We start from the raw sequence: 113,380 nt of genomic DNA, 5'->3' as shown, positions 1-113,380 counted from the left end.
GGCCGCGGGCAGTTTCGACTGCGGAACCTTGGAAGAAGCCGGAGCCAAGCGCCAGCTTGAAGAGCTTGTCCTCGCTGAAGCCGGACTGCGTGCCCTTAGCAATTTCGCGGTAAGCCACCGGACCGCCCCAGGCGTTGGCCAGCTTCGCGGGGTTTCCCGCGCGGAAGATATCATCTTGGCCCGCGCCAATAACGAGGCCGCGTGCCTTCACTGTGTGTGCGGCCTGAACCGCGGACGGGGAAGTATCGGCAGGGTAGAGGGCCGCGACGGCGCGGACCTTCGGGTTATCCACGGCAGCCAGGGTGGCCACGCCACCGCCCATGCCGTGGCCAAAGACACCCAGCTTGGAAGCGGAGACCGAAATCTTGCCAGCGCCCAGCCTGACGCCGGCGGCAATTTGCAAGGCCGATTCGAGGTCGGCAGCCAAGTCGCGGTGTTTGGCAAAGACGCCCGTCTCCGTATCCGGAGCAACCACCACGATGCCCCAGCTGGCCAAGTGGCGCAGGGTGGCGTGGTAGTCCTTGATGCTCTTCGTCCAGTCGTGGGCAAACGCCACGGCGGGCAGGCCCTTGCCCTCAACCGGGGTGTACACCTTGCCCTCAAGCCCTGCATAAGACAGGTCTCCGACGAGGACGCGGTGCGGGCCGCGCTTAGACAACGTACCGAGATGCTTCTTCAAATTCGCAGACACGCTTTACAGAATAGAGGAAAGAATAAGCAAAGCGGTGAACAGTGCGGGAGATTAAGTAGGATCCTTGCGATTCGGCATGTTAAATCATGCTGTAAAATTTCGACCTATGTGTGGAATCGTTGGATACATTGGCCATAACACCGATGGCCGTGAGTACTTTGCCTTAGACGTTGTGCTGGAGGGCCTGCGTCGACTGGAGTATCGCGGCTATGACTCAGCAGGCGTCGCAATGTACGCCGATGGCAAGATCGGCTGGCGCAAGAAGGCCGGAAAGGTCGCCGCGCTGGAAGCCGAAATCGCCGCGCGTCCGCTTCAGGATTCCGTCCTGGGCATCGGGCACACCCGCTGGGCCACTCACGGTGGCCCGACCGATCTGAACGCCCACCCGCACGTGGTGGATGGCGGCAAGCTCGCCGTCGTTCACAACGGCATCATCGAGAACTTCGCCGAGCTCAAGACCGAGCTGGAGGCCAAGGGCCACAACTTCGTGTCCGAGACCGACACCGAAGTCGCCGCCACCCTCCTGGCGGATGTGTTCCACAACGAGGCCGGCGGTGACCTCACCAAGGCCATGCAGCTGACCGGCAAGCGCCTGGAAGGCGCGTTTACCCTCTTGGCTATCCACGCCGAGCAGGCAGACCGCATCGTGGCCGCGCGCCGCGATTCGCCGCTGGTTATCGGCCTGGGTGACGGGGAGAACTTCCTGGGTTCGGACGTCTCCGGCTTCATCGACTACACCAAGTCCGCCGTGGAGATGGACAACGATCAGGTCGTCACCATCACCGCGGATGATGTCGAGATCACCGACTATGAGGGCAACCCCGCCCAGGGCAAGCCCTTCGAGATCAAGTGGGATGCCGCCGCGGCCGAAAAGGGCGGCTTCAACTCCTTCATGGAGAAGGAAATCCACGACCAGCCGGCAGCCGTGCGCGATACGCTGCTGGGCCGCCTCGATGAGACCGGCAACCTGGTCCTCGATGAGATTCGCATCGAGGAGTCGGTGCTCAAGTCCATCGACAAGATCATCGTCATCGCCTGCGGCACCGCCGCCTACGCAGGACACGTCGCGCGCTACGCCATCGAGCACTGGTGCCGCATCCCGTGCGAGGTGGAACTGGCCCACGAGTTCCGCTACCGCGATCCGATCGTCAACGAGAAGACCTTGGTTGTGGCCCTGTCCCAGTCGGGCGAGACCATGGATACCCTCATGGCCGTGCGCCACGCCCGCCAGCAGGGCGCCAAGGTGATCGCTATTTGCAACACCCAGGGTTCCTCCATCCCGCGCGAGTCCGACGCTGCCCTCTACACCCACGCCGGCCCGGAGATCGCCGTGGCCTCCACCAAGGCCTTCCTGGCGCAGATCACCGCGACCTACCTGCTGGGCCTCTACCTGGCTCGCCTGCGCGGCAACATGTTCTCCGATGAGGTCAACTCCGTCCTCGAGGATCTGCGTGATATGCCGGATAAGGTTCAGGCAATCATCGACAACGAGCAGCAGGTCTACGACCTGTCTAACGCCATGGAGAACGCCAAGTCGGTGCTCTTCCTAGGCCGCCACGTCGGCTTCCCCGTCGCGCTGGAGGGCGCGCTCAAGCTCAAGGAGATCGCCTACCTGCACGCTGAGGGCTTCGCCGCCGGCGAGCTCAAGCACGGCCCCATCGCGCTCATCGAAGAGGGCCAGCCGGTCTTCGTCATCGTGCCTTCCCCGCGCGGCCGGGATTCCCTGCATTCCAAGGTCGTCTCCAACATCCAGGAGATCCGCGCCCGTGGTGCCATCACCATCGTTATCGCGGAAGAGGGCGACGAGGCCGTCGAGGCCTACGCCAACCACATCATCCGCATCCCGCAGGCGCCGACGCTCATGCAGCCTCTGCTGGCTACCGTCCCGCTGCAGATTTTCGCCTGCGGTGTGGCAACCGCCAAGGGCTACGACGTGGACCAGCCGCGCAACCTGGCGAAGTCGGTGACCGTCGAATAGCGCCGCACCCTTAAGTGGCACAATGGTGGGCATGTTGAAAACCACCGTTGACCTCAACGCTATTGCCCACAATGTCGCTCGCGTGAAGGAGGCGGTGGCCCCGGCCCGCCTCATGTGCGTGGTCAAGGCGGATGCCTATGGCCACGGCATCGAGCGCTGTGCCCCGGTCATGGCGAAGGCGGGGGCGGACGCCTTCGGGGTGGCCACGCTGGCCGAGGCCGTGGCGCTGCGGAAGGTCATTGATACCCTTCCCATCGCTGCCTGGCTGTGGGAGCCGACGGAGGACCTCGCCCCGGCCCTAGCCGCCGGAATCCAGATCGGCATCCCTTCCTTGGCGCATGCCCAGGCGCTCATCGCCGCCACTGATGCGCCCACCGAGGTCTTCGTGATGGTGGAGACGGGGATGCACCGCTCGGGCGTCGACAAGCACGCGTGGGAGGAGACCTTCCGCCTGCTTGCCGACGCCCCCCACATCACCGTCCTCGGCCTCATGTCCCACTTTGCTTGTGCGGACGAGCCGGAGCACCCGCACAATGATCATCAGGAATCGGAGTTCCGCCAGGCCCTAGCGCTTGCCCGTGAGCTCGGGCTTGAGTGCCCGCTGAACCATCTGGCCAACTCGCCCGCGGCCTTGACCCGCCCCTCGGCGCGCTTCGAGCAGGTGCGCGTCGGGCTGGTCCTGTATGGGCTCGAACCGGTGGCCGGGCACGACCATGAGCTGAAGCCCGCCATGACGTGGGAAGCGTCCGTCGTCGCGGTGAAGCCGATTTCGGCGGGGGAGTCCACCTGCTACGGCCTGACCTGGACAGCAGACAGCGACCGTCAACTCGCCACCGTCAGCGTGGGCTATGCCGATGGCCTGCCGCGAGCCTTTCAAGGGGCGCTGCAGGTAGGGATCGGCGGCGAGCTCTACCCGCAGGTGGGCAGGGTCTGTATGGACCAGATTGTCGTCGACCTTGGGGCTAATCCCCACGGTGTGCGCGCCGGGGAGACAGCCGTTATCTTTGGCCGTGGCGGCATGAGCGCGTCCGAGCTGGCCGAGGCAGCCGGGACCATCAACTACGAAGTACTGTGCCGCCCCACCGGGCGCACCCAGCGCACATACCGCGAAGGAGCTAGCGATGCGCAGTGATTTTCCACACGAAGGACACCGCGAGGCGGCCACTCCGGAGGATGCTCAGGCCTTCGGCGAGGAGCTGGGCGCGGCTTTAGAGGCCGGGGACCTAGTTATTCTTGATGGTCCCTTGGGTGCCGGGAAAACCACCTTCACGCAGGGTATTGCCCGCGGAATGCAGGTGAAGGGGCGGGTGACGTCGCCGACCTTCGTCATCGCGCGCGAGCACCCCTCGCGCGTGGGCGGGCCGACGTTGGTGCACGTGGATGCCTACCGCCTCTTGGATCATTCAGAGGATCCGTTGGGGGAGCTGGACAGTCTAGACTTAGACACCGAAATAGAGGACGCCGTCGTCGTCGCCGAATGGGGCGGGGGCTTCATGGAGCGGCTATCTGACTCGTACCTCGCCGTTACAATCAACCGGGATTCGGACGATGACGTCCGCGTATTCACATGGAAATGGGTGAATTAACGTGCTGGCTTTCCTTGCTGAACAGCCCCTGCTCACGCTTTTTCTCATCATGGCGGTGGGATTAGCCGTCGGCAAGATCAATGTCTTCGGCATCTCGCTCGGCGCCGCCGCTGCGATGTTCGTGGCCTTAGGCTTGTCCGCGGCCAACCCAGACATCGTGGTCCCGGCGTTCGTGTATCAATTTGGTTTGGCCATCTTCGTGTATGTCATCGGCCTGAACTTCGGCCGTAGCTTCTTCCAGGATTTCCGCCGGCGTGGATGGAAGATGTCCATGGTGGTCATCGTCTTCTTCTTCGTGTTGGCGGGGCTGACCACCTTGGCGATGCGCATGTTTGATCTGGACCCGGCGATTAGCGTGGGCACGCTGGCGGGTTCGGTGAGCTCGACGCCGGGTATGGCCGCGGTCGTTGAGGCCCTGGGCGGCGATAGCACCCCGGTGGTGGGTTATTCCCTGGCTTACCCGGGCTGCATCATCGGAACCATTCTGGTTGCCGCGATTGGCGCCAAGGTGCTGCGCGTGAACCACATTGAGGACGCGCGCGCCGAGGGCATGATCGCAGAACCGCTCGAGTGGCGGGCAGTGCGCCTGACCCGTGACTTCGACGCCACGGTGGGGGACCTCCAAGAGGTGACCGGTGAGCGCGTCATCGCCACCCGCCATGTGAACAACCCGCACGAGCACGACCTGGCCTACCCGGAGCTCCCGCTGCGTGCCGGCATGGAATTCCTGCTCAACGGCACAGCGCCCGCGTTGGATAGCGCGATTTCCCAGTTGGGTGAGGAGATCCACATCAACCTTCATGAGGAGGATGGCCTGGTCTACCGGCGCCTGACCGTGTCCAGCCCACGTGTTGCGGGTTATCAGCTCAAGGACTTAGACACTGTCAAGCAAGGCTTCCTCATCGCGCGCGTGCGCCGCGGCGACTCCGACGTCGTGCCGAACGAGGAAACCGTCCTGCACTACTCGGACCGCGTGCGCGTCATCACCGCGCCGGGCAGGCTTGACGACGTCCGCCGTTTCCTCGGTGACTCCGAAGCCAAACTCGGCAACGTCGATTTGTTGCCCTTTGCCCTAGGCCTCTTCATCGGTCTGCTCTTCGGTGCTATTCCGATTCCGCTGCCGGGCGGCACCACGTTGTCCTTCGGTTTTGGTGGCGGCCCCATCGTCGTCGGCCTCATCTTGGGTGCGCTGGGCCGCTCGGGCCCAATTAACTGGCAGCTTCCATTCCACGCGAAGCAGACGATTTCTACGCTGGGTTTGACCTTGTTCTTGGCGGGCGTGGGGACATCGGCAGGCGGCCAGTTCCGCGATGCCTTGTCGGATCCGACCTCCCTGAAGTACATAGGCGTGGGCATTGTGCTGTCTCTGGTTTCTGCCATCGGCATCGTCGCGGTATCCATGCTGGTGCTGCGGCTGAAGTTTGATGAGTCGATCGGCATCGCCGCCGGAATGACCACGAACCCGGCGATCATGGCCTACCTCAACCCGCAAACCGGTACTCAGCTGGCAGAACGCGGCTATGCCACTGTGTATCCCACGACGATGATCGGCAAAATTCTCATGTGTCAGGTCTTGGCCTTGATTATTGTTTGATCGTTGTCGCGTAGGATGTCCCCGTACTGTTTATTCCCGCTACCCCGCGTGAGGAGCTAAAACACCTTTATGAACAAGCTTGGTCAATTCATCACCACAGTCGTTATCGGCGGCTTCGCCGTCTTTCTTGCCGCCCTCATCGTCCTGCCGATGGTCCGGACCGCAGACGCGGAGCCGAAGGAGCCGTCGACCGTTGCCCAGTCTCTGAGCGCGTACCCGAAGAACCTGGACTTCGCCATGTTTATCCCGCAGGATGTGTACGGCCAGGAGTGGGGTGCGGTCGCCGCCGTTTGCCCGGGTGCCACCGAAGATCAGCTCAAGAAGGGCGGTGTGGAGACGACAAACCTGAACATTGACTTCGCCGACGGGGCCGTGCCTGATGACGTGAACTACATCTTGCTGGCTTCGCAGACCGGTGAGTTCAAGGCGGAGAAGCTCCCGCGCACACAGGTGGACCTGTGTGATGGTCTGCTGCAGCAGCTGAAGTCGCCGGAAGCAGCCAAGCAGGACATCCCGCCGCTGCTGCCGTTCCAGCAGGGCCAGCCGCTGCAGTTTATTCGCGATACCCAGGACTACGTGGATCAGATGGGTAAGAACAACCCCGACTACGTCGATACCGACTGGCACCTCGCAGGCTAATGAAGGTTCTTGCACTCGATACCGCCACCACGGACCTGGTGACGGGCATCGTTGATACCGACACCGGGGAGAGCATCGACCGCGTCATTAGCGGCACGCGCGCTCACAACGAGCAGCTCATCCCGACTATCGAGGAGCTGCTTGCCGACGCCTCCCTGGCTTACTCCGACCTCTCCGCCATCGTCGTCGGCACGGGGCCCGGACCGTTTACCGGTCTGCGCGTTGGCATGGCTACCGCTTCCGCTCTGGGGGTGGCTCTTCACCTGCCGGTGCATGGCGTGTGCACATTGGATGCCATCGCGCACGGGCGCACGGGGGAGTGGCTGGTGGCTATCGACGCCCGCCGCAAAGAGGTCTACTGGGCCACCTACGCCGACGGTAAGCGTCTCAGCGGCCCGAACGTGTCGAAGCCGGAGGCCCTGGAACTGGGCGCCGCTGGGCTCTCGAGTCCGGAGACCACGCGCCTGGTTTTCCCCGAGTCTATTGCCCCGCGGCTTCCGGAAGATATCGCTGGCCTTCCCCGCGAGTGGGCTACCCCGCGCGCGGCGGGGCTGGTTGCGTGCGCTGATCTTTCTGCCGAGCCCGCGCCGCTCGTCCCGCTGTACCTGCGGCGTCCCGATGCCGTGGAGCCGAAGGCGAAGCCGCGCTCGGCCGCCTTGGTCGGCGGCATCGGGGAAACGCCGGCACCATGAGGCTGCGTCCGCTCGTGCTTGAGGACGCACCCCGCTGCGCCGAACTAGAAAAGGTACTCTTCCCCGGTGAAACTCCCTGGCCGGCGCGTGCCTTCGAGCAGGAAATCGCGGCGGGGCACACCACCTACTGGGCGGTTGACGCAGGCGTCAACCGCGATGACCACAACGACGACCGCGGAGAGGTTCTCGGTTACGCCGGCGTGGGGCGGATGGGGCCCGCGGCCTGGCCGGAATACGAAATCCGCACCATCGGCGTCGACCCGGCGGCTCAACGGCAGGGCATCGCGCGGCTGATGATGGATGCCATCGTCGAGCTTGCAGATTCCCACGACGCGCCCATCTTCCTTGAGGTTCGCGTGGGCAACGATCCGGCCATTCGCCTCTATGAGGCTTATGATTTTGTCATCAACGGCCTGCGCCGCAACTACTACCAGCCCTCCGGCGCGGACGCCCACACCATGTACCGACCACGAAAGAGTGAGAGATGTTAATCCTCGGCATCGAGTCCTCCTGCGACGAAACCGGCGTGGGAATCATCGAGCTGTCTGACAACGGCCACATGGAGATCCGCGCCGACGTCGTCGCCTCCTCCATGGAGCAGCACGCGCGCTTCGGCGGCGTGGTGCCGGAGATTGCCTCCCGCGCCCACCTCGAAGCGATGCCGCAGGTGATGAAGGCAGCGCTGGAGGAAGCGGGCGTCGAGAAGCCAGATGCGGTGGCCGCCACCGTGGGGCCGGGACTGGCCGGCGCGCTCCTCGTCGGGGCGTCGGCAGCCAAGGCCTTCGCCTCCGCGTGGGGCGTGCCCTTCTACGGCGTCAACCACCTCGGCGGGCACGTCGCGGTGGCCAACCTGGAGGGCGAGGAGCTTCCGCACTCGGTAGCGCTGCTCGTCTCCGGCGGCCACACCCAGCTGCTCGAGGTCGAAGCCGTGGGCAAGCCCATGAAGGAACTGGGCACCACGCTTGACGACGCCGCCGGCGAAGCCTACGACAAAGTCTCCCGCCTGTTGGGTTTGGGGTATCCGGGAGGGCCGGTCATCGATAAGCTGGCCGCCCAAGGCGAGCCCACCATCGATTTGCCGCGTGGTTTGTCCAAGGCCGAGGACCTGCGCGGGCCCAACCGCCACAACTTCTCCTTTTCCGGCCTCAAAACGGCAGTAGCGCGCCACGTGGAAAAGGCCGAGCGCGAGGGCGCGACGGTCCAGGTTGAGGACCTGTGTGCCTCCTTCCAGGAGGCGGTGGCAGATGTGCTGACCGCCAAGGCCGTGCGCGCCTGCCAGGACACTGGCGCCAAGGTACTGCTGCTCGGCGGTGGCGTGGCGGCGAATTCGCGGCTGCGCGCACTGGCGGCGAAGCGCTGCGAATCCGCGGGCATCGAGCTGCGTGTGCCGCGCTTCAAGCTGTGCACCGATAATGGCGTGATGATCGCGGCGGTGGCCGCCCAGCTCATCCACGAAGGCGCAGAACCCTCCGGCCTGGCTTGCGGGACCGATACGCAGCTTGAAGTGGAAGTGCCGCTCGTGGCTGCTGCGCGCTAGCGGATGCGCAACCCCCAGGGTGCAGGTAGTGTGATGACCGATAATTGCCTCGCTCGCACATAAGGAGCTCACACCGCTATGACCACTGGATTCCTCGTTAACCCCGATCTATCCCGCCGCACCATCGAGTTTGAGCTCGAGCACGCAAATCAATTCCTCGGCGGCACCACCGAGGATCGCGTCTCTGTGGCCTTTCAGGATGATGGCCAGACCTACGCGGCGCTGTTTAACCCGAACGCCAAGGCTGAAGGCGCCGACCCGAACCCGGTGGCGTCCCTGGCGCGCAATGCAGCTGCGACCGGCAATTCCGCCTTCTTGCAGGACCCAATCCGTTCCATCTGCGGTCCGGTGATCTTCGTTGCTGCAGACGGTGACGATAAGAACATCGACGAGGTCGTCGAGGCCGTGGAGCACGGCATCCGCGCGGTGAAGAACTACCGCGAGGACAACCCGGAGGAGTACCAGCTGTGGCGCGCGGCTGTGCTGAACTCCCACCGGCAGGTCTAATTCCAGCCTTTGTTTGTAGGGCCTGAGCGCTTTTCTAGCGCTCGGTGTGCCGCAGCCATGTCAATACGGCCTTCACCCGTCGGTTGGAGTCCTCGGGTCGAAACCCGAGCTTTATAAATACATTGGAGACGTGCTTGCTTACTGCTCCGGAGGTAAGGACGAGTGTGTCCTCAATGTCTTTATTACTCAATCCTTGGGCCATAAGCCCCAGTACCTCCCGCTCGCGAGCGGTGAGCCGGGCTAAACCAGTGTGCCTTGCGGAAAGCAGCGCCGTGACCACCTCTGGGTCCACTACGGTGCCGCCGCGGGCGACATCGTTAAGCGTGCGCACGAATTCTTCAACATCAGAAACGCGCTCCTTGAGTAGGTACCCGAATCCGCCGTGCTCCAGGAGGTGGTCGAGATAGCTTGCCGCTACGTATTGGCTGAGCACCACTACGGGTTGGGCGGGGTTGGCTGCCCGCAGATCATGCACGGCTTGAAGCCCGTCATCGGTCATCGTGGGTGGCATGCGCACATCGCTGATAATGAGGTCGAAGTCTTCCTGCCCTGCGATGGCGCGCAGTGCTTCGGCATCTGTGACTGCCGTGACGCTATGGCCTAACGCACTGAGTAGTTGCTCCAGCCCTGCGCGCAGGAGCGCGGAATCTTCTGCGAGTAATAGCTTCATTTCGCCTCCTTCAGCGGTAGTTTGACCAGCAGCTGGCCGCCGCCTTCACCCGTAGCATTGGCGCTAGCAGCATCAAAGGTCACCGTGCCGCCGAGTGCAGCAGCACGCTCGCGCAGCCCGGCGAGGCCCGTGCCCGAATCCACAGCTGCATTCTTACCGTCCGGCTCTTTGTCCGTGGGTCCCGTGCCATTATCTACGATTTCTAGGCGCAGCATATCCCTAAAAGCGACCATTACCGCGGCTTCGGTGGCTGCGCCGTGCTTAGAGGCGTTTGTGAGCGCCTCGGCGACTGCATGGTAGGCCAGCAGCGCTGTGGTCTCGTCAATCGAGCTCTCAGCGCCCTCTACGCGAAGTGTGGTCTCAAGCCCGGAATGGGCGAGTAACTCGTCGAGGGCGGGGATAAGTCCGTCATCGAAAAGCACCTGCGGCGCAATGCCACGCACTGTCGCCCGCAATGAAGCCAGGGCCAAAGAGGCATTATGTTCTGCGTCAGTCAAGGCCTGCTGTGCTTGGGACGGGGCTTGTAGTTTTGCCGCGGCCAAGTTGAGCTTGAGTGCGGTGAGGTACTGCTGCGGGCCATCGTGCAGTTCGCGTTCGATGCGGCGGCGCTCGCCGGAGAAGGCATCAATGAGTGTGGCACGCGAGGCTGCCAATTCCTCAGCCGAAGGACTCAATGCCAGCCGCGTTAGCGTGGTCGACGCCAAGACCAAGAGGCGGTTGAGGCCTACCAATAGAGCCACCAGCACTGCCGCGGCCAGCCAGCAGGTGAAGAAAATCAGCGGACGGTTGGAGGTGGACCACTCGCCAACGGAGAACTCAGCCTTAGGGACGAATGGCGCTATCACTAGCACACCCGCTGTGAAACCCAGGGCCGTCCACGCGGTAAAACACGCAGCTGAAATCAATAACTGCAACACGAGGTGATAGAACTGCTGCCAATCAAACCATCGATCTGCGCGCCGGGGTGGAATTTCCACGCCCATCCACTTTGCGCCCAACCGGCCGACAAACTCCGCGGCGCGACCCACCAACGGGATCCACGGCAGCATCAACACCGAAATCACCAAGGTTGGGATACACAGCACGCCGAGGAGGAGGCCCCACGCACAGGCTTTGAGGGTTCGCATAGTCTTCGACCCTATCCGCCATGCCGGTGGAAGGGCAGTGGAGCTAGCTCCACCATTTTCCGGGTAGCCCGCCCCATGTCATTGCTTTGCGTGGCCGAGTGGAATCAGAGGCATGTTAAAAGCAGAAAACCTTAGTAAGCGCTACGGCCGCCGCACCGTACTCAATCGCGTCAGTGTGTCCATCGCCCCAGGCGAATTCGTGGCCATCATGGGGCCGTCCGGAAGCGGCAAAACCACGCTCCTGAACCTGCTATCCGGGCTAGATAAGCCCACGTCCGGCCGAGTCAACGCGCCGGGGCGCAAGCAGCGTGCATTTGTATTCCAAGACTATAACCTCCTGGAATCCCTCAACGCCAAGCGCAATGCCACCTTGACCGCACGCTTTTCCGGACGGCGCCCTACACACGGCCGGGTGGCAGAGGTCTTCGACTCGCTCGGTCTCGCTGGATTGGAGAGTCGCCTGCCCGCGCAGCTGTCTGGTGGGCAGCAGCAACGCGTGGCCGTCGCCCGGGCACTGCTGGCCCAAGCGCCCTATATCTTCGCGGACGAGCCTACGGGCGCGCTTGACGACGCCACCGCTTCCACCGTCCTTTCCCACCTGCGCGCCGCCGCCCGCGATGGCGCCAGCGTGGTCATGGTGACTCACTCGCACCTCGCCGCTGAGGCGGCTGACCGGATCATTTCCTTAGAGGAGGTGGCCCATGCTGGTGTGGCTTAAGGACTTACAGTCCAATTGGCTATCGTGGCTGGCCGTGGCGCTGACCCTGGTGGTGTCCTCTGGCTCCTGCACCCTGGCGCTGGCCATGCTGGTCGCTTCCTCCGGAGCCGAAGAAAACCCCGCTGGGCCTCTGGGCGGCACGGTGCTGGCAATGTCACTGTGCGTGGTGGTGCTGGTGACGCTGTCTCAGATGCGCCTTATTATCGCCGAGCGTGAACCGGTCTATCGTTCTTGGCGCATGGTGGGCATGCCGGGATGGATGATCCTGTTTTTCATTCTGGGCCAAGTCGCGGTGGTCAGCGCTGCCGCCGGATTACTCGGTGTGCTGCCGGCCCGTCCACTGCTCGCACCGTGTGTGCGTGCCCTGCGCAGTGACGGCATCCCCATGCCAGATATTGCCATAACCGGCCAGGTTGTTGTCATTGCGGTAGCCGTCTGCATGTCCGCGGCCCTAGTTGGCGCGCTCCCTCCACTGCGCCGAGTCTTTCGCAGGCGCGCCACCGCACACCCGTCGTGGCTCATGGTGAAATTCCTGCTCGCATCCGCGGCCATCGGCGGCACGGTCTATGGATGCCTGCACATCGATGATCCCGGCGACCTCCTTTCGGCCGAGATGGGCTTGGTCATCCTCGTCGCGCTCTTCTTGCCCTGGCTTATGCCTGTTCTGGATCAATGGACCCGCGCGGCCGGCGTCGCTGGGGCTAATGTGCGCGTGCGCCGGTCCTTTTCCACCCCGCACATTGTGCCGTGGGTGCTCGTCGGTGGCTTTATCGTCGCCGTCGGCTCGGGCCTGCGCTTTGGGAACGACGCAGGCGCCGGCGGCACCTTGTCCTCCTGGCAAGTCTTCGTCGCCCTTTTAGGGCCTGTCTTTGCCCCTAGCATCGTGGGCGCCGTGCTTACCTCACTGCTGATGCACGGCCGCATCGCAGCCGATATTCGTGGCCTTACCTTGGCAGGTGCTGCCCCTTTGGCTTGGATGCGCGTGCAAGTAGGGGAGGCGGCTTGCCTCGCCTTGACTGCGGCTGGCGTTGTCTGTGCGCTGTGCTTGGCGACGCTCCTCCCACTCCACCGCCTCCTTACCCCACAAGAGGCACTCGGTCGGACAATCCTGGAGGAGCTATGGTGGCCGTCCTTCGCCGTAATATTCGGCGCAATGTTTATCGCCCTGGGCGTCGTCAAGCTGGCGCTGGCCGGCTTTGTACACGCACGAGCGGCGTCGTTCGCGGAGGGCGAACGGGTTAGCGGCCCACAACGTTGAGGGCTAGCAGTCGCGCGGGTAGAGTGCTAGGCAGGTTGTTTTGACCCACAGTTGTTCACCCGCGACGACGGCTGTGCTGGACACCCACAACCGGCACGCGCGCGTCCACGTGGACGCGCACTAGGAACACTTTGGAGGAAATCATCATGGCAAACATCAAGCCGCTGGAGGACAAGGTCCTCGTCCAGATCGTTGAAGCTGAGACCACCACTGCATCCGGCCTGGTTATCCCGGACTCCGCGAAGGAGAAGCCGCAGGAAGCCACCGTCGTCGCTGTCGGCCCGGGCCGCACCAACGACAAGGGCGAGGTCGTCCCGGTTGGCGTCAACGAGGGTGACACCGTCATCTTCTCCAAGTACGGCGGCACCGAGCTGAAGTACGACGGCCAGGAGTACCTCCTGCTGTCCGCTCGCGATCTGCTCGCTGTCATCGAGAAGTAGGCGATTAACCCTATGCCAAAACTGATTGCATTTGACCAGGAAGCCCGCGAGGGCATCCAGCGCGGCGTAGACACGCTTGCCGACGCCGTCAAGGTCACCCTCGGCCCGCGCGGCCGCAACGTCGTGTTGTCTAAGGCTTTTGGTGGTCCGACCGTCACCAACGACGGCGTCACCATCGCCCGCGACATTGACCTCGACGATCCTTTTGAGAACCTCGGCGCCCAGCTGGTGAAGTCCGTGGCCGTCAAGACCAACGACATCGCCGGTGACGGCACCACTACCGCTACCTTGCTGGCCCAGGCACTCGTCTTCGAAGGCCTGCGCAACGTTGCTGCCGGCGCTAACCCCATCGAGTTGAACAAGGGCATCGAAGCGGCGGCTGAGAAGGTCGTCGAGGAGCTTAAGAAGCGCGCCACCCCGGTAAACTCTTCCGCGGAGGTCTCCCAAGTTGCTACCGTTTCCTCCCGCGATGCGGAGGTCGGCGAGATGGTCGCTGGCGCCATGGACAAGGTGGGCAAGGACGGCGTCGTGACCGTCGAGGAGTCCCAGACCATCGAGTCCACCGTGGACGTCACCGAGGGCATTTCCTTCGACAAGGGCTACCTTTCCCCGTACTTTGCGACGGAGGAGGAGACCTACAACGCCGTGCTGGACGACGCCGCCATTCTCCTCGTCCGCAACAAGATCTCCTCCCTGCCGGACTTCCTGCCGCTGCTGGAGAAGATCGCGGAGTCCTCGCGCCCGACCCTCATCATTGCTGAGGACATCGAGGGTGAGCCGCTGCAGGCGCTCGTGGTGAACTCCATCCGCAAGGTCCTCAAGGTCGCCGCCGTGAAGTCCCCGTACTTCGGCGAGCGCCGCAAGGGCTTTATGGATGACCTGGCTGTTGTCACCGGTGCTACCGTCGTCGACCCGGAGGTTGGCATCAACCTCAAGGAGGTCGGCCTGGAGGTTCTCGGTTCCGCCCGCCGCGTCACCGTGTCTAAGGAGGACACCGTGATTGTGGATGGCGCCGGTACTGCTGAGGCCGTCGAGGAGCGCCGCGAGCAGCTGCGCCGCGAGATTGAGCGCACCGATTCCACCTGGGATAAGGAAAAGCTGGAAGAGCGTCTGGCCAAGCTGTCTGGTGGCGTTGCCGTCATCCGCGTTGGCGCCGCTACCGAGACCGAGGTCAACGAGCGTAAGCTGCGCGTCGAGGACGCCATCAACGCCGCTCGCGCGGCCGTTGAGGAAGGCGTTATCGCTGGCGGCGGCTCCGCGCTGGTCCAGATCTCCCAGGAGCTCAAGGCCTTTGCCGAGGGCTTCGAGGGCGAGGCCAAGATCGGTGTGCTGGCCGTGGCCCGCGCGCTGACCCGCCCGGCTTACTGGATCGCTGAGAACGCAGGCCTGGACGGATCCGTTGTGGTCGCCCACGTTGCCGAGAAGGCCAACGGCGAGGGCTTCAACGCCGCCACCCTGGAGTACGGCAACCTGCTCGAGCAGGGCATCATCGACCCGGTGAAGGTCACCCACTCCGCCGTGGTCAACGCCGCTTCCGTGGCCCGCATGGTGCTCACCACCGAGGCCTCCGTCGTGGAGAAGCCCGCCGAGGAAGAGCCAGCAGAGGCTGCACACGCGCACGCGCACTAAACCGTGCGCGGGAAACGTCCGTTTCCCGCGTGGCCGTAAGGAAGGCCCGCTAACCCGCATCCATCGCGGGGCGGCGGGCCTTTGCCGTGGGGCGGGAGCCCCCGCCCCGTGAGTAGACTGCTGAGCCGTGGAGCAAGAATTTATCACCGTCGCCGGCGCCCGCGAAAACAACCTCAAGGACGTGGGCGTGCGCATCCCCAAGCGCAAGCTCACCGTCTTCACCGGCGTGTCCGGCTCGGGTAAGACTTCCCTCGTCTTCGACACTATCGCCGCCGAATCGCAGCGGCTCATCAACGAAACCTACCCCGGTTTCGTGCAGGGCTTCATGCAAGCCCCACCTCGCCCCGACGTGGACCGCTTGGAAGGGCTGACCGCTGCCATCGTCGTGGGCCAGGAACCGATGGCGGCCTCTGCGCGCTCGACGTTCGGTACCGCCACCGACATCACCGGGCACCTCCGCGTGCTCTTCTCCCGCCTAGCCGAGCCCCGCGCCGGCGGCCCCGCGGCCTATTCCTTCAACGTGCCCTCCGCCTCCGGGCAGGGCGCCATCGAGGTCAATGGCGTCAAAGAGGTGCGTCGCTTCGAGCGCACCGGCGGCATGTGCCCGAGGTGTGAGGGAAGAGGGGAAGTGGGGGACGTCGACAAGCGCCAGCTCGTTGATGAGACTCTGACACTGAACGATGGCGCCATCATGTACCCCGGCATGAGGGTGGGCTCGTGGATGTGGCGCGCCTACGCCGAGTCCGGGCTGTACCCAGCCGACGTGCCGGTCAAGGAGTTCACCGAGGAACAGAAGCGGGACCTCTATGAGACCGAGACTAAGGTCAAGGTCGGCGGCATCAACATGAGCTACATGGGGCTGGTAACGCGTTTGAAGACGAACGTGTTGAGCAAGCTCGTGGAGTCCCTGCAAAAGCACATGCGTGCCTTTGTCGAACGCGCTGTGGTCTTCGTGGACTGCCCGGAGTGCCACAGCACGCGCTTGGCGCAGCACGCGCGCGAGTCCTACCTCAACGGCGTCTCCATCGCGGATGTCTGCGCCATGGAGCTTGCCGACGCCTCCGCATGGCTCCGCACCATCAACTCACCGCTTGCCGTGGCCCCGCTGCGTGGGTTGGAGGCCGCCCTGGATTTGGGGCTGGGCTACCTGACTCTGGCGCGCCCGACGGGAACGCTGAGCGGTGGCGAGGCGCAGCGCACGCGCATGGTGCGGCACATCGGGTCGGCGCTCACGGACGTCACCTATGTCTTTGATGAGCCCACCGCCGGGCTGCATCCGCATGACGTCACGCAGATGAATGAGCTTCTCCTGCAGCTGCGCGATAAGGGCAACACGGTGCTCGTGGTGGAGCACAACCCGGCGACGATGGCGATTGCGGATTGCGTCGTCGAGCTTGGCCCCGGCGCCGGAGTGGCGGGCGGCGAAATCCTTTCCGTCGGTGCCGCACCGTCCGTCAGCGGGAAGGTGGCGTTGAAGGATGAGGTGCGCGAGCCCACCGGCGCGCTGGAGATCCGCGGGGCGCGCCATAACAATCTCAAGGACGTCGACGTGGATATTCCACTGGGCGTGCTCACGGTCATTTCGGGCGTTGCGGGATCCGGAAAGTCATCGCTGATGGAATGCCTGCCGGACGACGACCGCATCCTCGTTGTCGACCAGTCTTCGTTGTCTGGCTCGCGGCGCTCAAACCCGGCCACCTACACCGGTGCGATGGACGCGCTGCGCAAGGCCTTCGCCAAGGCCAACGATGGGGCCACGCCGGGAATGTTCTCTTTCAACTCGGAGGGCGCGTGCCCGGCCTGTTCCGGCGCTGGCGTGGTGACCGTGGAGTTTGGTGCGATGGACAGCGCGGATGTGCCCTGCGAGGTGTGCGAGGGCCGCCGCTTTGCTGCCGACGTTTTGGGTTACGAGCTGGCGGGCAAGAACATCGCGGAGGTACTCGCGCTTCCCGCGGTTGAGGCCGTGGAGTTTTGCCGCGAGGCCAAAGTTACTGCTGCGAAGCGCGTGTACGAGCAGCTCGTTGCCGTGGGGCTGGGCTACCTGACGCTGGGGCAGCCGCTCTCGACGCTCTCTGGCGGCGAGCGCCAGCGGCTGAAGCTGGCGGTGCGGTTGTGCGACCGCAAGGCGACTGCGGACATCATCGTGCTCGATGAGCCGACGGTGGGCCTGCATCAGAAAGATATCGACACCTTGCTGCGCCTCTTTGACACGCTTGTCGACGACCACCTCACCCTCATCTGCGTCGAACACCACCGCGCCGTCCTGGCGCACGCCGATCACATCATTGATCTCGGTCCCGGCGCGGGCTCAGCCGGCGGCGAGGTTGTGGCGGCCTGCTCGCCGCGCGAGTTCCTCGACAAGGACACGGTGACCGCCCGCTACCTGGCGCAGGCGCTGTAAAAACTGACGTCTTTCACCCGCTGCCCCTTGCCCGTGCTGGCTGTTGGATATCAGTGCAGGTGGGGGAGGGGCGTGATGCTACTTAAAGAAACTTCGCAAAAGGCCCGCTGCGCGACGGCCCACGGCGGGCTCATCCAGTGGGGAGAGCAGCCTTGTCGCGTCCAGCCAATAGAGGTGGTGGTTTGCCGTCCGACCCCAAGGCTGGGAGCTGGCAGAAGCGGACTAGGCGCCGACGGCCGCGTGGGTGCGACGAGAACGCAGGGCGACGACGCGCTCCGACTCGCTCATGCCGCCCCACACGCCGTAGGGCTCGCCGGAGGCGAGAGCGTGTTCGCGGCACATCTCGATGACCGGGCAGGTGCTGCAAATAGCCTTGGCGCGGTTCTCGCGCTGGGCGCGGGCGCGTCCGCGCTCGCCGTCCGGGTGATAGAACACGTCAGAGTTTTCTCCACGGCATGCGCCATGAAGCTGCCAATCCCAAAAGTCCGTATTCGGCCCGGGGAGCAGGAAGGACTGAGACACGTTCGATTCTCCTTTGCCAAAGATAGAGTGCCCAGGCGCGGGGCGCGTTGCGGGCACGCCCCCGTGAACGCCGAGGCGAAGTGAGACGAGATTGAAGTGTGTCCCCCTTGGGTAAACAGCGCGTTACGCAATGCTGACATGCAGGTATAACTGGCTGAAACTCCTCAACTGGAGCCCCTGTGACCTGCGCTTAAGGCTAAGATGAACGGTGTATGAACTTTTTCTAGTGGGGTCAAAGCTGGGGATGAGACCCGTCGTTTTGGGGTTTCGTCAAAAGGTTATGCCATGATGTTCATACAGAATATGAAGTAATGCATTAAGCAGAAGAGCAAAAGCAGAACGGCAAGGATGGCAGTGGCTACTCAGGCTACAGACGCGAGCGGCTCCTCAACGGTGGCGAAGCGCGACAGCGATAAGGAATTAGCGGACCTCGTTCCGCTGGCCGTCGACGGTAGCCGCCGCGCCCTCCAGCGCATCATGCGGATCATTCACCCGCAGGTCCTGCGCTATTGCCGCGCGCGCATCGGCGGCCACCGCCAGCCCACGGCGGAGGACGTGGCGCAGGAGATCTGTTTGGCGGTGGCGACGTCTATTGGCACGTACAAAGATAAGGGCCGCCCGTTTATGGCCTACGTCTATGGCATTGCTGCTCACAAGGTGACCGATGCCCACCGCGCCCTGAGCCGCGACCACACTCACCCCACGGAAGACCTTCCGGAGGATGCTGCTCAGGACGCTACCCCCGAAGAATCCGCCCTTGCCGTGGACGGTAGTAACAGAGTGCGGGCCATGCTCGATACGTTAAGTGACAAGGCCCGGGACATTATCATCTTGCGTGTGTTCGTGGGGCTGTCGGCAGAGGAGACCGCGGAAATTGTGGAGTCCACCCCTGGCGCAGTCCGCGTGGCGCAGCATCGTGCACTCGCGCAATTGCGCAAATCCCTCGATTCGCACGAGACGCAGTGAACCAACAATGTGAACCAGCAGAGTGAACCAGTAATTGGGCTAGCCCAGAGCTAGCAGTGAGCCATCGGCACTTGGCACCGACAAACTAATAATTCTCTAGTAAGGAAGGGAGGTCATCATGGCAAAGAAGGACGAGCCTCAGCAGGGTGTCGCTGAGCAGCTGCAGCCCTTGGTTGATGATGATGCATTCCTCACCACTCTCTCCGAAGGAACAGATCCCTCCGATGGCGGTGATGAACTAGCGGGGCTTCTGCTGGAGCTGCGCGGGGACGTCGAAAAGCAGATGCCGCCGGCCCCTCTCATTGAGGGCGCAGAGGAAGAGCCGGAGATCATTTCCCTCGGCGCGGCACGTCGCCGTCGAAGCAAGCCTTTCATGCACGGACTCATCGGGGCGGCCGCAGCTACGCTGCTCATCGCAGGTACCGGCGCTGTGGTCGTCAACGCCGGCCCGGGATCTCCGCTTTACGGAGTGAACCAGTCGCTCTTCGGCGCGGACGAGCACGATGTGTCCGTAGTGGAGCTTGCCGGAACGCTCGATGAGATGGAGAAGCGTTCCGCCCAAGGCGACATGGATGGCACCCGCCAGTTGCTTGAAGAAGCCCGGAAGATGGTGGACCAGGCTAAGCGGGAACGTGAGGCGGAGGCCCCTCGTACCACGAAGCAGCAGCCCAGCGCCACGGTGACGCAGACGCAGACCGTGGAGAAGCCTGCCCCGGTGGAGGAGCAGCAGCCGCCGGAGCCGGAAACCGTAACGCAGACAGAGACTGCGGTTTCCACCGTCGTGGTGACCCGCACGGTGTCGGCGGGTAACCCGCTGAGCCCGCCGGAGCAGAACCAGCCGGAGCCAGGCCAGCAGGGCGGCGATCAGGCAACGCCTCCGCAAGGCGACAACTCCGACGGAGCTTCGGATGGCGCCACGGATAATGGCCAGCTCCCGCCGGCGCAATTCCAGCAATAAAACCACAAAGAACCTCTTCCCCCGCAACAGGAGGGAAGAGGTTCTTTCCGTTTAACGCGCGGTAGTTCTACCGCGCTGACCGCAGCTAGTAGCGCGAGTCCATGCCGTCGAGATAACCCACCGCATAATCCCAAGGGACGTAGCGCATCGGGTCCGGCTCCGCGCCCGGCTCGTGCACGGGGGCGAGCTGGCCTGCCAGCGTGGCCTGCATGTTGGAGGCCATGATGTCCCACTCGTAGAAGTGGTTCTCCTCGCAGTCCTCGCAGAAAAAGAAGATGCCATCGATGCCGCGCGGGCTGAGAACGCGCGCAAACTCTTGGACCATGGCCAGATCATGGATGACGGCGAGGCGGTCCTCCTCGGACAGCGGCTCGACGTGATCATCCTCCTCGAGGAAGGAGGCTGGGTCGTTGGGGTCGTCCGCGAAAGGATCGCGGGGCATGTTGGCGAAAAAGTTCACGCCTGCGAGCCTATTGACTCCGTGCGCGCATGGCAATTCCCTATAGATACCTATTCCTCTACCCACGGCTACCACTACGGGGCGTCCACGCACTACAGTGAGGGCTACCGCATAAAACTATCTGGTCAGTTTAGGAGAGCCCCACCCTCATGAGCCACGTCCACACCGGCGGAGACAACCCCGACAAGATTGCACTCTACGGCCTTACCTTTGATGATGTCCTGCTGCTTCCGGCAGAATCCAACGTCGTTCCCTCCGAGGTGGATACCTCGGCGCAGTTTACGCGCAACATTCGCCTCGGCGTGCCCCTGGCTTCCGCCGCGATGGACACGGTGACCGAGGCCCGCATGGCCATCGGCATGGCGCGCCAGGGCGGCATCGGTGTCCTGCACCGCAACCTGTCAGTTGAGGATCAGGCCCAGCAGGTAGAGATTGTCAAGCGCTCCGAGTCCGGCATGGTGACCGACCCGGTCACGGCTTCCCCGGAGATGACCATCGATGAAGTCGATACGCTGTGCGCGCGGTTCCGGATTTCGGGCCTGCCGGTCGTCGATAAGCAGGGCACCCTCGTGGGTATCTGCACCAACCGTGACATGCGCTTCGAGCCGGATTTCTCCCGCAAGGTCTCGGAGATTATGACGCCCATGCCGCTCGTCGTGGCCAAGGAGGGCGTCAGCAAGGAGGAGGCGCTGGAGCTGCTGTCCGCCAACAAGGTGGAGAAGCTGCCCATCGTCAACGATGAGAACAAGCTCGTCGGCCTCATCACCGTCAAGGACTTTGTCAAGACTGAGCAGTTCCCCAACGCCTCCAAGGATGCTTCCGGGCGCCTGCTCGTGGCGGCGGGCATCGGTACCGGTGAGGAGTCCTACCAGCGCGCAGGCCAGCTTGTCGACGCCGGCGTGGACGTCCTCGTCGTCGACTCCGCCCACGCCCACAACAACCGCGTGCTGGAGATGGTCTCCCGCGTGCAGAAGGACTTCGGCGACCGTGTTGACGTCGTCGGCGGCAACCTGGCCACTCGTGCTGCGGCGCGCGACATGATTGAGGCTGGTGCCGACGCCATCAAGGTTGGCATTGGCCCGGGCTCCATCTGTACCACGCGCGTGGTGGCGGGCGTGGGTGCCCCGCAGATCACCGCCATCATGGAGGCCGCTGCGGTGGCCGGCCCGGCGGGCGTTCCGGTTATTGGTGACGGCGGTATGCAGTACTCCGGTGACATTGCCAAGGCGCTGGCCGCCGGTGCGGATGCCGTCATGCTGGGCTCCATGCTGGCTGGCACCACGGAATCGCCGGGCGACATCGTGGTGGTCCAGGGCAAGCAGTACAAGCGCTACCGCGGCATGGGCTCCATGGGCGCCATGCAGGGCCGCGGTCTGACAGGGGAGAAGCGCTCCTACTCCAAGGACCGTTACTTCCAGGCTGACGTCAAGAGCGAGGACAAGCTGGTGCCAGAAGGCGTGGAGGGCCGCGTGCCGTTCCGCGGTGACATTGATGCCATTGTTCACCAGATTGTCGGCGGCCTGCGCGCCTCCATGGGCTACACCGGCTCCGCCACCCTGGCCGAGCTCAAGACCAAGCAGTTTGTCCAGATCACCGCTGCGGGCCTCAAGGAGTCTCACCCGCACCACCTTCAGCAGATCGTCGAAGCTCCGAACTACCGCTAAGGACTAATCATGCGCGATTACGTAGAAATCGGCGTGGGCCGTGAGGCTCGCCGCACCTATGACTTGAACCAGATCTCCCTGGTGCCGACTCGCCGCACCCGTTCCTCCAAGGACGTGGACACCTCGTGGCACATCGATGCCTATACCTTCGAGGTCCCGTTTGTCTCGGCGCCGACCGATGCGCTGGCCACCCCCGAGTTTGTTATCGAGATGGGCAAGCAGGGCGGCCTGGGCGTTATCAACGCGGAAGGCCTGTGGGGCCGCCACGAGGATTTGGAGGGCGCGATTGCCCGCGTGACGGAGAACTTCGGTGACCTGTCGACGCTGCAGGAGCTGCACGCAGCGCCCCTGAACGAGGAGTTGCTGGCCGAGCGCATCGCGCAGGTGCGCGATTCCGGCGTGACCGTGGCCGTGCGTGTCTCCCCGCAGCACGCCCGCGAGCTGGCGCCGGTCGTCATCAAAGCCGGCGCGGAGCTGCTGTTCATCCACGGCACCCTGATTTCCGCCGAGCACGTGCAGACCGGTGGCGAGCCGCTCAACTTGAAGGAGTTCATCGGTTCGCTGGATACCCCGGTGATTGCCGGCGGCGTGGCGGATTACACCACTGCGCTGCACCTCATGCGCGCGGGCGCGGCTGGCATCATCGTCGGCTCCGGTGTGAACACCAACCCGGAGACCGTCGGCATTGATATCCCCATGGCGACGACCATCGCGGATGTTGCGGCCGCACGCCGCGATTACCTGGATGAGACTGGGGGCCGCTACGTGCACGTGCTTGCCGACGGCGACATCTTCACCTCTGCAGACATCGCCAAGGCCATTGCTTGTGGTGCCGATGGTGTCGTTCTGGGTCCGGTCCTGGCCCGCGCGGCGGAGGCAGGCGGCAAGGGCTGGTACTGGCCGTCCACGGCCGGCCACCCGCGTTTCCCGCGCGGCATCATCGAGCCGGTTGGCGTGGCCGATGCCCTCTTGGGCACCGGCACTTCCGGCGTTGACGCTTCTGGCACCGCCGAGGACGCTTCAGCGACCTCCCTTGAAGTCGTGCTCCACGGCCCGTCCAACGAGCCGCTGGGTGAGCTCAACCTGGTCGGTGGGCTCAAGCGCGCTATGGCCAAGTGCGGCTACACGGACCTGAAGTCCTTCCAGAAGGTGGGCTTGGCCGTTCGCTAGCCCGCCCGTTGTAACGCTGCTCCGCTCAACAAAGCTCGGGGCGGAGTTTATGTCACCGCTCCAGTGGCCATGGCGCTGGCCTCAGTGGCCGTAGCGTTAGAGTCGCTGGCGCGCGGTTTCGGGCGGCCACGGCAGCCGGGGCTTCTTTAGGCGGCGTGGGCGCAGCGCTACCTTGCGGAATACCACGCGCCCGCGCGCCGGCACCATGGTTTGCAACACCGAGGCCACCACAACCAGGCCGATAGCCGCCAGCTTAAGCTGGGAGGCATTCTGGGAGAGCAGGAGCCAGCCAAAGAGTGCGGCGAAGACAGGTTCCAGGGCGATGAGGATGGAAAAGAGGTTGGGGGCGAGCCTGCGCAGCGCAATGAACTCCAACGAATAGGGGATGAGCGAGGCCAGCACGCCCGTGCCTAGGGCGAGCATTAGGAGGGTTGGGTCGCTGGCCAAAGCCACCGCGCCGCGCCCTCCGACAGGCAGGAGCACCAGGCCACCGATGAGGAAGGCCACGGCCAAACCATCCTGCCCGCTAAAGAGAGCGCCCGCCTTCTTGCTGGCCAAGATATAGGCGGCCCACATCGCACCCGCGCACAGCAAGAAGAAGACCCCTCGCAGGTCGAGGGGGTCTCCGTTGAAGGAGTCCAACCCCAGCAGGCCCATGCCGATGAGGGCGAGGGCGACGCAGGTGGCGTCGCGAAGCGAGCGGGAGAGGCACGCCGCCAGCAGCAGCGGGCCGAGAAACTCGATGGTGACCGCCGGGCCCAGCGCAACGAGCTCGATGCCGGCATAGAAAAAGCCATTCATCAGGCCCAGCGTGAGGCCGAAAATGGTGGCGGAGATCCACTTCTCGCGGCTCCACTCGCGCACGCGCGGGCGCGCGATGAGGAACAGAATCACAGCGGCGAAGAGCAAACGCAGCGAGGCGGTGCCCCAGGGCCCGCCGGTGGGGAAAATCTGGATGGCGAGGCTGGCTCCGAGCTGGAGGGAAACGCACGAGCCGATGACGCACAGAACGGCAAACGGATTGGTCATGCAGACCATTGTGGGGTGGGAAGAACTGTTAGTCTATCTACAGTTTTTAACACGTACCCGTTAGGGATTCTGTCATGTTGGACCTGCACCGCCTCCGCATTCTCTACGAGCTGCAACGCCTCGGCACCGTCACTGCTGGCGGAATCGCTGCGCTATACGCACTCGGCCATCTCTCAACAATTGGCGCAGTGTGAGAAGGACGTCGGCGTGGCGCTCTATGAAAAGGCCGGCCGGCGCGTGCGTTTGACGGAGCAGGGAGAAATCCTGGCCTCCTACGCGGAGCGAATGCTCGCGTTGGCGGATGAGGCGGAGTCGCAGGTCATCGCTTCAACCAACGCGGTGCGGGGCACGATTAAGGTCACGACCTTTCAAACGATTATGTCCTCGCTGGTCCCGCGGGCGCTCACGGAGCTGGCCAGGGAGTACCCAGACCTGCGCGTGCAGATCATCCAGCGCGAAGCCGATGGCGCGATGGAGCTGCTGGCGCGCCGGGAGGTGGACCTCATCTTGGGTGAGGAGTACGAGTCGGACATGCCCGCCACGGATGAGCACACCCACCGGGAGCTGCTTCTCGACGACCCCCTCCGCCTCATCACCCCACTCACCGGACCCTGGAGCGAGTTGCGCTTAGAGGATTTTGCAGCGCATGACGAGGAAATCCCCTTTGCCATGGACCCGGAGGAGTTTTTATTGGGGCGGTTCGTCCACCGGCTGTGCCGCAGGCATGGCTTTAACCCCAGCGTGCTCTATGAAACCCCGGACCCCTTTCTACATGCGCACCTGGTGCGCACCGGACACGCGGTGGCGGTGATCTCGGACCTTTTCCTCGACGAGATCGAGGGCGTGCGCGTGGTTTCCTTGCCTGGTAATCCCACCCGCACGCTCTACACTGCGGTGCGCGCCGGGCGCGAGGGACACCCAGCCTTGCGGGCGTTTCGGGCCGCGTTGAGCAAGGCGGCTGCCACCGCTAAAGGTTTTGGGCCACTCCCTGCGGTCTAGGGTGTGGGTTCTTGCGTTAAACTGATGACCGTGACTAACCCAAATACAACCCCGCGTCCTGTCCTCGTGGTGGATTTTGGCGCCCAGTACGCGCAGCTCATCGCCCGGCGCGTGCGTGAGGCCAACATCTACTCCGAGGTTGTCCCCAATTCCGCCTCCGTGGAGGACATCAAGGCCAAGAACCCGGCCGCGCTGATCCTCTCCGGTGGCCCGTCCTCCGTGTACGCGGACGGAGCCCCCGCATTGAAGCCGGAGCTGCTCGAGCTCGGCATCCCGGTCTTTGGTATCTGCTACGGCTTCCAGTCCATGACTCAAGCCCTGGGCGGCACCGTGGCCTCCACGGGTGCCCGCGAGTACGGCCGCACGGACATGACCGTGTCCGGCGGTGTGCTCCACAAGGGCCTCGAGGACACGCACAAGGTGTGGATGTCCCACGGCGATTCGGTTTCTGAAGCCCCGGAGGGCTTTGAGGTCACCGCCTCTTCCGAGGGCGCTCCCGTGGCCGCCTTCGAGTGCCTGTCCAAGAAGATGGCCGGCGTGCAGTACCACCCGGAAGTTCTCCACTCGCCGCACGGCCAAGAGGTGCTCACGCGCTTCCTGACGGAGGTAGCAGGCCTGGAACAGAACTGGACCGCTGAGAACATCGCGGAGCAGCTCATCAACGATGTGCGCGAGCAGATCGGCGAGGAAGGCCGCGCAATCTGCGGCCTGTCCGGCGGCGTGGATTCCGCCGTGGCAGCAGCCCTCGTGCAGCGCGCAATCGGTGACCGCTTGACCTGTGTCTTCGTCGACCACGGCCTGCTTCGCGCGGGTGAGCGTGAACAGGTGGAGAAGGACTTCGTGGCGTCGACTGGCGCCAAGCTCATCACCGCTGATGAGCGCGAGGCTTTCCTTTCCAAGCTGGCCGGTGTGACCGAGCCGGAGGCCAAGCGTAAGGCCATCGGTGCGGAGTTCATCCGCTCCTTCGAGCGTGCCGTCGACCAGGCGCTGGACGGCCAGGACGCCGCCTTCCTGGTGCAGGGCACGCTGTACCCGGACGTCGTGGAGTCCGGTGGCGGTGACGGTACCGCGAACATTAAGTCTCACCACAACGTGGGCGGCCTGCCTGACGACGTCGAGTTCGAGCTCGTCGAGCCACTGCGCTTGCTCTTCAAGGATGAGGTGCGCGCGGTTGGCCGTGAGTTGGGCCTGCCGGAGGAAATCGTGGCGCGCCAGCCTTTCCCGGGCCCGGGCCTGGGTATCCGCATCATTGGCGAGGTCACCGAGGAGCGCCTTGAGACGCTGCGCCAGGCGGACCTCATCGCGCGTACCGAGCTGACCAACGCCGGCCTGGATGGCGAGATTTGGCAGTGCCCGGTGGTGCTGCTTGCCGACGTCCGCTCCGTCGGCGTCCAGGGCGATGGCCGCACCTACGGCCACCCGATCGTCCTGCGCCCGGTCTCCTCCGAGGACGCCATGACCGCGGACTGGACGCGCCTGCCCTATGACGTGCTGGAGAAGATTTCTACCCGCATCACCAACGAGGTCAAGGAAGTTAACCGAGTAGTGCTCGACGTGACGTCGAAGCCGCCGGGAACCATCGAGTGGGAGTAAAGCGAAGCAAACTCCCAGACGCTGCGTAGCGCGGCCGTGCCTTGAATTAACAGGGCGCGGTCGCGCTCCCGTTTTCGGCCCCTGGTACCAAGCCCGCGTGGTTTGTAGTTGGCACCGTCTTTGTCGCCACGAGCTCCGACCGAGGCACGGAGTAGAGCGTTTGTGTTGCCTCGTTGCTGTACAGCTCCGCGAATCGGGCGAGAGCTCTGGCATACCTCTTTAACGCGCGCGCGAGTAGCCGCACGCCGAGCGACAATTCTCAGCGAGCGGCTGGTGAAAGCGGCTGTTTGTTGCTAAGGCGTCGCAGGCCGGTGAGCCGGCGTCCTACGACCCATCGATCCGGTTGATCCGGAGACCGGTTGGACTTCGACCTGGGGACTCGGGCGACGATTCACGGGCTGGTTGAACTCATGAACTCGGTGGCGGGTCCGGAGGTTCGCCGGAGTTATGCGGCGGCGCCCCAGGGCTGGAGCCGTCAGCCGGACCGGAACGCGGATCAGGCGGGCCGGATGTTGGCGGATATGAGGATGCGCGAGCAGTGCCTGGTGCTCGCCCCGGCGCGGAACGCGGCGGGTGGGCGGGGCTTTCGATGGGAATCGGCGGGCCGGCCCACGGCGGCAGGTAGTGCACGCGGCCATCAATGCGGTCGAGGTGCCCGCGGCCGGTGGGCTTTTCCGGGTCATCGTCATTGACCGCGTTGTGATACGCGCACAGCGGCACCATATTGGCCATGTTCGTCGGCCCGCCATCTTGGAAGCGGGTGAGGTGATGAATCTGCGAGTCGTCGGCAGGCGCGTTGCACCCGGGCCAGGCACATGTCGGGTGCTCTGCAGACAGCGCGAGGCGCTGCTTTAAGTTGGCAAAGCGGCTCGCCATGTAGAGGTTCACGGGGCCGTGGTGAGGATGGACGAGGGTGATGAGGCCGACGTCGGCAAGCTTTTCGCGCACGAACTCCGCACCCGTCATCGTGGCCCCATTGGTCAGCTGCAGCTCAATCTCCTCACCATCGCCATCCACGATGCGGTCCAGCTCATCCAAGCGCACGATGACGTTGGACTGCAGCTTCTGGCCGGAGCCACCCCCGCCGCGGAACACGGTATGCGCCGCAGTGAGCAAGTCCTTGTCGGTGGTCTTCAACACGGCCAGCAGCTTCGAGATGTTGAGCGAGGAATCCGTAATACTCAGCGTGTGGTTGCGGCCCGCGCGCCGCGTCACCCGCACGCCTGGGGCAGGGTCCTTCGGCGGGCGCCACTCTTTGAGCTTGGCCTTCGCCACCATGGGGATTTTCTCCCGCGGGGTGGCAGCCAGCAGTTGGCGCAACTCCCACGCCTTGCGGGCCTTGAGCTTGGAGCAGTAGCGCTCGATATCGAGGAGCGTGAACACGTCGTGGCCCGTGCGGCGCGCTTTGCGCTGCCGGGAGCGGAACATCGTGTCCCCGAAATACACCGCGTGCAGCCCCAGGAGCTTCTCCGCGAAATCCGGCCGCGCACCCATCTCAATTAGCTGCGCGCGCGTGACACCGGCGCATTGCTCGACCACGTCGAGCCCGCGCGCTAGTGCTTGAATGTAACCCCCCAGTTGCATAGCTCACAGCCTAAACCAGGTTGGGGAACCTCGCTACTTGAGCGCAGAAATCGCAGCGCAGAGCTTATCGACGTCCCCCTCTTCCGTCGACCACGCCGTACAAAAACGCACCACGCGCAGGCCTTCGTGTTCTTCGAAGAACTGGCACACGAAGTCCTGCGCGAGCTTCTCTTCCTGTTCGCGTGTCAACAGCGCGAATTGCTGGTTGGTGGGGGAGTCGAAGAGCATGTCGATGCCTGTGGTGCGGAATGCCTCGGCGATGCGCTGGGCTTGGGCATTGGCGCGGGCGCAGATCTGCTCGTAAAGGGTCGTTGCAGCCGTGCCGGGGAGCGCATCGGCGGATTCAGGAGTGGGGGTACTGAAGAGGGCGGCGAATTGCGCGCCGAGCAGCCAGCCCTTAGCCAGCAGGCCGCCGTTTTGCTTCATGGCGTTGCGAAAGCGCGGCGCGCCCGCGGGGAAGACGATGGCCTCGCCGAAGAGGGCGCCGCATTTGGTGCCGCCGACGGTGAAGACGTCGACAAGCGCGGCCAAGTCCGGCGGGGTGACATCCGCAGCGGACAGGCCGTAGCCGAGGCGGGCGCCGTCGACAAACAGGCCCAACTCGTACTCGTCGCAGACCTCGCGCAGGGCCACGAGTTCGGCGCGGGAGTAGGCGGTGCCGAACTCGGTAGGCTGTGTGATGTAGACCAGTGCGGGCTCCGGCATGTGCTCTTCCACCCCGGAGGCGCGGTATTCCTCCATGCACGCGCGAACCTGCGCGGCGGTGATCTTTCCCAGCTGGTTCGGCAGCGTGATGACCTTGTGCCCGGTGTGCTCGATGGCGCCCGTCTCATGGGTGGCGATGTGCCCGCTATCCGCCGCGATAACGCCTTCCCAGGGGCGCAGGCGGTGGGCGATGATGGTGGCGTTGGCCTGCGTTCCACCGACCATGAAGTGCACTTCGGCGTTCGGCGCCTGGCAGGCAGTGCGGATGCGCTCAGCGGCCGTGGCACACAGCTCGTCGGCGCCATAGCCGGTATAAGCCCCGCCCGCCCCTGCGATGGCATCAAGGACGCGGGGGTGGGCGGAGCGATGGTAGTCGTTGCCGAAGTGAATCATGGGTGGCCAGTTTAGCCGGTGACGGTGACTTCGCCGATGCCTGCGTCGATGTGAATGTTCAGCAGCGCGTCAGGGTCCTGGCGTTCGGTGCAGTTGCTCTCACCCAGGCCGTCATCACAGGTCAGCGCGACGGGGATGTCCTTCGGGAGGATGACCTCGACGGCGCCGATGCCGGCGTCGACGGTGACGTCGTGCTTGGTTGTGAGGTCGTGGAGCTGGCTGAAGTCCACCGTCGATTCGCCGATGCCCAGGTCGTAGTAGTCCTCGAGCTCATCTTCATGGGTGGGCGCGATGTCTTGCTCACCGACGTTGAAGCGGGCGCTGAAGCCGGACTCGTCGGCCTCGGAGACGAAGGTGACTCCAAGGAAGGCAATCGTCAGGGCAGCCCCCACAGCGCCGAGGGCAATCGCGGCCTCAGCCCACTGCGAACCGCGCTTCTTTTTCGGTTCTTCCCGCGGGCCCGGCTCCGGCAGGTTCCAGGCATCGGGCACTACGCCGAGTGGATCCCAGGACGGCGGGGTCCTGCGGCCTGATGGGAAAGGGTGGCCGTCCGCCGGGGTATAAGCATTGAGGTTGACAGGTTCCTCGCGCACCGGCTGCTCGGCGGCCAGCAGTCCGCTAGGCGGTAGCGGCTCGCGTTGGTGAAGGGCGTACCAGGCCAGCGCCAGCAGGCCGAAGGTCAGCGTAGCGGGCGGAAGGCCGGCGAGGAATTGCCCGCTGAGGAACAGTGGGCCGGAGCTAAACGTCAGAAGGACGCCGACAATTAGGATCCAACCGAGCTCTTGCTCCTCCTTGACGCCATCCTTGCCCAAGGCCGCATCGAGCGGGCAGTAGGGCGAGCCGTAGCGCGGCATGAGCGCCCACGCGGCGAGGTAGGCGGCGATGCCCCCGCCGAAAGCGAGTGCTGCGACCACGAAGGCCACGCGCACAATCGTCGGATCGAGCTGGTAGCGCACCGCGATGCCTTCGCAGACACCGGCGAGCTGGGCGTCGCCACCCTGCTTCTTGGGAAGGCGGACGGGGCGGGTTGTCCACATCTGGTTGAAAGTGCTGTTCTTCGTCATACTTTTATGGTGCCGCGCGGGGCTTCGCGGCGGTATCGGTAATCGCCCTGATTTTTAGACCTCAGGGTTGTCCCCGATGTGCCTGAGGGGCGGTGCGTGGGACTATGTCTAGTATGACTTCGCCCTATGTCCCCGCCGAGAACGCGGCGCCCTATCCCGTGATGTCGCGCCCCCAGTCCGGCCGCGTGGTGGCCGGCGTGGCGGCGGGACTGGCGCAGAATCTGGGGGTTTCGGCGCTGTCCGTGCGCATCGCCTTGACCGCGTTGACCCTGCTGGGCGGGGTGGGGGCGATGGCCTATGCCGGGCTGTGGATCTTCACGCCTGCGCTTGACGACGCCCCCTCCGCCCGCCGCAGCCCCCTCTCCCTCGTGCTGGTGTTCCTGGCGCTGGCGGGTAGTGCGGTGGGTGTGTTGGGGGTTTCGGGGGCGTCGCTAAGCGCGGCGGTGCCGTTGGCGGTGGTGGCCATCGGCGCGGTGTTGGCGTGGTTGGCCTATGACCGCGGCCTGAACACGCCGGTGGGGCTGGTTGCCGTGGCAGCCGGTGCCGTCCTGGTCATCGGTGGCGTCGTAGTGGCGGCGGTGACGTGGGAAAGCGGATCGGGTTCAGCGATCCTGGCCACCGCTCTGACACTGGTGGGCTTTGGCGCGCTGGTGGTGCCGCTGGTGCTCAAGCTGTGGCGTTCGCTATCGCAGGAGCAGGCGGCCAAGGCGGTCTCGGAGGAGCGCGCCGAGATTGCCGCCCGCCTGCACGATTCGGTACTGCAGACGCTGGCGCTGATTCAGAAGCGGGCGGGGGATTCGCGTGAGGTGACGCGTTTGGCGCGCGCCCAAGAACGCGAGCTGCGCGCCTGGCTTTTCGACGCCCCCTCCGCCGCCCCCACCACCTGCTTCGGAGCCCTCGAAGCGGCGTGCGGGGAGGTGGAAGACCTCTTCGACATGCGGGTATCCGCTGTGACGGTGGGTGAGGATGCGGAGCTGACGGAGGCCGCGAAGCTGCTTATTCAGGCGGCGCGCGAGGCTATGGTCAATGCCGGCAAGCACGCGGGCGTGGACGTGGTGGATGTCTACGCGGAGTTGTTAGCGGGCGAGCTGAGTATCTTCGTGCGTGACCGCGGGGTGGGTTTCGACGTGGATCGCATTCCCGCTGATAGGCACGGGATTCGTGACAGTATTCGCGCGCGCGTAGAGGGAACTGGTGGGCGCGTGCGGATTTCCTCGACCCCGGGGGAGGGCACCGAGGTGGAGCTGGCGGTAGCGTTATGAGCATGGTGAAGGTCTTTTTGGTTGATGATCACTCCGTCTTTCGCGCGGGCGTGCGTGCCGAGTTGGCGGCGGCCCCGGAGATTGAGATTGTGGGCGATGCTGGCACTGTTGCGGAGGCGTTGGAGGGCATTGCGCGTACCTCCCCGGACGTGGTGCTTCTTGATGTCCATATGCCCGACGGCGGCGGCCTCGCCGTTATTAACGGGACGGTAGACCAACCGACGCGGCCGGTGTTCTTGGCGCTGAGCGTGTCGGATGCGGCGGAGGATGTGATTGCGCTGATTCGGGCGGGCGCGCGCGGCTACGTGACGAAGAACATTTCCGGCCCGGATTTGGCGCGCGCGGTCCTGCAGGTCAACAGCGGGGATGCGTATTTCTCGCCGCGCCTAGCAGGCTTTGTCCTCGACGCTTTTGCCTCCGGTTCGCCCGCACCGGAGCCGGAGGAGGGGCAAGACCCAGCGGTGGATGCGCTCACGCGCCGCGAGCTGGAGGTCTTGCGGTTGCTCGCGCGCGGCTACACGTACCGTGAGATTGGCAAGCAGTTGTTCATCTCGGTGAAGACGGTGGAAACGCACGCTTCCAATATTTTGCGCAAGACCCAGCAATCCAACCGCCATCAGCTCACGCGCTGGGCCACCTCGCGCGACCTGGCCTAGACAGCCTGGCCTAGGCGGGCCGGCAAGGCGCCGGCGCGGTCGGCCCAGCACACATCAGGCGGAGATGGTTGGGTTTAGACAGGGGGCGCGTAGGCGAGCTTGCGGGAGCCGTCGACGTGGGGAAAGAGCAGGAAGGCCGCGCCCGCGACGAGCGCCCACACCAGCGCGCTGCCCCAGGCAGGTAGTGCGAGGAGCGGGGAGAGCATAACCATCAACCACAGCACCATGAGGGGAATAAGCTGCGCGGCGTTGGGCAGCATGGTGACGTTGTGGCGCTGGGCATAATCGCGCAGGTCCGCGCGGTAGGGGTGCAGGAATACGAGCGCGCAGGCGGCGATGAGGAGAAGCAGGCTGAGCCCCATGGCGAGCCCGAAGTGGATGCGGCTGGTGCCTGCCGCCACGGCGGCACCAGCCAGCAGCGAGGCGCCGAGGCGTACCCACGGCGGGGTGGGGATTGGGGTGGTGTGCGCGCGGAGGGGATTCATGGCGCCTAACGCTACCAGCGCAATTGCGCGTGTCCGGGGAGAGGTTCATAATAGGAGCCATGAATCAAACAGGTGTTCGCGTAGCGGGCGGCTCACGGGCCGACCAGATTGCGGTTCTACGCGCCCAGATTCAACGCCTGGAAACCCCGGATGATTCGGTGCAGGTGCAGCCGGACGCGGAACTTCTTGGCGTCCCTGAAAAGTTATCTGAGCTGCTCCCGGGTGGTGGTCTGCCGCGTAAACGGGCAACCGCCTGCGCGGAATGCGCCGCGCTCGTGGTGGAGCTGATAACTCATGTTAGCGCGGTGGGCGGACACGTCGGGGTAGTGGGCTGGCCGGATCTATCACTCGCACAAGTGGCCGAGGATGGTGATGTCTCCCGGGTCATCACGGTGCCCGACCCGGGCGCGGAGCCCTGGGCGGTAACTAGCGTGCTGTGTGAGGGGCTGGACCTCGTCGTGCACAAGGGGACAGGTGCGCTGAGCCCCACCCGGGCGCGCCCCGTGCTGGCGAAGGTGCGGGCAGGGCAGGCGGCCCTGCTCACCGTGGGGACCCGGCTGCCGGGCACGGCCGTGGAGATCGGCGCGGAGGTCGTCGCAGTGCGTGGCTTGGGCCGGGGCAGCGGGCGGATTCGGGGGGTTGATATAGGGGTGCGGGTGGCGTCGGCAAGCATGCGCCCGCGGCGTGGAGTGCTCACGTGCGGGCAGCGACCAGACACGCGCCCGCACTTGGAGGCGGTGTGAGGGTCGCGGCGCTGTGGTTCCCGGATTGGCCTATCCAGGCGCTGCAGGACGCAGACAGGACAGCATGTGCTATCGCCGCCCAGCACCGCGTGGCGGTGTGTAACGCGGCGGCGCGCCGGGCGGGGGTGCGCCGCGGAATGCGCGTGCGCCAAGCCCAAGCCGTCCTGCCGGAGCTGCGCGTGGAGGAGGCCAACCCGGACCGGGACGGGGTGGTGTTCGCGGAGATTGCCGCGGGCCTGGACGCGGTGGCTTCGTCGGTGGAGGTGCTGCGCCCTGGGCTGGTCATCGTGGATGCGGGCGCGGCCGGGCGTTTCCACGGCAGCGAGGAGAAAGCAGTGGAGATGCTTGTCGACGCCACCGCCAGATCCCACCTCGACGCCACCGTCGGCGTCGCCGATGAGATTGCTACCGCGCTGATTGCCGCGCGCCACCGCAACCTGGGCGCGGTAGTCCCGGCAGGCGGCTCGCGCGACTTTCTGGCTCAGCAGCCGGTGGGGGTATTGGCCGCGGAGGTGGCGCTGGGGTGCGCGGCGGACGTGGTGCATTCCTTAGAACAGTTGGGCGTGCGCACGTTAGGGGAGTTGGAGAGCTTGCCGCTGCGCCAAGTCACTACCCGTTTCGGCGAGGCTGGACGGCGATGCCACGCGGTGGCCGCGGCGGCACCGGATAGGCGCGTGGCGCCGGAGCTTGCGCGCCCCGACTTGGGTGTGGAGCAGGGCTTCGAAGAACCCTTGGAGCGCGTGGATGCTGCGGCTTTCGCTGCGCGTCAGCTCGCGGCGCGCCTGCACGTGCTACTCGAGGAAGCCGGCGTGGTGTGCCTGCGCTTGCGCGTTGCTGCGGAATTTGAGGGTGGCGAGCGCCTGGAGCGGATCTGGCGTACCCAGGAAGCGCTCAGCGAGGCCGCTACAGCGGACCGCGTGCGCTGGCAGCTCGATGGTTGGCTGAGTGCTGCGCGGGCGGGGAGTGCGCCGGGTGAGGGAGGGGGCATCGTCAAGCTGGCGTTGGAACCAGTGGAGGTTGCCCCGCCGGGGGACGGGCTCCTGTGGGGCGCGGGCGAATCCGCGGAGCAGGCCAAGCGCGTTATCGCGCGGGTGCAATCCCAGCTGGGGGTGGACCGCGTGCTGCAGCCCCGCCCGGCGGGCGGGCGTGGGGTGGCCGAGCGTATCGAGTACGTTCCCTACGGCGAGCAGCGCGATCCGCAGCCGGAGGGCACGTGGCCGGGGCGTATCCCGGCGCCGCTTCCGGCGAGCCTGGCCCACCCGGCTGCGCGGATTCGGCTTATCGACGTCTCTTCGAAGGACGTCATCGTCACCGCCGAGGCCCTCCTCTCCGGGGAGCCGGCGGGCCTGGGATGGGGGCGCCACCGCTACCGGGTGACCGGTTGGGCTGGCCCGTGGCCCGTGGACTCTGAGTGGTGGGAAGCAGGTGCGGCGCAGCGCTGCGCGCGTCTGCAAGTCGTCGGAGAAAACGAGAAAGGCCAGCGTGCCTGGCTTCTCGTGTGGGCAGGCGGGCGCTGGTCTGTGGAGGCAACCTATGCCTGAACTGTTTAGTTCAGGATGTCGATAACCAGGCGCGTCGGTGCCTTGAGCACCTGAACCGAGTACGGGTGGCGTTCATTAAGCCCGATAACGAACTGCGAGCGAGCCTCGAAGGTACCGCCGCTGACCACCTGGGTAACTAGGCCGCCGGCGCCATTTACGGTGCCGATATTCGGGTCTTCCATGTTGAGCTGGAAGGGGTAGGCGGTGCCGTCGATGCTGACGTCGAGCGCGGTGGAGCCTTCATAAGCAATCGGGTTGCCGGATCCTTGCTGGGCGGGGGAATCGGTGTAATCGATGAACCAGCCCGGCGAACCATCCCCGACAAACTCGAAGACCACGCGGTCAAATCCCTCGTGCTTACCCACGCGGACATCGGTCACCACCAGCTCCGAGGGGGCCGGTGGGCGGAGGGTTTTCATCTCCATGTTGGCGTCGCCCAGCGGGGTCAGCCCAGCCGGTGCGGCGGGGGAGGGCGCAGTGGGAGTGACGGTAGCGGTGGAAGTGGAGGCGCCGGACAGGGTGGCGTCGAGAGTCTTCGTGGGGTCGCCGGTACTACCATCCGGGGAGGAAGAAGGAGCGCATCCCTGAAGCACGAGCGCACCCGAGACAACGAGTGCGGCCACTGGGGCGACTGTGCGCAAGAGATTGTGTTTCGGCATAACTTCGAGCGTAGTGGCACTTCGGGGAATTATATGCATCGAGCTAAGCATCGTAACCACATTGTTGTGAAGCAAGTGATGCCAGTTAAGATGGCGCCATGACCTTCTGCTCCGACGTCCAGGTCGAGCCCCTGGCTGGTACCGCTAAACAAGAATCTGTGTACGTCCTTTTCGAGTGGCCCACGGCGTGGTCGCGCGACGTGCTTGACGGCCACACCTTTGGCCCAGGCCTCACCGAAAAGCTCAAGGCCAAGCTCAAGGGCGTGGCGGGCCTGCAGCTCATTCGCCGCCCGGGGCGCGCCGGGCATGAGCGGGGGACGGGGCACTTCCGTTGTTTCGTTGTGTGGGCGCGCGAGGGGCTGGTGCAGGATTACACCCTGAACGGCCCAGAGGACATTCTTGACCTGGATCTTGAGCACCCCACCGGCACGTGCCTGCCGCTGGTGCTCGTGTGCACCCACGCCAAGCGCGATGCCTGCTGCGCCATCAAGGGGCGCCCGCTGGCTGCCTCCCTGGCATGTGAATTTGAGGAGACCGTGTGGGAAACCTCCCACACCAAAGGCCACCGCTTCGCGCCGTCGGTGCTGCTGATGCCGTGGGGCTATTCCTTTGGCCGCCTCAACGTGGAGGCCGGCCGTGAGCTCGTGGGCAAGGCGCTGCACGGCGAGTATTTCTACCCCGCCAACCGTGGTTCCGGCCTCACCACGCCCCGGGGCCAGGTAGCGGAGCTCGCGGTGGCACGCCAGCTTCTCGACGCCTCCGAGACCCTCCACTACGGCGACCTCACCGTCGACGCGACAGATACCGCAGCGGCAGGTACTGCCGCTGTGCGACACCGCGACGGCCGCGCATGGGACGTGGAGCTGGAAGAAAAAGAGGCCTCCGGCGTTGTCTCCTCCTGCGGAGACAAACCGAAGACCTCTCGAATCTACGTCGCGCGTCGCGTCGAAAAGCGCAGCGTATAGATAGGGGTTGGCGTGGTTAGCGGCGCATAATCTTGGCCGAAAGCCAGTTGCCAAAGAACTGCGCTGCCTGCACCAGCACGATGATGATGAGGGTAGCCACCACGGTGACTTCCCACTCGAAGGCGCGGTAGCCGTAGACAATAGCGAAGTCACCCAGGCCACCGCCGCCGACGTAGCCCGCCATCGCGGACATATCGACGATGCCGATGAACAGGAAGGTGTAGCCCAACACCAGCGGGCCCAGTGCTTCCGGAATGATGACCGTTGTGATGATCTTCCATGGCGAAGCACCCATCGCGCGGGCCGCCTCAATCACGCCCGGATCCAGCGCCACGAGGTTCTGCTCCACGATGCGCGCCACCGCGAAGGTAGCCGCGATCACCATGACGAACGTGGCCGGCTCCCGGCCGATGGAGCTGCCCAGCACCGCCACCGTCAGCGGCTGCACAAAGGCCAGCAGGATGATGAACGGGATCGGGCGAATGAAGTTCACCAGAATGTTGATGACGAAGTGAATGGGCTTGTTCTGCAGGATGCCGCCCGGGCGCGTGGTGTAGAGCAGAATGCCCAGCACGAGGCCGATGATGCCCGCAAGCACCAGGGTCGTGGCGACCATGATGAGGGTGTCCTTGATGGCGTCGACAAGCGTACTGCCCAGTCGGTCCCAATTGGCCTGCGCGAGGTAGGTGACGTTCATCGTTGAATCTCCTCAATCTCGGTGGTGCGTTGCATGTGTGCGTAAAAGTCTTCGATGGCGGCGTCCGGGCCGTTGAGGCGGACGGTGATCTTGCCAAAGGAGTGCTTCTGCAAGGTGGTGATACCGCCGTGGACCACGGCGATGGACACGCCCTCGTCCGCGAGTTTGCCCGCGGCATCGAAGAAGCCGGACTTCTCCGTCAGGTTGATGGTGAACAGGCGGCCCTCGTGGGCCAAGAGGTCATCGGCCTCGACGACGTCCGGGGTGTTGCGCAGCGAGGTGGCCACGAATTTCTCCGCCACCTTGGTTCGGGGATTGGAGAAGACCTCATAGACACTGCCGGACTCAATAACGTGGCCGCCTTCCATGACGGCGACCTTGTCTGCGATGGAGCGCACGACGTCCATCTCGTGGGTAATGACCACGATGGTGATGCCGAAATCGCGGTTGACCTTGCGCAGAAGGTCGAGAACCTCATGGGTGGTGGTGGGGTCGAGCGCTGAGGTGGCTTCATCCGCCAGCAGCAGGGAAGGGTTATTAGCCAGGGCGCGGGCGATGCCGACGCGCTGTTTCTGGCCGCCAGAGAGCTGCTCCGGGTAGTTATCGCCCTTGTCCGCCAGGCCGACGAATTCCAGCAGTTCCTGGACGCGCTTTTTACGCTCCTGCTTCTCGACGCCCTGCAGCTTCAGCGGGTACTCAATGTTGCCCGCCGCGGTGCGGGAGGACATGAGGTTGAACTGCTGGAAGATCATGCCGATGTTGCGGCGGATGCCGCGCAGCTTGGACTCGGGCAGGGGAACGACATCGGTGCCGTCGAGAAGCAGCTGTCCTGAGGTCGGCTTATCGAGGCCGTTGATCATGCGCACCAGCGTGGACTTGCCCGCGCCGGAGAAGCCGATGATGCCGATGATCTCGCCGGGCTCGACGGTCAGGGAGACATTATCGAGTGCGGTGGTGGTGGTTTTCTTGTTCTTAAAGACTTTGGTGATGTTGCGGAATTCAATCCGGGTGCCCTGGTGGGCGCCAGTGTGTTCAGTCACGTGGTTTTCCTTTGTACGTGTCCGTGTAGTGAATAAGCAGGGAGTAACGGGCAAAATCCCCCGGGTCACGCAAACGAGCGTGAGCGCGGGGGTGAGGGAGATTCGCTTAGCTAGAGGAGGCTTCCTCTTCCAAGCGCTCCAGAATCTCCTGAAGCTCTGACTGTGGTTTGTCCACGAAGATGGTGGTGCCACCCGTGGTGTCTTGCACCGCGGCCTTCACCTCATCGGAGAGGTAAAGTTCAGCCAGCTTCTTGACCTTCTCATTGTCCTTGTCCTTTTCCTGCACAGCCCACACGTTGACGTAGGGGTCGAACAGGATCTTCGGGTCGGCGTTGGGGTTTTCCGGGTCGTCGTAAAGCACGGCGTCGGCCGGGTTGATACCCGCTCGCTTGAAGAAGGAGTTGGTGATGATGGCGGGCTTGCCCTCGCCGAAGGCGGACGGAGTCTGGGAGGCATCGACCGGGGTGATGGTCACCTTGGAAGCGGACTCGTCGATATCGGCGGGATCCGGGGTGAGCTTGTCCTCTTCCTTGAGCTTCAGCAAACCGTTGGCTGCCAGCAGGTTGATGGCGCGGCCCTGGTTCGTGGCGTCATTCGGAATGGCGATGTCCTGCCCCTCGATGCCGTCGATGCTGTCGTGGCCCTTCCAGAACAGAGGCATGGGGTAGACCTGCGTGGACGCAACCGGGACAAGGTTTGTGCCGTTGCCCACGTTGTACTCGGCGAGGAACTTTAAGTGCTGGAACTTGTTGGTGTCCGTGCTCCCCTCAGCCAATGACTGGTTGGGGGTGGCGTAGTCGGTAAAGCTCTTCATCTCGATCTCGATGCCTTCTTGAGCAGCGAGTTCTTTGAGCACGCCCCACTCCGGAAGCTCGGCGTCGGTGGTGCCGATGATGATGGGATCCTCGGCGGTACCAGCGGCGAAATCGGAGCTTGCAGACGAGCAGGCGACCAAGCTGGTAGCGGCAGCGAGACTAGCTACAGCGGCTGCTACGAGACGGCGGATGCGCATGATTCGTCCTTTGCTAGTTAGTCAGTGAAGGCTGCTTAAACCTGCTCCTCGAGGCGGTCCAGAATCTCCTGGAGCTCCTCCTGGGAGCGGTCCACGGCCACGGCGGTGTCGCCGGAGGACTTCAGGACCGCGTCGGTGACCTTCTGGTCCTTCCACAGCTTGGCCAGTTCGTGGAGGGTTTCGTTATCGGCGTCGTCGGCACGCACGGCCCAGACGTTGATGTAAGGCTCGGCCTCGGTGGAGTCCGGGTCATCCTGAGCAACGGCAGACTGCGGGTCAATGCCGGCGCGCTCGAGGAAGGAGTTGTTGATAACGGCAGGCTTGCCCTCGCCGTAGGCGGCCGGGGTCTGGGCGGCGTCCACCGGGGTGACCTTGACCTTGGACTTCTTCTCATCGATGTCCAGCGGGGTCGGGGTCAGCGGGCTGCCCTCCTTGAGGGTGACCAGGCCTTCCTGGACCAGCAGGCCGATGGCGCGGCCCTGGTTGGTGGAGTCGTTCGGGATGGCGACTTCCTGGCCCTCGACGTCACCGAGGTCCTTGTGGTCCTTCCAGTAGATGGCCAGCGGGTAGATCTCGGTAGCTGCCAGCGGGACGAGGTCGGTGCCGTTGCCCTTGTTGTATTCAGCCAGGAACTTCAGGTGCTGGAACTTGTTGGTCGTCAGCTTGCCCTGGTCCAGAGCCTGGTTCGGGGTGTTGTAGTCGGCGAAGTTTTCCAGTTTGACGTCGAAGCCGGCCTCCTTGGTCAGGTCCTGGAATACGGCCCACTCTTCCATGTTGGCGTCGGTGGTGCCGATGGTGATGGTGGAGTCCTTGGTAATGGCCTCACCGGAGTTCTCGGACTCGGCGGAGTCCGAGGAGCAAGCAACCAGGCCGGTTGCAGCGATGAAGGCTGCCGAGGTGGCAGCAAGTACGCGACGGATGCTCATAGTGGGTTCCTAGTGTCCCTTCTTGGTTTGTGCGGCAAGTCGTATCACCGCAGGAGTATGCACTGCACGAAAAACTAGCAACGATTGAACCGCTTTGTCTATCCGAGTATTTGTTCAACGAAAACCTTGACTGGAATACATGTTCGAATATAGTGTGTGGGGCTATGAGATTCAATGGGGGTGAGGCGCTGCCGTGGTCCCGGGTGGAGAGGATTCTCTCTGGCCGTCCGGGGCCCGTCCCGGTGCCGGTGGACCACCTTCCGGGGGCGGCGGAGGAGCCGAAGGCTGGGCATTCCGCCGTGCCCTTCGCGGAGTTGCATGCGGTGAGCTCGTATAGCTTCCTTCACGGCGCCTCTGAGCCGGAGGAGCTCGTGGCGCGCGCCGTCGGGCTGGGCCTGCGCGGGATTGCGCTGGTAGACAGGGATGGATTCTATGGCCTCATGAAATTTGCGGAGGCCGCTGCCAAGGTGGGGCTGCCCGCCGTCTTTGGCGCGGAGCTCAGTCTGGATCCGGCCCCGCTGACGGTCTTGGCGCGCACCCCGGAGGGCTATCGGCGTCTATCCCGGCTCATTTCCCGCGCCCACATGGAAGCGGGGGAGAAGGGGGCCGTGTCCTATCCTCCCCTGGTGGAGATTGCCGCGCAGCTACAGGATGAATGCCTGTTCTTGGTGGGCTGGGAGTGGGCGGAGCATTTCGATCTTCTGGTCGATGGAATAAAAATAGACAGCATGGTTCTGGAGTATGCCTGTACCCAGCTTCCGGAGGACGCGGACCACCACCTACTGCTGGATTCCTTGCCGGTTCCGCGTGCCATCGCTTCTACCCGCCCAGCTGCCGCCACACGGCAACACGCGCGGCTGGCCGGCGCGAAAGAAGCCTTGTCTAGACGCCTCGCGCTTGTCGACGCCTCCCCCAACTCCCACCCGATGGGCTCGTCCTGGCTGCGCTCCGGGGAACAGATGGCGCAGCTGTTTCCGGAGCGCCCCGAGCTCATCGCGGAAACCGTCCGCGTCCTTGAGGAATGCAGCTTCACCTGGGAGGCGCTGGCCCCAAACCTGCCTGATTTCGACGTGCCGGAAGGCCATACCGAGATGTCTTGGCTAGAGCATCTCACCTTCGAGCGCGCGGCAGCGCGCTATGCCACGCGGCCTAAGGAGATTCGGGAGCGGGCGTGGGAGCAGATGCGGTATGAGCTGGGCGTCGTTAAGCAGCTAGGCTTTCCCGGCTACTTCCTCATCGTGTGTGATCTCGTGGATTTTTGTAAACGGGAGAACATCCTGTGCCAGGGGCGGGGCTCGGCGGCGAATTCGGCGGTGTGCTTCGCGCTGGGGATTACGAATGCGGAGCCGATTTCCGCGGGCCTGCTCTTTGAGCGCTTCCTCTCCCCGGACCGCGATGGCCCGCCGGATATTGACATCGATATTGAATCGGGGCGGCGCGAGGAGGTCATTCAGTACGTCTACGCCAAGCATGGCCGCGAGCGCGCCGCGCAGGTGGCCAACGTGATTACGTACCGCCGCAAAGGCGCGCTGCGGGATGCCGCCCGCGCATTGGGCTACCCGCAGGGTTCGGCCGATGCCTGGTCGAAGGGGATCGCGCCCGCGCCTTCGGACGTTGAATCCTTGGCCGAGCAGTTTATAGGGCAGCCGCGCCACCTGGGCATTCACTCCGGCGGCATGGTGCTGTGCGACCGGCCAATTGCGGATGTCGTGCCCGTGGAATGGGCGCGCATGGAAAACCGCTCGGTGCTGCAGTGGGATAAGGATGATTGCGCCGCGGCCGGGCTGGTGAAGTTCGACCTGCTGGGCCTGGGCATGCTCGAAGCCCTGCACCACATGATGGATTTGGTGGAGGAAAGCACCGGCAGGGTGGTCAACCTGTGGGAGCTGGACCTGGCTGACCCGGAAGTCTATGACATGCTCTGCCGCGCGGATGCGGTGGGCGTGTTTCAGGTGGAATCGCGCGCGCAGCTGAGCACGCTGCCGAGGCTCAAGCCGCGGGTCTTCTTCGACCTCGTGGTGGAGGTCGCGCTCATCCGCCCAGGCCCCATCCAGGGCGGGTCGGTGCACCCCTACCTGCGTCGCCGCGATGGCAAGGAGCCGGTGACCTATGACCACCCGGTGCTGGAGAAGTCCCTGGGCAAGACGCTGGGGATTCCGCTCTTTCAGGAGCAGCTCATGCAGATTGCGGTCGATGCCGCTGGGTTCAGCGGCGCGGAGGCGGATGACCTGCGGCGCGCGATGGGCTCGAAGCGCTCGCCGGCCAAGATGGCGGCGCTCAAGCAGCGCTTTTATGAGGGCTTGGAGGAGACCAACGGGATTGTCGGGGAAGTGGCGGACAAGTTGTGGGCCAAGATTGTGGCCTTTGCGGCCTACGGCTTCCCGGAGTCGCACTCGCAGTCTTTTGCTTCCTTGGTGTACTTTTCGGCGTGGTTCAAGCGCTATTATCCGGCGCAGTTCTGCGTGGGCTTGCTGCGCGCGCAGCCGATGGGTTTCTACTCGCCGCAGTCGCTTGTTCAGGACGCCCGCCGTCACGGCGTGGAGGTGTTGCCGGTCAGCGTCAACGAGTCGGGCCGCGAGGCGCGCGTGGTGGTGGGCGCGGACGGTCAGGCGCGTATCCGCTTGGGGCTTAACCTCATCAAGGGGTTGGGTGATAAGGCCGCCGATCGCATTGAAGCGGCCGCGCCGTTTGGCGACGTCCCCGATCTCTCCCGTCGTGCCGATCTCACCGTCGATCACGTGGAGGCTCTTGCGGTGGCGGGGGCTTTGGATGTCTTTGGGGTGGATCGTCGCCAAGCGTTGTGGCAGGCCGGTGTTGCCGCGACAGAACGGGCAGGGATGCTGCCGGGGCTTTCGGCTATTGAGGCGCCGTCTTTGCCGGGGATGAGTGCTTTTGAGCTTATGGCGGCGGACGTGGCGAGCACTGGTGTGACCCACAACCAGCAGCCGATGGAGCAGGCGCGTGAGGCGCTGCGTGCTCGTGGTGTCTTGGCGGCGGCGGATCTGCCGGCCGTGGAGGATGGCACCCGCGTGCGTATCGCCGGGGTGGTCACGCACCGCCAGCGCCCGCATACTGCAGGTGGCGTGGTCTTCTTCGGCTTGGAGGATGAGACTGGGTTGATGAACGTGATGGTCTCGCCCGGCCTGTGGGCCAGGGATAAGGTCACCGCGCGGACAGCGCCCGCGCTCATCGTGCGCGGCATCGTGCAGAATGCCTCCGGCGCGGTCACCGTTGCTGCGGACCAGCTGGAGCCGCTGGCCTTCGGCGAGGCCCTTTCGCGCGGCTCGCGGGATTTCCGCTAAGAGGTTTATTCCTTTGAGATGAGCTCGTCGCGGTTCATTTTTCCCGCCAGGGAACGGGCCACCGAGAACGGCACCCACACCATGAGCAGCAGGATGATCTTGAGGTAGAGCTGGGACACGAACACACCGTCCATGATGGGCATGGTTCGGGCACCCCAGGCGATAAGGCCAGTCACTGGCAGCAAGATGACGAGTGCTGCGAGGGAGAACTTGAGGCCGTCGTCGCGGGCTTCGACGTGCTGCTGCATTTGGTACTCATCGAGCTCCGTCGTGGGCAGGTCTGCAGCACCTATCGCTCCGCGCAGGCGGGCGGTCAGCAGCGCGGTGAGCAGCGTTCCGAGGCAGGCCACCATGAGTGAGGTAAAGGAGTCCCAGAACTGCAGGGGGAGGGACAGGATGATGAGGCAGGAGGAGAGATCGGCCAGGGTGATGTAGCGCTTTCGGGTCTTAACGGAATCGGGAATGGTGACGGCGGACATGAGCGAGTTAGTCCTTTCGGTAGATTTCGGAGGACATGGGGGTGAATTCGGTCCGGGAGAACACGGCTTCCACGGGCAAGTCAAAGACCTCGCAGATATTGAAGGCGAGATCCAGGCTGGGGGAGTGGTCGCCGCGCTCGAGGGCGCCGATGGTTTGGGGGTTGACCCCGATGGCGTCGGCAAGCTGTGCGCGCGTCATGTCCCTTTCAACGCGGAGCACGCGGACCCGGTTAAATAGTGGGCGGGTTGGCTTTTTCTTTGGGGACATGCACCACAGTGTTGTATAAACCCAACAACTTGTCAAGGGTTCATGTTAGTGTGTTGGCATGAACCCCGTATCCCCGTCACTCACGAAAGCCCGCTACATCACGAATTTGAGCTGGGACATTATCCTCGCCGTCCTGGCGGCCGCGGCGGCATATTTCTGGTGGGATTGGCTCTATTGGGTAGCCGGCGCGCTCGTTGCGTGGGCACTCTACGAACTGTGGCTCATCCCCGCGCAGGTGAAAAACCTGGGCTGGCAGGAAACCGCCGATGAATTACTGGTCACCCGCGGAAAAATCTGGCACACCTTCACCGTCGTGCCCTACGGCCGCATCCAGTTCGTCGACGTCACCGCCGGCCCCGTCGAGCGGGCGATGGGGCTGAAAAAGGTGAAGCTGCACACGGCGTCGCCCAGCAGCGACGCCACCATCCCCGGCCTCCTTGCTGCCGACGCCGACGCCCTGCGCGAGCGCCTCGCCGTCAAGGCCCGCGAGAGGATGAGTGGGCTGTGAAGGACCGCGCGCTTATCGACGCCGACGGCTACACCCGCGTCCACCGCCTCACCCCGCTGCTGCGTTTTTGGTCGCTGATTCTGGCGCTGGTGGCCGTTCTCGCGGTGAACGTCAACGCCTCCATGGTGTCGGATGTCCTGTCCTACGTGCAGGGTGGGCACTTGGGTGAGGTCGGCCGCGGCACCCTGCTGGGCATCGGTGCCTTCGTGCTGGTGTGTGCGATGATTTGGCTGGTCTCCGGAATTTGGTGGCGCAAGCTGGGCTACAAGCTCACCGAGGATGAAATCGCGCTGCGCCACGGCGTCATCTCAACGTCCTTCCGCTCCGCGCGCTACGAGCGTATCCAGGCGGTGGATGTCGTGGAATCCATCATCGCGCGCCTATTGGGCTTGGCCGCAGTCCGTGTGGAGACCGCGGGCGGCACCTCCTCCGTCATCAAAATCGAGTACCTGACCAAGGCGACAGCGGAGGAGCTGCGCGCGGAGCTGCTGCGGCGCACAAATAAGGGGCCTGCCAGTGAGCCAGCGCCGGAAACCCCCGCCGCCTTGATCCCGGAGATTCCCATCCTGCGCACGATTGCCGCTGAGGCTTTGCGCCTGCCCACGTTGGTTACCGCACTCGTCATCGGCGGCCTGCTCTTCCTCCCCGGGATGTGGACCGCGCTGCTGCCCATCATCGTGGGCTTCGTGGGGCGGGTGTGGGGGCTGGTAGATTCCTCCTGGAAATTCACCGCGCTTCACGACGCCCCCGCCAACGCCCTCAACGTCTCCTACGGTCTTGCCGACCGCCGCCGCCAAACCATCCGCATCAGTCGCATCCACGGCGTGCGGGTGAGCCAGCCTTTCCTGTGGAGGCGCTTCGGCTGGTACGAGGTGCACGTCTCGGTGGCCGGGTATGGCGCGAAGGGCGGCGGCAAGCAATCTGGTTCTACGCGCATCCTGCCGGTGGGCACCCGGGAGCAGGCGCTGGAGTTGCTAGCCCTCATCTCCGATCTAGACCGCGCGCAGATTGAGGACTATGCGCGCCCCGAAGGCCACACCCAGCCCACCTATACCTCCCCGCGCCGGGCCACCTGGGTCAGTCCCGTCGACCGTAAGCAGCAGTCGGTGACGCTGGTGGAATCGCCTCAGCCGGTGACCATCGTGCATCGCGGCCGCATCAACCGCCGCGTCATGGTGATTGGCACCCCGCACATCCAAGAGCTCACTCTCAAGGTGGGGCCGTTGGGTCACCTCGCGGGTGTGCGCACCGTGCGCTTCGACCTTGTGGCGGGCCCAGTCAAGATGGCCGGCCAGGACCTCACGCCTGCCGACGCCTCCGAACTCCTCACCCGTTTGCGCTCCCGCCGCCTTCCTGCCATGGAAGCCGCGCTGGGGCCGAGCAGCCTCCAGCAGGACCTTAAGCCCGGCGACGAAGCTTAAGCAGCACCGGTCCGCGGGTGCTGCTGGGGCCGGCACACGCCGAGGCCGCCGAACAGGACCCGCATCCGCCCGCGGGGCAGGAGCCGAGCGGCTCCATATCGAGCACCCCGCTGGCGGTGAGGTGGTCCAGGATGACATCGACCGTGCCGGGTTCCAGCCCGGTCTGCGCCGCGATGGCTACGCGCGAGCGCACACCGGATTCGATGGCTTGCTGCACGGCGTGAATGGGCGAGGCGGACACTAGATAAACACCCTCAGAATCTGGAAGGCCGCCACTGCCAGCACCCACGCGGTGGCCAGCTGAATGCCGAAACCGAAGAGCGTCCAGCGCCAGCCAATCTCGCGGCGCTGCGCGGCAATCGTGGCCACGCAGGGTGTGTAGGCCAGCAGGAAGAGCATGTAGGCCCACACCGCGGCGAGGGGATGGCCACCGGAGGCGCGGTTGAAATCTTGACGCACATGGTCACTGAGCGCGCTGTGGGATTGTTCCTCCGCGGAGGCGTCGGTGACGTCGTCGACGGCGTAGGTCTGCGCCCATGTCGAAATCAGCGCCTCCTTGGCCACGAAACCCGTGACCAGCGGACCAGCCAGGGACCACGAGTCGAAACCAGCCGGGGCAAAGGCCGGGGCGATGGTGCGCGAGACCGCGCCGTAGGCGGAATCCTCCGGTGCTGGTGGCTCGCCCAAGGTAGTCTCGTGCACCGCGGCCCCAACCGGGATGGCCATGAGCAGCCACACCACGACCACGGTGGTCACGATGATGCCACCGGCGGTTTGCAGGAAGCCTTTCAACCGCGTCCACATCACGCTCAGCGCTAGGCGCACGGTGGGCAGCTGGTACGTTGGCAAGTCAATAACCAGCGCTTCCTCAGGCACCGCGCGCCACAGCGTCTTTCGCAGCGCCAAGCCAACGAGCACGAGCAGCGCGATGGAAATGACGTACATGATGAACACCACGCTGCCGGCGTGCTCTGGGAAGAACGTGGCCGAAAGCATGACGAAGACCACCAAGCGCGCCGAGCACGAGGTAAACGGGATGAGCAGCGCCGTCATAATGCGATGCCGCGGGCTGCCCAGCACGCGCGTGGCCGAAATCGCCGGCACGTTGCAGCCAAAGCCCACGACAATCGGGATAAAAGCCTTACCTGGCAGGCCGATGGCCCGCATAAGACGATCTGTGACCACCGCCGCACGCGCCATGTAGCCGGAATCCTCCAACACCGCCAAACACAAAAACATCAGCGCCATGAGCGGGGCGAAGGTGAGGACCATGCCGACGCCGCCGATGAGGCCGTCGACAAGCAAGCCCGTAACGAGGGGGTGACCTAAGCCGATGGCTTCAAGCCCCGCCCGCGCCCAATCGCTCAAGGGGCCGGAGACCAACGCCTCCAGGCCATCCTGGAGGGGAGCGGCCACCGTGGTGGTGATCTGAAAGACCAGCCACATCACGGCAAGAAACAGCAGCGGACCCACGACTGGGTGGAGGGCCACCGCGTCGAGGCGGTGGGACAGGGGCGTCGCGTGCTCGACCTCGCTCACCGAGGCCTTCGCCGCCGCATCCAGCTCCGCAAAGCGGCCCTCCAGGCCGGTGTCTTCGCGCAGTTGCACGGGCTCAGCCGCCAGAGAATCTACAACAACCTCTCGCAGCTTCTCGACGCCCTCCCGCTTACGCCCATCAACCTCCACCACCGGGATGGAGGTGGCCTCAGCGAGCGCAACGGGGTCCACCGTTTGCCCCTGGTTGAGGGCCACGTCGGTCTTCGTCAGCGCGATGATGAGGCGGTAGGGCTGCTCCGCCAACTGGAGGGCCACGTTGAGGCCGCGCGCGACGGCGCTGGCATCGACGACCACGACGACGGCGTCGGGGCGCTCATCATCGGGGCAATCGATGAGCATGGCGCGGGTGAGCGCCTCATCGGGGCTGAGCGGATCGAGCGAGTAGGTGCCGGGGAAGTCGATGAGATCGGCGGTGGATTCACCCAGCTTCCACGCACCGCGGCTGACCTCAACGGTGGTTCCCGGCCAATTGCCGGTCTGCGCCTTTGCGCCGGTCAGGGCATTAAAGAGTGTGGACTTGCCGGAATTCGGGGAGCCGACGAGCGCGATGATGGGTGCTCCGGCAGGAGCTACCGCGCCGCCCGGATCGCCGTGGCAGCTGGGTTTCGTGGTGGCCATGGTTTAGACCTCGATGGCTTGCAGTGTTGCCTTGTCGATGGCGTAGCGGCAGCTGCCCACCGAGACAACGCGCGCGCCGCCGGCCACGCGCGGGCCCATGGTCAGCGTGGCGCCGGGGCGGATGCCCAGCTCGCCGAGGCGCACTGCCAAGGCGGCGTCGCAGGTGCAGGAAATGCACTCGTTTCCCAAGGTGATGGTGCATCCCATGGGGATGGCGTCGGCGGTTTGCCGTGGGCACCCAGACAACTTCACGGTGAGCTCTCTTTCTCTAAAGCATTACCGTTATAGGTTAACCTAAGTAAATATAGGTCTGTCTAGTTTTTCGCCGCTTTCGGTTAGGTGATCCTCACCACGCGGCGCTCGAGGGCGCCGCGTTTCATATGCGTTGCCTGAATTAGTTTGTCCAGCTGCTCACCTGGCGCAGCTTTTGGCGGTTCTTCAGCCGCGACTGGCCCAGCTTGCGGGACATGCGGTCCAGAATCTCAATCGCCTCGGTGATGTGCGGTCCCTTGTTGAGCATGACGCATTCCGCGCGCAGCGCATAGCCCGCGTCCGTGATTTCCGCGCGGGAGGGAAGCCCCGTCTTGGCCAGGGTCTCCAGCACCTGCGTAGCCATGATGACCGGGATATGTGCCGCCTCCGCGACCTTCATGATGCGCCCCGGCACCTGGACCATCTCCTCGAATCCCAACTCCACGGCCAAGTCACCGCGTGCAATCATGATGCCGAACTTGGCATGGCGCATGCCCTCCAGCAACACGCTTCCCAGCTGCTCATAGGCAGGCACAGTTTCAATCTTGAGCACGATGCCCAGGTCACGCACGCGCTGAGCCATCTCCTCGGACTCCTGCTCGGCGGCAATCTCCTCGAGCGTGTCATAGAGGAAGGCCACATCAGCTGGAGTGCGGATGAAGGAAACCGCTGCGATATCGCAGTGCGTGGCCACAAAACGCAGCGCCTCGATATCCTCTTCGGTGAGGCTGGGCAGCGGGACGTCAGTATCCGGCAGGTTGATTCCCTTATAGGCGGCCAGGTTGGTGCCGGTGGGCCCGGCGTGCTCCACGGTGATGACAGCCTCGCGCTCAGCGCCGTTGCCCCGCACCTTGCGGACGCGGCCGGAGATTGCGCCATCATCGAAAATCACCCGGTGACCCACCTCCAGCGCACCGACCACCTCCGGCAGCGTGCAGCCAATTGTGGTCACCTTGCCCTCGATAATGCGCGCCGGCTCCTGCGAAGTGCTCAGCACCAACTCCTCGCCGCGGTGCAGGCGAATCTTCTGCTCCAGGGCCGGAACCCCATGCACCTGCGTGGTGTCCCCGCCGTGGCTCAACACCGTTCCCTCGGCAAGGTAGCAGTTGCGATCACCGTGCAGCACCGCCACGCCTGCTTCCGTGCTCTCCACGGTGAACACACGGGAGCGCCCGCGCGCTTCCGTGAAGCGCACCTCGCTGCCGGGCTGCAGGCGCGCCAACCACTCGCCATCCACCTCCAGCGCTACCGCCGGGCGGGCCGCGCTTGGCGACGCCTCCCCCGCCACCCCGTGGGCGCGGGTAGAGGAGGGGGCGTCGTGAAGCACGAGCGTTGCCGGGCTCAGCAGCTCACCTGCCGCGGTGCGCTCGCCGCGCACGCGGATGACCTGCGGGCCCGGCTCGATGGTGCCGGTGCGGACCTTGGGGCCAGCAATATCGCAGGAAATCAGGATCTCGCGCCCCACCTCCTCGGCGGCGCGGTGGACGTGTGCCACCATCTTCTGCCAGGCATCCTGGCCATCGTGGGCGCAGTTGATGCGGGCTAGTTCCATGCCCGCGCGGGCGAAACCGAGGACCAGCTCATAGTCATCTGCGGCCTCGGTGGGAAGGGTCACCATGATGCGCGCGTGGGTGTCCTCCTGGGTGGGGCCGAGGAGGGCTTCGGTGTTGGCATCGAGGATATCGTCCGCGTCCGCATAGGCCGTGGCAATCGGCTGCACGGGATAGGTCGCCGCCTGGCCATCGAAGGCGTCGAGCACGTTGCGCGCGGCGTGGAGGCGCTCGAGCACTGCGGGCTCCGGGTGGCTGAGGCTCGTGGCGCCCAACGCGGTGAGGCCTTCCTGGATTTCGACGGCGTCCTGGGAACGCAATTCCATGTAGCGCACGAGGTTGACCGCGCCGGGGCGGTGGACGGGATCCACGCGCGCGATCTGCGCGGCGTGCGCGGCAGACGAAGCTTCGACGCGGGTAGTGAGGGAATCAAGAAGTGGGCGCAGGCTAGGCAAGGTTTCTCCTTTGTTGTGAAAGTCCACCCACATTGTGCCGCGACTTGTTAGACCGCGCCACGGAAGCCGAGCTGGCGCCAGGCCTCGTACACGGCCGTCGACGCCGCGTTGGATAGATTCATCGAGCGCCTAGCCGGCATCATGGGGATGCGCACGCGCTCCGTTACGCGCGGGTGGAAGGCGTGTTCCTCGGGCAGGCCGGTGGGCTCGGTGCCGAAGAGGAGGACGTCCCCCTCCTGGTAGTCGATGTCCGTGAACCACTTATCTGTGTGGGTGGTGAAGGCGAAGACCCGCGCGCCGGGGAGGGCCTCCATGCAGGCGTCGAAGTCTTTGTGGATTTTGAGATCCGCCAGGTCGTGGTAGTCCAGGCCCGCGCGCTTGAGGTGTTTGTCCTCGAAGTTGAAGCCGAGGGGCTCGATGAGGTGCAGGCTCGCGCCCGTGACGGCGGCGGTACGGATGGCGTTGCCGGTGTTGGTGGGGATCACGGGGTTGTCGAAGACAATGTGCAAGCTGCTCATAGGCATCAGTCTAGGATGGTGGGCATGAGCGCTACCAAACTAGATGGCAACTTGTACCGCGACGAGATTTTTGAGGACCTGGCCCAGCGCGTGGCCGCCCTCAAGGAGAAGGGAATTACCCCGGGACTGGCCACGGTCCTGGTGGGCGATGATCCGGGTTCGCATTCCTACGTGAAGATGAAGCACCGCGATTGCGAGAAGCTCGGAATCAATTCGATTCGCAAGGACCTGCCTGGCGACGTTACCCAGGAAGAACTCGAGCGCGTCATCGAAGAGCTCAACAATGACGATGCTTGCACCGGCTACATCGTGCAGCTGCCGCTGCCGAAGCACCTGGATGAAAACCGCGTGCTCGAGCTCATCGACCCAGCCAAGGACGCCGATGGCCTGCACCCGATCAACCTGGGCAAGCTGGTGCTCAACGAGGACGCCCCGCTGCCGTGCACGCCGAACGGTTGCATCCACCTGCTGCGCCGCTTCGGCGTGGAGCTCGATGGTGCCAAGGTCGTGGTCATCGGCCGCGGCGTGACCGTGGGCCGCCCGATTGGTCTGATGCTGACCCGCCGCAGCGAGAATTCCACGGTGACGCTGTGCCACACCGGCACCAAGGACTTGGCCGCGGAGACCCGTGAGGCCGATGTCATCATCGCGGCCGCTGGCAAGGCACACATGCTCACCGCCGATATGATTAAGGAAGGTGCCGCGGTTCTCGACGTCGGCGTGTCCCGCGTCGACGGCAAACTCGCCGGCGACGTGGCTGAGGACGTCTGGGAGAAGGCCGGCTACGTTTCCCCGAACCCGGGCGGCGTGGGCCCGCTGACGCGCGCGTTCCTGGTGAGCAACATCGTCGAGCGTGCCGAAAAGCTCGCCGCTCAGTAGCGCGTGAAGTCGAGCGCTCGAGTAGTGAGTATGTCTGAGCAACCAGCACAGCCGCGCGGGAAAACTGCGCCGCCGGTGTCTTTATCGAACCCGCACGATGCGCACCTGAAGCCCTCGGCGCTGCCGCCGGCTCTTCAGTGGTTGGCCATCGGCTTGTTCGTGGCGGCGGTTGTGGTGTCGGGCTTCTATGCCGTGTTCGAGCACTGGCGCCGCGCCACGCTGCTGCTGGGCGGGGCGCTGGTGTGGCTGACGGTGGTTCGTCTGACCTGCGATTCCTCGCGGGTTGGCGTGCTCGCGGTGCGCTCCCGGCGCTTCGATGCCTGCTTTACAGGCATCTTGGGCGCGGCGATGGTGTTCATGGCCTTTTCCATCGACGCGCTTGGATCGTAACGCGTTTGGCTCCCGGAAAGAGCCAAACGGCTTCTTAAATGTAATACTCATCGCCCACGTACGCAGGGCCCACGTCTAAGCCATTTGGCGCCGAGAGCAGCAGGAAGTTGCGCAGGATACGGTTCATCTGCCGGGTCTCCGTCAGAAAAGCATCGTGTCCCACGGGGGAGACAATCTTGGCCATCGCCAGCAGCTGGTTGACGTTGCGGGAGATGTGCTCCTGCTGGTGATAGGGGTAGAGGATATCCGTGTCCACGCCCACCACCATCGTCGGCACCTGGGAGGCCGCCAACGCCTTGATGAGCCCGCCGCGCCCGCGGCCGACGTCATGCCGGTTCAGCGCCTCCGTGAGAACCACGTAGGAACCCGCATCGAAGCGCTCGGTGAGCTTAGCCCCCTGGTAATCCAGATAGGAGTTCACCGCGAAACGCTGGTTGAGCTGGCGGTGCGGCCCCAAGGGATTCTCGCCTTGCTGTGCGGTAGCGCCGAAGCGCTCGTCGATTTCCTGCTCGCCGCGATACGTCAAATGCGCGATGCGGCGCGCCGCCGCCAAACCATCCCGCGGAGTCTTGTCCGTGAGGTAGTAATTTCCGCCATGCCAAAACGGGTCGCGCTCGATCGCGGAAATCTGCGCGGATTGGATGCCAATCTGCCAGCCCGAAGCCCTGGCCGACACCGCAATCACACACACCGCCGACACGCTTTCCGGGTGCAGCAAGCTCCACTCCAGAGTCCGCGCCCCGCCCATCGAGCCGCCGAGTACCGCGTGCACACGCGAAATACCCAGCTTCTTCAAGCAGTCGTGCTCGGCCTCCACCAAGTCCCGAATCGACAGCGCCGGGAAACGCCCGCCCCACGGCTTTCCATCCGGGTGCAGCGACTTTGGCCCCGTCGAGCCGTTGCAGCCACCCAGCGCATTGGTCGCGATAATGCACCAGCGCGTGGTGTCCAGGGCCTTGCCCGGGCCCACCAGGTCGGACCACCAGTCCGCCACGTTGGAATCCCCGGTCAGCGCGTGCTCGACCACCAAGACATTGTTGACGCCGTCCGGGTCGCCGGCGAAAGCGCCCCAGCGTTGGTAGGCCAGGGAGGCGTCGGCAAGCACGGCGCCTGCTTCGGTGGTGAAGTCACCGATGGGGACGACGGCGAGCTCGCCTTCGGGCGCGAGCTCCGGGATGGCGCTAACCAATGGCCGCGAACCCGCGCTCGAGGTCGGCGATGATGTCGTTGACATCCTCGATGCCCACCGACAGGCGCACCGTGGCCTGTGTAATGCCCGCGGCCTTGAGCGCTGCTTCGTCGGACTGGGAGTGCGTGGTGGTCGCCGGGTGCACCACCAGGGAGCGGGTATCGCCGATGTTGGCCAGGTTCGAGTGCAGCTTCAGCGCATCGATAAACGCCCACGCCTCCTCGCGGCCGCCGTCGATGTCGAAGGAGAGCACGGAGCCGGTGTAGTCATAGCCCAGCTTCTCCTTGGTGGCCTTGTACGGCGAGGACTCCAGGCCGGCGTAGTTGACCTTCGTGACCTTGGCGTGGGATTCCAGGTACTCGGCCACGGCCTGGGCGTTGGCATTGTGCTTCTCGACGCGCAACTGCAACGTCTCAATGCCATTCAGCGTCAGCCAGGCGTTGAAGGGGGAGATGGCGGCACCGGTATCGCGCAGCAGGCCCGCGCGCGCCTTGATAGCGAAGGCCGGTGCGCCCAGATCGGCGTACTTGAGGCCGTGGTAGGCCTCGTCCGGGGTGACGAAGTAGGGGAAGACGGGCTCGCCGTCACGCTCGATGGTCCAGTCGAAGGAGCCGCCGTCGATGATGGCACCACCGATGGCGGAGCCGTTGCCGCTGTAGAACTTGGTGGTGGAAACCACGACGATGTCTGCGCCCAGCTCCAGCGGGCGGGCGAGCGCGCCGGTGGCGATGGTGTTATCCACGATGAGCGGGACCTGGTTCTTGTGCGCTACCTCAGCGATGGCGGGGATGTCGAGGACATCGGCGACTGGGTTGCCGAAGGTCTCGCCGTAAAAAGCCTTCGTGTTCGGCTGGACGGCGTCCTGCCAGGATGCCGGGTCGTCGGGGTTCTCCACGAGGGTGACATCGATGCCGAGGCGCTTCAAGGTCACGGTAAAGAGGGTGGAGGTGCCACCGTAGAGGCGCGGGGAGGTGACAATGTGGTCGCCGGCGGAGGCTAGGTTCAGGATGGCCGCGGTCTCGGCGGCCTGGCCGGAGGCGAAAGCCACGGCGGCGACGCCGCCCTCGAGGGAAGCGAGGCGCTCCTCCAGCGCGTCCTGCGTGGGGTTGGTCAGGCGGGTATAAATCGGGCCGGCATCCGAGAGATTGAAGCGGTTGGCGGCGTGCTCGGCATCGTTGAAGACATACGAGGTGGTTTGGTAAATCGGCACGTTGCGTGCGTTGGTGGAGCCGTCCAGGTTCTGGCCGGCGTGGAGGGCGCGGGTGGCAAAGGACCACTCGTTTACTGCGGAATTATCGTATTTGGTGCTCATGTCAGGAAAGGCTAGACCAAGCGGTTCAGTGCCGTTAGTGGTTTTCTAGAAACCGCAGGCAAGCCCGAGAATAAAAATAGACCGAGCGGTTGGTTCGGCTTAAATTTCGATGCTTTCACCAACCCGCAGGCGCCGATAGCCGCTCACCCCGGCGCGTTGGAGCATGCCGTCGGTGATCTGCTTGCCGGCGTCGGAAAGCACGGCGTCATGGATGGGAACCGTAAGCCGCGCACCGATGCGCATGGCGTAATCCGCGGCATCCGCCCCGCGCACCCACGGGCCGGCGATGGGGAGCAGGAGCACGTCTACCGTGAGTCCTTCCGAGACAACCCACTGGTCGCCGGGGTGCAGCACGCCGCCGAAGAGGTAGCCCAGGTTCTCCGGGCGCGGGATATTGGGGTGGATCTCCTCGTGGAGGCCGCCCACCGCGTGAATCTCAAGGCCCAGAACTGTAAAGGTCTCACCTGGATGCGCGACGGTGCCGGAGCCGATGGCGTCGATAGCCTCCTGCGTTCCCCACACCGGCAGGCCGCTCGCACGCACGGCGTCGACGTCGAGGTGGTCTCCATGCGCGTGCGTGAGCAGCACCGCTTTGGCGTCCTCGAGGCAGCTCAGGTCAGAGAGGGGACCGGGGTCGATGACGATGCGACCCTGGGGTGCCTCGACGGCCACGGCGGATTGTCCATGCAGAGATAGCTTCATAAACCCCACGCTAGCCAAAAGTAAAGGAATACAGCGAGAGCCCTTCGCTTACTTCCAGCTCGATTGTTTCGGTGTGATTGTCAGGTTCCCGGACGAGATCCACCGTGCCGTCCTCGGTGATGTCGAAGGTGCGTACCGAACCATCGGCGCGGTGCACGCGAACCGTTCCTTGCCCTGATGCCACGAGCTGTACCCAGGCGGCGCGGTAGTTCAGTCGCAGCCGTGCGTGAGGTCCGGCGGTGATGGGCTGGTCGGCCAGCGTCCACGTCCCGCCCAGCGAATACTGACCTAACGGCGGCTCGCTCGTGGTGAACTGGTGCGTGCCGTCGCGGTAATCGGGGTTGGTGAAATACTGCGCGCGTGCGGTGCCGAGGTACGTCTCCGGTGAGCGCGGCGCACTGTTCGCATCGGCGGTCTCGATTGGTTCGGGTAGCTCTATGCTGGGGTCGCGCTCGAGGAGAAGCTCACGAATGAGGCGCTCGGTCTCGGCGTAGTCGCCCTCGCCATGGTGGGATTGGCGCAGCATGCCGTGCTTGTCGACGACATAGTGCGCCGGCCAGTACCGATTCCCAAAGTTCTTCCACGTGGCGAAGTCATTGTCTTGCGCCACCGGGTATTCGATTCCTTGCTCGCGGGCCGCGCGGCGCACGTTGGCGGCCTCGTGCTCGAAGGCGTATTCCGGCGCGTGGATGCCGATGATGTCGAAGCCGTAGTCCTTGTAGTGCGTATAGAGCTTGGTCAGGTGCGTGTTGTTGCGCTGGCAGTTGATGCAGGCATAGGCCCAGAAATCGATGAGGGTGACCTTGCCGGAGGTGCGCGGATCGACGGGCGCATCCGTGTTGAACCAGCCGGTCAACCCCGCGAACGTGGGCACGGGGGTTCCTTCGGCTGTGCGGGCGGCCTGTTCAACTGGGGTGGCGTCGGCGTTGATGCTGGGGAGCTTCTGCTGCAGCCAGGCGGGCGCGCCAAGCGAAATCGCACCAGCCATGACGATAACTACCACTCCCGCGGTGATACGCACCCCGCGCTGGTGGGAGCGGAAAGCATCGACGCGTTTGCCCACCTCGTTGCCGCCCAAAGCGAAGGCCAGCAGGGGGATGGCCACGCCGAGAGCGAAGGAGAGGCAGAGGGCGAGGATGTGGGCGTCGACAGTCCCAGTGGCGCCCGCCACGGAGATGGCGGCGAGTACAGGGCCGGCGCAGGGGACGAAGACAACCCCCATGGCCAAGCCGACGACGAACCCGCCTTTGCCGCGGGCCTTGGCTTGCAAGCTGCCGGCTTTCGGGAGTTTCTGGAAAGGCCACTCAAGGATTTCTTGCACGCGGGGAAACACCATTCCCAGGCCAACGAGAATCAACAGCGCGATTCCCACCTTCCACAGGATGTCGGCGGGCAGGCCCAGGGAATTGAGCAGCGTTGTGGCGAAAAGAGTGACGAGGCTGAAACTTGTGACGAGTCCGCCCACGACCTGCCATGGCCGCCACCGTGAGCCGCCGCTAACGGCGAGGACCAGCGGCAAGACCGGCAAGATGCAGGGCGAGATGCCCGTGATAAGGCCACCGGTAAACCCGATGAACAGCGTTGATAGCATGCTGTACTCCTTCGCTTGGTGTGCGGTGTGGGTATGCAACTAGTTCGGAGCACGAGTGAAAAACGGATTGGTTTTAAATCCATCCAATCCGCATCGCGGGGCGGCTCCGAATAGTCAGATACAGGGCCCGGAAAAGCCGAGCCCCGATTGCTTGAAGAAGGAGCACCGAAATGAAGAAGCTTGTTACTGTCGCCGCTGCACTTGCTGTTGCCGCCAGTGGGTTGGTCGCCTGCAACGACAAGAAGGAAGACATGGACATGATGCCCAGCTCGGAGATGATGGCCCCGAGCGAGGAAATGACTAAGTAAAACTGCCATGTCCACCCCGCTGCTGGAGGTAAGCTCAACACCCGTGCCTGCGATGTCCCCCAATGAACACGAGCGGCTGAACCGCCTTTTGGTTCAGACCGCTTCCGCAGATAAGCATGCCTTCAGCGCGCTGTACGACGCCCTCGCACCCACCGTGTACAGCGTGTGCCTGAGCGTTCTGCGCAATCCCGCCTTAGCAGAGGAAGTTGCTCAAGACGTCTTCGTTGAGGTCTGGACCTCCGCCGCGAAGTTTGACCCGCGACGGGGGAATGCTCGCTCGTGGGTGGGCAGGTTGGCGCATGGGAGGGCCGTCGATAAGCTGCGCAGCCATGTGGCCGCAGTGCAGCGCGATGACCGCGACTCGAAGCTTGAGCACGCCACTTTTGCTGAGCCGATTGAAGACGAAGCCCTGAACAATGTGGAGGCTCACCTCCTGCGCCGGGCCGTCGACGAGATTGGGGAGCCGCATTCCACCGCGGTGGCCCTCGCGTTTTTCGATGGTTTGACGCATGCTGAGCTGGCAGAATCAACGGGAGTACCGCTGGGTACGGCGAAGACGCGCGTGCGCGACGGTGTTAAGAAGCTAAAAGCGATTCTCGAAAGGGAGGGGCGATGAGCAATACACATGAGTTTTCTGATGAGACTTTCGATGACTTCCTCGATTCCCTCCCCGAGGTCGAACCGCCGGCGCGAATGAAAGATGCCGTCTTTGCGGAAATTGGCGGTGGCGAAGCTGCCGAGGTCATCGAGCTTCCGCGCCGCCGTTGGCGGACCTTCGTGGCGGTGCCGGCTGCCGCGGCGGTCCTCGTAGTAGGCATGGTTGCCGTGCCGCCCTTGTTGCAGTCCGATGACTTGCAGAATCAGACGAGCGATAGCGCGCGGGTAGAGGCTGAATCGCCCGGCGAGAAGTCGATGCACGCCATCATGGGGGCAGAGGACCTTATGCAGGGCAACGCCGATGCATCGGGCGCACAGCTGGATATCGTGTCTTCGGCGTCGATGGAGAAATCCGGCGCGATGGTGGATGGCCAGCCGCAGCTCGCCGATGGCATGGGCGCCCAGGTATGGGCAGTCAGCGCCGATGGCGGCATGGCTTCGGCGGGGGTCATCGGCCAGGACCCACACGATGGGGTATGGATGCCTTTCGACGGCGCGGCAGTCAAAGTCATGGTCACCGAGGAACCCGCAGGCGGCAGCGAGCAACCGACGGGCCGCACTCTTGCTACCGTGACCTTGGCAAGCGCCGGTTAGGGCTCAGTCTGCTAAAGCCTGCTTGATCAGCTCCAGCGCGGCGGCGAGTTCGACGTCGCTCAAATGCCCAAAGCCCAAGACCACGCCTTCCTCGGCGGGCGCGCCGCCCCAATAATCGCGCAGCGGGGTCAGCGTGAGGCCCAGATCGGCCGCGCGCTGGACGACGCCCTCCTCACACAACAACACCGCGTGGAGCCCGCCGTGGATGGGCAGAAGGGTAGCTGGGGTGTCTTCCAGCGCGGCTTGGACGAGGTCGCGGCGGCGCTTGTAGGCGCGGCGCATCCGCCCGGTATGTCGCCGCAGCGCACCGCTGGCCAGGTAGTTCGCCAGCGCCGCCTGGGGGATAGCGCCGACGGGCTGGCCGAAGATCTCCCGCACCTGATCCACCGCCGAGCGCAAGCTCGGCGGCACGACCAGGTAGCCGCAGGCAATCGACGGCGAAATCACCGAGGAAAACGTGCCCAGCAACACCGTGTGTTCCGGAGCGAGCGCGGTCAGCGCGGGCAAGGGCTGGCCGACGTAGCGCAGCTCGGAATCGAAATCATCCTCGATGATGAGCACGTCATTGCCGCGCGCCCACTCGACGAGCTCCGCGCGCCGGGCAGCCGGCAGCGAACCGCCATAGGGGTGCTGGTGGGAGGGGGTGACGATGAGAACGTCGAGGTCAACGGTGGGGACGGTGACGCCGTGGGCGTCGGTGGGGACGTCGACAAGCGTGTGCCCCAAGGCCTGGGGGATGCGGCGCAGGCTGGGGTAGCCGGGGGATTCCACGCCCACGCGCAAATGGCCGCCCAGCGCGCGCAGCAGCACCGACAGCCCGTCGCGGGCGCCGGCGGTGATGACGACATAGGCCGGGTCGACGGTCAGCCCGCGCATGTGGCGCAGGTGCGCGGCCACCTCGCGGGGGAGATCGCCGGAAGAATCCACGGCGGCCTTGCGCCACGCCGCCCTCCATTCGGGGGTGATGATTCCGGCCGTATCGGGCAAACCGGGGGTCAACTCCACGCGCTGTGGAGTGGGGGTCGGCCGCGGCGCCGGAGAGGGCTGCGGGGCGCGCCCGTGCGGCAGGTGTGGGTTGATGATAGTGCCCGAGCCAACCTCCGCGGTGAGGTAACCCTCGGCGGTGAGCTGCTCATAGGCGGTAACCACGCTGCCTCGGGAAATGCCCAAGTCGCGGGCTAGCGATCGCGTCGACGGAACCTGCTCGCCGGGCAGCAGAATTCCGGCGGCAACGTGGGCGCGGAGGGCTTCGGCGATCTGCACCGGCAGCGCGCGCGTATCAGATGGGTCGAGGCGGAAAGACACGGCCCCATCATAAGTGGTCTATTTCAACACTCATGAAATGGCTCTTGTCTTGGACCATTTTTCTGCGCCACTATGTGAGCCATGACTGAACAGAAGAATGAACAGGGACGCGCCACGACGCGCGTCAAGCGTGGACTAGCTGACATGCTCAAGGGTGGCGTCATCATGGACGTCGTTACCCCGGAGCAGGCACGAATTGCTGAAGACGCGGGTGCGTCCGCCGTCATGGCGCTGGAGCGCGTGCCGGCCGATATCCGCGCCCAGGGCGGCGTGGCCCGCATGTCCGATCCGGACCTCATCGAGGGCATCGTCAACGCCGTTGATATCCCGGTGATGGCGAAGGCCCGCATCGGCCACTTCGTGGAGGCCCAGATCCTCGGCGAGCTGGGCGTGGACTTCATCGACGAGTCCGAGGTGCTCAGCCCGGCCGATTACGTCAACCACATCAATAAGTGGGACTTCGATGTGCCGTTCGTCTGCGGTGCGACCAACCTGGGCGAGGCGCTGCGTCGCATCACCGAGGGTGCGGCCATGATCCGCTCCAAGGGCGAGGCCGGTACTGGCGACGTCTCCGAGGCCGTCAAGCACCTGCGCACCATCAAGGGTGAGATCGCGCGCCTTCAGAACCTGGATCGCGACGAGCTCTACGTTGCAGCCAAGGAGCTGCAGGCGCCGTATGACCTGGTTGCTGAGGTAGCGGAGACCGGCAAGCTGCCGGTCGTGCTGTTCGTCGCCGGTGGTGTGGCCACGCCTGCCGACGCCGCCCTCGTCCGCCAGATGGGCGCCGAAGGCGTCTTCGTCGGCTCCGGCATCTTCAAGTCCGGCGAGCCCGCGAAGCGCGCGGAGGCCATCGTGAAGGCCGCGACCCTCTACGATCAGCCGGCCGAGCTGGCCAAGATCAGCCGCGGCCTGGGCGAGGCCATGGTGGGCATCAACGTCAACGACATCCCCGCCCCGCACCGCCTGGCTGAGCGCGGCTGGTAAACGCGGTGCGCGCAATGAACCGCGCGATGAACACAGAGCGTGCAAAGGGAATGATGACGGCGGCGGAGGCGGCGCGCCCGCTCGTCGGCGTGCTCGCGCTGCAGGGCGGAGTGGAAGAGCACATCGCTGTGTTGGAGAGCCTCGGCGCTGAAACGCGCCGGGTGCGCCTGCCGCAGGATCTCGACGGGCTGGACGGAATCATTCTGCCGGGCGGAGAGTCGAGCACCATCGATAAGCTGGCGCGCTCCTTCGGCGTCGCTGAGCCGCTGCGTCGCGCCGTCGAGGGTGGGCTGCCGGTCCTGGCCACCTGCGCCGGGCTCATCTACAGCGCCCGCGAGCTGGAAAACCCCGCGCCGGGCCAGCAGACGCTGGGGCTTATCGACGTCTCCGTGCGCCGCAACGCCTTCGGCAACCAGCGCTTCTCCGAGGAGCGCACCGTGCCGGTCGCGATGGAAGGCCAGAGGTCCGGCGAGCCTCTAGCCATCGAAGCGAGCTTTATCCGCGCGCCCATCGTTACCCGCGCGGGCGAGGGTGTCGAGGTCATCGCCACCGTGCCCCTGCCCGCCCATGACATTGTTTCCAGTGGTGAGGGAAGTGACGTTCGCACACGAACTCGTCCTGTCGCGGGGCGCGAGGCTATTGTGGGCGTGCGCCAAGGATGCGTCACGGCGTTGAGCTTCCATCCGGAAGAAAACGGCGACCCGCGCATCCACGCCGCGTGGCTCGCTTCCGTTGCCCATTAGCTCTTTCGGCAAATAACTATCGCCCAATAGTGATCTGGGATACATTGAGATGTGCTAGCTGAACACATCACGCCCAGAAAGGCTCCTCGTCGTGAGCACACCCGCCCCAGAACAAGTCCGCGAAGACATCCGCTTCCTCGGCCGGGTGCTCGGCCGGGTCATCGCGCAGCAGGAAGGCGAGGACGTCTTCGAGCTCGTCGAATCGACCCGCGGCATGGCCTTCGACGTGGCGCACGGCGATGCAAAGCCCGAAGACCTCGTCGCCATCTTCCGCGATCTCGACATCACCAAGGTCAACCTCGTGGCCCGTGCATTCAGCTATTTCGCGCTCATCGCCAACCTCGTAGAGGATCTGGATGACGAGTCCGTTGAAGCGCCCGTCTCCCTGCGCAAGACATTCGCCAAGCTCAAGGAAGAAGGCGTCACGCCAACCGACGCCTCCTCCGTCATCCGCGGCGCGCACGTCGCCCCCGTTCTCACCGCGCACCCCACCGAAACCCGCCGCCGCACCGTCTTTGATACGCAAACCCGCATCAAGACTCTCCTCAAGGAATCACACCGCGGTGGCGACATAGCGGCAATCGAGAAGGAAATGTATCTGCGCATGACGCTGCTTTGGCAGACGGCGCTGATTCGCATCGCCCGCCCCACCCTCGAAGACGAGATTGACGTCGGCCTGCGCTACTACAAGCTGTCGCTGCTCGACCAGGTCCCTGCCCTCAACCGCGCCATTCGCCACGCCATGCGCGAGACCTTTGGCCAGCAGCTTCCTGATTCCCCCGTTGTCCGCCCCGGCTCCTGGATTGGCGGCGACCATGACGGCAACCCGTACGTCGACGAGCACACCCTGACCTATGCCACCCGCAAGGCCGCGGCAACGGTGCTCCAGTACTACGCCGACGAGCTCGGCGAGCTGGAGCGCGAGCTCTCCCTGTCAGACCGCTATTCCTCCAGCTCCAAGGAGCTGGGCGCGCTTGCCGACGCCTCCCACAACGACGAAAAATCCCGCGTCGACGAACCCTACCGCCGGGCCATCTTCGGCATCCGGAAGAAGGTGCTGGCGAGGTTGGAGGGGGAGACGTCGCCAAGCGCCTATGCGTCGCCGGAGGAACTCAAGCGGGACCTGGACGTGATCGACCGCTCGCTGCGCCAATTCAACGATGACATCATCGCCGATGACCGCCTCGCCCGGCTGCGCTCGGCGGTGACCACGTTTGGATTCCACCTCTCGACGCTGGATATGCGCCAGAATTCGGAGTCCTTTGAGAACGTCCTCACCGAGATTTTCGCCGCGGCCACCATCACCCCGGACTACCGCGCGCTGGGGGAGGAGGAGAAGGTCGCGGTGCTCGTGCGCGAGCTGCAGACCAATCGGCCGCTGCTTTTCCCCGACGCTGAGAAGGGATTCAGCGAGGATACCGCGAAGGAGCTGGGCATCTTCCGTGCGGCGGCGCGCGCTGTGCGGGACTTTGGGCCGGAGTCGGTGTCGCACTGCATTATTTCTATGACGGGAACCGTCTCCGACATTCTGGAGCCGATGGTGCTACTCAAGGAGGTGGGCCTGAGCGAGGTCGATGTGGTGCCGCTATTTGAGACCATCGAAGATCTGAAGGCCGGCGCCGGCATCCTGGAGAAGCTGTGGCAGGTGCCCGTGTACCGCGAGCATCTGCGCTCGCGCGGGGATATCCAAGAAGTCATGTTGGGGTACTCGGATTCCAACAAGGACGGCGGGTATTTGCAGGCGAACTGGGCGCTATACGACGCCGAACTGGCCCTCGTTGAGCTCTGCGCGCGCCACGGCGTGGAGTTGCGGCTGGCGCATGGCCGCGGTGGGGCGGTGGGCCGGGGTGGTGGCCCGACGTATGATGCGATTCTGGCGCAGCCGAAGGGCGCGGTGTCGGGTTCGGTGCGTATCACCGAGCAAGGAGAGGTGATTTCTGCGAAGTACGGTGCGCCGGAGACCGCGCGCCGCCACTTGGAGGCGTTTGTTTCCGGAGCGCTGGAGGCATCGTTGTTGGATACCGAGCCGATTGCGGATCCGGAGCGCGCCTACGAGATCATGCGTGAGCTGGCGGCGTTGAGTGGCGTGGCCTACCGCCAGCTTGTCGACGACCCCGGGTTCATCACCTACTTCACCCAGTCCACCCCGCTGCACGAGATTGGCGAGCTTAACCTGGGGTCGCGCCCGACCTCGCGCAAGCAGACCACCGCGATTACGGATTTGCGTGCGATTCCCTGGGTGCTGTCGTGGTCACAGTCTCGTACCAACATTCCGGGCTGGTTCGGCGTGGGCAGCGCGGTGACGGCGTGGGTTCAGCAACCCTCCGGAGGATCGACAGCCTCCGGAGGTACAGCAAGAGCGGTAAATGCCACAGCGGATGTAGCAGTGACCGAGAAGGCTGGAGCAGATACCGGAGCTGGAGAAGAAAAGCGCTGGGAGGAGCTGCGCGAGCTGTATCGCACGTGGCCCTTCTTCCGTTCTGTGTTTGCCAACATGGCGCAGGTCATGGCCAAGGCGGAGATGCAGCTGGCGCGTCTGTACGCCAACTTGGTCGACGACAAGGACACCGCAGACCGTATCTTTGGCCTGATATCCGAGGAATTTGAGCGCACCCGCGAGGTCTACCTCAAGGTCACCGGAAACGCGGATCTGGTGAGCGAGAATCAGCGCCAAGCACGTTCACTCAAGCGGCGCTATCCTTACCTGCTTCCGCTCAACGCCGTCCAGTTGGAGTTGCTGCGCCGCTACCGCCGCGGCGACGACCAGTTCCTGGTATCCAAGACCATCCAGGTCACGATGAACGGGCTAGCCACCGCGCTGCGCAACGCCGGCTAAACCGCCCGCCCGCATCATTGGGCATCCGGCCCAACCGCTTGGCCCGCCAGCATTCCTGCGGGACAGGCTCGAGGGCATGATCAGTTCCATTAGTTAAGCCGGCATGCCGAATGCCCCGCGAGGAGGTGATTTCCTGCGGGGTTCGGGACAATCATGCACCTTGCCCGGCTATACGTTGCCAAGATGAGTGCTGCCAAGATGAGTGCTGCCAAGGTGGGCGCGGTGGCTAGTTGAAGGCGCTGGTGAAGACCGGCGCGGCGTCGTATGGCGGGATCCATGCCACCCGCCCGCCGACGCGATCCATGCGGCCGCGCGAGGGCGGGGCATCGGGGTCGTCGTCGTTGACCCCGTTGTGGTACGGACACAGCGGCACCAGGTTGAGGATGTTGGTGGGCCCGCCGCGGGCCCAAGCCTTAATGTGGTGGATTTGGCACTTCTCAAAGGGAACCTTGCAGCCCTCCCAGGCGCAGCAGGGATTCTCCGCGGCCAAGGCAAGACGCTGCTTGGCGGTGGCGAAGCGCTGGAAGCGGAAGACATCGAGCGGACCGTGTTCGCGGCTGACCGCCACGATGATCCCCTTGTCCAGCAAAGCGCGCTCCACCAGCTGCGATCCGGTCATCGTCGCACCACTGGTCGTCCGGACGATGAACTCCTCGCCGTCCTTCTCCGTATTGCCCTTGAGCAGCTCGGCATAGTCATCGAGCTGCAGGACCGCCATGGTGGCAAGCTCAGTCTTGATGCCACCGCCCTCCAGGTTCTCCAGGAAACTCTCGCCGGGGCGTTCCTGGTCGATGCCTTCGAAGACGCCGGTCAGCTGCAGCGAGTCCGCGGTGACCGTGAGCGTGGCAAGGCCGTTGCCATGCTGGGTGAGCTTGGCGCGCTCGGCATACGTGCGGGGCTTACGCATCTGACGCAGGCGCTTGCGAGCTACCTTTTCCACCAGCTCCGCGCTGGTCTGGCACAGCTCCACGCGCAAATCCCATGCTTTGTTGTGGTCCCGAACTTTGGCCACGAAGTGCTCGATAAGCTGCAAGGTCACCAGCCCGTGTCCCCGCCGGCGCGCGGCTTCCACCGCCGTGCGCTGCTTCTTCGTCGATGAGGTGTGCCCGAAGTAGGTGTGGTGGAGGGAGAGGAACACGGTGGCGTCGGCAGGCGCGGCGCCGAGGGCCACCAAGTCAGATTCAGACAGGCCCGCGCACTCGGCCACCAGGTCAATGGCGCGGCCGAGGGCGGCGAAGTACGTCTGCAATCTCATACCCCGCAGCCTAAAAGCGCTCCATCCCGCCGCCAAGCCCCCAACTCGCCATTTGACGAAATCTGTGGATAACTAGTCGGGACTAGGCGCCGGCCAGGCCGCGGCGCTTGAGCAGCGGCGCGACGTCCTTGTCGCGGCCGCGGAATTCGCGGTAGGCCTCCGTGAAGTCGCGGGATGCGCCCTTCGACAGGATCACGTCGCGGAACTTTTGGCCAGCCGCGCGCAGGTCGGTCTGCTCCTTGAACCACTCGAAACCATCGGCATCGAGTGCCTCGGCCCAGAGATAGGAGTAGTAGCCCGCGGAGTAGCCACCGGCAAAGATGTGGTTGAAGTACGTCGAGCGGTAGCGCGGGGCGATGAGCTCGTTGTCCAGCCCGGCCGCGCGTAGGGCCTCGGCTTCAAACTCGGCGACGGCCTCCGGGGTGGCCTCTAGCTTGGCGGCGTCGGCAGCACTCAGGGAATGCCACGCGAGATCGATGATCGATGCCCCCAGATACTCCGAGGTGGCGAATCCCTGGCCGAATTCGGATGCGGCGGAAATGGCGGCGAGAAGCTCGTCCGGGATTGGTTCGTCGGTCTCCACGTGGCGTGCGTACTCCTTGACCAGTCTCTCATCGAGCGCCCAGTTCTCGTTGATCTGCGAGGGGAACTCCACCCAGTCGCGCGGCACGTTGGTGCCGGCGAAGGTGGGGTAGCGGACGTCGGAAAGCAAGCCATGCAGGGCGTGGCCGAATTCGTGGAAGACGGTGCGGACCTCGTCCATGCTCAGCAGCGGTTGGGAGCCGTCGGCGGGCTTGGTGATGCCCATGACGTTGACGATGACCGGCTTGCGCTCCAGCAGCCGGGATTGGCCCACGAACTCGCTCATCCATGCGCCTCCGCGCTTGGTGGGGCGTCCGAAGTAGTCGGTAAGGAGAAGGCCGATCCCCTTATCTCCGTGCGAGTCGATATCTACGTGCGGGACGTTTCCGTCCCGCACCTCCCAGACGCGAACCCCCTCCGCATAGCCCTCGAGGTCATCGCGCGGGATGACGGTGATGCCGTAAAGGCGCTCGGCGGCGGCGAAGACGCCCTTCTCCAGGACCTGGTCCAGCGGGAAGTACTTGCGCAGTTCTTCCTCATCGAGGGAGAAGTCGCGGGCGCGGACCTTGGATTCCCAATAAGGCCAGTCCGCAGCGTTAAAACCCTGGCCGTTGAGCGTTGCTTCCTCCGCGAGGAGCTTCTGCTCGCCTTCGGCATTGGCCGCGGCGGCGGGGGCGAGGTCGAAGAGCATGGTGCGGGCGGCGTCGGCAGTCGCGGCGGTTTCCTCGGCGATGACGTAGTCGGCATGCGTGGCAAAGCCCAGCAGCTCAGCGCGCTCGGCGCGCAGCTGGACGGCCTCGATGAGACCCGGGATGTTGTTCTCGGAGCCCCTGCTTGTCGACGCCCCATACAACCTCCCCCTCGCATCCTCCCGCGCCAGGCGGCTCAGCTCGGACTGCACGGTCGGCAGCTCCAGCGGGATGACAAAACCTTCGCGGCCGAGCGCTTCGGCGTCGGCCTTGGCGGAGGCGATGCGCTCGGCGGGCAGGCCCTCGAGTTCCTCTTCGGTGAAGGAGACCGCGCGCTCGCGGGTAGACGCCATGAGGTTGCGGCCGAATTCTTCGGAGAGCGCGGAGAGACGCTGGTTGATCTCAGACAGGCGGGCCTTGCCGGCTGCGTCGAGGTCGGCGCCCTTGCGGGCAAAGGTGCGCAGGAGGTGGTCGTGGAGGCGCTGGCTTTCGGCGTCGTCGGCAGGCGGCGTGGCCTCCTTGATGCGTGCGTAGAGCACCTCGTTCTGGTAGAGCGCGTCATAGTGCGCGGACAGGCGCGGGTAGATGTCGGCGGCGATCTCCTCCATCTCCTCGGTGACGTCGGTGCCGGAGAGGTTGCCAAAGACCGCCATGACGCGGTCGAGGTCCTGGCCGGAGCGCTCGAGCGCCTCCACCGTGTTTTCCCACGTCGGGGCGGCGGGGTTGTCGGTGATGGAGGCGATTTCGGCGTCGTGAAGCGCGAGTGCCTCGTCGAAGGCGGGGCGGTAGTGCTCGACCTTGATCTCCGCAAACGGTGGGAGCTGGTAGGGCAGCGTGGAGGGAGTCAGCAGTGGGTTAGTCATAAGAAACTACCGTACCTATGCCTCCTGCTCTATGTGATGGCATTCACTAGTTTCTTCTGTCGTGGTGTGTGGATGAGGATGACATCGAGAACCAAGAACGCCGCCAAGGTGATTCCTAAGAGCGGCAGGAAGACGCCGACGGTGGCCGCGAATAGCGCGCCCAGTCCTGTGGTGGCCCAGGAGAAGTGGGCAGTCGGGAGGAAGCGCGGGCGGCGTTTCCACCACATGCAGTAGCCCAGCACCACGAGAGCGGCGGTGGCCAGCCCCAGTGCGAGCAGTGCAATCTGCAGTGGCAGCCCGAACATGATGCCCATGTGCAGGTAGATGCCCCAGCTGCTGAGTTTGCTAAACAGCGGCAGGCTGGAGAAAGGCTGCCGGTCGATGACCTCCCCGGTGGTGCCATCTACCGAAATTGCATCGGAGGTGGTGCGCCATTCCACCCACCGTTCGCTGACCTGCCAGGCGGAGTGGGCGTCCTCCGGCGGGTACAGGCGCAGCGGTCCGGTCAGTTCCTCGGCGCGGCCGGTGGCGAGGACACGCTCGGCGTCGGCAGCCACGCTCGTGCTTGCCGACGCTCCATGCCCTTCATGGCCTTCATGCCCGGTGTGCTCATGCGTTTCAGCGGTGGTGCCGTGCAGGGCGGTGTTGATGGGAGTGGCTTTCCAGTGCATGCGCTCGACGAGGGAATCGACGTTCCCGCCGGCCAGACCGGACCAGGTGATGCCGGTGGCAGAGAGGCCAAGCAGACCGATGAAGATCCACGCGCCAATAGTGGAGTGCAGGCGAGTGGCCTTCCAGCGGGCAGAGCGCTTGGGCTGCTGCTGCGCGGCGTTCGCGGTTGCTTTGTTCTTCGGGCGGCGGCGAATCCACCACATATAGAGGCCTCCACAGGCCATGACCCACAACCACGAAGCGGCTAGCTCCGAGTAGAGCTCACCGACCTTGCCCAGGTGGAAGCTTTCGTGCAGGGAGGAAATCCAGCGGCGCAGCGGCATCTCGCCTAGGCCCGAGTAGGTGGGGTAGTCCCCGATGACCTTGGCGGTTGCGGGGTCGATGAAGACGGTGCGCTGCAGGCTCTCGTCGATGCTTTCATCGGAGACCAGCACGCGCGTGGAATCCGTCGGTGTCGTGGCGGGCCAGACCTGAGTGACCGGCATGTCAGGGTGCTCGTGCTGCGCGGCCTGGATTTGTTCCTCCAAGCTCAGCGGATTCTCCACGGTAGGCACCGTCAATACGTCGTGGTAGACCACTTTCTCCAGGGTGGGTGCCATGGCATAGAGGCAGCCAGTCAATGCCGCGATGAGGATGAAGGGGCCGACGAACATGCCGCCATAAAAGTGGATGCGTTGAATGAAGGATCGCAGAGCCGTCCGACTCATAAGTAGTGCTCTTTCGGGGTCTATCGATTAGGGCCCCTGCTGAACGTTCGCGGGGCGTTCAGGAGGGGCGATGGACAGGTGCTGATATCAACTGCACTAGTAGTCGGAGGCGAGGGTTTCTCGGTTCCCAGGTATTGAAAAACTTTTTAACTAACTGGGGTCCTCGGCATGAAAAGGGCGAGAAATTCGCGAGATAAGGCGCGAGAAGCAAGAAACAGTCAAGAAAAAGTCTTCGCAGCTCAACGGGTAAAAATAGCGTCGCGGAGTGCTGTTTTAGGCCTGTTTGTGGTTAATGAAGCAAGAAAAGACCGCCTCGAACTCCGGGGAGGAGACGAAGCGGTCTTTTGTTAAGCGCCTAGCGCAGAATTACTTCTTCAGGCCATCAATGATGTCGTTGAAGGCAGCAACCGGGCGCATGGTCTGGTTGAGCTTCTCCTCGTTCGGGGCGTAGTAGCCGCCGAGGTCGACGGGGGAGCCCTGGACGTCGAGAAGCGCCTGCTCAATCTCGCTTGCCTTGGCCTCGAGGGCCTCAGCAACCGGCTTGAAGGCCTCGGCCAGCTCGGCGTCGTCAGCCTGCGCAGCCAGCTCCTTGGCCCAGTTGAGGGTCAGGAAGAAGTGGGAGCCGCGGTTGTCGTTCTCGCCCACCTTGCGGGACGGGGACTTGCCCTCATCCAGCAGGGTCTCGGTGGCCTTGTCCAGTGCAGCGGCCAGCACGCCAGCCTTGGCGTTGCCGTTGGTGTTGTGCTCGTGGCGGAAGGACTCAGCCAGAGCCAGGAACTCACCGAGGGAGTCCCAGCGCAGGTGGTTCTCCTCCTGAACCTGCTGGACGTGCTTCGGAGCGGAGCCGCCGGCACCGGTCTCGAACAGGCCGCCGCCAGCCATGAGCGGAACCACGGACAGCATCTTGGCGGAGGTGCCCAGCTCGAGGATGGGGAAGAGGTCGGTGTTGTAGTCACGCAGGACGTTACCGGTCACGGAGATGGTGTCCTCGCCCTTGCGGATGCGCTCGACGGAGATCTTGGTCGCGGTGACTGGGTCCTCGATGGAGATGTCGAGGCCCTCGGTGTCGTGATCGGCCAGGTACTTCTTGACCAGCTCGATGAGGTTGGCATCGTGACCGCGCTCCGGGTCGAGCCAGAAGATGGCCTTCATGCCGGACAGGCGAGCGCGGTTGACGGCCAGCTTGACCCAGTCCTGGATCGGGGCGTCCTTGGTCTGGCAGGCGCGCCAGATATCGCCAGCTTCCACGTCGTGGGAGATGAGGGCCTCGCCCTTGGAGTTGCGGACCTCGACGGTGCCCGCAGCCGGGATCTTGAAGGTCTTGTTGTGGGAGCCGTACTCCTCAGCCTTCTGTGCCATGAGGCCGACGTTCGGGACGGTACCCATGGTGGTCGGGTCGTAAGCGCCGTTGGCCTTGCAATCCTCGATCACGGCCTGGTAGACGCCGGCGTAGGAAGAATCCGGGATGACGGCGAGGGTGTCCTGCTCCTCGTCGTTCTTGTTCCACATGTGGCCGGAGGTGCGGATCATGGCCGGCATGGAGGCGTCAATAATGACGTCAGACGGAACGTGCAGGTTGGTAATGCCCTTGTGGGAGTTGACCATGGCGAGGTCAGGACCGTCGGCAAGCGCGGCGTCGAAGGCAGCCTTGATCTCAGCACCGTTCTCCAGCTTGTCCAGGCCCTCGTAGATAGCGCCCAGGCCGTTCTCGCCATTGAGGCCAGCGGCCTCGAGCTCCTTGCCGTACTTCTCAAAGACGTCAGCGAAGAAAGCGCGCACCACGTGGCCGAAGATGATGGGGTCAGAGACCTTCATCATGGTGGCCTTGAGGTGAGCGGAGAAGAGAACGCCCTCTTCCTTGGCGCGGGCAACCTGCGCCTTGAGGAACTCATCGAGTGCCTTGGCGGACATGAAGGTGCCGTCGATGACCTCGCCCTTGAGGACCGGCAGCTTCTCCAGCAGGGTCTGCTCGCCCTCGGCGGTCTTCAGGACGATGGAGAGGGTGTCCTCCTCCGGCATGATGACGGACTTCTCGTTGTGGCGGAAGTCGTTAGCGTCCATGGTGGCCACGTTGGTCTTGGAATCAGCGGACCAAGCGCCCATCTTGTGCGGGTTCTTCTTAGCGAAGTTCTTGACCGCAATCGGAGCGCGGCGGTCGGAGTTGCCCTCACGCAGAACCGGGTTGACGGCGGAGCCCTTGACGGCGTCGTACTTCTCCTGAGCCTCTTCGTACTCCGGGAGATCAAAGCCGGCTGCCTGCAGCTCAGCGATGGCCTTCTTCAGCTGCACCAGGGAAGCGGAGATGTTCGGCAGCTTAATGATGTTGGCTTCCGGGGTCTTGGCCAGCTGGCCAAGCTCAGCCAGGGCGTCGGAAACCTTCTTGTCACCAAGGCGCTCCGGGAACTGGGCCAGGATGCGGCCGGCCAGGGAAATGTCGCGGGTTTCTACCTCGATGCCCGCGGTGGAAGCGAAGGCCTCCACGACCGGCTTGAAGGAGTAGGTCGCCAGCAGCGGCGCCTCGTCGGTACGGGTCCAGATAATCTTTGCCATGGTTCTCCTAAAGAAGTTGAAAACTGTTCAACCTCACAGGATACCTGTCTTATTTTCTCGCGGTGCCGGTCCCCCTGTGACTCGCGCCACCAGCGGGGCGGGGCTGTGTGATCGCTAGGGCCTTCTCGTCTGCGCGCGGGAAAGGGACTAAGGTACGCGCACGTGAATCTCCCGCACTCCGCTCCCCGCATCCAACGCCGTCCCGTCCCGCGCCAAACGGAAATCTCCTCAACCCGCCGCACCATCGTCATGATCGCCATGGCGCTGGGTGCCTTCGCCATCGGCACCACGGAGTTCACCTCGATGGGCCTGCTACCGCTCATCGCGGATGATTTCGGGATTACGGAAGACACGGCGTCGGTAGTCATCTCCGTCTATGCACTCGGCGTTGTCGTGGGCGCGCCGGTCATCGCTGCACTCACGGGCAAGCTCCCACGCCGCCGCCTCATTATCCTGCTTATTGGTTTCTTGCTCGTGGGCAACCTGCTCACGGCCTTGGCCCCGAACTACGGAGTTCTGCTGGTGGCGCGCTTCATCGCTGGCCTGCCGCACGGCGCGTACTTCTCCGTAGCTAACCTGGCGGCGGTCTCGATGGCACCTCCTGGCCGCCAAGGTTTTGCCATGTCGATGGTGGGCATGGGTCTGTCCATCGCCACCGTGATCGGTGTGCCCGCGGCCCAGGCCCTAGGCCAAGGATTGGGCTGGCATGCGGCGTACTTTTTGGTCGTGGCCATTGCGGGGCTGACGATGATCCTGCTCTTTTTCCTCTTCCCGCACATGACGCGCATGCCGCAAACGGATATGTTTACTGAGCTTGGCGCGCTGAAAAACAGCCAGGTTCTGCTCACCGTCTTCCTTGGCACCGTTGGCTTCGGCGGCATGTTCGCCGTCTACACCTACATCACGTGGACCATGACGGACGTCGCCGGCATGGACCCGAGCCACACGTGGATTGTGCTCATGGCCTATGGCATCGGCATGACGACAGGCAACGTCGCCGGTGGCTGGTTGGCGGACCGTAACCTGGAATTCGGCATCATTTTTGCCCTTATCTGCATGGTTAGTGTGTCGGTGACCTTCTACTTCGTGGCGCACAGCGCGTGGGCGGGCACGATTGTCTTTGGCGTCTTGGCCTTCTTCGGCTCCATCCTTGTGCCGTCGTTGCAGCTGCGCTTGGTCAACGTGGCGGGGGATGCGCAGACCCTCGCGGCGGCATTGAACCAGTCCGCCCTCAACATCGCCAATGCGGCGGGCGCGGCCATCGGCGGCGCAGTCGTGGGCGCGGGCTACTCCTATAACTCCACCGCGCTGGCCGGTGCGGGCCTGGCGGTGGCAGGCTGTCTCACCTGGGTTGTCACAATGTGGGACAAGCGCCGTCTAGCCCCTTCCGTGAAGATTATTGAACAGAGTTAGACTGTCCGGCATGAGTTTCACCATCGCCTCCGTCAACGTCAACGGCATCCGCGCGGCTTGCAAACAGCGCAATGAGAACAACCCAGGCATGAACGCGTGGCTGGAGACCACACCGGCCGACGTCGTCCTCATGCAGGAGGTGCGCGCCAACCCCGAGCAGACCCAGAAGGCCTTGGCCCCGGCTCTGGAGGCCGGATGGAACCTGGTACAGGCCGAATCTGCCGCCAAGGGCCGCGCGGGCGTGGGTATCCTATCGAAGCACGCGCTTGGCGACGTCTCCGTGGGCTTCGGCTCCTTCGCCGAATCCGGCCGCTTCATCGCAGCCACCGTGGAAGGCGTGCGGGTGGCTTCCCTGTATTTGCCTTCCGGTGATACCGATTCCCCGAAGCAAGATGAGAAGTACTTGTTCTTGGATGAGTTCTCTGAAGTTTTGGATGAGATGGCCGCGACCTACCCGGAGGCCGTCATCGGCGGTGACTGGAACATCTGCCACCGCGCCCAGGACCTGAAGAACAATAAGGCCAACGAGAAAAAGTCCGGCCACCTGCCGGAGGAGCGCGCCTTCATGGACCGCGTCTTCGGTTCTTTCCCGGATGAGCAGCCGCAGGACAAGAAGGGGCTGGGGGACTGGCTCGGCGTGGTGGACTACGAAACCAAGACCGCTTGGGAGGCGGCCAAGGATCCGCAGTGGTTTGACGTCGCCAGGCGCCTGCACCCGGCGGCGGATGGCCCCTACACGTGGTGGACCTACCGTGGCCAGGCTTTCAACAACGATGCCGGATGGCGCATTGACTACCAGGCGGCCACGAAGGCCATGCTGGAGCGCGCGCAGCGCACCTGGGTGGAGAAGGCGCCGACGGTGGAGGAGCGCTGGTCTGATCACTCTCCGCTTCTGGTCGAGTACAAGTAGCCCACTCCAAGTAGTGGTACGATAATCCCGTCTTAACGTCCTTTTCTATTTCGCAGGAGATGCTCATGACCCGCGCAATCATCTACTTTGTCCTCGGCGCTATTCTGCTTGCCCTGGGTATCTGGTGGTGGACCATCGTCGGACCGTCCTTTGCCTTCCTTGGCCCGATCGTCCTCCAGGGCGTTGGCGGCGCGTTCATGGTGGCCGGTTTCGCCGTCATGATGGACGTTATTAGCCCGACCTCCCGCAAGATTTAACCGACGCAGCGCCGCCCCAGCGGAGGCGGCAGAGTAGAGTGGTCAACCATGACTGACTCCACTTCTGCATCGAACTCCGCTTCCCGAGTCCTCTCTGGCATTCAGCCCACGGCGGACTCTTACCACCTGGGTAACTACCTCGGAGCGCTCAAGCAGTGGATTGACCTGCAAGACTCGCACGAGGCTTTCTACTTCATCCCGGACCTGCACGCCATCACGGTGGAGCAGAACCCAGAGGAGCTGCGCCACCGCACTGTGGCGGGTGCTGCGCAGCTGATCGCGTTGGGCATCGACCCGGCGAAATCTACCCTCTTCGTCCAATCCCACGTCCCCGCGCACGCGGAGTTGACGTGGGTTTTGCAGTGCCTGACCGGCTTCGGTGAGGCCTCCCGCATGACCCAGTTCAAGGACAAGTCTCAAAAGCAGGGCCAGGACCGCACCTCGGTGGGCTTGTTTACCTACCCCGTTTTGATGGCCGCGGATATCCTTCTCTATTCCCCGCACTACGTGCCGGTGGGGGAGGACCAGCGCCAGCACCTCGAGCTCACCCGCAACCTGGCGGAGCGTTTCAACAACAAGTACGGTGAGGTCTTCCGCGTGCCGGAGGCCTTCATTCCGGAAGGCTCGGCCAAGATTTATGACCTGCAAGAGCCGACGTCCAAGATGTCGAAGTCGGGGGCCAACCCGAAGGGCATCGTGAACCTGCTCGATGCTCCCAAGACCTCCGCCAAGCGCATCAAGTCCGCGGTGACCGATGACCTCGGCGTGGTGGCCTTTGACCGTGAGAAGCAGCCGGGCGTGTCCAACCTACTGGCCATCCAGTCCGCGCTGACGGGGGAGAGCATCCCGGATCTCGTGGACAAGTATGCCGGTCAGGGCTATGGCCACCTCAAGGTCGATACGGCCGAGGCGCTCGAGGCCTTCACCACTCCGCTCAAGGCTCGCTACGACGAGCTCATGGAAGACCGCGGCGAGCTCGAGCGCATCTTGGCCCAGGGCGCCGAGCGCGCTACGGAGATCGCCACCCCCCTCGTGGACAAGGTCTACGAGGCGGTGGGGTTCCTCCCCGCGCGTCGCGGCTGAGTTGGCTAGCATGATGAAGACTGTGTAGAGGTTTCTGTAATTAACTTTTAAGGGGAACGCCAGTGGCGCCAACGACTCGACCTGATGAGAAGAAGACCGATGACTACGGCATTGAGCGAGCTCACGCCGATGAACCGGGCGCGGTAGACAAAGTCCGTGAGAAGTCCGGCTTCATCGACCACATTATGAAGATGCTGGACCGCTACGGTAGCCAAGGCGGCAACCAGTTCGCGGCCGGAATTACGTATTTCTCGGTTCTAGCTCTCTTTCCCATCTTCATGCTCACCGTGGCCGCCGCCGCGACCGTGCTGGCGAACCGCCCCGACCTCATGCAGCAGCTGGAGGAGCAGATCACCAACGCCGTATCGGGCGATCTGGGTAATTCGATCACGGAGCTCCTGCACACCGCGATTGAGCAGCGCGGCGCAATGTACGGCATCGGTGGCCTGACCACCCTGTGGTCCGGGCTGGGGTGGATGAATAATCTGCGCATTGGTATTTCAGCGATGTGGATGCAGGATCCGACTGATGCCCCGGGCAATTTTGTCACCAAGAAGCTCAGCGACCTGCTGGGCCTCATTGGCCTGCTCGTGGCCATGATCATCGCCTTCGGCGTGACGGCAGCGGGTTCCTCCGGGCTGACCCAAAAGATCTTCGAGTGGGTCGGCATCGAGTCCTTCCCTGGCATGGGAGCGGTGCTTGTTATCGCCGGAATCGTGATTGGTCTTATCGCTAACTTCCTGGTCTTCTGGTGGATGGTGGCCTTCCTGCCGCGCACGAAGGTGCCCACCAAGTCGGGCTTGATGGGCGCGGCCATCGGCGCGGTGCTCTTTGAAGCCATCAAGCAGCTGTCCACCGTCATCATGTCCTCCGCGGCGGGAAACCCGGCTGGTGCCGTGTTTGGCCCGGTGATCGTCCTCATGGTGGTCATGTACCTGGTGTGGCGCGTCGTGCTCTATGTTTCCGCGTGGACGGCCACCACCGAGGAATCCCTGGAGCTGATGGTCCCGCCGGTTCCGGATCAGGCGGTTATCCGCGTCCGCAATGAGATCCGCCGGGGCCCGAACCCGGGCGTGACCTTGGGCGCCGGTGCCGCCCTCGGCGCGGCGGCCGCGGGCGCATGGGCCTTGCTGCGCCGAAAGTAGGCCGATGCTTCCAGTATCTTTCGCTCCGAACCTGTACGAACACTTCAACCTAGATTCGCGCGCGACCTCACGCGAACTCGGCGTGCAGCTGGCGGCTGCCGACGCCCGCCTCGAAGGCCTCGGCTACCTCTCCGACAACCCAGAGCGCGAGGAACTCGCAGTTGCCGCCCGCATTCTTTGCGAGCCTTCCTCCCGCGCAAGCTATGACCAAATGCTGGAATCAGGTGCTCGGCTCACGTGGGCGCAGCTGGATGATTACGCCACGACCGGCCGCTGGGGTGCGAACCACCATGCTCCTGCGCCTGATGCGCCCGTTCAGGACTCCCCGCGCGCAACTCCCGGCACCCGCGTGCTCTTGGCCGTTATCGACTACGTCATTGCGGCGATCGGTGCGTCCCTCTTCGTTAGCATCGGGGTGTATAACTCCAGCGTCAATGAGGTCTGGCTCACCAGCATCACCGGCATCATCACGGTGGCCTACTACCTCTGCTTCGAGGTCCTCGTGGGAGCAACGCCTGCAAAGATGATTGCGGGCTACACAGTGCGCGATGTCAGCACTCACAACAAGCTCACCTGGCAGCAGAGCTTTAAACGCAATTGGTGGCGCGTGGCCTCCCTCGTGCCGCTTGTCGGCCCGCTCATTGCCTTCTTCGGAGCCCTCTACGTGGTGACCACGATTGGCCCGAAGAACGCGCTTCGCGGCCAGCACGACATCATGGCTAACGCCGAAGTAGTGAAAAAGTAGCCACCGCCACCACGAGGAGGGCGACGAGGCCCGCCACCAGCCACCCGATCCAGCCCTGCGAGTCCGCGAAGGAGGACGTCGCCGCCGGGGCCTCAGCGGTGGCGGTGGCAGAAGGCGCGGTAGGCACAGGGCTTGGCTCCTGCGACTCCGAAGGCTCATGCCTCCCAGCCGCGAAATCATCGAGCTGCCCCACGCCGTCGCCGGGCTGGACGTCGGAGGCTTCGTCGAGAAGCATCTGCGCCTGCTCCCACGCGCGGAAACCATGCTCAACGGTCGTATCGAGGAGAACCGCCTGGAGGCGGCGCCCATCGCGGTTGATCGCACCGACGAAAGTGTGGTGCGCGTCCTCGGTATAGCCGGTCTTGCCGCCGATACCATCCGGATCATTGAGGAAGAGCCCGTTATCGTTCCACAGCTCATAACCGGGCATGTCACCCCAGCCGGGAAACTCCACGTGCTCAGTATCGACGATGCGCGCGAAGGTGTCGTTGGCAAAAGCCGCGCGGTAAATCAGCGAGATATCCGCCGCGGACGTCGACATACCCGCCGCGTCCAGCCCGGAGTAGCTGGCCGCCACCGTCGAGCGCGTGCCAATCTCCTTCGCCTTCGCGTTGACCTTCTCCAGCGCCTCCTCATCCCCGCCTATGGCCTGCGCGAGAGCGTGTGCGGCATCGTTGCCGGAAGCCATGAGCAAACCCTGGAGAAGCTGCTCCACGGTATAGACCCCATCCGGGCCGAGGCCGACGGCGGAGCCTTCGACGGAGGCGTCGTCAAGCGTGGCGGTGATGCGTTGGTCCAAGGGAAGCTCCTCGATGACCACGAGCGCTAACAGTGCTTTGATGATGGAGGCCGGGCGGTAGCGCCCGTTGGGGTCCTTCATGGCGATGATCTCGCCCGTGTCCACGTCACTGACCATCCACGCCGAGGCCACGACGTCCTTATTGACCCGAAAACCCGACGGCGCGGTGACACCGCACGCAGCGCCCTCAACCGCGGGCAGGGGAGTGGGCGCTGCCTGGCCGGGAGCCAACCGCTCCGAGGTGGTCGTCGGCTCCTCAGGCACGAGGGAATGCGGGCACAAGTCAGTATCCGGCGCAGTGGTGCGCGTGGGCGATGATGACTCTTCCTCTTCTGCAAACGCCGGCGGCGTGGCGGCCAGAGCGATGACGGTGAGGAGCGCGGGGACATGTTTCATAGCGTGCTTAATCCTAGACCCCGTCCTAGGATGAACCTCATGCATGACGCACCTCTGATTAGCCCCGAAAACAAAGATTCCGGCGCCGAGATTTTCGCTCGTCTGCCCAAAGTGACGCTGTTGGCGCCGCTGCCCACGGTTGCATCCACCCCGGACGAGCTCCGCGCGGCCACGCACGCTGCTGTGCAGGCGCTTGCCGACGACCACGTGGTCTACGCCGAGCTCCGCCTGCGCCCCAGTGCTTTCCCCTTCGGCGCCGCCGAGGCGCTGGCTGCGGCGCAAGAGGGTCTTGATGTTCCCGGTATTGATGCGCGGATCATCGTGGAGGGCGCGGCCGACAATGTGGATGCCGGCGAGGCTGTTGCCGGTGCAGCGCTGACTGAGCTGTCCGCAGCGGAGAAGCTGCGTGAAAATTTCATTCCCTGGGAGCGGGACGTGGCTTCGTACGAGGATGCCGTGGCAGCCGTGCACGCCGGTGCGACGCGTTTGGTCCACGCAACGGATCTCATCGATGATTTCGGTGCCGACCTTGACGGCGTTCGCCCGGGCAAGGCCTCTGCGTGGGTGCGGGATCGCCGCATCGCGCTGACCTTCGCGCCGCTAGAGGAATTGCCCGCAGAGGAGCTGGTCGATCACCCTCTGCCGCTGCTGCAGCAGCTCGGCTTTACCTGCACGGTGGCGGGCGAGAAGCTCAGCGATGTCTTCCTCGCCCTGAGCGAGACCTTCGGCTATGGCCTCGAGGAGTTCTTCGACCTCACCATCAAGGCCATTGAGAATTCCTTTGCTAGCGAAGAAGACCGCCAGCGCCTCATCGAGCAGGAGATCCTGCCCGCCTATGAGGAACTGGCGGATCCGGAATTCGCGGAAGACGCTTCAGAAATGAGCGATTCCGATGCGGAAGAAGACAGCGAGTCTTCCAAGTAGAAGCTAGAAGCGGGAGAAACGCTTCGTCAGCATTTCCTCCAGGCCCTTCCAGGACTCCGCGTGCTCGGTGTAGGGCTTGGAGGGGACGTAGCCCGCGTGCTCGGTGGAGCCGAGCATGTAGCCCAGGTAGTCCTGGAAGCGCGGGTTCTGCAGCATATAAGAGTTGATGGAGTCATCCCCGGCCCAGTCGGCAGCGTCGGCACAGACCTCGTAGCAGCGGCTCATCTGATCCGTATCGACTGCCTCCGGACCCTTTTCAATGTCGCGCACGATGCCATTGAAGGTGTACTGGTTATCCGGGTGGACGGTGACCTCGAGCTCGCCCGCGTTCGCCGCGGCAACGACCTCCTCCCAGGTGGAAACCTTTGCTAGGTCATGGTCGTCGTTCTCCATGATCCAGCGCACGAGCACCTTGGAGCTGGGGAAGGTAAAGATCTCGCCCCACTTGCCCAGGAACACCGGCTTGCCGTTGAGGTAGGTGCGCAGGGTGTAGACCGTCCGCTGGTTGGCGGTGATCTTAATCGGGTCGATGCCTGCGGCTGCCCACGGGGAATTGTCGTAGGGATCGGCGGATTTCGCTGCCGCCTCGCGCTCTTCTTCGGCCTTCTTGCGTGCTTCTTCCGCGGCTTCGCTGGCGGCAGAGATGCGGGTAGCGGCATCCGCGGTTGCCTCCTGGCTGAAATCGGAGGAAGGGATGACCTTGACTACCTTGTCGAGGTCCTCGATGACCTCACGCCAGTTGCTATGAATAACGCGGCCTACGCCGGACCATTCGCCCATGCCTTGGTCACCGGCATAGTGATCGGCTCCGCGGGCGGGGTTGCGCAAAATGGAATGCGAAGCGAAGAAAATCACGGTGTGCTCCGCGGCCCCGACCTCTGCCAGCGCGTGTGCAATTTCTAGGCAGCGTGCGACGGTGGACACGTTCTCGTGGCTGGGGCGGCCAGCCAAGTGCTTTGGCATGCCGATGAGGTCGTATACGTGCTTCTTCTCCGGAACGACGCGGTCCGCCGCCTGGGAATTGAAGGCCTCCCACTTTGGGTGATCGAGCAGGTCGTGCTTCGAGCCGGATTCGAGGAAGCACAGCATCTCGGCTTCGGTGTTAAAGAGCAAGACGGACTCGTCATCACCGAGGAAGGCCTGCCACTCGGAACCATTCTGGCGCCACTTCGGCGCCCAGAGGGTATAAAAATCACCCTCAGAAAGGGAGAGCTGGATGGGTACAATCGCGCGGGTGTTCATGGGCAAACAGTCTACCCTGTAGGCCTCCAGAACCCTTTGAAAGCCATCCCCATGTTGTTAGTACGCAGCGGATTGGTTTGCACAGGGCTGCCCGCTTCCACCATTTGTCCGCCGCCGGAGTACATGGCCACGTGACCATCCCACACGATGAGGTCACCGGGCTGCAGTTCGTCTGCGCTTACCTGACGGCCCACGGTCTGGCTTTCTGCGGTGCGCGGCAGCTCCACCCCCGCTTGGCGCCAAGCCCATTGCGTCAACCCAGAGCAATCAAAGCTGCCATTGCCGGTACCGCCCCACCCATAGGGAGTCCCCACCTGGGACAAGGCGGCCTGTGTCGCTGCCTGCCCTTGCGTGGTTCCTTCGCTTGCGGTGGAGGACGCGGTGAGTGCGTGGCGCACCACGCCTTCCTCCTGCGGGCCGCGCACCGAGGGGCGAACAGCACGCTGGCCAATGGGGATGAGGGGAGCTGCTGCTTGCAGGAGCTCCCCAGCCAGCTGCTTGACGCGAAGCATCGCTTTGCCAACGTATTCCATGGCCAGGGCTTGCAATGCTGAACGCGCCGCAGCCTGTGTTGCAGGATTTGGGATAAGCAACCCGAGAGCGATAGGTAGTCCGCGCTGGAGAAGCTCGAAGCCCAGACCGATGAGGTCCCTGACTGTCGCCGCGATGAGCCCGCGGGCAGTATCCAGAGCTGAGCGGGCGGTGGAGAGATCCTCAGTGGCTTGGCGTGCAGTGTCTAACAACGCCCGTGGATCCCCATGCGCAATTTCCGCTAGCGGCCCTGCAGCAGTGAGATCGGGCACAGTGGGCAGGGAGACGTCGGGAAGCTGCGCCGGCTGAATCCGGGCAATGTGGGCGAGTGCTGACTCCAACATCACAGACCCCCGCACGCGTTCGCGAGAGCACCATCGGCGTCTTCCGCTTCGCGGGCCATGCGGAAGCTGGAGTCCGCCACGGCACCGGCATCCGCCCTGACCTGGGTAAGGCGGGCAGCAAGGTTCTCCATGGCGGTGTTAAAGGTTCCAGTGAAACCGCCCAGAACGGTATCGACCGGTAGCTCAGGAGGGGGAGTGGAGGAGGCCTGGGAGATGGCGGCAAGCTCATGCGCCAGCCTACGGGTGTGTTCGGTGTCGATATTAAACGTGTGGAAGCTAGTCATGGCTTATTAGACTGTGCTGCCCGCTGATCGGTTCCCGGCCGATTCTTATACAGTGAAGGGCATGGATATCCACGTAGTAGACCACCCCCTCGCCGCCTCCCGGCTCACACTCATGCGCGATGCCCGCAGCGATAATGCCGCCTTCCGTGCAGCTCTGCGGGATCTTGGCACCATGCTTGTCTATGAGGCAGCGCGCGACCTGCCCGTCGAGCATTTTGATTGCGTTACTCCCGTTGCCACGGCGGAGGGCACCCGCCTGCAGGACCCGCCAATTATCGTGCCCATCATCCGTGCTGGACTGGGCATGATTGACCCGGCGCTGTCGATGATCCCTGATGCCCAAGTTGGCTTCATTGGCATGGCGCGCGATGAAGAAACCCATGAGCCGGTGCCTTACCTGGAGGCCCTGCCGGAGGATCTCAGCGGGCGTAGCGTCTTTGTCGTCGATCCGATGCTCGCCACGGGCGGTTCCCTCCTGCATTCCCTGAAACTCCTCGCGGACCGCGGCGCCACCGATATCACCGCGATCTGCATGGTGTCCGCGCAGCCGGGCGTCGATGCGCTGGCCAACTCGGGGCTGCCGGTTCGCTTGGTTACCGCGGCGATTGATCCGGCCCTCAACGAGGACGCCTACATCGTGCCGGGGCTTGGCGACGCCGGCGACCGCCTCTACGGTCCCCGCAATATCGACCTGTAGCGAAGGTAGACCGCTTAGTATATCCGGCGTGTGACCTGCCCGGCTAACTGAACCGCATGGTCTAGTTGTAGACTCTTCCCAACAGGACACCACGGAGGAGGAAGCAGTGATCTCGGACTACGTCAGTGAGTGGTTCAGCAACCACCGCGCGGAGGTCATCGCGTGGCGCCGCCATATTCACCGCCACCCGGAGACCTCCAATAAGGAAGTGGAAACCACGCGCTTCCTGTCTCGCACCCTGCGTGAGTACGGTCTGGAGCCGCAGCTTTTCCCCGAAACCGGCCTCATGGTGGACATCGGGCCCGATACGGAACTTGGGCGCCTGGCCTTCCGCGCCGACATCGACGCGCTCCCGGTCACGGAGGTCACGGGCCTTGAGTACACCTCCGAGGTCCCCGGCGTCATGCATGCCTGCGGGCATGACATGCACACCACCATTGCACTAGCCACGGCCTGTGCCTTGGCGGATCTCAACCGTGAGCACCCGCTGGACTTCGGCGTTCGCGTCATCTTCCAACCTGCCGAAGAGGTTTGGGTAGGCGGCGCCACCGACGTCATCGAGTGGGGTGCGCTCGAAGGCGTGAACTCCATCTTTGCCGTCCACGTCGAGCCGAAGCTGCGCGTCGGGCGCATTGGCGTCCGCGCCGGGGCGATCACCTCCGCGACTGACGTCGTGGAAATCAACGTCTCCGGCCCGGGTGGGCACACGTCGCGCCCGCACTTGTCGGCGGACGTCGTCTATGCGTTGGGCAAGCTGCTGACGGACCTGCCGGGTTTGCTCTCGCGCCGCGTCGATCCACGCACCGGCACCGTCTTGGTCTTTGGTCAGGTGAATTCCGGCTATGCACCGAACGCGATTCCCGAGACCGGCTCGGTGTCTGGCACCATGCGCACGGCGGATATCGGGATCTGGCGCGAGATGCAAACGCTGTTCTCTGAGCTTGTGGAGCAGGTCCTAGCACCCCTGGGCGTGGAACATGAGCTGGTCTATCACCGTGGGGTTCCGCCGGTGCTGAACGACGACGTCTCCACCGCCCTCCTCGCCAGCGCTGCCCAGGCCATCGACCCGCAAGCCGTGGTCCAAGCGCCGCAGTCCTCGGGCGGCGAGGACTTCTCCTGGTACTTGGAGAAGGTCCCCGGTTCCATGGCCCGCCTGGGTTGTTGGTCCGGCGAAGGCGAGCAGCACGATCTGCATATGGGTGATTTGGCCCCCGATGAGAGGGCTATCGGCGTGGGCGTCAAACTCTTCGGCTCCGTGGCGGAACAGTTTGCCAACGTGGAGGATTAGTTTTCTAACTACTACACTGTGACAAGGATTTCCCAGAGTTCTTATAGGCAGATTTTTAAAAAAGGAGCGACAGTGTCACAGGAAGCCCCCCGCATCGTAATTATCGGCGGCGGCCCCGCAGGCTACGAGGCTGCGACTGCCGGCGCCAAGTACGGCGCGCACATTACGTTGGTTGAGGAACAGGGCCCCGGTGGCTCCTCCGTTCTTTTGGACTGCGTCCCGTCGAAGTCCTTTATTGCCGGCGCCAACATTCGCACCGACTTCCGCCGCGCGGATGATATGGGCCTGAACCACCAGCTCGGCTCGCTGAAGCTGAGCCTGGAGGCGCTTAACGGCCGCGTGCAGGCGCTGGCCGGCAACCAGTCCCGCGACGTGCGCGCGGGCCTGGAGAAGATCGGCGTCAAGGTCATCGATGGCCGCGCCGCATTCTCCGAGGACCAGCACGGCGTGAAGGGTGCCGCGCACAAGGTTGATGTCACCCACACTGATGGCACCACCGAGACCCTCGACGCGGACCTGGTCCTCGTTGCCACCGGTGCCACCCCGCGCATCTTGCCGGGCGCTCAGCCGGACGGCGAGCGCATCCTGACCTGGCAGCAGGTTTATGACCTCAAGGAGGAGCCGGAGCACCTCATCGTCGTCGGCTCCGGCGTGACCGGTGCCGAGTTCGTTTCCGCCTTCGCGGAGATGGGTGTGCGCGTGACCATGGTGGCTTCTCGCGACCGCATTCTGCCGCATGATGACGCCGATGCTGCCGACGTCCTCGAGACCGTCCTGGCTGAGCGCGGCGTGGAGCTGGAAAAGAACTGCCGCGTCGAAACGGTCTCCCGCACCGAGGACGGAAACGTCGTGGTGAAGACCCAGGACGGCCGCGAGATCCACGGCTCCCACGTCATCATGTCCATCGGTTCCATCCCGAATACGAAGAACCTGGGCCTCGAGCACGTTGGCGTGGCTACCACGAAGTCCGGTCACATCGAGGTTGACCGCGTTTCCCGCACCAACGTTGCCGGCATCTACGCCGCGGGTGACTGCTCCGACCTCTTCCCACTGGCCTCCGTTGCCGCGATGCAGGGGCGTATCGCCATGTACCACTCCCTGGGTGAGGGTGTATCCCCGCTGCGCTTGAAGACGGTCGCCACCGCCGTGTTTACCCGCCCGGAGATCGCTGCCGTGGGCTTTACCCAGGCGGAGATTGAGGCGGGCGAGGTCGCCGCGCGCACCATCACGATGCCGCTGAACACCAACCCGCGCGCCAAGATGCGCTCTCTCCAGCACGGTTTTGTCAAGCTCTTCTGCCGCGCGACCTCCGGCCGCGTAATCGGCGGCGTCATCGTCGCCCCGACCGCTTCCGAGCTCATCCTGCCCATCGCCGTGGCGGTAACCAACCAGCTCACCGTGAACCAGCTGGCGGATTCCTTCGCGGTCTACCCGTCGCTGTCCGGCACCATCACCGAGGCAGCCCGCCGCCTCGTTGCCCACGACGACCTCGAGTAGGCAGGCTCCAGCTCTGTTCTAGCTTCAGCTCGGTTTTATAAGCCCAGTGTGCTCACCGCATGCTGGGCTTCTTCCATGGTGAACCGCTCGCCGTAGTCGCTGGTGAGCTGCATAGGGGTTGGACATGAGAGAACCTCCTGCTTAGGTGAGAGACGAGAGCCCGGCGTGGTGCCGAGCGAGTCCTATCTTGGCAAGCCACCTGGACATTGCTGCAGGAAATTCGAAAGCGTGGGCGAATTGGTGAAAACTACGAGGTCGCGTAAGCCGAAACCGGAGTGGCATTGAGGTCGAGGCTGACGGAGCGCCCCGCCTGTGGGAAGGCGCGCTGCGGGCAGGCCGGGCGTGGGCAGGCGGCGCAACCGGGGCCGATGGGGGTTGCCTCGGAAGGGGAGAGGTTGAGCGCATCGGCGTAAACCACGCGATCCGCCTGCGCAATATCGCAGCCCAACCCCACGACGAATTCCTTGCGCGGCGTGCCCCAAGCCTGAGCCTGGCCTTGGACGAAGCGCGCGATCCACAGGTAGGTGTGGTCATCGGGCATCGAAGCCACCTGGCGCGTGATGCGGTTTGGCGTTTCAAAAGCACGGTGGACCACCCACAACGGGCACGAGCCGCCGCTGCGCGCAAAGTGGAAGGCGGTGGAGGACTGGCGCTTGGAAATGTTGCCCGCGCGGTCGGTCCGGATGAAGGAGAAAGGGACACCTTGGTGGTGGGGCCGCTGAAGCGTCGACAAGCGCTGCGCGGTGGTCTCGAAACCAGTGCCAAAGGATGCCGCGATCACATCAATGTCGTAGCGCGTCTCCTCCGCGGTGGTGAGGAGCTGCGTATAGGGCATGGTGACGGCCGCCGCGAAGTATTGGGCCAGACCATAGGTGCCGATGGAGCGGGCTTCGGCGCTGGGGAGTTCAGCCACGAGTTCCGCGCAATGCTCCGGGTAGGCCAGGAGGCAGTACTGGAGCGCCATCTCGAAGACGAGCTGGGCTTCCGTGAGTCCTGCGCGCAGGTGCAGCTCGCGGTCGTGGAAGGTCCGTCGGCGCGGTGAGGCTGAGGAGAATCGTGTCGTAACGCCGAACTCGTCCTGCAGGACTGAGGCCAAGCGCCCGCGGCGCAGGACGCGGTCACCGAGGGAATCGGACAGCTCCTCGGCGGCGACGTCCAGGCTGTGAATGTAGTTGTGGGCGTCGTAGAAGAAGTCGCGGACCGCTTCGAAAGGGCCGGTTTCCGCGGGGGTGTGTGCGGCGGCGGCGACAAGCCTGGGGAGTAGCTCGGGGAAGCGCCCGCTTAAGTCAGTGAGTGTGGTGTCGGAGGCCTCGGGGAAGAGCTGACGCAGCTCGGCGAGCGCGCGCAGGTCGCGGTCTCCCGCGAAGTAGGTGGCGTCAACGCCAAAGCGTTGTGTCAGCTGCATGAGGACGGTGACGGTGAGGGGGCGCTGGTCATTCTCCAGCTGGTTGAGATAGCTGGTGGACATCCCCAGTTGTTGTGCCATGGCCGCTTGGGTGAGTTTGCGTTCTTTGCGTAGTGCGTGGATTCTTGCCCCCGCGTAGTGCTTGCTCATTGTGTGCGTCCTCCCAAAAAGCCGCCCCAACAGGTAATTACACAAGGTTTGCAAACAACGCAAAACCCTGCAACAGATAAACACAGTTTACACATGTGGCAGGCCACACGGGCGGGGGATAGTGTGATGGCTATCGCAGCCGTTGTTGTCTAGGAGGAAAACCCCGTTGATTAACCACGAAGTACGTACCCACAAGTCCGCTGAGAACTTCCCCATCGAAGAGCACCTGGCGTACAAGATTGCCAAGGTCGCAGCAGATCCCGTTGAGGTTCCGGCCGAGACCACCGAGATGATCATCAATCGCATCATCGATAACGCCTCCGTGGCCGTGGCCTCTGCCACCCGCCGCCCGGTGACCTCCGCCCGAGTCATCGCTCAGGCCCACCCGGCTCAAAAAGGCGGAGCCACCATCTTTGGTGTTGACGGCACCTACTCCGCCGAGTGGGCAGCCCTGGCCAATGGCACTGCCGTGCGCGAGCTGGACTACCACGACACCTTCCTCGCCGCCGAATACTCCCACCCGGGCGATAACATCCCGCCAATCCTGGCCGTGGCACAGCACAAGGGGCTGACCGGCAAGGAGCTCATCCGCGGTATCGCCACCGGCTACGAAATCCAGGTCAACCTGGTCAAGGGCATTTGCCTTCACGAGTGGAAGATCGACCACGTGGCGCACCTCGGCCCCTCCGTCGCCGCGGGCATCGGCACCATGCTCGGCCTCGACGTCGACACCATCTACCAGGCCATCGGCCAGGCGCTACACACCACCACCGCCACCCGCCAGTCCCGCAAGGGCCTCATCTCCTCCTGGAAGGCCTATGCACCGGCGTTTGCCGGCAAGATGGGCATCGAAGCAGTAGACCGCTCCATGCGCGGCGAGGGTGCCCCGGCCCCGATTTGGGAAGGCGAGGACGGCTTCATTGCCTGGATGCTCCACTCCCCGGAGCGAACCTACACCGTCCCTCTCCCGGCTGAGGGCGAGGAAAAGCGCGCCATCCTGGACACCTACACCAAGGAGCACTCCGCGGAGTACCAGGCACAGGCCCCGATTGACATGGCCTTTGCCCTCAAGAAGACCTTGGCTGAGAAGGGCCTGAAGGTGGAGGACATCGAGTCCATCGTCCTGCACACCTCGCACCACACCCACTACGTCATCGGCACCGGCGCCAACGACCCGCAGAAGATGGACCCGAACGCCTCCCGTGAGACTCTGGATCACTCCATCATGTACATCTTCGCCGTGGCCCTGCAGGACGGCGAGTGGGACTACGAGACCTCCTACTCCGACGAGCGCAAGCACCGCCAGGACACCATCGACCTGTGGCACAAGATTTCCACCGTCGAGGACCCCGAGTGGACCCGCCGCTACCACTCCAACGACCTGGAGGAGAAGGCCTTCGGCGGCAAGGCTGTCATTACCTTCAAGGACGGCACCGTGATTGAGGATGAGCGCGCGGTGGCCGACGCCCACCCGCTCGGCGCCCGCCCCTTCGGCCGCGAGGAGTACATCAACAAGTTCAAGAAGCTCGCCGCCGGCAAGGTATCGGAGGAGGAACAGGAGCGCTTCCTCGCTGCCGCCCAGAACCTGGAAAACCTCACCGACCTGAGCGAGCTCAACGTTCGCCTCACCGACGAGGCTATCGCCACCGCACCCGAGACCCCGAAGGGACTGTTCTAAATGGCTGGCCTATTTGGCTCTACTACCAGCAATGCAGACAAGCGCAAGAGCTTCCGCGAGGCGCTGAACGCACCGGGAATTACCACGCTGCCGGGCGCCTTCAACCCGTTGACCGCGCGGCTCATCCAGGACATCGGCGGCTTCGGCGGCGTCTATGTCTCCGGCGCGGTGCTGGCTAATGATTTGGGTCTGCCGGACATTGGTCTCACCACCCTCACTGAGGTGGCGCAGCGCGCCGGGCACATTGCCCGCGCCACGGACCTGCCTGTGCTTGTCGACGCCGACACGGGCTTCGGCGAGCCCATGTCCGCCGCCCGTACGGTTGCCGCGCTGGAGGACGCCGGCCTGGCCGGCTGCCACCTGGAAGACCAGGTCAACCCGAAGCGCTGCGGTCACCTCGATGGCAAGGAAGTGGTGCCGACGGACCTTATGGTTCGCCGCATCACCGCCGCGGTCAACGAGCGCCGCGATGAGAACTTCATCATTTGTGCGCGCACCGATGCCGCCGGCATCCACGGCATCGATGAGGCCATCGAGCGCGCCAAGGCCTACGCCGACGCCGGCGCGGACCTCATCTTCACTGAGGCCCTGTACTCGCCGGAGGACTTTGAAAAGTTCCGCGCCGCCGTGGACACCCCGCTGCTGGCCAACATGACGGAGTTCGGCAAGACCGAGCTGCTGTCCGCCAAGCGCATCGAGGAGCTGGGCTATAACGCCGTCATCTGGCCGGTATCCACCCTGCGCGTGGCCATGGGCGCTACCGAAGAATTCCTCCGCGACATGCAGGAAACCGGCCTGCAATCCGAGGAATGGCTCGACCGCATGCAGCACCGCTCCCGCCTGTATGAGCTGGTGCGCTACGACGAGTACAACGCCTTCGACCAGAGCGTGTTCACCTACTCCAAGGACAGCTACAAGCCCACCTTCGACTAGGGCACACGGCCTGAAACTCACACTAGAACCCAATAAAAGGAGAAAACACCATGTCTGAAACCCCAGAAATCCGCAAGGGCCTGTACGGCGTTGTCGTCGATGAGACCGCCGTGTCCAAGGTTGTCCCGGAGACCAACTCCCTGACCTACCGCGGCTACCCGGTCCAGGAGCTGGCACGCTACTGCTCCTTCGAGGAGGTTGCCTACCTGCTGTGGAACGGCGAGCTGCCCACCCAGGATGAGCTGGTTCGTTTCTCCGCTCGTGAGAAGGCATTGCGCCACCTGGACCGCCACCTCATTGACCTGATCACCTCCATGCCGAAGTCTTGCCACCCGATGGACGTTCTGCGCACCGCAGTCTCCTTCATTGGTTCCCAGGACCCGGAGGAGTACACCAAGGATTCTGAGCACATCCGCCGCACCGCGCTGGAGCTCATGGCGAAGCTGCCGACCATCGTCGCCCTCGATATCCGCCGTCGCCGCGGTGAGGGCTACATCGAGCCTTCCCGCAAGAAGGGCTTTGCGGAGAACTTCCTGTGGATGGTCTTCGGTGAGGAGGAAGGTTCGCCGGCCCTGTCGCGCTCCGATATTGAGGCCTTTGATAAGTCCCTCATCCTCTACGCCGAGCACTCCTTCAACGCCTCCACCTTCGCCGCCCGCGTGGTGACCTCCACGATGTCCGATACTTACTCCGCCGTCACCGCCGCCATTGGCGCCCTCAAGGGCCCGCTGCACGGTGGTGCTAACGAGGCCGTGATGAAGAACTTCCTGGAGGTCGGTGACCCGGCCAAGGCAGAGGAGTGGACGCTCAACAAGCTCAAGAACAAGGAGCTCGTCATGGGCTTCGGTCACCGCGTGTACAAGAACGGTGACTCCCGTGTTCCGACCATGGAGGCTGCCTTCCGCGAGCTGGCCAAGGACCACGGCCAGGAGCAGTGGGTGGAGATGTACGAGAACATGGCGAAGACCATGTACGAGAACACCTCCATCAAGATTCAGCCGAACCTGGATTTCCCGGCTGGCCCCGCGTACCACATCCTTGGTTTCGACATTGAGTTCTTCACCCCGATCTTCGTGATGGCCCGCATCACCGGCTGGACCGCACACATCGTGGAGCAGAACGAGAACAACTCCCTGATCCGCCCGCTGTCTGCCTACAACGGCAAGGAGCAGCGCTCCGTTCCGCCGAAGCAGATCTAATTAGCGGTTGCGCTTGACGACGGGCGCTGCATGTGGCGAAGGCATGACATGCCGACGCCACATGCAGCGCCTAATGCTATTGCGCCTGCGGCAACAAGAAGTGCATTCCAATCGATGGCAAAAGTGAGGCCATCTCCCATTGCGTAGACCATTCCGGCAAGCGGGAGGATTCCAGCGAGACAGCCAGTAATGATCGCGGCACATGCCAGTGTGGCCGTAGTGAGTACAACGATTCTTAGGTGCCAGGAAGAATCGAGGCCTAGTACTTTGAAGGTGGTCTCGATTGCTTCGGTGGCGCAAGCAAGTTGCCGCGAGAAAACAAAGGTTACGGCTAACGCGCTGAGCAGCGCGGCTGCCAAACTGATATAGAATGCCCGCGGTGTCGAAGAGGTTTGAATCAGCGGCAGTAGTACGAGCTCGTGGGGGATATGGGCTTGTGCAGCGCTATCAAGAAAGCGCTTTTCTTGGTCTTCCTGGAGACCCGTAAAGACCCATTGTGTCCTACCTGCCGATGCATCTAGTTTCTGCGCCGTGGATGCAAGGATAAATCCTCCAGCTAGCTTCTCCCAGTGTGGCCCGAAGTCCATACTCAGCGCTGAAAGTGATGTGGGGCCTGAGTTCTTGCTTGTGCTGATTGAAACGTGGTCTTGGTTGATGAATCTGTGATCACGGACTAATGCTCCAGTCTTAAGGACTTCTTTTTCTGAGGCAGTAAGCTCTCGATCTAAGAGTTGCTCTACGTCATGAACGGATTCGACGCTCAGTACGCCAAAGGTCCCCGACATCTCCGTGGGCATGTCCAGTGTGGCTTGGACATAAGAAACACGAACTGGGGCGGGCACATCCAACGCAGTGGCTACGTGCTGAACGGATTCAGCACGCGTGGAAAGCCCGTCATCTGTCTTCTCTAAAATGTGTGCCTGGTTTGGGGCGATCGTTGACATCAAGCTGTCATTCTCACTGGCTGTGAAGCTGGCTGACATCGAACTGCTAAACACTGCGGTTCCCATGCACAGGACCAACAACGTCAGACCCGTGCCAATAAGCTGCCGGTGCTTCTCTGCAAGTCTCAGGGCCACGCCTGCTGGAGTGTAGGGCCGGCTGGTTCGCGGACAGCGTGCGAGAAGAAGAGAAAAGACGATGCACAATGCCACGGTTGGCAATGGCGCCCAAGTTTCGAACACGTCTGGCCCCAGCAGTGCTGAAGCGACCGTAAAGAGTGCGGCCACAAGGACAATAGCTATAGCACTCCAACGCAAGAATGATGCCGATAGGGCCGGCAGCGGGATATCTTTCCAGAACGGATGCGGCTGGGTCGACGGCGCGGTGGTAATACCGCCAATCAGGAGTGCTGCAAGCGAGCTAGCGAGAAGAAGCACTAACCATTTCCACGGAATGAGGACTCCAGGATCAGGCAACCCTGCAAGTCCCGAAATGAATGGGCGCACGCATTGCGCCAGGCCTGCACCTACAACGAGGCCTAAGACGGAGTACATCAGGGCTGAACGAAGCAGGGTGGATGTGCTGGACTTCCACAACAGGAAGGGCGAGATTCCTAGCTCGAAGAACCGCCGGTTCAACGGGTGAAGAACTAGGTACGTGACTCGCCACAAAAAGAGGATCAAAGCACACGGTATGACAATGGCGAACAGGCCGAAGAAGAAAGAATAGCTATCGGCGAACCCTGAAGGCGGCGTGGCGAGCAGGCTTTCGCGGGTGAGGAGTGAGGTCGAAAAGGCGTCGTCAAGCGCGGCGCGATCAACGAGGTTTGTAGTTTCGAGCTGACTGCTAATGAAGTCGGTGAGCTCGGCAGGAGTCGTTCCTTCGGAACCGAACACAATCGGCCGGACCGAAGCGGAGGTCATGGAATAAGCGTCGGCGTCGATGGTGTTCCATGTTCCCGATGCGCCGTACACCGCTTTCTCCTGGCTGTGGAAGGAATTCGATACAACGCCAACGATGCGGAGCGGTAGCGTGCCGTTGAATGCGGTTGTGTGTTCTCCGACGTTGAAGTTCACGTCCTCGGTAACTACTACCTCGCCAGGAGCGCTGGGCCAATGGCCCTGAACCAATGCCAACCCAAAATCGGGAGCTTGCTCTTCCCAGTGAGACTCCTTGTAGACAAGGGAAGCTGATGGATTGCTATCGACATAGAGATCGTAAGTCTCGAGTTGGGTAGTAAAGCCCCTCTCTGGGGAATCAAGTTGCGGCAGCGTCTGTTCAACCACGCCCGCCCGCGTGTACACAGGCACGTCCACCCGCACGGCGTTGTTTCCCAATTCTGACTGCGCCTTCTGCTGCGGGGACAACGTCATGAAGAGATCAGCCGAGACAGCAAATGCGAATAATCCTAAGCACACTGCGATTGCCGCTGCGCCGAAACGATACCGTTTCGAAGAATGCACGACTTTCGTGATTAGTTCATTGAGCATTCGGGGCTGCTTTCCCAAGCTGGCCGTCGATCAGCGTGTAGGCCGTGCCGCAATAGTCCAACATGATGGGATCGTGACTGGTCGCTATCACGGTTGTGCCAGTTGATGCCAGCTTCTTGAAGAGTCGAAAAATGCCGTGCGAGTTTTCAGAATCGAGCGCAGCAGACGGCTCATCAGCCAAGAGAATTCGCCGTTTCCCAGACAGTGCTCGGGCGATTCCTACTCTTTGGCATTGGCCGCGCGACATCTCTGCGGGAAATCGTTGAGCGAGTTCTGCAAGTCCTACCTGGGTTAAGGCCTCGCAAGCCTTGTCGTGTGCCGTCGTCTCGTCGAATCCCGCTGCGGCAAGCACAAGCATGACATTTTCGAGCGCTGTGAGTTCATTCATCAACAGGTCGTCTTGATGGACGAAGCCGATTGTGTTGCGGCGCAAGGCGAGTAGTTCCTTGGGAGCAGCGGTGGATACACAGGTATCGAAGACCGAGATTGAGCCTTCATCGATAGGTAGAAGACCTGCAACCGCGCGCAGGAGAGTTGTTTTACCGGAGCCGCTCTTTCCTGAAATGCCGAGAAACTCGCCTTCACCAGCTTCTAGGCTTGCGCCTTTGAGAACATGCGTGCGCTGGGCGCCTTCGCCTAAATACTTGTGGACGTTAGAAATGGTGACTGAGTTCATAAGCTCTTTTCTGTCTTCACCGTGCGGTCTTTGGAGGTGAAGGATGAAGTTGGTTCTTATGAACCTGATTGAAGGATAGAAACGGAGGGTAGAACATGTCAATAGGTTTATATTTTTTTAAAAGCGAAGTAACTCTTCTCCTATTTGGCCGCTGCATGTTTAAAGGGGGGGGGAAGGGGAGCTGTTCATGAAGGGGTGAGTCTTCTAGGGGTGTGCCTAGGAGTCTGGCGAGAACCTATTCGAAATCTGTTGACCGATATGTCGATTTCCGCCCGCATTGTCGCCTCGGACACTATCCTTAAGTTCGTATTGTGCTTATCTGAAAGGATCACTCCCAGTGTCTGATACTGCTCACAAGTCCTTCTCTAAGATCTTGGTGGCCAACCGCGGTGAGATTGCCGTGCGCGCCTTCCGCGCTGCCTTTGAGGTCGGCTCCAAGACCGTTGCAATTTATCCAAAGGAAGACCGCAACTCCTTCCACCGCGCTTTTGCCAATGAGGCAGTGCGCATCGGTACCGAGGGCCAGCCGGTCAAGGCATACCTCGACATCGATGAGGTCATTCGCGCCGCCAAGAAGTCCGGCGCAGATGCCATTTACCCTGGTTACGGCTTCCTATCGGAGCGTGCCGATTTGGCGCGTGCCTGCCGTGACAACGGCATTAAGTTCATTGGTCCGACCCCGGAGACCTTGGACCTGACCGGTGATAAGGCCGCCGCGGTAGCCGCTGCCCAGGAGGCGGGGCTGCCGACTCTGAAGGACTCGAAGCCCTCGACGGACGTCGACAAGCTGGCGGAATACGCCAAGGACTTTAATTTCCCCGTCTTCGTGAAGGCAGTGGCCGGCGGTGGCGGCCGCGGTATGCGCTTCATCGAGAACGAGGCGGAGCTCAAGACCAAGTGTGCTGAGGCCTCCCGCGAAGCTGAGGCAGCCTTCGGCGATGGCAACGTTTACCTCGAGACCGCGGTGATTCGTCCGCAGCACATCGAGGTGCAGATTCTGGCTGACTCCCACGGCAACGTCTTGCACCTGTTTGAGCGTGACTGCTCCGTGCAGCGCCGTCACCAGAAGGTCGTCGAGATCGCCCCGGCACCCACGCTGGACCCAGAGCTGCGTGACCGCATCTGTGCGGACGCCGTGAAGTTCTGCGAGCACATCAACTACGAAGGCGCCGGCACCGTCGAGTTCCTCGTCGATGAGAAGGGTAACCACGTCTTCATCGAGATGAACCCCCGCGTGCAGGTGGAACACACCGTGACCGAGGAGGTCACTGGCGTGGACATCGTGAAGTCCCAGATGCAGATTGCGGCGGGCTTCTCCCTCGAGGAGTTGGGCCTCAAGCAGGAGGACATCCACATCACCGGCGCGGCGCTCCAGTGCCGCATCACCACCGAGGATCCCTCCAATGGCTTCCGCCCGGATACCGGCACGCTGACCCAGTACCGCTCGCCGGGCGGCGCAGGCGTGCGTCTCGACGGCGCAACGGCCGTCGGCGCTGAGGTCTCCCCGAACTTCGACTCCCTGCTGGTGAAGATGACCTGCCGTGGAGTCAACTTTGAGCAGGCCGTGGCACGTGCGCAGCGCGCGCTCAACGAGTTCACGGTGGCCGGCGTGGCCACCAACATCGGCTTCCTGCGCGCACTGCTGCGCGAGCCGGACTTCGTCAACACCCGCGTGGACACCAGCTTCATTCCGGAGCACCCGGACCTGCTCAAGGCCCCACCGGCCGTGGATGAGTCTGGCCGCATCATCGACTACATCGCTGATGTGACCGTCAACAAGCCGAACGGCGAGCGCCCGACCACCCTGCGCCCCTTCGACAAGCTGCCGGATCTGGACTTTAACTCTGAGCTGCCGCGCGGTTCCCGCGATGAACTGTTGGAGCTGGGCCCGAAAAAGTGGGCGGAGAAGATCCGCAAGCAGGACGCTCTTGCCGTCACTGATACCACCTTCCGTGACGCCCACCAGTCCCTGCTGGCCACCCGCGTGCGCGGTACCGCGTTGGTCACCGCCGCTGAAGCCGTCGCCCGCATGACCCCGGAGCTGTACTCGGTGGAGGCATGGGGCGGTGCGACCTACGACGTCGCCATGCGCTTCCTCAAAGAAGACCCGTGGGTGCGCCTGGATCTGCTGCGTGAGGCCATGCCGAACCAGAACATCCAGATGCTCCTGCGCGGTCGCAACACCGTGGGCTACTCGCCGTACTCCAACGACGTGTGCACCGGTTTCGTGCAGGAGGCCGCCAAGTCTGGTGTGGATGTCTTCCGCATCTTCGACGCGCTGAACGACGTCACCCAGATGCGCCCGGCTATCGACGCCGTCCTGGAGACCAACACCACCGTGGCTGAGGTCGCTATGGCCTACTCTGGCGACATGTGCTCCCCGGATGAGAAGCTCTACACGCTGGACTACTACCTCAAGCTGGCCGAGGAGATTGTCAACACCGGCGCTCACGTCCTGGCTATCAAGGACATGGCGGGCCTGCTGCGTCCGGAGTCCGCATCGAAGCTGGTTATGGCTCTGCGCAAGGAGTTCGACCTGCCGGTTCACGTGCACACGCACGACACCGCTGGCGGTCAGTTGGCCACCTACTACGCGGCAGCGCTTTCTGGTGCCGACATCGTCGACGGTGCTTCCGCGCCGCTGGCGGGCACTACCTCCCAGCCTTCGCTGTCCGCCATCATCGCGGCATTCTCGAACTCCTCTCGTGATACCGGCATCTCCCTCAAGGCCGTCTCCGACCTTGAGCCGTACTGGGAGGCCGTCCGCCAGCTCTACCAGCCCTTCGAGAAGGGTATTCCTGGACCGACCGGCCGCGTCTACCGCCACGAGATTCCAGGTGGCCAGCTGTCCAACCTTCGCGCGCAGGCTACCGCTCTGGGCTTGGAGGATCGCTTCGAGATCATCGAGGACACCTACGCTGCGGTGAATGAGATGCTCGGCCGCCCGACCAAGGTGACCCCGTCCTCCAAGGTGGTCGGTGACCTCGCCCTGCACCTTGTGGGCGCTGGCGTAGACCCGGTTGACTTTGAGGCGAACCCCACCAAGTACGACATCCCGGATTCCGTCATCGCCTTCCTGCGCGGTGAGCTCGGTACGCCTCCGGGTGGTTGGCCGCCGCTGCGCGATAAGGTCCTGGAGGGCCGCGCGCCTGGCGACGTCACCGTCAAGCCCGTGCCGGAGGATGAGAAGAAGCACCTGGCTTCGGATGATTCCACCGAGCGCCGCGCTTCCCTCAACCGCCTGCTCTTCCCGAAGCAGTTCGAGGAGTTCAACGAGTTCCGCCGCACCTACGGCAACACCGAGGCGCTGACGGACACGGTCTTCTTCTACGGTCTGGAAGAAGGTAAGGACTACATTGTTCACCACTTCCCGGAGGGCTCCAACGACCGCGCGGACCTCAAGCCCGTCACCTTGCGTCTTGACGCAATGGGTGAGCCGGACGAGAAGGGCATCCGCAACGTCGTGCTCAACGTCAACGGCCAGATCCGCCCGCTCAAGGTGCGCGACAACAACGTCGAGTCCACCGTCGCCACCGTGGAGAAGGCCGATCCGTCCAACGAGGGCCACGTGGCCGCACCGTTCGCCGGCGTGGTGAACCCGACCGCCAAGCCTGGCGACGAGGTCAAGGCCGGCGACCAGATCGCCGTCATCGAGGCCATGAAGATGGAAGCCTCTATTTCCGCCACCAAGGATGGCACCATCGAGCGCGTCGCCATTGGCGCCGCCACCAAGGTGGAGGGCGGCGACCTCATCGCCGTTATCAACTAAAAGTCGACTTAGGTCATGGATGGGTGAGCAGCGTCATTCTTGGCGCTGCTCACCGGTGGTTTTCGGCGGTGGGGTGGGATTTTTCCGCACTGCATTGGCCTAAGTCAGGAGGGCGTGCCTCGTAAAAGGCATCTGGCAGAAGGCATCTTTGGGTCCAAGAACGCCATCTGCAATGAGTAAAAGGCGTTTTTAGCCGTGAAAACGCCTTTTGGCAGATGCCTTTTACCAGACGCCTTTTGGCAGATGTCTCCAGCATGTCGATGGAGGCATGCAGATGCTGTGCGTTGCGAGGGGTGCGAAGAAGGTAATCCGTTTCGCGAAGATACGTGCAGCGTTCTACGGAAACGGTCGTTGTCACCCGACTTGGGTCATGGGTGGGTGAGCAACGTCGCTCTTGGCGCTGTCGTCGGCGCGCCGCCGAAGGCGTCGAGTATAGTCGACACTTTTACAAGAAACCGAGGAAGTGTCGAGTATAGTCGACACCTTTTGTCGGTTTGCGTACTAGAAGCGCTTGAGCATCACGTGAGCATCCGGGCGGCCGGGCACGTCGATGTCGACGAAGCCTTCGGATTCATACAGCTTGCGGGCGCCAGTGTTCTCCGGCTCAATCCACAGCGATACGGCGGGAGCCTGCTGCGCCTCGGCGAGGTCGCAGGCGTTGCGCAGGAGGCGTCGCCCAGCGCCTAGGCCCCTGTAGCGAGACTCCACAGCAATGAAGAGCTCGGGGATTTCCTCCGGATCTAGGTCGGTGGCCCACTGAGACTCATCAAAAGGATCGGCCTCGGGGTTGCCGGTGTAGGCGGCACCCTTCGCTTCAGTGGTGTAGTAGCGCAGCCACGCACCACCGACGGGGACGCGATGGCTGGAGACTGCGATGACGCCGCCGTCGACATGGGGCGACCATTCGTCGATGTACAGCCCCACGTCAGGCGTGTGGAAATCCCCGATATGGGCGTCCTCGTCACCGAGGACATCGGCGAGGAAAAGGAGACGGGAGAGGTAGGTACGGTCGTGCTCCTTGGCCAACCGTACACCGAACTCAGAATCGTTAACGCTCATGCCTTTCGAGGCTACTTGATCTCTGAATCTAGCTACTCACTGAGTGGTTCGAGTGGAGTTGGTGGCGCTATCCTGATGCGCCACTGTTGCATCCCCTCAGAGCGACAAGTCAGCACCCCGGTAAGTTGTACTCAGCGAGTCAGTGACCCGGAGCAGAGCTCCACCGGGGTATCACGTACAAAGAGTATGTAACGTTGCTGACTGAAGCAAGGTTATTGCAGTGCTCCCTGGCCGTAAGGAAGCATCGGCAAATTACTTGATCTCCAGAATCGGCTCGCCCTTGTTGATCTGCGTGCCGGTGGACACCTTGAGGTCGGTCACGGTGCCGGACTTGTGGGCCTTGACGGGGTTCTCCATTTTCATGGCTTCAAGGACGACGACGACCTCGCCCTCTTCGACTTCCTGGCCTTCTTCGACGGCGACCTTGATGACGCTGCCCTGCATCGGTGCGGTCACGGCGTCACCGGACACGTTGGCTGCTGCGCCTTTACCGCGGCGCTTCTTCGACTTCTTGCGCTTGTTGCCGCCACCCAAGAGCAAGTTGCCCGGCAGGGCAACCTCGATGCGGCGGCCGCCAACCTCGACGACGAACTTCTGGGGTGCTTCCTGGTCCTCATCCTCAGGTGCTTCGGCGGTGTCGGTGTATTCGGGCAGCTCGTTGACCCACTCTTCCTCGATCCACTTGGTGTAGACCGTGAAGTTGCCGTCCTCGGCGGTGAAGGCAGGATCGGTGAGGATTGCCTGGTGGAAGGGGATAACCGTGGGCAGGCCTTCGATGCGGTACTCGGACAGCGCGCGGCGTGCGCGCGCGATGGCGGTCTCGCGGTCCGGGCCCCAGACGATGAGCTTGGCCAGCATGGAATCGAACTGTCCGCCGATGACGGAACCTTCGCGCACGCCGGAATCCATACGCACGCCCGGGCCGGAAGGCTCGGAGTAGGAGACGATGGTTCCAGGAGCCGGCATGAAGCCCGCAGCGGCGTCCTCGCCGTTGATGCGGAACTCGAAGGCGTGGCCGTGCGGGGTCGGGTCCTCGGCGATGGAAAGCTCGCGGCCCTCGGCGATGCGGAACTGCTCGCGAACGAGGTCGTAGCCGGTGGTTTCTTCGGTAACGGGGTGCTCCACCTGGAGGCGCGTGTTGACCTCGAGGAAGGAGATGAGTCCATCCGCACCTACGAGGTACTCCACCGTACCAGCGCCGTAGTATCCGGCCTCGCGGCAGATGCGCTTGGCGGATTCATGGATGGAGGCGCGCTGCTCATCGGTGAGGAAGGGGGCAGGGGCCTCTTCGACGAGCTTCTGGAAGCGGCGCTGTAGGGAGCAGTCGCGGGTGCCCATGACGACGACGTTGCCGTGCTGGTCAGCCAGGACCTGCGCCTCGACGTGGCGGGCCTTATCCAGGTAGCGCTCAACGAAGCACTCGCCGCGGCCGAAGGCTGCGGTGGCCTCGCGGGTGGCGGACTCGTAGAGGTCCTTGATCTCCTCGCGGGTGTGAGCGACCTTCATGCCGCGGCCACCGCCGCCGAAGGCAGCCTTGATGGCAACGGGCAGGCCGTGCTCGTCGGCGAAGGCCTCGACCTCTTCGGCGCTGGCGACGGGATCCTTGGTACCCGGTGCCATGGGCGCGTCGGCACGCTCGGCAATGTGGCGGGCGGTGACCTTGTCACCCAAGTCCGCAATCGATTGCGGCGAGGGGCCGATCCAGATCAGGCCGGCGTCGATGACGGCCTGGGCAAAGTCGGCGTTCTCGGAGAGGAAGCCATAGCCGGGGTGGATAGCGTCGGCGCCGGATTTGGAGGCGGCGTCGAGAATCTTGTTGATATCGAGGTAAGACTCAGCGGAGTTTTGGCCGCCGAGTGCAAAGGCTTCGTCGGCAAGCGTGACGAATGGGGCGTCAGCATCGGGCTCGGCATAAACCGCTACGGATGCGATGCCGGCATCGCGAGCCGCACGGATGACGCGGACCGCAATCTCACCGCGGTTGGCCACGAGGACCTTGGTGATGTTCTTGGTTTCAACTGCCACGGCAGGAACCCTCCTCCAATTTTTCTGATAGGACTGCGTACTATTCTTGCACACCAAAACATGAGGATACCGTCACGTCTTGGTTTCGTGTCAAAAAATAAACCCGCACCAGCGAGGATGCGGGCTTATTTCGGCGTGTTGCTAGCGCTCAACGGGCATGCGAACCATGTTGCCCCACTCTGCCCACGAGCCATCGTAGACGCGCGGGGTGTCGAAGCCGAGCAGGTACTTCAGCACAAACCAGGTGTGCGCGGCCTGAGCGCCGACATGCGAGTAAAGGACGGTTTCCGTTGCGGGCTCTAGCTCACCATAGTTGACCTTGAGCTCGCTGAGTGTACGGAAGCAGCCGTTGGGGTAGACCGCGCGATCCCATTCCAAGTTGATGGCCCCGGGAATATGGCCGTGCGTCAAGGTGGTGCCGTAGGCAGACTCGCCGGTTCCGTTCTTGAAGGCGGCTTCGCCGCAGAACTCGTCTGGGCTGCGGGTGTCGACAACGGTGGCGGTGGAGCTGCGCAGCTCATCGACGAAGATGCGAGAGGATTCTTCGCGGGAAACCTCCGGGTAAGAGGAGGCGGATGGTTCGGGGACCGTGAAGGAGGTATCGCGCTCTTCGGACATCCAGGCATCCCGGCCGCCGTCGAGAAGCCGCACGTCCTCGTGGCCGTACAGCTCAAAGATCCACAGGGCGAATGCAGCCCACCAGTTGGACTTGTCTCCGTACAGGATGACGGTGTCATCGCGCTCGATGCCCTTCGAGCGAAGGAGGGCTGTGAAGTCTTCGGCGCTGATGATGTCCCTCGTTGTGCTATCGAGCAGTTCCGTCTGGACGTTGATACGGATAGCGGTGGGGATGTGGCCGATATCGTAGAGGAGTGAATCCTCATCGACCTCGATCACGTGGAGGCCGTTAATGCCCAGTCGCGCGGATAGCCACGGTGCGGACACGAGACGCTCGGGGTGCGCGTATTCCTGGAAAGGGGGATTCGGGTCGAATTCGGCCACGGTCCACCTGCCTTTCTCGTTAAGGGGGAACGTTCGCTTCAACTCTAGCGTGCTTGGCCGAAAAGTGGTCACGGGGGAGAGCCTTTTGTGGTGTTGGATACATTTCTTGGGCGGGTTGTGCCGCTTCGCACTTACTGGTTATAACAAGTATGCAGGTCAGGGGCTGAAAAGTGCGCTAAGCTCGCTTTTTAACCTTCTGTTGGGCCGATTTTGTAGGGGAGCGCGCGGGCCAAACCTGGGTTATTTTAAGTAGTGACACTCATCAACCCCCTAGCGAAAGGGAATTACTGTGCACAAGGCAATCGTCGTCTTCGAGGTTGAGGGCGGATCAGACAAGCAGATCAACGGACACCGTAAGGACACCATGCCAATCGTCGACTGCATCAAGGATGCAGGCTGGCATGCAGAGGTCGTGTTCTACCGCCCTGAGTGGTCCGAGAAGCTCTTCGAGTATGTATCCGAGAATTTTGATGCCTACATCTCCCGCGTGAACCCGGGCAACATCCCGGGCGGTGAAAAGGGCTACTTTGACCTGCTCTCCAAGCTGTCCGACGCTGGTTTGGTCGGCATGTCCACCCCGTACGAGATGATGGCCTACGGCGCTAAGGATGCCCTGGTCAAGCTCAACGACACCGACCTGGTCCCGTCCGATACCGCCGCCTACTACGACGTCGAGTCCTTCCACAACACCTTCCCGACCTCCCTGTCCTACGGCGAGCGCGTGCTTAAGCAGAACCGTGGCTCCACCGGCTCCGGCATCTGGCGCGTGCGCCTTGCCGACGAGAAGCTGGCCGAGTCCGTCGAGCCGGGCACGGCTCTGTCGCTCGACACCAAGATCAAGTGCACCGAGGCTGTGGACAACCACTCCGAGGAGCGCGAGCTGGGCGAGTTCATGGACTTCTGCGATCAGTACATCGTGGGTGACAACGGCATGCTCGTGGACATGCGCTTCATGCCGCGCATCGTTGAGGGTGAGATTCGTATTCTTCTCGTGGGCCCGGACCCGGTCTTCGTGGTGCACAAGAAGCCGGCCGAGGGCGGCGATGCCTTCTCCGCCACCCTGTTCTCCGGCGCCAAGTACACCTACCAAAAGCCGGAGGAGTGGCAGGAGCTCGTCGATATGTTCGCTGACGTTCGCCCGGTCATCGCAGAGAAGCTCGGCGGTGACAACATCCCGCTGATCTGGACCGCGGACTTCATGCTGGCTGACGGCGAAAACGGCGAAGATACTTACGTCCTTGGTGAGATCAACTGCTCCTGCGTGGGCTTCACCTCTGAGCTGGACATGGGCATTCAGGAGAAGGTGGCTGCTGAGGCCATCAAGCGCGTGGAGGCCAAGCACGCTTAAGCGATTTATTTCGCACTAATCCTGTTGAGTTTCCCCTGCCGTGGCGGGGGAAACTGTCGTTTTCTGGGGTGCATTTGCCTAACTCGCGCTGCCGGTGAGCAAGATCTCAGGTACGTTCGGTGGGGTAAAAAATTTATGACAGTATCGTGCTGTAGCGCACTGCGAAAATCAATGATTCTCCGAAAGGTCTAAAAACTATGACGAACCCCAACCAGTTTGGTGAGAACGGCGACAAGAACGATAACAACGCTGGCGACTACAACGCTCACGGTTCCCACGGCGACAACGCTGGGAACAACAGCTTCGGTAGCTTTGGCGGCTACGGTAGCTCTCAGTCCGGCAGCGATAATTCTGCTTCTGGGTGGAACAGCCAGGGACAGAACTCCAACTTCGGCTGGGGCGGCCAGGCCGGCTACGGCGATTACTCCGAGAGCTCCGCTGAGACCTCCTCGTTCGGAAGTGCGTCTTCCCAGAATTCGCAGCCGGAGTCTGAAGGTGAGGCCAAGGACAGCACTTTTGGCTCCAGCTTTGCTGCGTCTGAGTCCGCCTCTGGTTCTGCCAACACGGAGTCATCTGACAACAAGTCTGAAAGCCATGACACCCGCGCTAACCATGACTCTTTTGGCGCCTCCTACGCTTCCTACAACTCCGATAGCAGTGCTGGCGCCGAGCACTCCGCTGAGGCGACGAACTCGAATCAGGGCTACGGCAACCACGGTTACGGCAACAGCGGCTTTGGCAGCGAAGGCTTTGGCGGCAGTGCGCAGGCAGAATCCAACCAGAGCCAGGGTTTTGGGCAGCAGTCTGGTGATGGCTTCGGCGCCCAGGCTTCTCACTCCAACTCCACGTCCGGTTTTGGTAGCTACCAGCAGCAGAACCAGGGCTTTGGTGGACAGGAGCAGCAAGGGTTCGGCTCCCAAAGCCAGCAGGGCTTTGGTACGCAGGAACAGCAGGGCTTCGGTCAGCAGAACTCGCCCTTTGCTGCCTCTCCACAGAACAATCAGTACCCGCAGCAGGCCGCACAGAACGGTGGTTCTTCTAAGAGCACGGGCTTCTTCAAGGCGCTGTTTGACTTCTCCTTCAGCAGCTTTGTCACCCTGAAGTTCTCCTCCTTCATCTACATTCTGCTCGTCATTTTGGCAGGACTCTCCTGGGCAGGATTGATCCTCTTCTCTTTCGTGGCTTTTGCTGACAGCTTTGTCAGCGGAATCTTGGCGTTCCTGGGCGCTGTCATTTTTGGCGGAATCGCGTTCTTTTTCTATGTCATCCAGTTCCGCTTGATCTTGGAGTTCTTCGTGGCAAACATCCGCACCGCGCAGAACACCGGTGATCTTGTTGCTAAGGCAGACGGCGACAAGGCTTAATCGCATACCAATCCCTGCGCTGCTTTAGGGCAGACAGACTAATCCCGCCGGCCTCATTATTTGAGGTCCGCGGGATTTTTGTATTTAAAGCCCTATGCCCGTCGGAGAGGCCCGTTAGCCGCCACGGATGGTTCCAGTCATATGGTTCGGGTCAGAAGGTTCGTGTGCCCCTAAACAAACCATCTGTGGGCACCTAGATGGTTCACCTGCCCCCAGCTAAACCTTTTGAGTAGAACCAGTTGACTAGAACCATGTGGCGGACCGGGGTAGGCGGGATAGCGCGCAACGGCGCTACTGGCTGCTTAGTCCAGCAGCGTGGCGACGGACTCGGGGTCGGCGTCGGAAAGCATTTGACGGATGCGGTCATACTCCGCGTCCTCACCGATGGCCTTTGCAGCATGGCCCAGTGCGGCAATCGCGCGCAGCACGCCTTGGTTAGGCTCATGGGAGAAGGGGACAGGGCCCCAGCCCTTCCATCCATTGCCGCGCAGGCGGTCGAGGCTGCGGTGGTAGCCGGTACGCGCATAAGCGTAGGCGGTGATGAAAGCGGTGGGTTCAGCGCCCTTGTGCTTGTCTAGTTCCTGCTCCGCCAGCAGTGCCCACAGCAGCGGGGAATCCGGGTGGGCGACAATTCCTGCGGTGAGATCGGAGGTGCTGTCAGCACCCGGATCGGCCGACAGCTTGATGGGCGGGGGAGCGAGCATATCTTTCATTTCCATGCCGTCCCACTCTAGCCATGTGGCAGCGAGGGGGCGAACCTAGAAAGGTTCGCCCGCAGCTGGATGGATTCACCCGCAACTAGAAGGGCTCGCCCCGAATTAGGGCTGGGCCCAGAAGTCGGAAACGTTGAGTCCAAAGGAATACAGAGCGCGGCGCAGCACCGGCAGCGAAAGGCCGATGACGGAGGAAGGATCGCCCTCAATGCGGTCGATGAACCAACCGCCGAGGGCCTCCAGGGTAAAGGCGCCGGCGCATTCCAGCGGCTCGCCGGTGCGAGCATAGGCCTCGATATCGGCGGCAGTAGCTTCCGCAAAGTGCACCGTCGTGCGCGAGGCCTCCACGAAGCGCTCCTCGCCGCGCAGCACGCAGTGGCCGGTGATGAGCTCCGCGGCGCGGCCGGCCTGCGCGTGCCAGCGCTCCACGGTGGCCTCGGGGGTGTGGGGTTTGCCTTGGAGGGAGCCGTCGAGAAGCAGCATGGAATCCCCGCCCACCACGACGTCCTCGGGATAGTCCGGGGCAATGGCCTCTGCCTTGGCCGTGGCGAGTGCGCAGACGATCTCGGCGGGCTCAGCACCCGCCAGGCGCTCCTCGATGGCCCGCTCATCCACGTGGGCCGGGGCAATGACGGGTTCCACGCCCGCACCCCGCAGGATGGACAGGCGGGACGGGGACTGAGAAGCCAGAACCAGGCGCATGTGCTTAGTAGTAGCGGACGTTGCGGAAGGCGGACGGGTTAAACACGTCGCCCGGCTGGCCCCACAGGTCGCGCTCGGAGCGGGTATCGGCGGCCTTGGCACGCGCCTCGGAGTCGAGCTGGCTGAGCACCGTGGTCAGGGCCGCCACCTCAGCGTCGGTGGGGTTGCCGTTGAGAACGGTAAACAGGGAAGCGGTCATGGGGAAACCTCTACAAAACGATATTGCCGTGTTTCTTCGGCAGGGTCGGAATAATCTTGCGATCCAGCAGGCGCAGTCCCTCAATGAGGGAACCGCGCGTGGCTGCCGGGGTAATAACGGAATCGACGAGACCGCGCTCAGCGGCTTGGTACGGGGTGAGGTAGGCTGCGGCCTCGTCCTCACTCAGCTCCAGCTCAGCGGCCAGTTCAGGGGCATCGGCCACGGCGATCTCGGCCGTCGGCCACGCATAGGACAGGTCCGCACCGAGCTCCTTGGAACCGAAAGCGATGTAGCCGGTGCCGTGCGCGCGGCGCACGATCACGCTGATCTTGCCCACGCTCGCCGCAGCATAAGCATGCACGAGCTTGGCCAACGCTGCCTTCTCCACATCCAGAGCCGGGGAGTCGACGAACTCGACGATGGGGGTGTTGAAGGCATCGCACAGGCGAATGAAACGCGCGGCCTTGGCGGCGGCTGCGGCATCGAGAGAGTCGCGGTTGGCGATGATGCCCACCGTGCGTCCCTCCACGCGGCCGAAGCCGGTGAAGACCCCGCGCACCCAGGCGCCGAGCTCGAAAACATCCTCACAGGTAGCGGTGACCACGTCGGCGAGATCCACGGCGCCGTCATCGCCCACGAGGGTATCGAGCGCGTGGTCGGCCTCGCTGATGTTGTCTTCCACCGAACCCGCAACGATGGTGGCCTCGGTGCGGGGCGCGGCGGCACGGTTATTGGAGGGCAGATAGGAGAGCACGCGCTTGGCGACGCTCACCTCGTGCTCCCCGTCCGCCTGCACGTCGCCGTCGGGGGCGATGACGACATCGGACAGCGCGGCCACGAGCGAGGCCTCCTTGGACTCCGCGTAAACCGCCGTGATCTGCGGGATGAGGCCGGAGGCGGTGGTGGCGCGGGCGAGGATGCGGGCCTGCATGGCGGAGGAGACGATGCCCTCCTGGGCGCGGGGCTTATCGCTGGCAACGAGCGCGACGATGGGCACGCCGGTCTTAATGGCCAGGTCATAGAGCTTGGTGACCTTTTCGCCATAGACCTCGCCCATGGTGCCGTCGAACAACGAGGCGTCCTGCGCATAGGCGCAGACCTTGCGGCCATCGACGGTGCCGAAGCCGGTGACGACACCATCGGTGTAGGGGCGGATGTGCTCGCGGCCGAACTCGGTGGAGCGGTGGCGAGCAAGGGCGTCGGTCTCCACGAAGGAGCCGGCGTCAAAGAGCGCCTCGATGGCGCTGCGGGCTGCCGGGACTTCTCCCTGCGGCGCCCGGGACTCGGTGAGCTTGGCGCTCAGGTCCTCGATCTTGCCAGCGGTCGTCTTCAAGTCAGTCATGGAACACTAGTGTAATACAGTGCTTCTGCTGCACTGATTTGTGCTGAAACGAGCGCGGCCTAGAGCGGGATGTTTCCGTGCTTGCGCGATGGGCGCGCGACATTCTTGTCCGTGAAGAAGCGCAGGTTTTTAGCGATTGCACTGCGGGTTTCGGAGGGGAGAATGACGGCGTCGATAAGCCCGCGCTCTGCTGCCTTATACGGGTTGAGCATGTGATCTTCGTATTCGCGCTCGAAGGATTTGGTCAGTTCCGTCACGTCGAGGCCTTTCTCATGGGCTGCCTTGATCTCTTTGCGATAGATAAAACCGACGGCACCTGCTGCACCCATGACCGCGATCTGGGCGGTGGGCCATGCCAGGTTGATGTCCGCGCCCAGCCCCTTGGAGCCCATCACGCAGTAGGCGCCGCCGTATGCCTTGCGCAGGGTGACGGTGATCTTGGGAACGGTGGCTTCGGCGTAGGCGTAGAGCAGCTTGGCGCCGCGGCGCAGGATGCCGTCGTGTTCTTGGTCGGCGCCGGGGAGGAAGCCGGGGACGTCGACAAGCATGATGATAGGGATGTTGAAGGCATCGCAGGTGCGCACGAAGCGGGCGGCCTTCTCGGAAGAATCGATGTCGAGGCAGCCGGCGAAGACCTGGGGCTGGTTAGCAACGAAACCAACAGTGCGGCCTTCGATGCGTCCGAAGGCGGTGACCACGTTATCGGCGCGGTCGGCCTGGATCTCCAGGAAGTCACCGTCATCGGTGAGGGCCTCGATGACCTCCTTGACGTCATAGGGCTGGTTTGGGGAATCCGGGATGATCTCATCCAGCATGAGGTCGTCGGCGGTTTCTTCGCCCAGGTCTTCGTAGGGCTCAACCGGGGTCAGCTGGCGGTTATTGGAGGGAAGGTAGGTCAGCAAGTCGTGGACCCAATCCAGGGCTTCCTCGTCGCTGGCGGCGGTGTAGTGCGAGGTTCCTGCTTTGTGCATGTGGACGCCCGCGCCGCCGAGTTCTTCTTGACTGACTTCTTCGCCGGTGACGGTCTTGATGACGTCTGGTCCGGTGACGAACATCTTGGACTTCTTGTCCACCATCACCACGAAATCAGTCAGGGCAGGGGAGTAGGCGTTGCCGCCGGCGCACGCGCCCATGATGACGGAGATCTGCGGGACGATGCCGGAAGCCTTGACGTTCTGGTAGAAGGTCTTGGCAATCCAGTCCAGGGACACGGCGCCGTCCTGGATGCGGGCGCCGGCACCCTCGTATAGGCCGATGAGCGGGCGGCCGGTGGTGATGGAAAGCTCCATGATCTTGATCATCTTCTCGCCGTAGACCTCACCGAGTGCGCCACCAAAGACGGTTCCGTCCTGGGAGAAAATGCAGACCTCGCGGCCGTCGATGGTGCCCCAGCCGGTGACGATGCCATCGGTCAGTGGGCGCTTCTTGCCCATGCCGAAGTCCGTGGTGCGGTGCACGGCGAGCATATCGGTCTCGACGAAGGAGCCCTCGTCGAGGAGATAGTCCAAGCGCTCACGTGCGGTGAGGCGGCCTTGGGCGTGGACCTTTTCGTGGGCTTTCTCGCCCATGGGCTGCGCCGCTGCTTCGCGACGCCTCTTCAGTTCAGCGATCTTGCCTGCGGTGGTGTCGGCGCTCAGGGAGTCAAGCTCCGACAAATGTGAGGAAATAGTCATGTTTGGCAGTGTAGAGAAGTTTTGTATAGGAATGTATAGCGGCGCACGGGTGATTCCGCTCACAATTTACGTTCGGGCAGGTGAGGGGCGGTGAAAAAGATGAGGGAATCCTCGTAAACGGCGTGTTGGGTGCATGGCTGACAGTGTAGTGGGCGCGAAATGTACCGTTTGAAGGGTGGCCGCATGAGAAAACCCCGCCCGGTGGGGGCGGGGTTTGGTGAAGGATTTTATGCAAGCCATCCGAAGCTGTCGAGGAATAGCTCTACCTCGGCAAGGTCGCCTTCCCGGGGGAAGTCGCCCGTGAGGGCGGCGAAGCTTTCCTCGATGTCGGTATGGGTTGCCGGAATGAGATCGTGCTTGACAAGATCTTCTGCCACCTGCGCTGCGATGGGCGCAGCGGTAATGGTGTCAAGACCGGTACCGGTGGCGGTCTTGAATGTGTTAGTAATGGCGGAAATAAAGCCGGAAATGGTATTCATTCGTGCTCGCCCCTTTTTGTCTCTCGTAGTAAAGGTACGGGGTACCGTACCGTTGGTATTCACCAACTATATCGTGTAAACGTCCAAAACGCTACATAGATTTCAAGTTAAGTTAACTTTTTGTTTACCTTGGCTGATGTGTGACCAGGGGCACACATGTGCTTCCTGCGGCGGAGGAAAATGAATAAGGGCAAAAAGGACAGCCCCGCCGTGTAGGGCGACGGGGCTGTTGGTGTTGTCGGTGGGAGGGGGGAAGGCTTAGTGCCCGCTAGCGATTCCGGCAAATGGCTCCCAGCCGAAGTAATGGGCGATGGAGTCCTTTGCAATCCATGTGATAGCGACAAGGATGAGGAGGGCGAGAACGGCGTATACCGTCCAGCCAAGCATCTTCATCTGGGGTGAAGCTTCGGTGTCATCAACGACAACGCCTTCGGCGTTGCGGATGGGGTCGCCCGTCATGCAGCGCATGCCCAAAGCGAAGAGGAGTGGGATGCCGGCGCCGAAGGCGAGCGCGAGTGCGGCCACGCGAATGAGGGCGGTGACGATTTCCATTGCGGTCATGATTGGAATCCTTAGTTGTCCTTGTGAGCGGTGTGGGACTTGACCACATCATTGACGGCGTTTGCGGCGCCAGGGGCGTTGCCGGTCGAAACGCCGGCGGCGACCTTTTCGCGGTGAGACATCGAGGAGTCGACGGACTCGGAGTCCTCGTCCCAGTCGTCGTTGACGTTATTAGCGTCAACCGGGTTGCGGCGAGCGCGCAGGAGGATGAGGGCGACCATTCCCAGCAGGATGATTAGGTCAACGATGGCACCCACCATGGTGTTGGTGGCTGCGCCCACGCCGTTGGCAATCCACCACGTAACGAAGCCGACGAAGGCGGCGCACGGAAGGGTGATGAGCCACGCGGCCACCATGCGCATGGCGACGCCCCAGCGAACCTTCGCGCCCTTGCGGCCCAGGCCGGTACCCAGGATGGAACCGGTGGACACGTGGGTGGTGGACAGTGCCATACCGCCGGTGGCGGAGGTCAGGATGATGGCGGCGGAGGTGGCCTCAGCGGCCATGCCCTGCGGGGATTCAATCTCCACGAGCCCCTTGCCCAGGGTGCGGATGACGCGCCAGCCGCCCGACATGGTGCCGGCGGCAATCGCGACGGCACAGGCCACGATGACCCAGGTTGGGATGCGGGAATCGGAGTTGGCCTCGCCAGCGGCAACGAGGGCAAGGAAGATAACGCCCATCGTCTTCTGTGCGTCACCGGTGCCGTGGGCCAGGGATACGAGGCAGGCGGTTACGATCTGGCCGTGGCGGAAGTGCTCGTTTTTGACCTTGCTCGGGATGGTGTTGGTCACCCAGTACACCAGGGCGGTACCGCAGGCGGAAACCAGAGCGGCGATGAGCGGGGAGGCAATAGCCGGGATGATGATCTTGCCGGCGATGGAGGACCATGCCACGCCGCCGGTGCCCAGGGCTGCGAAGGCAGCGCCGATGAGGCCACCAAAGAGGGCGTGGGAGGATGAAGACGGCATGCCAAGGAGCCAGGTAAATAGGTTCCAGGTGATGCCGCCGATGAGGCCGGTGAAGACGACCATGAGCAAAGCGTCGCCGTCGGCGGGGACGGAGACATCGTACTGGTCAAGGTTGACGATTCCCTTGGCCACGGTGGCGGCCACGTTGACGGAGAGGAATGCGCCGATGAGGTTGAGGAGGGCGGAAATGGCGACCGCGGTGAACGGCTTCAGTGCGCCGGTAGCAATTGACGTTGCCATAGCGTTGGCTGTGTCGTGGAAACCGTTAGTGAAGTCGAAGGCCAGTGCCGTGATGACCACGATGGCCAAGATGATAAGAGTCGCTGACACGAGCGTGATCCCTTTCAGGACTAGGGCAATAATCTACAAAGAGGGGTCAGCGTGTCGGGGCCAAAGGGGTGGCGCGACGACTGCGAGCTAACCGCGGTTGACGATAGTCCCGAAAGGTAATGGTGCCAATTGTTCAGAAGACTGAAATGGTAGCGGTGTGGTGAGTATCTGGTAGCGCCTGAGTGAGTATCCGGTAGCGGTGTCTTACTCAGGCGTTGTTGGTGGTTATGTGTTGGTGGTGAGGCGCATGTTTGGTCCTTCGAGTGTGATGATCTCGGCGCCGGAGACGAGTCGGTTGAGGATTGACTCGGAGATCGGACCTGACCCCCGTTAGGTAGACACCTGATATCCAGCCCGGTTGGGTTGGGAAGAAAGGTAATCTACCACCATGCCTAGGTACTCCGAACAGTTCAAACGTGATGCTGTGGCCCTCTACGAGAACAATGAGGACCTCTCACTTCACGCGGCTTCAGCAGAGCTTGGAGTCAATCTTCCTCACTTTATTCGTGGCTTAAGCAGTACGGCACCGGCAAGCGTGCCCGCACGAAGACCTTGCGCGATGAGGCTCAGGCAACAACCGATTCTGAGCGAATCCGCCAGCTAGAAAAAGAAAACTCAAAGCTACGTGAAGAACGCGACATCCTGCGCAAGGCTGCTAAGTATTTTGCCGAAGAGACACGCTGGTAATCCGCTTCCAGTTTGTCTATGACCACCGAACCGAATACTCGGTCAAGCGGATGTGCCACGTGTTAAAGCTCAATCGCTCCTCGTTCTACAAATGGGTTAACACCCGCGAAAAACGCAGGTTAAAGACGTGTTCCGATGCCCTTATTGGGGCGAGAATCAAGACCATCTTCGATGATGAGCACGGGCTTTATGGTGCTAAACGCATCGCTGCAAGCCTCAACGACGATACGGACTTCGGCCCGATCAACCACAAGAAGGTCGCACGCATCATGAAATCCATGGGGCTGAAAGGCTTTAGTAAACGGCGTCGATGCATCACCACCAGGCGCAAGCCTGGCCACCGAGTCATGCCAGATTTAATAAGCCGCAGATTCACAGCTGACAGGCCAAACCACGTCTACGTCGGCGACATCACCTACCTGCCGTGTAAGGGCGGCAAGAACATGTACCTAGCCACGGTCATCGACGCCTACTCGCGCAAACTCGTCGGCCATGCACTCGCCGATCACATGCGGGTATCGCTGGTTATCGAAGCTTTATCTCATGCCAGAAAAGTCCGAGGAAGCCTTAAAGGGGCAATTTTCCATTCCGATCACGGCAGTGTGTACACCTCACAGGCATTTAGGGACCACTGCGCCAAGCTTGGTGTACGCCAATCCATGGGAGCAGTGGGAACGAGTGCCGATAATGCCCTGGCAGAATCATTTTGAAGCGTCCTGGGTTTAGTTCCGCTTCTTTTACGGCCCTGTGTTGATGGGCTGGGTGAGATAGTACTCGGTTTCTACTTCTTGTGGGGTGGCGTAGTCCAATGCTTCGTGAAGCCGCTTAGTGT

General features: G+C 63.4%; 102 protein-coding genes and 1 pseudogene (1 of these 103 cut by a window edge). 53 read left to right on the top strand and 50 right to left on the bottom strand.

The genetic code is table 11. From position 1 onward, the window contains the following. Nucleotides 1-691 carry the 5' portion of a dienelactone hydrolase family protein gene (locus ACUY3D_RS09320; RefSeq protein ID WP_448240949.1) on the bottom strand. Its footprint begins 131 nt before the window's first position, so 691 of the gene's 822 nt are visible here — the first part of the coding sequence; it begins with the start codon at nucleotides 689-691; its stop codon lies off the left edge, out of view. 106 nt (nucleotides 692-797) lie between these two features. On the opposite strand from ACUY3D_RS09320, the gene glmS reads away from it, so the two are divergent. The 9 genes from glmS to ACUY3D_RS09275 all read left to right on the top strand — a co-directional run bounded on the left by glmS (nucleotide 798) and on the right by ACUY3D_RS09275 (nucleotide 9,224). Then, entirely contained in the window at nucleotides 798-2,669 is a 1,872-nt protein-coding gene (glmS, locus tag ACUY3D_RS09315; protein ID WP_070624278.1) for a glutamine--fructose-6-phosphate transaminase (isomerizing), read from the top strand. A gap of 25 nt (nucleotides 2,670-2,694) precedes the next feature. After that, complete coding sequence (alr, locus tag ACUY3D_RS09310) at nucleotides 2,695-3,801, top strand: alanine racemase (protein ID WP_269948428.1); 1,107 nt, start codon at nucleotides 2,695-2,697, stop codon at nucleotides 3,799-3,801. After that, entirely contained in the window at nucleotides 3,791-4,255 is a 465-nt protein-coding gene (tsaE, locus tag ACUY3D_RS09305; RefSeq protein WP_070530761.1) for a tRNA (adenosine(37)-N6)-threonylcarbamoyltransferase complex ATPase subunit type 1 TsaE, read from the top strand. The genes alr and tsaE overlap by 11 nt, the downstream gene beginning before the upstream one ends. A 1-nt stretch (nucleotide 4,256) precedes the next feature. Beyond that, on the top strand, nucleotides 4,257-5,849 hold the full coding sequence (locus ACUY3D_RS09300) for an aspartate-alanine antiporter-like transporter (protein ID WP_144675658.1): 1,593 nt from the start codon (nucleotides 4,257-4,259) through the stop codon (nucleotides 5,847-5,849). 69 nt (nucleotides 5,850-5,918) lie between these two features. Next, complete coding sequence (locus ACUY3D_RS09295; protein ID WP_144675656.1) at nucleotides 5,919-6,488, top strand: hypothetical protein; 570 nt, start codon at nucleotides 5,919-5,921, stop codon at nucleotides 6,486-6,488. Beyond that, nucleotides 6,488-7,180: a tRNA (adenosine(37)-N6)-threonylcarbamoyltransferase complex dimerization subunit type 1 TsaB gene (tsaB, locus tag ACUY3D_RS09290; protein ID WP_144675655.1), complete on the top strand. Its 693-nt coding sequence runs from the start codon at nucleotides 6,488-6,490 to the stop codon at nucleotides 7,178-7,180. The genes ACUY3D_RS09295 and tsaB overlap by 1 nt, the downstream gene beginning before the upstream one ends. Next, the gene (rimI, locus tag ACUY3D_RS09285) at nucleotides 7,177-7,671 is read left to right on the top strand and encodes a ribosomal protein S18-alanine N-acetyltransferase (protein ID WP_070530754.1); all 495 of its coding nucleotides are present in this window, start codon (nucleotides 7,177-7,179) and stop codon (nucleotides 7,669-7,671) included. Before tsaB ends, rimI begins: the two co-directional genes overlap by 4 nt. After that, a complete protein-coding gene (gene tsaD / locus ACUY3D_RS09280; protein WP_070563766.1) occupies nucleotides 7,665-8,717 on the top strand; it encodes a tRNA (adenosine(37)-N6)-threonylcarbamoyltransferase complex transferase subunit TsaD in 1,053 nt (350 codons plus the stop codon). Before rimI ends, tsaD begins: the two co-directional genes overlap by 7 nt. A 78-nt stretch (nucleotides 8,718-8,795) precedes the next feature. Then, nucleotides 8,796-9,224 (top strand): hypothetical protein, encoded by a 429-nt coding sequence (locus ACUY3D_RS09275; RefSeq protein ID WP_101735840.1) that lies wholly within the window; start codon nucleotides 8,796-8,798, stop codon nucleotides 9,222-9,224. A gap of 34 nt (nucleotides 9,225-9,258) precedes the next feature. On the opposite strand, the gene ACUY3D_RS09270 is transcribed toward ACUY3D_RS09275, so the two are convergent. Together ACUY3D_RS09270 and ACUY3D_RS09265 are read right to left on the bottom strand one after the other, a co-directional pair. After that, nucleotides 9,259-9,894, bottom strand: coding sequence for a response regulator (locus ACUY3D_RS09270; RefSeq protein ID WP_448240946.1), 636 nt, complete (start codon nucleotides 9,892-9,894; stop codon nucleotides 9,259-9,261). Then, nucleotides 9,891-11,021 (bottom strand): sensor histidine kinase, encoded by a 1,131-nt coding sequence (locus ACUY3D_RS09265; protein ID WP_448240945.1) that lies wholly within the window; start codon nucleotides 11,019-11,021, stop codon nucleotides 9,891-9,893. The genes ACUY3D_RS09270 and ACUY3D_RS09265 overlap by 4 nt, the downstream gene beginning before the upstream one ends. A gap of 112 nt (nucleotides 11,022-11,133) precedes the next feature. Between ACUY3D_RS09265 and ACUY3D_RS09260 the strand changes: the two genes are divergently transcribed. The 5 genes from ACUY3D_RS09260 to ACUY3D_RS09240 all read left to right on the top strand — a co-directional run bounded on the left by ACUY3D_RS09260 (nucleotide 11,134) and on the right by ACUY3D_RS09240 (nucleotide 17,467). Beyond that, nucleotides 11,134-11,739, top strand: coding sequence for an ABC transporter ATP-binding protein (locus ACUY3D_RS09260; RefSeq protein WP_448240944.1), 606 nt, complete (start codon nucleotides 11,134-11,136; stop codon nucleotides 11,737-11,739). Beyond that, complete coding sequence (locus tag ACUY3D_RS09255) at nucleotides 11,723-12,997, top strand: FtsX-like permease family protein (RefSeq protein WP_448240942.1); 1,275 nt, start codon at nucleotides 11,723-11,725, stop codon at nucleotides 12,995-12,997. The genes ACUY3D_RS09260 and ACUY3D_RS09255 overlap by 17 nt, the downstream gene beginning before the upstream one ends. A gap of 140 nt (nucleotides 12,998-13,137) precedes the next feature. After that, nucleotides 13,138-13,437, top strand: a complete 300-nt coding sequence (gene groES / locus ACUY3D_RS09250; RefSeq protein ID WP_167595557.1) for a co-chaperone GroES — start codon at nucleotides 13,138-13,140, stop codon at nucleotides 13,435-13,437. 12 nt (nucleotides 13,438-13,449) lie between these two features. Next, nucleotides 13,450-15,066 carry a chaperonin GroEL gene (groL, locus tag ACUY3D_RS09245; protein ID WP_448240940.1) on the top strand — a complete coding sequence of 539 codons (1,617 nt, stop codon included), beginning with the start codon at nucleotides 13,450-13,452 and terminating at the stop codon, nucleotides 15,064-15,066. A 127-nt stretch (nucleotides 15,067-15,193) separates the two neighbouring features. Then, on the top strand, nucleotides 15,194-17,467 hold the full coding sequence (locus ACUY3D_RS09240; protein WP_448240939.1) for an excinuclease ABC subunit UvrA: 2,274 nt from the start codon (nucleotides 15,194-15,196) through the stop codon (nucleotides 17,465-17,467). A 222-nt stretch (nucleotides 17,468-17,689) separates the two neighbouring features. On the opposite strand, the gene ACUY3D_RS09235 is transcribed toward ACUY3D_RS09240, so the two are convergent. Further along, the gene (locus ACUY3D_RS09235; protein WP_070521542.1) at nucleotides 17,690-17,989 is read right to left on the bottom strand and encodes a WhiB family transcriptional regulator; all 300 of its coding nucleotides are present in this window, start codon (nucleotides 17,987-17,989) and stop codon (nucleotides 17,690-17,692) included. Nucleotides 17,990-18,337: 348 nt separating this feature from the next. Here ACUY3D_RS09235 and ACUY3D_RS09230 point away from each other — a divergent pair, with 348 nt between their 5' ends. Further along, complete coding sequence (locus ACUY3D_RS09230) at nucleotides 18,338-18,955, top strand: sigma-70 family RNA polymerase sigma factor (RefSeq protein WP_070530749.1); 618 nt, start codon at nucleotides 18,338-18,340, stop codon at nucleotides 18,953-18,955. 118 nt (nucleotides 18,956-19,073) lie between these two features. Beyond that, a complete protein-coding gene (locus tag ACUY3D_RS09225) occupies nucleotides 19,074-19,913 on the top strand; it encodes a hypothetical protein (RefSeq protein WP_070521536.1) in 840 nt (279 codons plus the stop codon). A gap of 85 nt (nucleotides 19,914-19,998) precedes the next feature. Here the strand turns inward: ACUY3D_RS09225 and ACUY3D_RS09220 are convergent, their stop codons facing one another. After that, nucleotides 19,999-20,373 (bottom strand): DUF5319 domain-containing protein, encoded by a 375-nt coding sequence (locus tag ACUY3D_RS09220; protein ID WP_070521533.1) that lies wholly within the window; start codon nucleotides 20,371-20,373, stop codon nucleotides 19,999-20,001. 149 nt (nucleotides 20,374-20,522) lie between these two features. On the opposite strand from ACUY3D_RS09220, the gene guaB reads away from it, so the two are divergent. Then, entirely contained in the window at nucleotides 20,523-22,037 is a 1,515-nt protein-coding gene (gene guaB, locus ACUY3D_RS09215) for an IMP dehydrogenase (RefSeq protein WP_239249280.1), read from the top strand. A gap of 9 nt (nucleotides 22,038-22,046) precedes the next feature. Beyond that, entirely contained in the window at nucleotides 22,047-23,207 is a 1,161-nt protein-coding gene (locus ACUY3D_RS09210) for a GuaB3 family IMP dehydrogenase-related protein (protein ID WP_269948409.1), read from the top strand. Nucleotides 23,208-23,303: 96 nt separating this feature from the next. On the opposite strand, the gene ACUY3D_RS09205 is transcribed toward ACUY3D_RS09210, so the two are convergent. After that, nucleotides 23,304-24,236 carry an EamA family transporter gene (locus tag ACUY3D_RS09205; RefSeq protein ID WP_230307878.1) on the bottom strand — a complete coding sequence of 311 codons (933 nt, stop codon included), beginning with the start codon at nucleotides 24,234-24,236 and terminating at the stop codon, nucleotides 23,304-23,306. A 207-nt stretch (nucleotides 24,237-24,443) separates the two neighbouring features. Here ACUY3D_RS09205 and ACUY3D_RS09200 point away from each other — a divergent pair, with 207 nt between their 5' ends. Together ACUY3D_RS09200 and guaA are read left to right on the top strand one after the other, a co-directional pair. Next, nucleotides 24,444-25,235 (top strand): LysR substrate-binding domain-containing protein, encoded by a 792-nt coding sequence (locus ACUY3D_RS09200; RefSeq protein WP_269948408.1) that lies wholly within the window; start codon nucleotides 24,444-24,446, stop codon nucleotides 25,233-25,235. A 24-nt stretch (nucleotides 25,236-25,259) separates the two neighbouring features. Next, a complete protein-coding gene (gene guaA / locus ACUY3D_RS09195; RefSeq protein ID WP_269948407.1) occupies nucleotides 25,260-26,828 on the top strand; it encodes a glutamine-hydrolyzing GMP synthase in 1,569 nt (522 codons plus the stop codon). A gap of 408 nt (nucleotides 26,829-27,236) precedes the next feature. On the opposite strand, the gene ACUY3D_RS09190 is transcribed toward guaA, so the two are convergent. The 3 genes from ACUY3D_RS09190 to ACUY3D_RS09180 are packed head-to-tail and all read right to left on the bottom strand — an operon-like array spanning nucleotide 27,237 to nucleotide 30,574. Then, nucleotides 27,237-28,412: an HNH endonuclease signature motif containing protein gene (locus ACUY3D_RS09190; RefSeq protein WP_448240935.1), complete on the bottom strand. Its 1,176-nt coding sequence runs from the start codon at nucleotides 28,410-28,412 to the stop codon at nucleotides 27,237-27,239. A 33-nt stretch (nucleotides 28,413-28,445) separates the two neighbouring features. Next, nucleotides 28,446-29,510: a threonine aldolase family protein gene (locus ACUY3D_RS09185; protein ID WP_070530736.1), complete on the bottom strand. Its 1,065-nt coding sequence runs from the start codon at nucleotides 29,508-29,510 to the stop codon at nucleotides 28,446-28,448. An 11-nt stretch (nucleotides 29,511-29,521) separates the two neighbouring features. Next, nucleotides 29,522-30,574: a PspC domain-containing protein gene (locus ACUY3D_RS09180; protein WP_070530734.1), complete on the bottom strand. Its 1,053-nt coding sequence runs from the start codon at nucleotides 30,572-30,574 to the stop codon at nucleotides 29,522-29,524. A 113-nt stretch (nucleotides 30,575-30,687) separates the two neighbouring features. On the opposite strand from ACUY3D_RS09180, the gene ACUY3D_RS09175 reads away from it, so the two are divergent. Both ACUY3D_RS09175 and ACUY3D_RS09170 read left to right on the top strand, forming a co-directional pair. Then, nucleotides 30,688-31,836, top strand: coding sequence for an ATP-binding protein (locus ACUY3D_RS09175; protein ID WP_448240952.1), 1,149 nt, complete (start codon nucleotides 30,688-30,690; stop codon nucleotides 31,834-31,836). Nucleotides 31,837-31,838: 2 nt separating this feature from the next. Beyond that, complete coding sequence (locus ACUY3D_RS09170) at nucleotides 31,839-32,492, top strand: LuxR C-terminal-related transcriptional regulator (protein WP_269948404.1); 654 nt, start codon at nucleotides 31,839-31,841, stop codon at nucleotides 32,490-32,492. A gap of 74 nt (nucleotides 32,493-32,566) precedes the next feature. Here ACUY3D_RS09170 and ACUY3D_RS09165 read toward each other — a convergent pair whose 3' ends face one another. Continuing rightward, nucleotides 32,567-32,977: a hypothetical protein gene (locus tag ACUY3D_RS09165; RefSeq protein ID WP_269948403.1), complete on the bottom strand. Its 411-nt coding sequence runs from the start codon at nucleotides 32,975-32,977 to the stop codon at nucleotides 32,567-32,569. 59 nt (nucleotides 32,978-33,036) lie between these two features. Between ACUY3D_RS09165 and imuA' the strand changes: the two genes are divergently transcribed. Further along, on the top strand, nucleotides 33,037-33,720 hold the full coding sequence (gene imuA', locus ACUY3D_RS09160) for a DnaE2-dependent mutagenesis accessory factor ImuA' (protein ID WP_144268708.1): 684 nt from the start codon (nucleotides 33,037-33,039) through the stop codon (nucleotides 33,718-33,720). After that, nucleotides 33,717-35,261 carry a Y-family DNA polymerase gene (locus ACUY3D_RS09155; RefSeq protein WP_269948402.1) on the top strand — a complete coding sequence of 515 codons (1,545 nt, stop codon included), beginning with the start codon at nucleotides 33,717-33,719 and terminating at the stop codon, nucleotides 35,259-35,261. Before imuA' ends, ACUY3D_RS09155 begins: the two co-directional genes overlap by 4 nt. A 5-nt stretch (nucleotides 35,262-35,266) precedes the next feature. Here the strand turns inward: ACUY3D_RS09155 and ACUY3D_RS09150 are convergent, their stop codons facing one another. Further along, nucleotides 35,267-35,920 (bottom strand): AMIN-like domain-containing (lipo)protein, encoded by a 654-nt coding sequence (locus ACUY3D_RS09150; RefSeq protein WP_269948401.1) that lies wholly within the window; start codon nucleotides 35,918-35,920, stop codon nucleotides 35,267-35,269. Nucleotides 35,921-36,018: 98 nt separating this feature from the next. Here ACUY3D_RS09150 and ACUY3D_RS09145 point away from each other — a divergent pair, with 98 nt between their 5' ends. After that, on the top strand, nucleotides 36,019-36,885 hold the full coding sequence (locus tag ACUY3D_RS09145; protein WP_144675631.1) for a sucrase ferredoxin: 867 nt from the start codon (nucleotides 36,019-36,021) through the stop codon (nucleotides 36,883-36,885). 16 nt (nucleotides 36,886-36,901) lie between these two features. Here the strand turns inward: ACUY3D_RS09145 and ACUY3D_RS09140 are convergent, their stop codons facing one another. The 4 genes from ACUY3D_RS09140 to ACUY3D_RS09125 form a co-directional block, all read right to left on the bottom strand. Continuing rightward, entirely contained in the window at nucleotides 36,902-37,582 is a 681-nt protein-coding gene (locus ACUY3D_RS09140) for a methionine ABC transporter permease (protein ID WP_070521487.1), read from the bottom strand. Beyond that, nucleotides 37,579-38,622: a methionine ABC transporter ATP-binding protein gene (locus ACUY3D_RS09135; protein ID WP_070530716.1), complete on the bottom strand. Its 1,044-nt coding sequence runs from the start codon at nucleotides 38,620-38,622 to the stop codon at nucleotides 37,579-37,581. The genes ACUY3D_RS09140 and ACUY3D_RS09135 overlap by 4 nt, the downstream gene beginning before the upstream one ends. A 106-nt stretch (nucleotides 38,623-38,728) precedes the next feature. After that, nucleotides 38,729-39,634, bottom strand: coding sequence for a MetQ/NlpA family ABC transporter substrate-binding protein (locus ACUY3D_RS09130; protein WP_070624294.1), 906 nt, complete (start codon nucleotides 39,632-39,634; stop codon nucleotides 38,729-38,731). 35 nt (nucleotides 39,635-39,669) lie between these two features. Then, nucleotides 39,670-40,560 (bottom strand): MetQ/NlpA family ABC transporter substrate-binding protein, encoded by an 891-nt coding sequence (locus ACUY3D_RS09125; protein WP_448240933.1) that lies wholly within the window; start codon nucleotides 40,558-40,560, stop codon nucleotides 39,670-39,672. Between the two features lie 164 nt (nucleotides 40,561-40,724). Here ACUY3D_RS09125 and ACUY3D_RS09120 point away from each other — a divergent pair, with 164 nt between their 5' ends. Then, nucleotides 40,725-43,862, top strand: coding sequence for an error-prone DNA polymerase (locus ACUY3D_RS09120; RefSeq protein WP_448240932.1), 3,138 nt, complete (start codon nucleotides 40,725-40,727; stop codon nucleotides 43,860-43,862). A gap of 5 nt (nucleotides 43,863-43,867) precedes the next feature. Here the strand turns inward: ACUY3D_RS09120 and ACUY3D_RS09115 are convergent, their stop codons facing one another. Together ACUY3D_RS09115 and ACUY3D_RS09110 are read right to left on the bottom strand one after the other, a co-directional pair. Then, the gene (locus tag ACUY3D_RS09115) at nucleotides 43,868-44,341 is read right to left on the bottom strand and encodes a hypothetical protein (RefSeq protein WP_070521473.1); all 474 of its coding nucleotides are present in this window, start codon (nucleotides 44,339-44,341) and stop codon (nucleotides 43,868-43,870) included. Nucleotides 44,342-44,348: 7 nt separating this feature from the next. After that, nucleotides 44,349-44,609, bottom strand: coding sequence for a helix-turn-helix transcriptional regulator (locus ACUY3D_RS09110; RefSeq protein ID WP_070708296.1), 261 nt, complete (start codon nucleotides 44,607-44,609; stop codon nucleotides 44,349-44,351). Nucleotides 44,610-44,667: 58 nt separating this feature from the next. Between ACUY3D_RS09110 and ACUY3D_RS09105 the strand changes: the two genes are divergently transcribed. Next, nucleotides 44,668-45,117 (top strand): PH domain-containing protein, encoded by a 450-nt coding sequence (locus tag ACUY3D_RS09105; protein WP_070521467.1) that lies wholly within the window; start codon nucleotides 44,668-44,670, stop codon nucleotides 45,115-45,117. After that, nucleotides 45,114-46,538, top strand: coding sequence for a PH domain-containing protein (locus tag ACUY3D_RS09100; protein ID WP_448240929.1), 1,425 nt, complete (start codon nucleotides 45,114-45,116; stop codon nucleotides 46,536-46,538). The genes ACUY3D_RS09105 and ACUY3D_RS09100 overlap by 4 nt, the downstream gene beginning before the upstream one ends. Here ACUY3D_RS09100 and ACUY3D_RS09095 read toward each other — a convergent pair. From ACUY3D_RS09095 to ACUY3D_RS09075, 5 genes are all read right to left on the bottom strand, one after another. After that, entirely contained in the window at nucleotides 46,516-46,827 is a 312-nt protein-coding gene (locus ACUY3D_RS09095; protein ID WP_448240927.1) for a hypothetical protein, read from the bottom strand. The genes ACUY3D_RS09100 and ACUY3D_RS09095 overlap by 23 nt on opposite strands. Beyond that, nucleotides 46,779-48,713, bottom strand: a complete 1,935-nt coding sequence (feoB, locus tag ACUY3D_RS09090) for a ferrous iron transport protein B (protein WP_101735863.1) — start codon at nucleotides 48,711-48,713, stop codon at nucleotides 46,779-46,781. The genes ACUY3D_RS09095 and feoB overlap by 49 nt, the downstream gene beginning before the upstream one ends. A 3-nt stretch (nucleotides 48,714-48,716) precedes the next feature. Further along, entirely contained in the window at nucleotides 48,717-48,965 is a 249-nt protein-coding gene (locus tag ACUY3D_RS09085) for a FeoA family protein (protein ID WP_070521454.1), read from the bottom strand. A gap of 142 nt (nucleotides 48,966-49,107) precedes the next feature. Next, nucleotides 49,108-51,003 carry a pyruvate kinase gene (locus ACUY3D_RS09080; RefSeq protein ID WP_448240926.1) on the bottom strand — a complete coding sequence of 632 codons (1,896 nt, stop codon included), beginning with the start codon at nucleotides 51,001-51,003 and terminating at the stop codon, nucleotides 49,108-49,110. 14 nt (nucleotides 51,004-51,017) lie between these two features. Further along, nucleotides 51,018-51,488: a tRNA (cytidine(34)-2'-O)-methyltransferase gene (locus ACUY3D_RS09075; RefSeq protein ID WP_070521448.1), complete on the bottom strand. Its 471-nt coding sequence runs from the start codon at nucleotides 51,486-51,488 to the stop codon at nucleotides 51,018-51,020. A 24-nt stretch (nucleotides 51,489-51,512) separates the two neighbouring features. Between ACUY3D_RS09075 and ACUY3D_RS09070 the strand changes: the two genes are divergently transcribed. Beyond that, nucleotides 51,513-52,367 carry a bifunctional methylenetetrahydrofolate dehydrogenase/methenyltetrahydrofolate cyclohydrolase gene (locus ACUY3D_RS09070; RefSeq protein ID WP_070527991.1) on the top strand — a complete coding sequence of 285 codons (855 nt, stop codon included), beginning with the start codon at nucleotides 51,513-51,515 and terminating at the stop codon, nucleotides 52,365-52,367. A 75-nt stretch (nucleotides 52,368-52,442) separates the two neighbouring features. After that, a complete protein-coding gene (locus ACUY3D_RS09065; RefSeq protein ID WP_046648384.1) occupies nucleotides 52,443-52,757 on the top strand; it encodes a DUF3017 domain-containing protein in 315 nt (104 codons plus the stop codon). Between the two features lie 34 nt (nucleotides 52,758-52,791). Here ACUY3D_RS09065 and metX read toward each other — a convergent pair whose 3' ends face one another. The 4 genes from metX to ACUY3D_RS09045 form a co-directional block, all read right to left on the bottom strand. Then, nucleotides 52,792-53,991, bottom strand: coding sequence for a homoserine O-acetyltransferase MetX (gene metX / locus ACUY3D_RS09060; RefSeq protein WP_448240924.1), 1,200 nt, complete (start codon nucleotides 53,989-53,991; stop codon nucleotides 52,792-52,794). Then, nucleotides 53,939-55,258, bottom strand: a complete 1,320-nt coding sequence (locus ACUY3D_RS09055) for an O-acetylhomoserine/O-acetylserine sulfhydrylase (RefSeq protein WP_448240923.1) — start codon at nucleotides 55,256-55,258, stop codon at nucleotides 53,939-53,941. The genes metX and ACUY3D_RS09055 overlap by 53 nt, the downstream gene beginning before the upstream one ends. 99 nt (nucleotides 55,259-55,357) lie before the next feature. Then, nucleotides 55,358-55,960: an MBL fold metallo-hydrolase gene (locus ACUY3D_RS09050; protein ID WP_448240921.1), complete on the bottom strand. Its 603-nt coding sequence runs from the start codon at nucleotides 55,958-55,960 to the stop codon at nucleotides 55,358-55,360. Nucleotides 55,961-55,970: 10 nt separating this feature from the next. Then, nucleotides 55,971-57,551, bottom strand: a complete 1,581-nt coding sequence (locus ACUY3D_RS09045) for a redoxin domain-containing protein (protein ID WP_448240920.1) — start codon at nucleotides 57,549-57,551, stop codon at nucleotides 55,971-55,973. Nucleotides 57,552-57,721: 170 nt separating this feature from the next. Here ACUY3D_RS09045 and ACUY3D_RS09040 point away from each other — a divergent pair, with 170 nt between their 5' ends. The 3 genes from ACUY3D_RS09040 to ACUY3D_RS09030 are packed head-to-tail and all read left to right on the top strand — an operon-like array spanning nucleotide 57,722 to nucleotide 59,110. After that, nucleotides 57,722-57,859: a hypothetical protein gene (locus ACUY3D_RS09040; protein WP_167595548.1), complete on the top strand. Its 138-nt coding sequence runs from the start codon at nucleotides 57,722-57,724 to the stop codon at nucleotides 57,857-57,859. Nucleotides 57,860-57,866: 7 nt separating this feature from the next. Then, on the top strand, nucleotides 57,867-58,475 hold the full coding sequence (locus tag ACUY3D_RS09035; RefSeq protein ID WP_144268697.1) for a sigma-70 family RNA polymerase sigma factor: 609 nt from the start codon (nucleotides 57,867-57,869) through the stop codon (nucleotides 58,473-58,475). Next, entirely contained in the window at nucleotides 58,472-59,110 is a 639-nt protein-coding gene (locus ACUY3D_RS09030) for an anti-sigma factor (RefSeq protein WP_143335853.1), read from the top strand. Before ACUY3D_RS09035 ends, ACUY3D_RS09030 begins: the two co-directional genes overlap by 4 nt. A gap of 3 nt (nucleotides 59,111-59,113) precedes the next feature. On the opposite strand, the gene pdxR is transcribed toward ACUY3D_RS09030, so the two are convergent. After that, nucleotides 59,114-60,415 carry a MocR-like pyridoxine biosynthesis transcription factor PdxR gene (gene pdxR / locus ACUY3D_RS09025; protein WP_448240916.1) on the bottom strand — a complete coding sequence of 434 codons (1,302 nt, stop codon included), beginning with the start codon at nucleotides 60,413-60,415 and terminating at the stop codon, nucleotides 59,114-59,116. 81 nt (nucleotides 60,416-60,496) lie between these two features. Here pdxR and pdxS point away from each other — a divergent pair, with 81 nt between their 5' ends. From pdxS to ppc, 3 genes are all read left to right on the top strand, one after another. Then, nucleotides 60,497-61,399, top strand: a complete 903-nt coding sequence (gene pdxS, locus ACUY3D_RS09020) for a pyridoxal 5'-phosphate synthase lyase subunit PdxS (RefSeq protein WP_070528010.1) — start codon at nucleotides 60,497-60,499, stop codon at nucleotides 61,397-61,399. 26 nt (nucleotides 61,400-61,425) lie between these two features. Beyond that, the gene (gene pdxT, locus ACUY3D_RS09015; RefSeq protein WP_527249346.1) at nucleotides 61,426-62,142 is read left to right on the top strand and encodes a pyridoxal 5'-phosphate synthase glutaminase subunit PdxT; all 717 of its coding nucleotides are present in this window, start codon (nucleotides 61,426-61,428) and stop codon (nucleotides 62,140-62,142) included. Nucleotides 62,143-62,233: 91 nt separating this feature from the next. Continuing rightward, nucleotides 62,234-64,978 (top strand): phosphoenolpyruvate carboxylase, encoded by a 2,745-nt coding sequence (gene ppc / locus ACUY3D_RS09010; protein WP_448240914.1) that lies wholly within the window; start codon nucleotides 62,234-62,236, stop codon nucleotides 64,976-64,978. A gap of 226 nt (nucleotides 64,979-65,204) precedes the next feature. On the opposite strand, the gene ACUY3D_RS09005 is transcribed toward ppc, so the two are convergent. The 4 genes from ACUY3D_RS09005 to ACUY3D_RS08990 form a co-directional block, all read right to left on the bottom strand. Beyond that, on the bottom strand, nucleotides 65,205-66,233 hold the full coding sequence (locus tag ACUY3D_RS09005; protein ID WP_144675604.1) for an HNH endonuclease signature motif containing protein: 1,029 nt from the start codon (nucleotides 66,231-66,233) through the stop codon (nucleotides 65,205-65,207). Nucleotides 66,234-66,315: 82 nt separating this feature from the next. Then, the gene (locus tag ACUY3D_RS09000; protein WP_448240912.1) at nucleotides 66,316-68,367 is read right to left on the bottom strand and encodes a M3 family metallopeptidase; all 2,052 of its coding nucleotides are present in this window, start codon (nucleotides 68,365-68,367) and stop codon (nucleotides 66,316-66,318) included. A gap of 29 nt (nucleotides 68,368-68,396) precedes the next feature. Further along, entirely contained in the window at nucleotides 68,397-69,746 is a 1,350-nt protein-coding gene (locus ACUY3D_RS08995; protein ID WP_070530663.1) for a PepSY-associated TM helix domain-containing protein, read from the bottom strand. A 366-nt stretch (nucleotides 69,747-70,112) separates the two neighbouring features. Beyond that, complete coding sequence (locus tag ACUY3D_RS08990) at nucleotides 70,113-72,296, bottom strand: NADP-dependent isocitrate dehydrogenase (protein ID WP_448240910.1); 2,184 nt, start codon at nucleotides 72,294-72,296, stop codon at nucleotides 70,113-70,115. 162 nt (nucleotides 72,297-72,458) lie between these two features. Here ACUY3D_RS08990 and ACUY3D_RS08985 point away from each other — a divergent pair, with 162 nt between their 5' ends. The 6 genes from ACUY3D_RS08985 to ACUY3D_RS08960 all read left to right on the top strand — a co-directional run bounded on the left by ACUY3D_RS08985 (nucleotide 72,459) and on the right by ACUY3D_RS08960 (nucleotide 77,849). Next, a complete protein-coding gene (locus tag ACUY3D_RS08985; RefSeq protein ID WP_070530659.1) occupies nucleotides 72,459-73,709 on the top strand; it encodes an MFS transporter in 1,251 nt (416 codons plus the stop codon). Between the two features lie 10 nt (nucleotides 73,710-73,719). Beyond that, entirely contained in the window at nucleotides 73,720-74,619 is a 900-nt protein-coding gene (locus ACUY3D_RS08980; protein ID WP_070685121.1) for an exodeoxyribonuclease III, read from the top strand. A gap of 65 nt (nucleotides 74,620-74,684) precedes the next feature. After that, entirely contained in the window at nucleotides 74,685-74,876 is a 192-nt protein-coding gene (locus ACUY3D_RS08975) for a hypothetical protein (protein ID WP_049157254.1), read from the top strand. A gap of 48 nt (nucleotides 74,877-74,924) precedes the next feature. After that, a complete protein-coding gene (gene trpS, locus ACUY3D_RS08970; RefSeq protein WP_070530655.1) occupies nucleotides 74,925-75,959 on the top strand; it encodes a tryptophan--tRNA ligase in 1,035 nt (344 codons plus the stop codon). Nucleotides 75,960-76,021: 62 nt separating this feature from the next. Further along, on the top strand, nucleotides 76,022-77,104 hold the full coding sequence (locus tag ACUY3D_RS08965) for a YhjD/YihY/BrkB family envelope integrity protein (RefSeq protein ID WP_070530653.1): 1,083 nt from the start codon (nucleotides 76,022-76,024) through the stop codon (nucleotides 77,102-77,104). Nucleotides 77,105-77,108: 4 nt separating this feature from the next. Further along, a complete protein-coding gene (locus ACUY3D_RS08960; protein WP_448240908.1) occupies nucleotides 77,109-77,849 on the top strand; it encodes an RDD family protein in 741 nt (246 codons plus the stop codon). On the opposite strand, the gene ACUY3D_RS08955 is transcribed toward ACUY3D_RS08960, so the two are convergent. Next, on the bottom strand, nucleotides 77,824-79,044 hold the full coding sequence (locus tag ACUY3D_RS08955; protein WP_448240907.1) for a D-alanyl-D-alanine carboxypeptidase family protein: 1,221 nt from the start codon (nucleotides 79,042-79,044) through the stop codon (nucleotides 77,824-77,826). The two genes, ACUY3D_RS08960 and ACUY3D_RS08955, sit on opposite strands and share 26 nt — an antisense overlap. 39 nt (nucleotides 79,045-79,083) lie before the next feature. Between ACUY3D_RS08955 and ACUY3D_RS08950 the strand changes: the two genes are divergently transcribed. Then, complete coding sequence (locus ACUY3D_RS08950; RefSeq protein ID WP_083299224.1) at nucleotides 79,084-79,968, top strand: amidohydrolase family protein; 885 nt, start codon at nucleotides 79,084-79,086, stop codon at nucleotides 79,966-79,968. Nucleotides 79,969-79,971: 3 nt separating this feature from the next. On the opposite strand, the gene ACUY3D_RS08945 is transcribed toward ACUY3D_RS08950, so the two are convergent. From ACUY3D_RS08945 to ACUY3D_RS08935, 3 genes are read right to left on the bottom strand one after another with little or no spacing between them, the layout of a single operon-like run. Next, nucleotides 79,972-81,210 carry a SatS C-terminal domain-containing protein gene (locus ACUY3D_RS08945; protein ID WP_070530645.1) on the bottom strand — a complete coding sequence of 413 codons (1,239 nt, stop codon included), beginning with the start codon at nucleotides 81,208-81,210 and terminating at the stop codon, nucleotides 79,972-79,974. Nucleotides 81,211-81,221: 11 nt separating this feature from the next. Continuing rightward, nucleotides 81,222-82,085 carry a C40 family peptidase gene (locus ACUY3D_RS08940; RefSeq protein ID WP_070563883.1) on the bottom strand — a complete coding sequence of 288 codons (864 nt, stop codon included), beginning with the start codon at nucleotides 82,083-82,085 and terminating at the stop codon, nucleotides 81,222-81,224. Continuing rightward, nucleotides 82,085-82,369, bottom strand: a complete 285-nt coding sequence (locus ACUY3D_RS08935) for a hypothetical protein (RefSeq protein ID WP_070563886.1) — start codon at nucleotides 82,367-82,369, stop codon at nucleotides 82,085-82,087. The genes ACUY3D_RS08940 and ACUY3D_RS08935 overlap by 1 nt, the downstream gene beginning before the upstream one ends. Nucleotides 82,370-82,430: 61 nt before the next feature. On the opposite strand from ACUY3D_RS08935, the gene upp reads away from it, so the two are divergent. From upp to ACUY3D_RS08920, 3 genes are all read left to right on the top strand, one after another. Further along, nucleotides 82,431-83,066, top strand: coding sequence for a uracil phosphoribosyltransferase (gene upp, locus ACUY3D_RS08930; protein WP_070530640.1), 636 nt, complete (start codon nucleotides 82,431-82,433; stop codon nucleotides 83,064-83,066). A gap of 106 nt (nucleotides 83,067-83,172) precedes the next feature. Further along, nucleotides 83,173-84,354, top strand: a complete 1,182-nt coding sequence (locus ACUY3D_RS08925) for a M20 family metallopeptidase (RefSeq protein WP_070563889.1) — start codon at nucleotides 83,173-83,175, stop codon at nucleotides 84,352-84,354. Between the two features lie 72 nt (nucleotides 84,355-84,426). Then, nucleotides 84,427-85,851: an NAD(P)H-quinone dehydrogenase gene (locus ACUY3D_RS08920; protein WP_070530636.1), complete on the top strand. Its 1,425-nt coding sequence runs from the start codon at nucleotides 84,427-84,429 to the stop codon at nucleotides 85,849-85,851. Between the two features lie 35 nt (nucleotides 85,852-85,886). Here ACUY3D_RS08920 and ACUY3D_RS08915 read toward each other — a convergent pair whose 3' ends face one another. Together ACUY3D_RS08915 and ACUY3D_RS08910 are read right to left on the bottom strand one after the other, a co-directional pair. Then, entirely contained in the window at nucleotides 85,887-85,964 is a 78-nt protein-coding gene (locus ACUY3D_RS08915; RefSeq protein ID WP_083299228.1) for an Ltp family lipoprotein, read from the bottom strand. A 134-nt stretch (nucleotides 85,965-86,098) separates the two neighbouring features. Next, nucleotides 86,099-87,406 carry a short-chain fatty acyl-CoA regulator family protein gene (locus ACUY3D_RS08910; protein ID WP_070530634.1) on the bottom strand — a complete coding sequence of 436 codons (1,308 nt, stop codon included), beginning with the start codon at nucleotides 87,404-87,406 and terminating at the stop codon, nucleotides 86,099-86,101. A 166-nt stretch (nucleotides 87,407-87,572) separates the two neighbouring features. Here ACUY3D_RS08910 and prpD point away from each other — a divergent pair, with 166 nt between their 5' ends. From prpD to ACUY3D_RS08895, 3 genes are read left to right on the top strand one after another with little or no spacing between them, the layout of a single operon-like run. After that, nucleotides 87,573-89,084 carry a 2-methylcitrate dehydratase PrpD gene (prpD, locus tag ACUY3D_RS08905; RefSeq protein WP_070563892.1) on the top strand — a complete coding sequence of 504 codons (1,512 nt, stop codon included), beginning with the start codon at nucleotides 87,573-87,575 and terminating at the stop codon, nucleotides 89,082-89,084. Beyond that, nucleotides 89,085-90,017, top strand: a complete 933-nt coding sequence (prpB, locus tag ACUY3D_RS08900) for a methylisocitrate lyase (protein WP_070563895.1) — start codon at nucleotides 89,085-89,087, stop codon at nucleotides 90,015-90,017. Between the two features lie 50 nt (nucleotides 90,018-90,067). After that, on the top strand, nucleotides 90,068-91,216 hold the full coding sequence (locus tag ACUY3D_RS08895) for a bifunctional 2-methylcitrate synthase/citrate synthase (RefSeq protein ID WP_070597157.1): 1,149 nt from the start codon (nucleotides 90,068-90,070) through the stop codon (nucleotides 91,214-91,216). On the opposite strand, the gene ACUY3D_RS08890 is transcribed toward ACUY3D_RS08895, so the two are convergent. Beyond that, a complete protein-coding gene (locus tag ACUY3D_RS08890) occupies nucleotides 91,213-93,648 on the bottom strand; it encodes a BatD family protein (RefSeq protein WP_070597158.1) in 2,436 nt (811 codons plus the stop codon). The two genes, ACUY3D_RS08895 and ACUY3D_RS08890, sit on opposite strands and share 4 nt — an antisense overlap. Further along, nucleotides 93,638-94,324: an ABC transporter ATP-binding protein gene (locus ACUY3D_RS08885; protein WP_448240905.1), complete on the bottom strand. Its 687-nt coding sequence runs from the start codon at nucleotides 94,322-94,324 to the stop codon at nucleotides 93,638-93,640. The genes ACUY3D_RS08890 and ACUY3D_RS08885 overlap by 11 nt, the downstream gene beginning before the upstream one ends. A 337-nt stretch (nucleotides 94,325-94,661) precedes the next feature. Between ACUY3D_RS08885 and ACUY3D_RS08880 the strand changes: the two genes are divergently transcribed. Next, nucleotides 94,662-98,093: a pyruvate carboxylase gene (locus ACUY3D_RS08880; protein WP_070563898.1), complete on the top strand. Its 3,432-nt coding sequence runs from the start codon at nucleotides 94,662-94,664 to the stop codon at nucleotides 98,091-98,093. 501 nt (nucleotides 98,094-98,594) lie between these two features. Here ACUY3D_RS08880 and ACUY3D_RS08875 read toward each other — a convergent pair. The 3 genes from ACUY3D_RS08875 to ACUY3D_RS08865 all read right to left on the bottom strand — a co-directional run bounded on the left by ACUY3D_RS08875 (nucleotide 98,595) and on the right by ACUY3D_RS08865 (nucleotide 102,179). Then, a complete protein-coding gene (locus ACUY3D_RS08875; protein ID WP_070531085.1) occupies nucleotides 98,595-99,152 on the bottom strand; it encodes a GNAT family N-acetyltransferase in 558 nt (185 codons plus the stop codon). A gap of 252 nt (nucleotides 99,153-99,404) precedes the next feature. Beyond that, nucleotides 99,405-101,177: an acetyl-CoA carboxylase biotin carboxylase subunit gene (locus tag ACUY3D_RS08870; protein ID WP_448240904.1), complete on the bottom strand. Its 1,773-nt coding sequence runs from the start codon at nucleotides 101,175-101,177 to the stop codon at nucleotides 99,405-99,407. Between the two features lie 141 nt (nucleotides 101,178-101,318). After that, nucleotides 101,319-102,179, bottom strand: a complete 861-nt coding sequence (locus ACUY3D_RS08865) for a sulfurtransferase (RefSeq protein WP_448240903.1) — start codon at nucleotides 102,177-102,179, stop codon at nucleotides 101,319-101,321. A 289-nt stretch (nucleotides 102,180-102,468) separates the two neighbouring features. On the opposite strand from ACUY3D_RS08865, the gene ACUY3D_RS08860 reads away from it, so the two are divergent. Beyond that, on the top strand, nucleotides 102,469-103,527 hold the full coding sequence (locus ACUY3D_RS08860) for a Cj0069 family protein (protein ID WP_070564907.1): 1,059 nt from the start codon (nucleotides 102,469-102,471) through the stop codon (nucleotides 103,525-103,527). Between the two features lie 197 nt (nucleotides 103,528-103,724). Next, nucleotides 103,725-104,891 (top strand): DUF4282 domain-containing protein, encoded by a 1,167-nt coding sequence (locus tag ACUY3D_RS08855; protein ID WP_070564904.1) that lies wholly within the window; start codon nucleotides 103,725-103,727, stop codon nucleotides 104,889-104,891. Nucleotides 104,892-105,193: 302 nt separating this feature from the next. On the opposite strand, the gene ACUY3D_RS08850 is transcribed toward ACUY3D_RS08855, so the two are convergent. The 8 genes from ACUY3D_RS08850 to ACUY3D_RS08815 form a co-directional block, all read right to left on the bottom strand. Continuing rightward, nucleotides 105,194-105,610 carry a DUF3151 domain-containing protein gene (locus ACUY3D_RS08850; protein WP_448240901.1) on the bottom strand — a complete coding sequence of 139 codons (417 nt, stop codon included), beginning with the start codon at nucleotides 105,608-105,610 and terminating at the stop codon, nucleotides 105,194-105,196. Between the two features lie 99 nt (nucleotides 105,611-105,709). After that, nucleotides 105,710-106,306 carry a Maf family protein gene (locus ACUY3D_RS08845; RefSeq protein ID WP_070564901.1) on the bottom strand — a complete coding sequence of 199 codons (597 nt, stop codon included), beginning with the start codon at nucleotides 106,304-106,306 and terminating at the stop codon, nucleotides 105,710-105,712. A gap of 4 nt (nucleotides 106,307-106,310) precedes the next feature. After that, on the bottom strand, nucleotides 106,311-106,505 hold the full coding sequence (locus ACUY3D_RS08840; RefSeq protein WP_070528100.1) for an acyl-CoA carboxylase subunit epsilon: 195 nt from the start codon (nucleotides 106,503-106,505) through the stop codon (nucleotides 106,311-106,313). A 10-nt stretch (nucleotides 106,506-106,515) separates the two neighbouring features. Further along, nucleotides 106,516-107,847, bottom strand: coding sequence for a carboxyl transferase domain-containing protein (locus ACUY3D_RS08835; RefSeq protein ID WP_070564898.1), 1,332 nt, complete (start codon nucleotides 107,845-107,847; stop codon nucleotides 106,516-106,518). Between the two features lie 59 nt (nucleotides 107,848-107,906). Continuing rightward, nucleotides 107,907-109,520 (bottom strand): acyl-CoA carboxylase subunit beta, encoded by a 1,614-nt coding sequence (locus ACUY3D_RS08830; RefSeq protein WP_070531065.1) that lies wholly within the window; start codon nucleotides 109,518-109,520, stop codon nucleotides 107,907-107,909. A gap of 227 nt (nucleotides 109,521-109,747) precedes the next feature. Continuing rightward, entirely contained in the window at nucleotides 109,748-109,999 is a 252-nt protein-coding gene (locus ACUY3D_RS08825; RefSeq protein WP_070531063.1) for a hypothetical protein, read from the bottom strand. Nucleotides 110,000-110,257: 258 nt separating this feature from the next. Then, complete coding sequence (locus ACUY3D_RS08820; protein WP_070531060.1) at nucleotides 110,258-110,560, bottom strand: hypothetical protein; 303 nt, start codon at nucleotides 110,558-110,560, stop codon at nucleotides 110,258-110,260. Between the two features lie 11 nt (nucleotides 110,561-110,571). Further along, nucleotides 110,572-111,861, bottom strand: coding sequence for an inorganic phosphate transporter (locus ACUY3D_RS08815; protein ID WP_083303822.1), 1,290 nt, complete (start codon nucleotides 111,859-111,861; stop codon nucleotides 110,572-110,574). 388 nt (nucleotides 111,862-112,249) lie between these two features. Between ACUY3D_RS08815 and ACUY3D_RS08810 the strand changes: the two are divergent. Then, nucleotides 112,250-113,255, top strand: a pseudogene (locus ACUY3D_RS08810) (IS3 family transposase); the annotation flags it as partial. Nucleotides 113,256-113,380 lie beyond the last annotated feature (125 nt).

The sequence above is a fragment of the Corynebacterium guaraldiae genome (assembly GCF_053480195.1).
This window is presented reverse-complemented; position numbering and strand designations above follow the sequence as displayed.

Bases quoted from the DNA above. Each gene is read 5' to 3' on its own strand.
- glmS (WP_070624278.1), top strand. From the start codon at position 798: ATGTGTGGAATCGTTGGATACATTGGCCATAACACCGATGGCCGTGAG.
- tsaE (WP_070530761.1), top strand. From the start codon at position 3,791: ATGCGCAGTGATTTTCCACACGAAGGACACCGCGAGGCGGCCACTCCG.
- ACUY3D_RS09295 (WP_144675656.1), top strand. From the start codon at position 5,919: ATGAACAAGCTTGGTCAATTCATCACCACAGTCGTTATCGGCGGCTTC.
- tsaB (WP_144675655.1), top strand. From the start codon at position 6,488: ATGAAGGTTCTTGCACTCGATACCGCCACCACGGACCTGGTGACGGGC.
- rimI (WP_070530754.1), top strand. From the start codon at position 7,177: ATGAGGCTGCGTCCGCTCGTGCTTGAGGACGCACCCCGCTGCGCCGAA.
- tsaD (WP_070563766.1), top strand. From the start codon at position 7,665: ATGTTAATCCTCGGCATCGAGTCCTCCTGCGACGAAACCGGCGTGGGA.
- ACUY3D_RS09275 (WP_101735840.1), top strand. From the start codon at position 8,796: ATGACCACTGGATTCCTCGTTAACCCCGATCTATCCCGCCGCACCATC.
- ACUY3D_RS09270 (WP_448240946.1), bottom strand. From the start codon at position 9,894: ATGAAGCTATTACTCGCAGAAGATTCCGCGCTCCTGCGCGCAGGGCTG.
- ACUY3D_RS09265 (WP_448240945.1), bottom strand. From the start codon at position 11,021: ATGCGAACCCTCAAAGCCTGTGCGTGGGGCCTCCTCCTCGGCGTGCTG.
- ACUY3D_RS09260 (WP_448240944.1), top strand. From the start codon at position 11,134: ATGTTAAAAGCAGAAAACCTTAGTAAGCGCTACGGCCGCCGCACCGTA.
- ACUY3D_RS09255 (WP_448240942.1), top strand. From the start codon at position 11,723: ATGCTGGTGTGGCTTAAGGACTTACAGTCCAATTGGCTATCGTGGCTG.
- groL (WP_448240940.1), top strand. From the start codon at position 13,450: ATGCCAAAACTGATTGCATTTGACCAGGAAGCCCGCGAGGGCATCCAG.
- ACUY3D_RS09230 (WP_070530749.1), top strand. From the start codon at position 18,338: ATGGCAGTGGCTACTCAGGCTACAGACGCGAGCGGCTCCTCAACGGTG.
- ACUY3D_RS09225 (WP_070521536.1), top strand. From the start codon at position 19,074: ATGGCAAAGAAGGACGAGCCTCAGCAGGGTGTCGCTGAGCAGCTGCAG.
- guaB (WP_239249280.1), top strand. From the start codon at position 20,523: ATGAGCCACGTCCACACCGGCGGAGACAACCCCGACAAGATTGCACTC.
- ACUY3D_RS09210 (WP_269948409.1), top strand. From the start codon at position 22,047: ATGCGCGATTACGTAGAAATCGGCGTGGGCCGTGAGGCTCGCCGCACC.
- ACUY3D_RS09205 (WP_230307878.1), bottom strand. From the start codon at position 24,236: ATGACCAATCCGTTTGCCGTTCTGTGCGTCATCGGCTCGTGCGTTTCC.
- guaA (WP_269948407.1), top strand. From the start codon at position 25,260: ATGACCGTGACTAACCCAAATACAACCCCGCGTCCTGTCCTCGTGGTG.
- ACUY3D_RS09190 (WP_448240935.1), bottom strand. From the start codon at position 28,412: ATGCAACTGGGGGGTTACATTCAAGCACTAGCGCGCGGGCTCGACGTG.
- ACUY3D_RS09185 (WP_070530736.1), bottom strand. From the start codon at position 29,510: ATGATTCACTTCGGCAACGACTACCATCGCTCCGCCCACCCCCGCGTC.
- ACUY3D_RS09180 (WP_070530734.1), bottom strand. From the start codon at position 30,574: ATGACGAAGAACAGCACTTTCAACCAGATGTGGACAACCCGCCCCGTC.
- ACUY3D_RS09175 (WP_448240952.1), top strand. From the start codon at position 30,688: ATGACTTCGCCCTATGTCCCCGCCGAGAACGCGGCGCCCTATCCCGTG.
- ACUY3D_RS09170 (WP_269948404.1), top strand. From the start codon at position 31,839: ATGGTGAAGGTCTTTTTGGTTGATGATCACTCCGTCTTTCGCGCGGGC.
- ACUY3D_RS09165 (WP_269948403.1), bottom strand. From the start codon at position 32,977: ATGAATCCCCTCCGCGCGCACACCACCCCAATCCCCACCCCGCCGTGG.
- imuA' (WP_144268708.1), top strand. From the start codon at position 33,037: ATGAATCAAACAGGTGTTCGCGTAGCGGGCGGCTCACGGGCCGACCAG.
- ACUY3D_RS09150 (WP_269948401.1), bottom strand. From the start codon at position 35,920: ATGCCGAAACACAATCTCTTGCGCACAGTCGCCCCAGTGGCCGCACTC.
- ACUY3D_RS09145 (WP_144675631.1), top strand. From the start codon at position 36,019: ATGACCTTCTGCTCCGACGTCCAGGTCGAGCCCCTGGCTGGTACCGCT.
- ACUY3D_RS09140 (WP_070521487.1), bottom strand. From the start codon at position 37,582: ATGAACGTCACCTACCTCGCGCAGGCCAATTGGGACCGACTGGGCAGT.
- ACUY3D_RS09130 (WP_070624294.1), bottom strand. From the start codon at position 39,634: ATGCGCATCCGCCGTCTCGTAGCAGCCGCTGTAGCTAGTCTCGCTGCC.
- ACUY3D_RS09125 (WP_448240933.1), bottom strand. From the start codon at position 40,560: ATGAGCATCCGTCGCGTACTTGCTGCCACCTCGGCAGCCTTCATCGCT.
- ACUY3D_RS09120 (WP_448240932.1), top strand. From the start codon at position 40,725: ATGAGATTCAATGGGGGTGAGGCGCTGCCGTGGTCCCGGGTGGAGAGG.
- ACUY3D_RS09115 (WP_070521473.1), bottom strand. From the start codon at position 44,341: ATGTCCGCCGTCACCATTCCCGATTCCGTTAAGACCCGAAAGCGCTAC.
- ACUY3D_RS09110 (WP_070708296.1), bottom strand. From the start codon at position 44,609: ATGTCCCCAAAGAAAAAGCCAACCCGCCCACTATTTAACCGGGTCCGC.
- ACUY3D_RS09105 (WP_070521467.1), top strand. From the start codon at position 44,668: ATGAACCCCGTATCCCCGTCACTCACGAAAGCCCGCTACATCACGAAT.
- feoB (WP_101735863.1), bottom strand. From the start codon at position 48,713: ATGGCCACCACGAAACCCAGCTGCCACGGCGATCCGGGCGGCGCGGTA.
- ACUY3D_RS09080 (WP_448240926.1), bottom strand. From the start codon at position 51,003: ATGTGGGTGGACTTTCACAACAAAGGAGAAACCTTGCCTAGCCTGCGC.
- ACUY3D_RS09075 (WP_070521448.1), bottom strand. From the start codon at position 51,488: ATGAGCAGCTTGCACATTGTCTTCGACAACCCCGTGATCCCCACCAAC.
- ACUY3D_RS09070 (WP_070527991.1), top strand. From the start codon at position 51,513: ATGAGCGCTACCAAACTAGATGGCAACTTGTACCGCGACGAGATTTTT.
- metX (WP_448240924.1), bottom strand. From the start codon at position 53,991: ATGTCAACGACATCATCGCCGACCTCGAGCGCGGGTTCGCGGCCATTG.
- ACUY3D_RS09055 (WP_448240923.1), bottom strand. From the start codon at position 55,258: ATGAGCACCAAATACGATAATTCCGCAGTAAACGAGTGGTCCTTTGCC.
- ACUY3D_RS09050 (WP_448240921.1), bottom strand. From the start codon at position 55,960: ATGAAGCTATCTCTGCATGGACAATCCGCCGTGGCCGTCGAGGCACCC.
- ACUY3D_RS09045 (WP_448240920.1), bottom strand. From the start codon at position 57,551: ATGCTATCAACGCTGTTCATCGGGTTTACCGGTGGCCTTATCACGGGC.
- ACUY3D_RS09040 (WP_167595548.1), top strand. From the start codon at position 57,722: ATGAAGAAGCTTGTTACTGTCGCCGCTGCACTTGCTGTTGCCGCCAGT.
- ACUY3D_RS09035 (WP_144268697.1), top strand. From the start codon at position 57,867: ATGTCCACCCCGCTGCTGGAGGTAAGCTCAACACCCGTGCCTGCGATG.
- ACUY3D_RS09030 (WP_143335853.1), top strand. From the start codon at position 58,472: ATGAGCAATACACATGAGTTTTCTGATGAGACTTTCGATGACTTCCTC.
- pdxS (WP_070528010.1), top strand. From the start codon at position 60,497: ATGACTGAACAGAAGAATGAACAGGGACGCGCCACGACGCGCGTCAAG.
- pdxT (WP_527249346.1), top strand. From the start codon at position 61,426: ATGAACACAGAGCGTGCAAAGGGAATGATGACGGCGGCGGAGGCGGCG.
- ACUY3D_RS09005 (WP_144675604.1), bottom strand. From the start codon at position 66,233: ATGAGATTGCAGACGTACTTCGCCGCCCTCGGCCGCGCCATTGACCTG.
- ACUY3D_RS09000 (WP_448240912.1), bottom strand. From the start codon at position 68,367: ATGACTAACCCACTGCTGACTCCCTCCACGCTGCCCTACCAGCTCCCA.
- ACUY3D_RS08995 (WP_070530663.1), bottom strand. From the start codon at position 69,746: ATGAGTCGGACGGCTCTGCGATCCTTCATTCAACGCATCCACTTTTAT.
- ACUY3D_RS08990 (WP_448240910.1), bottom strand. From the start codon at position 72,296: ATGGCAAAGATTATCTGGACCCGTACCGACGAGGCGCCGCTGCTGGCG.
- ACUY3D_RS08980 (WP_070685121.1), top strand. From the start codon at position 73,720: ATGAGTTTCACCATCGCCTCCGTCAACGTCAACGGCATCCGCGCGGCT.
- ACUY3D_RS08975 (WP_049157254.1), top strand. From the start codon at position 74,685: ATGACCCGCGCAATCATCTACTTTGTCCTCGGCGCTATTCTGCTTGCC.
- trpS (WP_070530655.1), top strand. From the start codon at position 74,925: ATGACTGACTCCACTTCTGCATCGAACTCCGCTTCCCGAGTCCTCTCT.
- ACUY3D_RS08960 (WP_448240908.1), top strand. From the start codon at position 77,109: ATGCTTCCAGTATCTTTCGCTCCGAACCTGTACGAACACTTCAACCTA.
- ACUY3D_RS08955 (WP_448240907.1), bottom strand. From the start codon at position 79,044: ATGAAACATGTCCCCGCGCTCCTCACCGTCATCGCTCTGGCCGCCACG.
- ACUY3D_RS08950 (WP_083299224.1), top strand. From the start codon at position 79,084: ATGCATGACGCACCTCTGATTAGCCCCGAAAACAAAGATTCCGGCGCC.
- ACUY3D_RS08945 (WP_070530645.1), bottom strand. From the start codon at position 81,210: ATGAACACCCGCGCGATTGTACCCATCCAGCTCTCCCTTTCTGAGGGT.
- ACUY3D_RS08940 (WP_070563883.1), bottom strand. From the start codon at position 82,085: ATGTTGGAGTCAGCACTCGCCCACATTGCCCGGATTCAGCCGGCGCAG.
- ACUY3D_RS08935 (WP_070563886.1), bottom strand. From the start codon at position 82,369: ATGACTAGCTTCCACACGTTTAATATCGACACCGAACACACCCGTAGG.
- upp (WP_070530640.1), top strand. From the start codon at position 82,431: ATGGATATCCACGTAGTAGACCACCCCCTCGCCGCCTCCCGGCTCACA.
- ACUY3D_RS08915 (WP_083299228.1), bottom strand. From the start codon at position 85,964: ATGCAGCTCACCAGCGACTACGGCGAGCGGTTCACCATGGAAGAAGCC.
- ACUY3D_RS08910 (WP_070530634.1), bottom strand. From the start codon at position 87,406: ATGAGCAAGCACTACGCGGGGGCAAGAATCCACGCACTACGCAAAGAA.
- prpB (WP_070563895.1), top strand. From the start codon at position 89,085: ATGGCTGGCCTATTTGGCTCTACTACCAGCAATGCAGACAAGCGCAAG.
- ACUY3D_RS08895 (WP_070597157.1), top strand. From the start codon at position 90,068: ATGTCTGAAACCCCAGAAATCCGCAAGGGCCTGTACGGCGTTGTCGTC.
- ACUY3D_RS08890 (WP_070597158.1), bottom strand. From the start codon at position 93,648: ATGCTCAATGAACTAATCACGAAAGTCGTGCATTCTTCGAAACGGTAT.
- ACUY3D_RS08885 (WP_448240905.1), bottom strand. From the start codon at position 94,324: ATGAACTCAGTCACCATTTCTAACGTCCACAAGTATTTAGGCGAAGGC.
- ACUY3D_RS08875 (WP_070531085.1), bottom strand. From the start codon at position 99,152: ATGAGCGTTAACGATTCTGAGTTCGGTGTACGGTTGGCCAAGGAGCAC.
- ACUY3D_RS08855 (WP_070564904.1), top strand. From the start codon at position 103,725: ATGACGAACCCCAACCAGTTTGGTGAGAACGGCGACAAGAACGATAAC.
- ACUY3D_RS08850 (WP_448240901.1), bottom strand. From the start codon at position 105,610: ATGGAAATGAAAGATATGCTCGCTCCCCCGCCCATCAAGCTGTCGGCC.
- ACUY3D_RS08845 (WP_070564901.1), bottom strand. From the start codon at position 106,306: ATGCGCCTGGTTCTGGCTTCTCAGTCCCCGTCCCGCCTGTCCATCCTG.
- ACUY3D_RS08840 (WP_070528100.1), bottom strand. From the start codon at position 106,505: ATGACCGCTTCCCTGTTTACCGTTCTCAACGGCAACCCCACCGACGCT.
- ACUY3D_RS08835 (WP_070564898.1), bottom strand. From the start codon at position 107,847: ATGACTGACTTGAAGACGACCGCTGGCAAGATCGAGGACCTGAGCGCC.
- ACUY3D_RS08830 (WP_070531065.1), bottom strand. From the start codon at position 109,520: ATGACTATTTCCTCACATTTGTCGGAGCTTGACTCCCTGAGCGCCGAC.
- ACUY3D_RS08825 (WP_070531063.1), bottom strand. From the start codon at position 109,999: ATGAATACCATTTCCGGCTTTATTTCCGCCATTACTAACACATTCAAG.
- ACUY3D_RS08820 (WP_070531060.1), bottom strand. From the start codon at position 110,560: ATGACCGCAATGGAAATCGTCACCGCCCTCATTCGCGTGGCCGCACTC.